Raw genomic sequence first — 113493 nt, forward strand, 5'->3', positions numbered from 1 at the left:
CGAGGCTGTCGTCTTGCTTGGCGCTCATTGCGGCTGCTCCTGCTGGGGGTTGTCCTGGGCAAAGCTTGCTTCGAGGCGGATCACGACTTCGGCATTCATGGAACGTCGAGCCGCAAAGGCGGCCTGCTCGATCTTGGCGCGCAGCTCCGGCGGTACGCGCAGCTTGAATTGCGGGTCTGTTCGGCTCATAGCGCCCACTCCTGTTCGAGAAGCTGCTGGGTTAGCAAGGCCACATTGACCATGGTGCGTTTGCCTACCCGCTTCGAAGGCAGGTAGTTACGTTCCACCCAGGTGCGCACAACGATGGGTTCGTCGCCCATGCCGATCCACTCGGCGAATTTCTGCCACGGCATCAAGGGCGGGGCACCGTGCAGCTTTTGCGGGTCAAGACCTTCCGTATCCATAAGCTTTAATCCACTATGTTCAGCATTAATCAGTGAAGGATTAAGTACCTTGTACTTAAGCAAATAGTACACGACGCCATCGTGGTGTACATAGGACTAAGGCGAATCTTTTTCAATGAATGACCCTATAGCTGATAGAGCTATTCAATTGATGGATCTAGCTGGACTTGCTGCTTTCGCCGAAACCGGAACGAAGGAGTACTTCCGCTGGCAGAACGTCAAAAGAGGCCGAGCGCGAGTAGGCACTCAGGAAATAGAAGAGCTCGGGAAGCTTTTCCCGAGCTATCGGTGGTGGCTCATCACAGGCGAAGTGATGCCAGAGGTCGGTCAGACAAGCCCTGAATACGACGAGGCCAATAAAAACTTGAGCCCACCCAGCGCGGGATAGCAATCACACGGAAAGTAGCTAGGCGATGGTATGCCCGAACGCAGGGAGCAAAGTCGAAGTAGCGACATCACGCCTGCTGGGCTTTAGTCCGGACTAGAGTTTGCGTGCCGCGACAGGTCCGGTGAATGGATTTAGCATCACTAGATAGCTCCACAACACCGCTTGAACTTAGCGCCGCTTCCGCATGGGCACCGCTCATTGCGCCCCACTTTCTTTGGCGAAAGTGGAGCCACCTTAGGGGGCGGAGGCTCTACGATAACCTGCTGAATGACTTGTGTGACATTGATTGTGGTTGAGCTTGGAGCGGCGGGTGTTTGGGTGAATAGCTGGACCGCAGCCAAGATAACTGCAAGGAAGCCGTATAGCTCCGACCGATTCTCCGGCAGTAACTGCACCAACTTGGAGAGCGATGGAACTTCCTTTTCAATCCGGGACGCGACTTGTTCCCGTGTGTCTGATTTTGCCTTCGCCTCAGCCAGAATCTTTGCCAACTGAGTTAGTTCGGCAATCGTCCGTTCGGGCGCAGAAAGAATTTCAATGGTGTTACCAATAAAATTAAAAACTCCATCGGGCACATGCCCCATACCCCCGCAACAGGGACACGGACCGGATCTATTTCCAGCAAATGAAATATTTGTTGAGTTTTCAATAAAAATACCTGAACTGAAAACAGTGCCGCAGGTATCGCAAAAAGCCGGGAAAGATGGCATAGAGGTTCCTACTGTGATGACTACGTTTAGGTTAACGGGCCGCACGCCGCCACAGTGAACGAAGCGAACGATTTAACCGTTTGTTAGGTGTTATTTTGATCAATAACTTCATCTTGTGTTTTTATATCTGCGACTGATAAGCCAAATTTATGAAAATAGTTCTGATGGTTTTTGTCCTTGAAAGCAACTCTGTTTTGCTCGAAGAACTCTTTTGAGTACCAAGCTACGGAGAATTCAACAGTCATCCCTTCTCGAAACGATCTCTTCCACTCCCACATAATTCGAGGATTTTCTTTGGATCTCATTCGCTCATCTGACCATTGGAGCATACGAGCGCAGCGGATAATGTCGTCTTCGTTATCGAAGATCATAGTTACGTGCGTAAGTGCATAAGGAACAAGGTCCGCGTGCTGCTCAAGCATAGATCCATCAAGTATTTGCGTCCGTCCCGTCTTACCTTTTTTTACCCGTGCCAGCACATGGCGTGGTAACGGTTTTACCTCGTCCCGCAAGACGTTGAGTGGGTCGACACCCATCACCATCGGCTCAGTGTTTGCGCTCATCTTAGTTCTCTTATTATTGCATTGGGAATACAACGGCCATATCAGTAAAGCAGATGTTTATACATTAGCTTCGAGAAGCCTAAATTGAACCCATCCATAGGTTGCACTGCGTGCGCTGTTGAGCACGCTGTCCATGCGTGCCGTGTCGATAAAGTGTCGAAATCAATGCGGTCCAGCGCGGAACAAAGCTGGCACACACATGCGGCAGGCCCAGCAAAGCCGAAGACAGCCGAGCACTGCAAACCCAAAAAACGAGTTCGACTCCCACTGCCTTCCGCCATTGTCCTGCCCCGCCAATTCCGCCTAGCAAGCACATATGCGGCAGTTTGCCGCACCTGAGATATCAAAACGCCATCGCAGACGAATGCGAAATTCATCACAATCGTCTTTTTATCTTTCCAGGGACAGGAGAGTCGCGGTGAGCTACCCACCCGACGAGCGCCGCACGCTGCATGCGCTGCGCGATCATATCGATTGCCTGCTGGCAGCCGGGGCGTCGCTGACGGGCCGGGATCCGGTGCAGCTGAGTCTACAGGGCCGCACCCTCACGGTTCGGCACGGCATGCTGGTCAACGAGAATGGCCATCAGGACCTCATCGAGATGCTGGCCGGGCAGGAATGGGCGAACACACGCACACGAGATCTGGCGATCGATATCTGCATCAGGCAGCTCGACCACACGCTCCAGCAGAACAGCCTCAGGGTTCGCGACCAATCGAAACTAGACGAAGGCTGATACAAGCAGCCGCCACCCGCGCTGATTTCACTTCCACTGCAACGCCTGTACGTGGACGTTGGCCGGGTCGAAATTGTCCAGGCGCATACGCTCGGCGATGGCAACCAGCGCCGTCTCGCCTTGCGGAAACTGGTCGCGTATCGCCGGCCAGTCCAGCGGTTGCAGGCGCGCCATCCAGCCTTCGCCATAGCAGTCCCGGTTGATCAGGCTGGGCCGTTCGCGCAGTGCTTCGTTCACGGCCAGCAGCTCGCCGGTCAGCGGGCTGCGCGCAGAGGCGGCGGCCTTGGCGAATTCCACCACGCCGAAACCGCGATCGCGCTCGATGCGCATGCCGACGCGCTTGGGGGTGAAGGCGAAGATCTGTCCGTAGAGCGCACAGCCGTATGCCGTGAGGCCGAGCGTCACGCTGCCGTCGTCTTCCTCGCGCAGCCACAGGCTGTGTTCGGGGGCGTAACGCAGGGTGTCGGGGAATTCCAGGCCGTGCAGGTTCATAGGGTCAGGACTCTTTCGTATTCAAGGATCATCTGCGCCAGCTCGCCGCCACTGGAGATCTCGTCCAGCTCGTCGATCAGCGCGATACCCGTCAGGTCGACGCCCGGCTGGCGGCACATCAGCAGGCGCGCACCGGCCAGCCGGGCGTTGCGGATGAAGTGCAGCAGCGGCTCGCCATCGGCCACCGCGCGCAGCGACTCGGCCACGTCGCGGCGGGCCAGCTGCGTTCCTTCACCCGTGAGGTAGAGCGTCACCTCGGCATCCATACAGGCCAGCAGCGTGGCGATATGGAACGGTGCGGCGCAACGTGCCGGCGTGCTCGGGCCGCTGGCCACCAGGATCAGGACCCGCTGATTAGGTGCATGCATATCACCGCTCCACGTCCGAACAATGAGGCCGGATCGCATCCGACGCATAGACGGAAACTATCACGACCCTGACCTATAGTTTCAAGTTGTTGGACTACGATTGTTCGGTGATGAAAAGGAGATCCCGGCATGATCGCTTCATTGCTTCCGACCTTGAAAGACCTTCAGCTGCCGTTGCGCCTGCGCCTGTGGGACGGCAGCGACATCGATATCGGACCGTCCCCGTCCGTCACCCTGGTGATTCGCGATCCGCAACTGGTGGCGCAACTGGCGCGGCCGAGTCTCGATCTGCTCGGTACCGCCTATGTTGAGGGCCTGATCGATCTGCAAGGTCCGGTCGATGAGGTGATCCGCATCGGCGACACCATCACCCGCGTGCTGGGCGAGGACAATATGCCGCTGCCGACGCGCGAGGCTCACGACAAGGCCACCGACGCCGAGGCCATTTCCTATCACTACGACCTGTCCAACGCGTTCTACCAGCTCTGGCTGGACCGCGACATGGTCTACTCCTGCGCCTACTTCGAAACCGGCGACGAGGATCTCGAACAGGCGCAGCAGGCCAAGCTGCGCCATCTGTGCCGCAAGCTGCGGCTCAAGCCCGGCGAGCGGCTACTGGATGTCGGCTGCGGCTGGGGCGGACTGGCGCGCTATGCCGCTCGCGAGTTCGGCGTTCAGGTGCACGGCATCACCCTCAGCCAGCAGCAGCTGGAGCTGGGGCGCGAGCGGGTGGCGGCCGAGGGGCTGGCCGGTCAGGTAACGCTGGAGCTGATGGACTATCGCGACCTGCCGCGCGATGGGCGTTTCGACAAGGTCGTCAGCGTCGGCATGTTCGAGCACGTCGGCCACGTCAACCTGCCGCTGTACTGCCAGCGCCTGTTCGATGCCGTGCGCCCGGGCGGGCTGGTGATGAATCACGGGATCACCGCCCGCCACACCGATGGTCGGCCGGTGGGCCACGGCGCCGGCGAATTCATCGACCGCTATGTCTTCCCGCACGGCGAGCTGCCGCACCTGGTGAATATCAGCGGCAGCATCAGTGACGCCGGGCTGGAAATCGTCGATGTGGAGAGCCTGCGTCTGCACTATGCCCGCACACTGGAATTCTGGAGCGCACGCCTGGAGGCCAACCTGGAGCAGGCACGGCAGCTGGTTCCCGAGCGCGCATTGCGTATCTGGCGGCTGTATCTGGCCGGTTGCGCCTATGGCTTCCGGCACAACTGGATCAACCTGCATCAGATCCTCGCCAGCAAGCCGCATGCGGATGGCTCGCACGAGCTGCCGTGGAGCCGCGCCGACCTGTATCGCTGAGACAGAACGGGCCGGACCTGCGGCGCCGACATTTGCTCTACTATCGCCCGATAGCCCGAGCGAGCGTCCATGCCCAGCCCACTTCGCCATCCGCGCGTCATCCTCATCGTTGCGCTGATCGCTCTCGGCCTGCTGCTCAGCATGCACTGGGCGGGGCGTCTGGCCGAGCAGCGCGCCCTGCTCGAACGCAGCCAGGAGGCACGCGGCCAGCTGGAGCTGTATGCCCAGGCCATCCACACCCAGGTCGAACGTTTCCGCTCGGTGCCGGCGCTGCTGGCGCTGGACAGCGATATCCAGGCGCTGCTGGCGGAACCCGACGATCAGCGCCTGCGCAAGCAGCTCAATCGGCGCCTCGAACAGCAGAACCAGGCCGCCGGCTCCTCGGTGCTTTATCTGCTCGATCGCAACGGCGACACCCTTGCGGCCAGCAACTGGCGTGAATGGAGCAGCTTCGTCGGCAACAACTATGCGTTTCGCCCGTACTTCAGCGACGCCTTGCAGCGCGGCAGCGGCCGCTATTTCGCGGTCGGCGTCACCACCGGCATCCCCGGCTACTTTCTCTCCAGCGCGGTGAAGAACGCCGCCGGCGAGGTGCTCGGCGTGCTGGTGGTCAAGCTGGAACTCGAGGACATGCAGCGCGAGTGGGTCGGGCAGCCGGGCATCCTGCTGGTCGCCGACTCGCTGGACATCGTCATCCTCAGCAACCGCCCGGCTTGGCGCTTCAGCCACCTGCGCCCGCTCAGCGACGCGGTGCGCAGTCGCCTGGTGGCGGCACGCCGCTATGCCGAGCAGACGCTGCGGCCGCTCTACAGCGAACAGCTCGAGCGCATCGACGCGCATGGCGACCGGCGCCGGGTCGAAGGGCCGGACGGCCGCCAGGATTACCTCTGGCAACGCCTGCAACTGCCGCAGGAGAACTGGACGCTGCATCTGCTGCTGGAACCGCAATCGGCGATCGCCAGCGCGCGCAGCTATCGTCTGGCCGCCGCCGGCGTGTGGATGACCCTGGCCTTCCTGCTGCTCTACCTCGCCCAGCGGCGCAAGACGCGGCGCGTCGAACAGCGCAGCCGCAACGAGCTGGAGCGTCTGGTGGCCGAACGCACCCGCGAGCTGCACACCGCTCAGGACGAACTGGTGCACGCCGCGCGCATGGCGGCGCTGGGGCAGATGTCCGCCGCGCTGGCGCACGAGATCAATCAGCCGCTGACTGCGCTGCGCATGCAGCTGGCCAGCCTGCGCCTGCTGCTCGACAGCGGCCGCGATGCCGACGTGCGCCAAGGCCTCGGCCATGTCGAAGGGCTGCTCGAACGCATGGCCGCGCTGACCGGCCATCTCAAGACCTTCGCCCGCAAGAGCCCGGCCGGACTACGCCAGCGCCTGCGTCTGGCCGAGGTGCTGGAACAGGCGCTGCAGCTGTTGGCGCCGCGCATTCGCAGCGAGCAGGTCGAGGTGCAACGGCAGATTCCGCCCGAGGCCTGGATCGAGGGCGACGCCATCCGCCTGGAACAGGTGCTGATCAACCTGCTGAACAACGCCCTGGACGCCATGAACGGACAGCCGCAGCCGCGCCTGCGCATCGACTGCCAGCGCCGCGGCGACAGCTGGCAGCTCTGCGTCGCCGACAATGGCGGCGGCATCGGCGGCGAGCACCTGGAGCAGGTCTTCGAGCCGTTCTTCACCACCAAGCCGGTGGGCCAGGGGCTTGGCCTAGGGCTGGCCGTCTCCTACGCCATCGTGCGTGATTTCGGCGGCACCCTCGCGGTGCACAACGACGAGCACGGCGCCGTCTTTACCCTGACCCTGCCGGCTGCCGAGGCCGGCGCGACCGCGTAAACTGCCGCAGCCAGGCAGACGAGGAGCGGAGCATGGGCGCACAGGTGGTCTTCATCGACGACGAAGCAGCAATTCGCCAGGCCGTGCAGCAGTGGCTGGAACTGTCCGGCTTCGAGGTGCGTACCTTCGCCCGCGCGCGCGAGGCCCTGGCCGTTATCGACCGCGACTTTCCCGGCGTGCTGATCAGCGACGTGCGCATGCCGGATCTCGACGGCCTCGGCCTGCTTGAACAGCTGGTCGAACTGGACCCCGACTTGCCGGTGATCATGGTCACCGGCCACGGCGACGTGCCGATGGCAGTGCAGGCACTGCGTCAGGGCGCCTACGACTTCATCGAGAAACCCTTCACCCCCGAGCGCCTGCTCGACAGCGTGCGCCGCGCGCAGGAGAAGCGCCGGCTGGTCTGCGAGAACCGCCAGCTACGCGAACAGTTCAACCGCCGGGGGCGCATCGAATCGCAACTGCTGGGCGTTTCCCGTGCGATGGAAAACCTGCGCCGGCAGGTGCTGGAGCTGGCCGGCACCGATGTCAACGTGCTGATCCGCGGCGACACCGGCAGCGGCAAGGAACAGGTGGCGTGCTGCCTGCACGACTTCAGCCCGCGCGCCAGCGGCCCGTTCGTCGCGCTGAACTGCGCGGCGATCCCGGAGACCATCTTCGAGAGCGAGCTGTTCGGCCACGAGAGCGGCGCCTTCACCGGCGCGCAGGGCAAGCGCATCGGCCGCATCGAACACGCCGCCGGCGGCACGCTGTTTCTCGACGAGATCGAAAGCATGCCGCTGGCGCAGCAGGTCAAGCTGCTGCGCGTACTGCAGGAAAAGACCCTGGAGCGCCTGGGCTCCAATCGCAGCATCGAGGTCGACCTGCGGGTAATCAGCGCCGCCAAGCCGGACCTGCTGAACGAAGTGCGCGGCGGGCGTTTTCGCGAAGACCTGCTGTACCGCCTGAACGTCGCCGAACTGCATATTCCACCGCTGCGCGAACGCCGCGAGGACATTCCGCTGCTGTTCGAGCACTTCGCCCACCAGGCCGCCGAGCGCCACGGCCGCACAGCGCCGGCGGTGTCACCCGGTGAACTGGCACGCCTGCTCGCCCACGACTGGCCAGGCAATGTGCGCGAACTGATCAACGCCGCCGAACGCCACGCGCTCGGCCTCAGCGCGCCGGCGCCAGCCAGCCGCGGCGGCCAGTCGCTTGCCGAACAGCTGGAAGCCTACGAGGCGCAATGCCTGCATAACGCCCTGCAGCACTGCAAAGGCAACATCGCCGAGGTCATGGCCGTGCTGCAGCTGCCGCGCCGCACGCTCAACGAAAAGATGCAGCGCCACGGTCTCAGCCGCAGCGACTACCTGCCAGCCGGTAGCGACGAGCGCAGCGGCGGAATCCCATCGTGACCGTGCGGTCATAGCCTCGCTCATCCAACCGATTTTCCGAGAACGCACATGCCCATCGACATCCAACGCATCGACATGGATCAACTCGTCTGCTGGCGCATCCGCCGTGGCGACGCCGAGCTGCTGGTCGCCGAACAGGGCGCGCAGGTGCTCAACTATCGCCAGGGCGACGCGGCGCCGCTGATCTGGCTCAGCGAACAGGCGCAGTTCAAGCAGGGCCAGTCGGTGCGCGGCGGCGTGCCGATCTGCTGGCCGTGGTTCGGCGATCTGGCGCGCAATCCGCCAGCGGTGCAGGCGGCTTACCACAGCGAGCAGCCCGCGCCCTTCCACGGGCTGGTACGCGCCCTGCCGTGGCAACTGGCCGAGCAACGTTGCGAGGGTGATGTCGTGCTGCTCGAGTTCCGCTGCGCGCAGGCGCAGGCGCAGCTGCCTGGCTGGCCCCACGCCGTCGAGCTGACCCTGCAGATTCGCCTTGCCGATCGGTTGCGGCTGACGCTAACCAGCCATAACCGCGGCGACCGGCCGGTTGCCATCAGCCAGGCGCTACACAGCTACTTCGCCGTCAGCGACATCCGTCAGGTAGAGGTCGAAGGCCTCGACGGTCGCCCCTATGTGGAAACCCTGGCGGACTGGGAAACGCGCCGGCAGCAGGGCAACCTGCGTTTTTCCGGGGAAACCGACCGCATCTACCTCGACCTGCCGGCGAGCCTCAGCGTGATCGACCACGGCTGGAACCGTCGCATTCTGCTCACCAGCAGCGGTTCTTCATCGGCGGTGCTGTGGAATCCGTGGATCGACAAGGCGCAGCGTCTGTCGAGCTTCGCCAACGACGCCTGGCAACGCATGCTGTGCATCGAAACGGCGAATGTTCTCGGCGATGCGTTCGAACTGCAGCCTGGCGAACAGCATGCGATGTCGGTGGAAATTCATTCGCAGAACGACGCGCTATAACAAACTTCGCCGGCATTCCGTGACGCAGTGGCCGTTTGCCTGTAAGCCATCGGCCATATATAACGGGCATATCTCGCACATTGAAAGTTGCCTCACGACAATCAATCTGAACCTGCTTTCCAATTAGTTCCGCTGCGCCCCGATTAATCTTTTCCAATGTTAGTCGGGTCACACTTCTCGCCTTGAATGCCCCCTCCCATCCGCCTAGGATGCCCACCCCATGAGGCCGCTGCGCAACTAATTGCGCAACGAAAAGTGCGCAAGAAGTTGCGCAGCCTACTCGCGGAGTGTTCCTGAACATATATAAAGGTGCACTTCATAAGTTCACGGATAGAACTTGAGCGTCACGGAAGACCCCATGCATGCCAGCGCACTCAGCCAGCATTATCTGGAACTCGCCAGAAAGCCGGTCAATGACAGCAATTTCGCCGGTGACGATATTCGTTACAGCAGCGAGTTCGAGTCATTGGAAGCCGAGCTGGCCAAGGCCGGCGCGCTGCACCAGACCACCGGCATCGACTGGCAAAAGGTCCGCGAAGGCAGCGAGCTGCTGCTCACCTCGCTGTCCAAAGACCTGCGCGCCGCCGCCTGGCTGACCTGGAGCCTGTTCCAGCGCGAATCCTTCGCCGGCCTGCAGGCCGGCCTCAACCTGCTGCAATACCTGTGCAGCAATCACTGGGATGAGCTGCATCCACGCAAGCCACGCACGCGTGCCGCCGCGATCAACTGGTTGCTGCCGCGCCTGGAGCAGACCTTTTCCGAAGACGTGCCGGTCGGCGAACAGCTGCCACTGTTCCGCAGCCTGGCCGAGCAACTGCACGCACTGGAACAGTGTCTGTCCGGCCATCTGGGCGAAGACGCGCCGCTGCTGCTGCCGCTGTGCCGCCAGCTCGACGGCATGGTCAAGCGCGCCAGCTCGGGGCAACCGCAGCCCGGAACGGTCGGCGCAGCCATCGCCCAGGTGAAGCAGGTCGCCAGCCAGGTCTTCGCCCCCGGCTCGCCGATTGAGAATGACAAGGAAGCGCTGAAGGCCGTGCGGAACCTGCAGGAGCAGGCGCGCCCGTTGACCGCCTGGTGGCTCAAGCAGCGCACCAGCGATCTGCGCCCGCTGCGCCTGTCACGCACCCTTCTGTGGCTGAGCATCGACAGCCTGCCGGAGCACAACAGCGAGCAGATCACCGCTTTGCGTGGGATACCCGCCGACAAACTGGCCAACTACCGCGAACGCTTCAACCAGGGGCAGTACGCCGACCTGCTGGTGGACCTGGAGAACAGCACAGCGCGTGCGCCGTTCTGGCTGGACGGCCAGCGCCTGGCCTGGGAATGCCTGCAGGAGCTGGCGGCCGAACAGGCCATGCGCGAGGTGGAGATTCAGCTCGCGCTGTTCCTGCAGCGCCTGCCGCGCCTGGAGGAGCTGCGCTTTCACGACGGCACCCCGTTCGCCGACGCCGAAACCCGCGCCTGGATCAGCGGCCAGGTCCTGCCCCATGTGCAGCCTGCCGCCGCGAGACAGGAAGAGCCGCCTGCCGTGGGCAGCGTGCAGCCAAGCTGGGAGCTGGCGTTGCAGGAAGCGCTGCCGCTGTTGCGCAAGGAAGGCCTCAAGCCCGCCGTACAGCAGCTCAAGCAGGGCCTGACGCGCGCCCGTGGCGGCCGCGAGCGCTTCTTCTGGCAGCTGAGTCTCGCCCGCCTGTGCTACCAGGCCAAGAAATACGAGCTGGCCAAAACCCAGCTCGAAGCACTCGACCAGCAGCTCGAAGCCAGTGGCCTGGGCAGCTGGGAACCCGATCTCGCCCTCGAGGTACTGCGCCTGCTGCACAGCTGTTGCGAGCTGCTGCCGCAGAACCACGCCGTGCGTGAAAGCAAGGATGAGATTTACCGCAGGCTGTGCCACCTCGATCTCGAAGTGGTGCTGGATTAACGCAAAGGAGAACACCATGGCCAAAGAAGGCTCGGTTGCACCCAAGGAACGCATCAACGTCACGTTCAAGCCGGCCACCGGCAACGCTCAGGAAGAGGTCGAGCTGCCCCTCAAGCTGATGGTGCTGGGCGATTTCACCCAGCGCGCCGACGACCGCAAGATCGAGGACCGCAAGCCCATCGCCATCGAGAAGAACAGCTTCGACGAGGTCCTGGCCAAGCAGGAGCTGAACCTGACCTTCGGCGTGCCGAACCGTCTGCAGGACGAGCAGACGGACGACGAGCTGGCCGTGCAGCTGCGCATCAATTCGATGAAGGACTTCAACCCGGCCAATCTGGTCGAGCAGGTTCCTGAGCTGAAGAAGCTGATGGAACTGCGCGATGCCCTGGTCGCCCTGAAGGGCCCGCTGGGCAATGCTCCGGCCTTCCGCAAGGCCATCGAAAGCGTACTCGCCGACGACGATTCGCGTGACCGCGTACTCGGCGAGCTGGGCCTGGCGGCCAAAGAGAAGCTGGACGCCTGATATCACCGACAAGGAAGCACATCTACATGACCACTAGCGCAGCCGCCGTCGAGCACGGCAACCACCTCGTCGAAGGCGGCATCCTCGACCGCATCATCGCCGAAACCCGCCTGACCCCGGACGACGAGGCCTACGACATCGCCAAGCGCGGCGTCTCGGCCTTTATCGAAGAACTGCTCAAGCCGCAGAACGAAAACGAGCCGGTGAAGAAGGCGATGGTCGACCGCATGATCGCGGAGATCGACGCCAAGCTCAGCCGGCAGATGGACGAGATCCTCCACCACCCACAGTTCCAGGCGCTGGAATCCTCCTGGCGCGGCCTGAAGCTGCTGGTGGATCGCACCAACTTCCGCGAGAACATCAAGCTCGAGCTGCTCAACGCCTCCAAGCAGGACCTGCTGGATGACTTCGAGGACAGCCCGGAGATCGTTCAGTCCGGTCTGTACAAACACATCTACACCGCCGAGTACGGCCAGTTCGGCGGCCAGCCGGTCGGTGCGCTGATCGCCAACTACTTCTTCGACCCCAGCGCGCCCGACGTGAAGACCATGCAGTACGTCGCCAGCGTCGCGAGCATGGCCCACGCGCCGTTCATCGCCGCTGCCGGTCCGAAATTCTTCGGCCTGGAAAGCTTCACCGGCCTGCCGGACCTGAAGGACCTCAAGGATCACTTCGAGGGCCCGCAGTTCACCAAGTGGCAGAGCTTCCGCGAACAGGAAGATGCCCGCTACGTCGGTCTGACCGTGCCGCGCTTCCTGCTGCGCAATCCCTACGACCCAGAAGACAACCCGGTGAAGAGCTTCGTCTACAAGGAAAACGTTGCCGGCAGCCACGAGCACTACCTATGGGGCAACACTGCCTACACCTTCGCCAGCCGCCTGACCGACAGCTTCGCCAAGTTCCGCTGGTGCCCGAACATCATCGGCCCGCAGAGCGGCGGCGCAGTGGAAGACCTGCCGCTGCACCACTTCGAGAGCATGGGCGAGATCGAGACCAAGATCCCGACCGAGGTCCTGGTTTCCGATCGCCGCGAGTACGAGCTGGCCGAGGAAGGCTTCATCGCCCTTACCATGCGCAAGGGCAGCGATAACGCCGCGTTCTTCTCCGCCAACTCGGCGCAAAAGCCGAAGTTCTTCGGCAACAGCGAGGAAGGCAAGACCGCCGAGCTGAACTACAAGCTCGGCACCCAGCTGCCCTACCTGTTCATCGTCAACCGCCTGGCGCACTACCTGAAGGTGCTGCAGCGCGAGCAGATCGGTGCCTGGAAGGAGCGCACCGACCTTGAGCTGGAATTGAACAAGTGGATTCGCCAGTTCGTCGCCGATCAGGAGAATCCAAGCTCCGAAGTACGCAGCCGTCGTCCGCTGCGCGCCGCCCAGGTCAACGTCAGCGACGTCGAGGGCGAACCGGGCTGGTACCGCGTCAGCCTCAGCGTGCGTCCGCACTTCAAATACATGGGCGCGGATTTCACCCTGTCGCTGGTCGGCAAGCTGGACAAGGAATAAGCACTTGAACGGATACGGCAGCCTCTTCGAACGCCTCGGCGGCGACGCCGCGCGGCGTTCCGGCTGGAGCCGCGAAGTCGCGGCGATGGCCTCGGTGGCTGCCCATCTGGCCAAGATGCTCAGCACCCGAGCGGGCAGCGTGCAGACGCTGCCCGACTACGGGTTGCCCGATCTCAACGATATGCGCCTGTCGCTGCACGACTCGCTGCAGCAGGCGCGTATCGCCATCGAACGTTTCATCGAAGCGTACGAACCCAGGCTGACCCAGGTGCGCGTGCTGTCGCTGCCGCGAACCCATGACCCACTGACGCTCGCCTTCACCATCGAAGGCCTGCTGGAAGTGGATGGCCTCAAGCGCCAGGTCAGCTTTTCCGCCAGCCTGGATGGCAGCGGACAGGTCAAGGTCCAGTAAGGAGACAACGGATGTCCGGCAAACCCGCAGCCCGCCTCGGCGACCCTACCGCCTGCCCGCAGACGGGCCACGGCACCAACCCCATCGCCGCCGGCTCGCCCGACGTGCTGTTCGACGGCCTGCCGGCCGCACGCATGGGCGACGCTTCCGCCTGTGGCGGCGCAATGGCTAGCGCCGTGATCCCCAACGTACTGATCGATGGCAAGCCGGCGGCGGTGGTGGGCAGTGTGGGGAGTCACGGTAACGTGGTGGTGAGTGGGTCGGGGACGGTGATTATTGGTACTAGTGGGAGTGGGGCGGCATTTAAAGCACCGTCTCCACTCACGATCAGTGGGACTTTTGATCGCGCGTTTATGCTGACCACTGCGGAAGGTAAACCCGTTGAAGGACTTGGCTATCGACTGGTTTCGGCCAGCGGTCTCTCTCGCTTAGGCAGCACTTCAAGCGCTGGTGATACAGGCAATTTCTCGACTGGCGCCCAGCAGGAGCCGATCACGCTGTATATCTCGGGGGCCGAGTGATGGAAACCATCATTACTTTGGATGGAGTCAGCCATACCTTTGAGACAACAGATGGTAAAACCGAGCTGAAACTGCAGTCCGAGAGCACTCCGAGCAAAGACCAGAAACCGAAACAGATTCAGGTTCCGACCATATGGCTGATCACCCGCAGAAGCGGATTTCCTCTCTTCGCCGTGCGTCCGAAACAAGGCGAAACGCCATTTCGCATCATCAATGCTGAAAAACTCTACGCAGAGAAAATCCAGTGGTTTGAGCCGTTGGCAGATCATTATCGAGAGCTGATCTGGCAACACCCTGAATCGTCCACTCCAGGCTCTGAGGCCTATACCGCATACAAGCACTTCACTTGGCAGCAGATCATCGACTTCTCCGTCGTAGATCGCTGGTCGATCAGCTTTTCCAAGGGACTTCCCGGGGACTGGAAAGCCAACTCCGATGGCGGGGCCGGCTTTCTGATGGTCATGGTCGATAAACTTCCGTTCTGGACCGATGCCGTCGGACAGATTCCCTTCGCGGTCGACACCTTCAGAAAATATCTCGAAGAGCTACGCGTTAGTCCTGAGGCCATCCGCAAGACCGTGCGTACCGGCATGGAGTATGGAGACGGAAATCCGCTCGCTCCCAATAGCGATCCAACCAATGAATACGACAACTACATGGTGCTGCGTGGATCGCTCTGGGCGTCGGAAAACTTCCAACTAATCGTCACGAAGGAGTTGCTCCAAACACGTGACGTAGTTCGTACCGTCGAGCGGACAAGAACAGTCCACCAACCGGTCTCCTCACGCTATCTCCAGCAACCCATCTCCACCGAATCACTCGCAATCTACGGAGAGTGGAAGAAATGAATCGACAAAAACTCACTGCCCTGACGTGTCACGCCCTGGCATGCTTGCTGTTCCCAATAGCCACCACACTGGGCTTTCAAGCTTTTACGGCCATCTTCGGTGCCACGCAGTCCAGAGGTGTCGCGATAGGTCTGGCGGTCCAGCTTATTTTCGCTGCCTTCGTTATGACCAATGCACTAATCGCCATAACCAAAAACCTGAAGGCAAAGATTGTTCTGGTCAGTGCATTGGTACTGGCAAACCTGCTGTATCTGCTTCCGCAACATCCTCTACGTGCACTGTTCTTCGCTGGGCTGTCTGGCGGGTTATCGCTTCTGGCTATCTATGCCGCCATGCACTATGGCTCTAAAGCCAAAAGCGCTTGAGATATAGCGACTACCAGCAAGGGACTGCTAATGCACCTCAATCATCAAGACCAAATACCGCCGAACCCCTGGGAAGTATTCCCGGAAGTTGACGCTGGCGGGCTCGGCAGCCTGCAGGGCAATCTCGAACATTGGTGGCAGCACTGCTGGTGGCCGTACTGGCTCAGCCGCAGTCCGCAACAGCGCGCCGAATGGCTTGCTGATACCCGTTACCCGGAAGACTGGCGCAAATACGTTCGTCTCCAGTGTGCGTTCGATGGAATCGACGGAGAACACGTCTGATGTCTTTCAACCACTACTACCAAAGCGAACTCACCGCCCTGCGCCAACTGGGCAAGCGCTTCGCCGAGCGCAGCCCGGCGCTCGCGCCGTTCCTCGGCCAGGCCGGGCGCGACCCGGATGTCGAGCGGCTGCTCGAAGGTTTCGCCTTTCTCACCGGGCGGCTGCGGCAGAAGCTCGATGACGAGCTGCCGGAACTGACCCACTCGCTGATGCATCTGCTCTGGCCGAACTACATGCGCCCGCTGCCGGCCTTCAGCATGCTGCAGTTCGATCCGCTGAGGCGCCCCGGTCCGGCGCTGACGGTGCCGCGCAATACGCCGGTGGAATCCAATCCGGTGCAGGGCGTCAGCTGCTGCTTTCGTACCGCCTACGCCACCGAGGTGCTGCCTCTGGCGTTGCAGGCATTGGAGTATTCGGTCAAGGGCACCGGTGCGCTGCTCAGCCTGCGCCTGCAGATGAGCGCCGATGGCCATCTCGGGGAGATCGGCCTCAGCCATCTGCGCCTGCACCTGGCGGGCGAGCCTTACATCAGCCAGCTGCTCTACCTCAGCCTGTTGCGCCATCTGGGCGGCATCGAACTGGTGCCGCTGAACGAGCAGGGCTACCCGCTGACCGGTCCCGATGGCCGACCGCTGACGCCCCTGCAGCTCAACGCCAAGCAGGTCGAACCGGTGGGATTCGCCGAGGATGAGGCGCTGATCCCCTACCCGCTCAACACCTTCCGCGGCTATCGCTACCTGCAGGAATATTTCGCCTTCCCGGACAAGTTCCTCTTCGTCGACCTCAAGGGCCTAGAGATCATCCAGCGCATCCCCGAGGATCTGCTCAAGCAGGCCCGCGGACTGGAGCTGCGCTTCGACATTCACAAGGCCGGCGTGCAGCGCATCCGCCCGACGCTGGACAACGTGCGCCTGTACTGCACGCCGGTAGTCAACCTGTTCCCGCACGATGCCATCCCGATCCGCCTGGACGGCAAGCAGGACCAGTACCTGCTGTTACCCGCCGAGTACGATGCGCAGCAGTGCGGCGTGTTCTCGGTGGATCGGGTGACCGGCTGGAAACCCGGCGGCATGGGCTACGAGGAGTACGTGCCGTTCGAATCCTTCGAGCACGACCCCAGCTTCGATGTGCCGCTGGCGCGCCCGCACTACAGCGTGCGTCAGCAACCTTCGCTGCTCGGAGAAGGGCAGGAAACCTGGCTCAGCTTCGGCCTGCGCAACCTCGACCAGCACGAGACGCTGTCCATCGAGCTGACCTGCACCAACCAGAACCTGCCGCGCCAACTGAAGCTCGGTGACATCTGCAAGCCCAGCGAAGACACGCCGGAATTCCTCAGCTTTCGCAATATCTCGGCGGTCACCCCGAGCTACGCGCCGCCGCTGCAGCGCGATTATCTGTGGAAGCTGATCAGCAACATGTCGCTGAACTACCTGTCGCTGGCCAACGTTGAGGCGCTCAAGGTGATTCTCGAGACCTACGACCTGCCGCGCTATTACGACAAGCACGCCGAGAGCGTCAGCCGGCGCCGCCTCGGCGGCCTGACTCACATCGCCCACCAGCACGTCGATCGCCTGCATCGCGGGCTGCCGGTGCGTGGCGTACGCACCGAACTGACCATGAACCAGGACGGCTTCATTGGTGAGGGCGATCTGTTCCTCTTCGCCTCGGTGCTCAACGAATTCTTCGCCCTCTACGCCAGCCTCAATTCGTATCACGAGCTGCGCGTGCAGAGCACACAGGGAGAGGTGTACCAATGGACGCCGCGCATGGGTCAGCAACCGCTGCTCTGAAACCGCTCAACCGCGGCATCCGCGAATACAGCCTGTTCCAAGGCGTGCTGCTGGTGCTCGATCGCCTGCGCCAGCTCAATCCCGGTCTGGATGACGAGGCGCTCTACGAGCGCCTGGAGTTCCAGGCCAACCCGAGCCTGGGCTTTCCCGGCAGCGATATCGAGCAGGTGCAGTTCTTCCAGGAGCACGACGAGTGGCGCGCGCGCCTGCGCATCAACCTGGTCAGCCTGTTCGGCGCCGGCTCGCCGCTGCCGGCCTTCTACGGCGAACAGGCGCTTGGCGACAGCGAGGACGGCAATCCGACCCGCGACTTTCTCGACCTGTTCAACAATCGTCTGCAGCGCCTGCTGCTGCCGATCTGGCAGAAGTACCGCTACCGCGCCCGCTTCACCAGCGGCGCCCATGACCCCTTCTCGGAGCAGCTGTTCGCCCTGGTCGGGCTCAGCGGCGAGGCCATCCGCAGCGCGCCGGAACTGAACTGGAAGCGCCTGCTGCCCTATCTCGGCCTGCTCAGCCTGCGCGCACACTCGGCGGCATTGATCGAATCCGTGCTGCGCTACTACTTCAAGCACGCCGAGCTGAACATCGAGCAATGCCTGGAGCGCCAGGTGGAAATCCTCGACGAGCAACGCAACCGCCTCGGGCTGGCCAACAGCCAACTGGGCGAAAGCCTGGTGCTCGGCGAGCGGGTCCGCGACCGTGGCGGCAAGTTCCGCATCCATATCCGCCAGCTGGACTGGAATCGTTTTCACGAATTCCTGCCCATCGGCAGCGGCTACCAGCCGCTCTGTGCGCTGGTGCGCTTCACCCTGCGCGATCCGCTGGATTACGACCTGCGCCTGGAGCTTCGCCCGGACGAGATCCGTGAACTGCGCATCGGCGCCGACAACAACTGCCGCCTCGGCTGGACCAGCTGGCTCGGACGCGACCGCGCCGACGGCCTGGTCACCCTGGGCAGCCAGACTCATTAAGGAAGATGAAAATGATCAACGTCGATCTGCAACAGCTAGTACAGGCGCTGGACGCCGAGACCAAGCGCGATCTGGAAGGCGCAGCCGAACGCTGCGTGGTACGTGGCGGCAGCAAGATTCTCGTCGAGGACCTGCTGCTCGGCCTGCTCGAGCGTCCCGATGGATTGCTCAAGCGAGCCTTGCTGGATGCCGAGGTGGACAGCGGCGCGCTGGCGCAGGCGCTGCAGCCGCGAGGCGAGCACAGCGAATCACGCAACCCGGTGTTTTCCACCGAGCTGGTGCAATGGCTGCAGGATGCCCTGCTGGTGGCCAGCTTGGAGCTGGGGCAGAGCCAGATCGACCAGGCCGCGCTGATTCTCGCGCTGCTGCGCAATCCGCTGCGCTATGCCGGCAGTCATTACCAGCCATTGCTGGCCCGGCTGGATGCCGAGCGCCTGCGCGATTTCGCCCTCAGCCAGCAGCCGCAGACTGCGAACGGCAAGCCGGCCGCCGGTGGCGAGTCGAACCTGTCACGTTTTACCCACAACTTCACCCAGCAGGCCCGCGACGGCAAGCTCGACCCGGTGCTCTGCCGCGACTCGGCGATCCGCCAGATGATCGACATCCTTGCCCGGCGGCGGAAGAACAATCCGATCGTGGTCGGCGAGGCCGGGGTCGGCAAGACTGCCATCGTCGAGGGCCTGGCGCTGCGCATCGCCAGCGGGGAAGTGCCAGCGGCACTCAAGGGCGTCGAACTGCTCTGCCTGGACCTCGGCCTGCTGCAAGCCGGTGCCAGCGTGAAGGGCGAATTCGAACGCCGTCTGCAGGGCGTGATCGACGAGGTGAAAGGCTCGCCAAAGCCGATCATCCTGTTCATCGACGAGGCGCACACCCTGATCGGCGCCGGCGGCCAGGCCGGCAGCGGCGATGCAGCCAACCTGCTCAAGCCCGCGTTGGCGCGCGGCGAGCTGCGCACCATTGCTGCGACGACCTGGAGCGAGTACAAGAAATACTTCGAGAAGGACCCGGCCCTGGCCCGCCGTTTCCAGCCGGTGCAACTGCACGAGCCGAGCGTTCCGGAAGCCGTCACCATCCTGCGCGGCCTGGCACCGGTCTACGAAAAGAGCCACGGCATCTACCTGCGCGACGATGCGGTCACCGCCGCCGCTGAACTGTCGGCGCGCTACCTGGCCGGCCGGCAGCTGCCGGACAAGGCCGTCGACGTGCTGGATACCGCCTGCGCGCGGGTGCGTATCAGCCTCGCCGCTGCACCCGAGGCGCTGGAACGCCTGCGTGGCGAGGTCGCCGAAGGCGAGCGCCAGCGTGAAGCCATGCGCCGCGATCTGGCCGCCGGCCTGCCGGTCGACGCGGCTGTCCTCGAGCGGCTAGAGCAACGTCTGATCACGGCGGGGGACGAGATCGAGCAGCTGGAAACCCGCTGGTCCAAGCAGCGCCAACTCGCCGAGCGCCTGCTCGACCTGCGCAAACGCACCGCCGAAGCGCGCAGCGATGCGAACGAGAGCGGCGAGGCCCCATCGCTCGATGAGCTGGAGGCCGAGCTGCGCGCCGTGCAGACCGCACTTGCCGCAGACCAGGCCGAGCAACGACTGGTCAGCCATGAGGTCTGCCCGCGCCTGGTGGCCGAGGTGATCAGCCACTGGACCGGCGTGCCCCTGGCGCAGCTGGCCCGGGAGCACAACGCGCAGGTCGCCAATTTCGCCGCCGACCTGCGCGCCCGGGTACGCGGGCAGGAACAGGCTGTGGAGGCGCTGGATCGCGCCATGCGCGCGGCAGCGGCCGGGCTGAACAAACCCGACGCGCCGGTGGGCGTGTTCCTGCTGGTCGGCCCCAGCGGCGTCGGCAAGACCGAGACCGCCCTGGCCCTGGCCGACCTGCTGTACGGCGGCGAGCGCTTCCTCACCGTGATCAACATGTCCGAGTTCCAGGAGAAGCACAGCGTTTCCCGCCTGATCGGCGCACCTCCGGGTTACGTCGGCTACGGCGAAGGCGGCATGCTCACCGAAGCGGTGCGGCAGAAACCCTACTCGGTGATCCTGCTCGACGAGGTGGAGAAGGCCGATCCAGATGTGATGAATGTCTTCTATCAGATCTTCGACAAGGGCGTGGCGAATGATGGCGAAGGCCGCGAGATCAACTTCCGCAACACCCTGATCCTGATGACCAGCAACCTCGCCAGTGAGCGCATCGCCAGTTTCTGCACCGCTGGGCAGCGACCGGCGGCCGAGGATCTGGAACTGGCCATCCGTCCGCAGCTGTCGCAGCACTTCAAGCCGGCCCTGCTCGGGCGCATGCGCGTGGTGCCCTACTACCCGATCGCCGGTGAAGTGCTCGACGAGCTGGTCGCGCTCAAGCTGGCACGCTTCGGTGAGCGACTGCAGCGTCGCCAGCTGCAGTTCAGCCACTGCCCAGCGCTGGTCTCGCACCTCTCCGAGCGCTGCTGCGACAGCGACAGCGGTGCGCGCCTGATCGACCATCTGATCGAGCAGCACCTGCAACGGCTGGTGGTGGACCGCCTGCTCGCTGCCATGGCCAGTGACGAGCCGCTGCAGCGGGTGCATGCCACGCTGGATGGCGACGGCGCGCTGGTCTGTGAGTTCGCCTGAGATGCCCGCGATGTTCAATCAGGTGCCACAGCCGCTGCGCTATGCCGAGGCCCTGCTGGGCCGCTTCGCCGGGCTGGCGCGCGCGGCGAACGCCGACAGCCTGCTCGGGGGGCTGGTGGAAACCGCGGCGCAGCTGAGTGATTGCCAGCTCAGCCAGCTCTATCTACTGGACGCCACCCATACCCGCCTGACGCTCTCGGCCGAGTGGCACAACGGCCTGCTGCAGCCACGCGAATCCACCAGCCTGCCGAGTGATTACGACGGCGAGCAGCTGCTGCAGTACTGCCTGTGCCAGAACCAGACCCTTTGCCTTAGCGAACTGGATAGCAGCCTGCATGCTTCGGGCTTTCTGCCGGACAGTCCGGCCCCTTGGCGCAGCCTGCTCTGCCTGCCGCTGCAGGACGAGCAACAGCGCGTCGCCGGCCTGCTGCTCACGGCCAGTACCGAGTCGCGCGAGCTGCACGGCTTCAGCGGCTCGCTGGCCCAGCTCGGCGCCTTCGGCCTCGCCCAGCTGCACCTGCTCCAGCGCCTGCGGGCGCCCGGCAGCACCGCGCCGCCCGCCGCACCGATCAGCCCCTGCGCCAGCGGTTACGGCCTGATCGGCGACAGCCCGCGCATGCGTGCGGTCTACCAGCTGATCGGCAAGGTGCTGCACAGCCCGGTCAATGTGCTGCTCACGGGAGAAACCGGCACCGGCAAGGAACTGGTGGCGCGCGCCATTCACGATTGCGGGTTTCGCCGCAGCAAGCCCTTCATCGTGCAGAACTGCGCTTCGCTGCCTGAGCAGCTCTTGGAAAGTGAGCTGTTCGGCTACCGCAAGGGCGCCTTCACCGGCGCCGACCGCGACCGCAGCGGCCTGCTCGATGCGGCGAACGGCGGCACGCTATTCCTCGACGAGATCGGTGACATGCCGCTGCTGCTGCAAGCCAAGCTGTTGCGCGTGCTGCAGGAAGGCGAAGTGCGCCCGCTGGGCTCCACCGAAACCCACAAGGTCGACGTGCGCGTCGTCGCCGCCACCCACCGTGACCTGCGCAGCCAGGTGGAGAACGGCCTGTTTCGCGAGGATCTGTTCTACCGCCTCTCGCACTTCCCCATCGAACTGCCGCCGCTGCGCGAGCGTGACGAGGACATCCTGCGCCTGGCCCGGCATTTCGCCGACAAGGCCTGCGCGTTCCTCCAGCGCGATCTGTGTCGCTGGTCCGACGCCGCGCTCGAACGTCTGGCAGGCTATGCCTTCCCCGGCAACGTGCGGGAACTGAAGGGCCTGGTGGAGCGCGCTGTGCTGCTTTGCGAGGGCGGTGAACTGCTGCCGGAGCACTTCAATCTGCATGTGGAGGCGAGCCTGGACAGCAGCCTGAACCTGCGCGAACGCATGGAGCGGGTCGAACGCAGCCTGCTGATGGATTGCCTGCGCAAGAACGGCGGCAACCAGAGCCAGGCCGCCCGCGAACTCGGCCTGCCGCGGCGCACGCTGCTGTATCGCATGGAACGGCTGAATATCAGCCCGGCCGATCTCTGATGCAGTACGGATACCCAGGCACGTGCCGCATCGGCGCCGACATCCGCAACCGCGCGGGCATATCTGACCGTCTGCGCGTTTCGACAGCATCCGGCGGATGTTCTGTGAACCGGATCACCTGCAAGACACCCCAACTGAACTTCAATGTGCCGCCCGTGTCGCGCCGTCAGGCGCACCTCGCTCCCCACACACGACTTCAAGGAGGAAATCGCGTGCCCGTGCGCTATTACGCCCTCGTTTCGCTCATCGCCGCCGCGCTGCTCGCCGGTTGCACCGGCAACTACAGATTCGACGATGACCACTATCGCCCGCTGGGTGATCCGCAAGCCTTGAATCGCGGCAAGTAACCGCAAGGAGCGACACGACCATGGAACTGGTCTTCGATATGGTGGGCGCCCAGCAATTCGTGCCCGGGCTGCTGACCACCAAAACCTTCAAACAGGCCGGCGGAGTGATCGGCCGCGCAGAGGGCTGCGATTGGGTGATCCCCGACCGCAAGCGCGTCCTCTCCGGACGTCATGCAGTGATCAGCTACCGCGACGGCGCCTTCTTTCTCACCGACACCAGCAGCAACGGCATCCAGCTCAAGGACAGCGGCGCCAGCCTGGTCAAAGGCCAGCCGCAACGCATCGAGCATGGCAGCGTCTACTGCCTAGGCGACTTCGAGATCCGCGCCCGGCTGATCCAGGACCCGGCGCGGTTCGAAGGCGACATCGGTCGTCCGCAGCCGGCTGGCAGCATCATCCCCGACGATGCCTTCCTCGACCTCGATCCGCTGATCGCGATGGAACAACAGGAGCGCATCTACGCCGAAGTCGACGACCTCACCCTGGTAGCGCCACAGCGCCAGGCGCAGCAACAGCGCGACTACGCACGCATCGACATGGAAAGCCTGCCGTTGCCGGAGCTGGTCATGCCGCAGGCAGCACCGCAAGCCAAGGGCGAAGCCGAGCCCGAACGACTGCCGCAGGGGTTCTGGGCGCGTTTCGGCGAGGCGCTGGGCATCGATCTCGACGATCTCGACGAGGACCAACGCCAGGCCTTGGCGCTGAATGCCGCCCGCCTGCTCAAGCAAAGCGTGGCGGGCCTGCAGCAGAGCCTGCGCACCCGCAGCGAGCTGAAGAACGAGCTGCGCCTGGCGTTGACCACTGTGCAGAGCGCCGGCAACAACCCGCTCAAGCACAGCGCCGATGCGAGCGAGGCCCTGAACGCCCTGCTGCGCGGTGGCAAACCCGGCCAGCTCAGCGCCGAACAGGCCGTCGGCCGCGCCTTTCGTGATCTGCAGGCGCATCAGGTGGCACTGCTGGCGGCCAGCCGCGCCGCCGTTCACGCGATGTTCGAACAGCTGGCGCCGGAGCAGCTGGCGCTGCGCTTCGAACGCGAAGGCCGCAAACCGCTGCTCGCCACCGCCGGCAGTCGCTGGCGCGCCTATCGCCGCCTGCATCACAGCCTCGGCCAGGATGCCGACTGGAGCGAACGCCTGTTCGCCCGCGACTTCGCGAAGACCTATGAGGAGCAAGTGCGCCTGATCGCCACGCTCGATTCAACCCATCAAGGATGATCCCATGCCTCGTCGCATCACCCTGGCCATGCTGGCCTCGCTGCTCGTGCTGGGCGGCTGCTCGGCACTGTCGCCGTACTCCAAGCTGACCAAGCTGGACCTCGAGCTGCACGGCAGCGACCGTCTCAACCCCGACCTCAACGGCCGGCCTTCGCCGATCGTGCTGCGCCTGCTGGAGCTCAAGCATCCGGTGGCGTTCGAAAACGGCGACTTCTTCGCACTCTACCAGCGGCCCAAGGAAGCACTGGCGCCGGACCTGGTGACCTCCGAGGAACTGGAACTGCGTCCCGGCGAAAGCCGTGAGCTGAAGCTCTCCGTGCAGGACGGCAGCCGCTACGTCGGCGTGCTGGCCGCCTACCGCGACCTGCCGGAAGCCAGCTGGCGCTACGTCATCGCCGTGCCGCCGCAAGAGCGCACCCGCATCGCCCTGAGCCTGGACGAGCGCGGCATCGCGCTGTTCGACCCGCTCGCCGAAGAAGGAAAATAAGCATGAGCCTGCACAAGGTTGTCTGGCAGGAAGGCATGCTGCTGCGCCCGCAGCACTTCCAGCAAAGCGATCGATACTACGATCACCAACTCAAGACGCGCACCCAGAAGCTGAGCAGCTATGCCTGGGGATTCTTCAATCTGGAGATCGACCGCCAGTTCCTCAACATGGGCAAGCTGGTGCTCAGCCAGGCCAGCGGCATCCTCCCGGACGGGACCCTGTTCGAGCTGGGCAGCGAGCGCGAGCCTCTGGCTCTGGACATCCCGCCGAATACCGGTAGCACGCCGGTCTATCTCGCGCTACCGCTGGTCACCGGCAACCACATCGAAACCCGCCGGCCCGAGCAGAAGGACGTGCTGGCGCGCTATACCGCCCACGAACTGGACGTCGCCGACTCCAATGCCGGCGACAGCAGCACCAGCCAGGTCAGCACCGGTCTGCCAGATTTCCGCCTGCTGCTGGGCGAGCAGCAGAGCGACCAGGCCTACGTGAAACTGCAGCTGTGTGAGGTGCTGGACACCACGCCGGACGGGGTCATCAGCCTCGACCCCGAGTTCATCCCCACCTACGTCAACTTCCAGGCTTCCGGCTATCTGCTGTCCTGCCTGAAGGAAGTGATCAGCATGCTCGCCCACCGCGGCGATACCCTTGCCGAGCGCATCAGCGCCACCGGCAAGGTCGGTGGCGCCGAGGTCGGCGACTTCATGATGCTGCAGCTGATCAACCGTCACGAACCGGTGCTGCGCCACTACCTGGGCGTGGAGCAGGTGCACCCGGAGCAGATCTATCGCGACCTGCTCGGCCTGCTCGGCGAGCTGGCGACTTTCTCCAGCGAGAGCAAGCGCCCGCGCTTGGATGGCCGTTACCAGCACAGTGATCAGGGCGCGAGCTTCCGCAAGCTGATGGACGCGATCCGCCAGGTGTTGTCGATGGTGCTCGAGCAACACGCCATCGAGCTGCTGCTGCAGCAGCGTCAGTACGGCATTCAGGTATCGCCGCTGCATGACCACAAGCTGCTCGGCACGGCGTCCTTCGTGCTCGCCGCCAGCGCCCAGTGCGATTCGGAGACCCTGCGCACACGGCTGCCGGCGCACCTGAAGATCGGCCCGGTGGAACGCATCCGTCAGTTGGTCAACCTGCATCTGCCGGGCATCCGCCTCAAGCCGTTGCCGGTGGCGCCGCGGCAGATCCCCTTCCATGCCGGCAAGACCTATTTCGCCCTGGAACTCAGCGCCGAGGACCAGGCGCAGCTGGAGCGTTCCGGTGGTTTTGCCTTCCATGTGTCCGGTGACTTCGCCGGGCTCGAACTGAAATTCTGGGCGGTCAGGGACTGAGCGACATGATCAAGGAAATGGATTACGGACAGGATGACCGCACGGTCATCGTCAATCGAGCAGGAGACGCCCCGGCGCAGAGCCCGCTGACCGACTTCGACACCCCGCCGCGCTTCGAGCAGCTGGAGGAACGGATGATCTACGCCGCGCGCCTGCGCCCGGCGGAAACCTTCAACATCAGCCTCAACCCGCTGGTGGCCGCCGCCTCGCCGCTGCTGTCGGAAGTGGTGCGCTTCAAGCACAACCTGGAAAGCGAGGACCTGCAGGCCCTGCACGGCCAGTTGAGCAGCGCGATCAAGCTGTTCGAGCATCGCGCGCTGCATGACGGTGCCGAAAGCAGCCAGGTGATGGCGGCGCGCTACGTGCTCTGCACCGTGCTCGACGAGGCCGTGGTGACCACGCCCTGGGGCAACGAGAGCGAATGGTCGCAGATGAGCCTGCTGTCCTCCTTCCACAACGAGACCTTCGGCGGCGAGAAGTTCTTCCAGCTGCTCGAGCGGCTGTCGCGCAACCCGGTCAAGCACCTGCCGATGCTCGAGCTGATGTACCTCTGCCTGTCGCTCGGCTTCGAGGGCAAGTACCGCGTACTGCCGCGCGGCATGCTCGAACTGGAAGCGGTACGCGACAGCCTCTACCGGCAGATCCGGCAGATGCGCGGCGACATCCCACGCGAGCTTTCGCCGCACTGGGAAGGCCTCAAGGACACCCGCAGACGTCTGGTGCGCATCGTGCCCTGGTGGATGGTCGCGCTGTTCACCTTGATGTGCCTCGGGGTGATCTACGGCGGCTTCGCCTGGGTCCTCGGCGAGCAGCGCGAGGCCGTGCTGCAGCCCTATCGAGCGCTGGACATGGATGCCGGCGGTTCCACCTTTTCAGGGATGAAATGAGATGAAGACGTTCTTTGGCAAGCTCGGCGCCGTGCTGCGCCGGACCTGGGTCTGGAGCCTGCTGCTGGTTCTGCTGCTGGCGGTCGTGGTGTGGTTCGTCGGGCCGTTGCTGGCAGTCGACGACTACCGCTTCTGGGAGTCGGCGACCGCCCGCCTGCTGAGCATCAGCGTGCTGTTCCTCGGCTGGGGCCTGGCCATGGTCTTTGCCAGCTGGCGCGCCAGCGCGCGCAAGAAGCGCGACGCCGAGGATCAGGACGTCCAGGAGCAGCTGCGCCGCGACGGCCTGATCGGCGAGGAGCAGCAGGAGCTGCGCCATCGCTTCAAGCACGCACTGCGCACCCTGAAGACCTCCAGCCTCTATCGCGGGCGCAGCGAGAAATGGCGCAGCGAGCTGCCCTGGTATCTGCTGATCGGCCCGCAAGGCAGCGGCAAGACCAGCCTGCTGGACTTCTCCGGGCTGGACTTCCCGCTCAACCGCAGCGAACAGCAGCGCCTGACCAGGGATGTCTCGGGCACCCGCTTTGCCGACTGGTACTTCGCCGATCATGCGGTGCTGATCGACACCGCCGGCCGCTATCTGACCCAGCCCGACGCTGCCGTCGATGGCAGCGCCTGGGACACCCTGCTCGGCCTGCTGCGCAGGCGCCGCGCGCGTCCGCTCAACGGCGTGCTGGTCAACCTGCCGGTGGACCAGCTGCAGGGCGGCAGTGAACTGGAGCTGGAGAACCTCGCCCGCCAGACCCGTCAGCGCCTACACGAGATCCATCAGCGCCTGAACGCGGACGTGCCGGTCTACCTGGTGCTGAGCAAGGCCGACCGGATTCTCGGTTTCGACGACTTCTTCGAGCAGCTGTCGCGGGAGGAAAGCGACCAGGTGCTCGGCGCGAGTTTCCGCAAGGAACAGAATGGCAGCGACGCGCAGGTAGTGCGCCAGGAATTCGAGGAACTGCTGCGTCGGCTGAACAGCCAAGTGATCCTGCGCATGCACCAGGAACGCGATACCCAGCGCCGCGGCCGCATCCTCGACTTCCCCCATCAACTGGGGCAGATCGGCGAGCGCCTGAGCCTGTTCATCGAACTGGCCTTCGCCGGCAACCGCTATCAGCGTGCCAGTCAGCTGCGGGGTTTCTACCTGACCAGCGCGCCGCAGCTGCGCGAAGGTCTCGACCCGCTCACCGCCGGCATCGGTCGCCAGCTCGGCCTGGCCAGCAGCGCGCTACCAACCTTCCGCAGCGGCCGCGCGCGCTTCATCAATCAGCTGCTCAGCCGGGTGATCTTTCCGGAAGCCGAACTGGCGGGCCTCGACCAGCGCGAGGTGCGCCGCATCGACTGGGGCCAGCGTGCCCTCTATACCGGTGCCTTCGGCTGCCTGCTGCTGATCGGCGGCGCCTGGGCACTGAACTTCTCCGGCAACCATGAACGCCTGGAACAGCTGCGCGACATCGCCCAGCAACTCGGCAGCGAGCGCAAGACCATCGAGGCGGGAGACGAGGCACTGCGCACCCTCAAGGCCCTGGACGCGAGCTATGCGGCGACCCAGGTGTTCCCGCCGAAAGACGAGGTGTCCTGGCTGCGCCGGGGCGGCCTGTATCAGGGCGAAGCGGTCGACCCGACGCTGCACGAGGCCTACCGCCGCGATCTGGAAACGCTGCTGCTGCCACGTGTCGCCCGGCAGCTGGAAGCGCAGATTCGCGCCAACCTGAACGACCGCGAGCGGCTGCTCGGCAGCCTGCGCGCCTATCTCATGCTGAACCTGGCCGAACGCCGTGAAGCGGCCTTCCTCAAGGACTGGCTGGCCGCCGACTGGTCGCTGCGCCATCCGGGCAATGCCGTGGCGCAGCAGGGGCTCAACACGCACTTCGCGCGTCTGCTGGAAGAATCCTTTGCGCCGTATCAGCTGAACGACAATCTGGTGGCCAAGGCCCGTGCCCAGCTGCGCAGCGAATCGCTGGCGGCAGTGGTGTACCGCATGCTGCGCGATCAGGCACGCAACCTTCCTGACTATCGGCTAAACACCCAGCTCGGCCCGCAGGCGGCACTGTTCGTCGGCGGCGACTACACGATTCCCGGCTTCTACACCCAGCAAGGCTACCAGAAGCTGTTCGTCGCCCAGGGTGCCGATCTGGTCAGCGAGATCCTGCGCGACAACTGGGTGCTGGGCGAAGGCGACAGCCTCAGCGCCAAGGACCTCGGCCGCCTGCTGGTGGAAATGGAACAGCTGTATTTCCGCGACTACGCCGCGCACTGGAGCGAGGCAATCGCCCAGCTGAACATCCTCCCGGCCGCCAGTGCGGCGCAGGGTGCCGCGCAGCTCGCCGGGCTCACCGCGGCCAACTCGCCGCTGCTGCAACTGCTGCTGGAAGTCCGCGAGAACACCCGCTTCGCCGGTTTCGCCGACGCGACTGCGGAGGCGGGCGAACTGGCCGATGCCGCACAGGACGCAGGCAGCAAACTCGGCAAGGCGGCCAAACTGGCCACCGCCGCCGCCGAGCAGGCGCAGGCTTCGCTGCTGAAGAATCTGCCGGACACCGCACGCAAGGCCCTGGAGCGCCGCTTCGCGCCGCTGCACCAGCTTCTCGACGAAACCGGCGCCGCCGGCCCCGAGTTGAGCGCCAGTCTGCAGGCCCTCGACGCTCTGCAATTGCAGCTGGCCTCGCTGGCCCATGCCAGCGCACCGGAACAGGCCGCCTTTGAGATGGCCAAGGCACGCATGGGCGGCCAGCGCGATGCCATCAACCAGCTGCGCAACAGCGCTGCACGCCTGCCGCAGCCGCTGGGCAAGTGGCTGGGGCTGCTGGCCGAGGACAGCTGGTCGCTGGTGCTCAGCGATGCCTACCACTACCTCAACCAGCGCTATCGCAACGAGCTGTACGCCAGCTACCGCGGTTCGCTGCGCGAGCGCTATCCGTTCAGCGCCCACAGCGCCAGCGACGTCGCCATCGCCGACTTCCGCGAGTTCTTCAAGGCGCAGGGCCTGGCGGACAGCTTCTTCGAGCGCTACCTCAAGCCCTTCGTCAGCGGCAGCGCCGGCGAGTATCAGTTGCGCCGGGTGGACGGTCGCGGCCTGCCGCTGTCCGAGCAGTTCCTGGCACAGATGAGCCGGGCGCAGACCATTCGCCGCAGCTTCTTCGCCGAGAACCCCAACGAGCCGCTGATCCTGTTCAAGCTCGAGCCGTACTCGCTGGATTCCAGCCTCGGCCGCGCCGACTTCCGCTTCGGCAACCAGCAGCTGGAGTACCGCCACGGACCGATCGTGCAGACCGCGTTCCGCTGGCCGGCCGAAGCCGACGACGGACGCACCAGCCTGGTGGTGGAAGAACTCGGCGGTCGCCGCGTGGGTATCGAGAAGAACACCGGCCCTTGGTCGCTGTTCCGCCTGATCGACCTGATGCAGGTCGACTACCACAGCGGCCGTGACGTGCTGATGCTCAAGGCCGACCTCGGCGGCCTGCGCGCCAACTACCTGCTGCACGCGCAGCGCTCGCCGAATCCGTTCGACCTCGCGCTGCTGCGCGGCTTCAAGCTGCCGGCGACGCTGTGATGAGCGCAACGGCGTGCAGCTGGCGCAGCGCCGCGCGCACCGACACCGGCAAGGTGCGTGCGCGCAACGAAGATGCCTTTCTCGATCTGCCACAGGCCGGGCTCTGGGCCGTGGCCGACGGCATGGGCGGGCACCAGAACGGCGCGCTGGCCAGTCGCCTGATCGTCGAGCAGCTGGCCGAGCTTTGCAGCGGCGGCGAGCTGCCGGAACGGGTGCTGGCGCTACGGCGCTGCCTGCATGAGCTGAATCGCCGCCTCAGCCAGGAACTGACGATCACCGCCGAACGCCCCGATCCGGTGATCGGCAGCACCGTGGTCGCTCTGCTTGTGGAGGATGACCGCGCCGCCTGCATCTGGGCCGGCGACAGCCGCTGCTACCTGTGGCGCGGCGGCCGGCTGTATCAGCTTTCCCGCGACCACTCGTTGTTGCAGCAACTGATCGACGAGCAGCGACTCAGCCCCGAGCTCGCCGCCAAACACCCGGCCGCCCACGCACTGACCCGCGCCATCGGCGCCAGCGAAAAACTGGAGCTGGATATCCTCGAATTCGCCGTGTTCCCCGGCGACACGCTGCTGCTGTGCAGTGACGGGCTCTACCAGAGCATGTCCGCCGACGCCCTCGGCGCCGCACTCAGCCTGCCGTCCACGCAGCTGGCGCTGGAGCGGCTGTTTCGCCAGGCGCTCAAGGGCCCGGCGCGGGACAACCTCAGCGCCGTGGTGATCCGCCGATGAACGCCCAGCCCGCCTGCGATCTCACCTATTTTGCGCTGGCATCCACCGCGGCCACGCCGGTGCCGGCGGAACCGAAGACGCCTGTCGGCGAACTGCCGGACGTCCTCGGCGGCCGCTATCGGATCGAGCGCCTGCTCGGCGTCGGCGGCATGGGCGCGGTCTATCGCGCCCGTGACCTGCTGCGCGAACAGTTCGGCGATCCGGAACCCTACGTGGCGCTGAAGACGCTCAGCGAGGATTTCGCCGAATACCCCGACGCCAGCGCGCTGCTCTACAGCGAATACGCATTGACCACGCGCCTAAGCCACCGCCATGTGGTGCGCCTGTACAACTTCGATATCGACCCGGCCAGCCAGCGCGCCTTCATCACCCTGGAACTGCTCAAGGGGCCAACGCTCGACCAGCTGCTGTGCGAACGCCCGCAGGGCATGGCCTGGAGCGAACTGCAGGGCATCGCGCTACCGCTGCTGGAAGCGCTGAGCTATTCCCACAGCCTGGGCGTGCTGCATGGCGACCTGAAACCGAGCAACGTGATGCTCGCCGATGACGGCCTGCGCCTGTTCGACTATGGCCTCGGCCAGCCGCTCGAAGGCCTGCTACCCGGTCTGCCGCGCCTGTGCCGCACGCGTTTCGCCGCCTGGACGCCGCGTTATGCCGCACTGGAACTGCTCGACGGTGGCGAACTGACCGCCAGCGCCGATATCTACGCACTGGCCTGCGTGCTCTATGAACTGGCCAGCGGCAGCCACCCTTATCGCCGGCTCAGCGCCCGCCAGGCCAAGGCCATGGAGCTGGATCGCACCCTGCAGCGCCCGCCGCAATTGCCGGCGCATTGCTGGCCGGCGCTGCGCCTGGCACTGGCATTCGACGAAGCGCAGCGCAGCATCGATGCGGCGGGCCTGTTGCAGGCCTTCAGCCGCCCCGTACCGAGCCGCTGGCAGCGCTGGCTCGGTCATTCCCATGGATGACATCAGGACAAGGAAAGCCCAATGTTCAATGCGGCCAACGAAACCCACTTCAGCCTGACCCTGGAAGGCGTCGAACACGACTTCCAGGTGCTCGAGTTCCGGGGCCGCGAGGCCATCAGCCAGCCCTATCGCTTCGACCTGGAGCTGGTCAGCGAGCGCACCGATCTGGATCTGCAGGCACTGCTGCATAAACCCGCCTTTCTTGCCTTCGACCCGGCCGGTAAAGGTATTCATGGTCTGGTCCACCGCATTGCTCAGGGTGAATCGGGCAAGCGCCTGACCCGCTACCGCCTTACGCTCGTGCCGCAGCTGGCCTACCTCGCCTATCGCACCAACCAGCGTATCTTCCAGCACCTGACAGTGCCGCAGATCATCGCCCAGGTACTCGAGGAACAGGGTATCCAGGCCGATGCCTACCGCTTCCAGCTCGGTCCGGTGATCTACTCGCCGCGCGAATATTGCGTTCAGTACGACGAAACCGACCTGCACTTCATCCAGCGCCTGTGCGAGGAAGAGGGTATCCATTACCACTTCGAGCACAGCACGGCCGGCCATGTGCTGGTCTTCGGCGACGACCAGACCAGCTTCGCCAGGCTCGGCCAGCCGACCGCCTATCTGCAGGACAACGGCATGACTGCCGACGAGCCGGTGATCAAGCGCTTCGCCGTACGCGTCGCGACCCGCACCAGCCGCGTCAGTCGCCGTGATTACGACTTCGAACAACCCAAGTTGCTAATGGAGGCGGCCTACCGCGGCGAATCGGCGGCGGACGCGCTGCCGCAACCCGACCTGGAAGACTACGATTACCCCGGCAGCTTCACCGAGCGCGCCCGCGGCAAGCACCTGTCGCAACGCGCGCTGGAACGCCACCGCAGCGATTACCGCCTTGCCGAAGGCAGTAGCGATCAACCTGGGCTGGTCAGCGGCCACCTGCTGGAGATATCCGACCACCCACGCCGGGAATGGAATGACCTCTGGCTGCTTACCGAAGTGCTGCATGAAGGCAAGCAGCCGCAGGTGCTGGAACAATCGGTCACCAGTCATGTCGCGCCTAGCGATGGTTTCGTCCAGGGCTACCGCAACCGCTTCAGCGCCACGCCCTGGGATATCCCCTTCCGCCCAGCCCTTCACCATCCGAAACCGAAAGTCCTCGGCAGCCAGACCGCCGTGGTTACCGGCCCAGCCGGCGAAGAAATCCACTGCGACGAGTACGGCCGCGTGCGCGTTCAGTTCCACTGGGACCGTGAAGGCCAGGCCGACGACAAGTCCAGCTGCTGGCTGCGCGTCAGCTCCAGCTGGGCCGGCGACCGCTATGGCGGCATCGCCATCCCGCGGGTCGGCATGGAAGTGCTGGTGACCTTCCTCGAAGGCGATCCCGACCAGCCGCTGGTCACCGGCTGCCTGTACCACAAGGAGCACCAGGTTCCCTACGACCTGCCGGCCAACAAGACCCGCACGGTGTTCAAGACCCTGAGCAGCCCGGGCGGTGGCGGCTACAACGAACTGCGCATCGAGGACCGCAAGGGCGCCGAGCAGATATACCTCCACGCCCAGCGCGACTGGGACGAGAATATCGAGCACGACCAGAAGATTCGCGTCGGCCACGAACGTCACGACACGGTGGAAGCCAACAGCTACAGCGAATTCCGCGCCGAGGAACACCTGACCGTTGCCAGCGACCGCAAGATCGAAGTCAAACCCGATGACCACCTCACCATCGCCCAGACCCAGCACATCAAGCTCGGCACCGCCCAGCTGACCAAGGCCGGCCGCGAAATCCACCTCAAGGCCGGGCAGAAAATGGTCATCGAAGCCGGCATCGAACTGACGCTCAAGGCCGGCGGCAGCTTCATCAAGCTCGACCCGGGCGGCATCACCGTCTCCGGCCCGCTGGCACGAATCAACGCCGGCGGCGCATCGGGCAAGGGTTCGGGGATCAAGATCAAAGCGCCAGTGCTGCCGGGGATGACGGATAGCGACAAGGCGGGGAGCTTGTTGGAGCAGGCACTGCCGGGCGAGCCGATCAAGCCAACCAGCAAACGCAAGCGCTCGCTCAATTTCTCGGGCTAAGAACAGAGCCGGCTGCGCAGCTGGCTCGAACGCAAGGAAGCATCGAACATGGCCGAACTCAAGCCGATCAACTGGGCTTATCCGTTTCCCAGCAAGGACACCAGCAACAATCCGCTGCAGCTGCTTACGCATATGGCCCAGGCCAAGGGCGGGTTCTACCCCACCGGCGACAACGGCTTGTGGCATGGCGGCGTGCACTTCGACGAAGGCACGGCTGCTGCATTCGACCAGTCCAGCGTGCGCTGTATCGCCGACGGAGAGGTGATTGCCTACCGTATCGACAAGCGCTACCCCGTTAGCGAATTTACCGACGAGATCCCGCGTGTCAAACGAGCGCCCTTTTCCACGGGGTTCGTTCTGGTCAAGCACCGTCTCCAGCCGCCACCCCTGCGGAATGCAGATGGCAGCATCGCCGAAAGCCCGCCCCCTCCAAGCCTGACCCTCTACAGCCTATACATGCACCTGCTCGACTGGGCGGGCTATCAGGCGCAACCGAACTTGCCGCACCCCGCTTTCTGGGGAACCAGCCGCTGTACGGTGAATACGCAGAATCAAGGTCTGAGCGTCCGCGCAAGCCCCAACAAAAATGCCGCCAAGCTATCGGAGCTGTCCAGGGGTGCTGAAATCGTCGTTGGCGAAACGCAAGGTGAGTTCAGCAAGCTGGTCAGCTTGATCAGCGGCACGGCACAACCCGCTCTAGCAAGCGACGATAAGGGGCAACTGCCCGGCTATGTATTCACCAGCTTGCTTAAACCGCAGAGCGAGCCAGCGGAATACGACAGGGTTGTCGTGCTCGACAACGGGCTGCCGATCAAGGCGGGTGATCTGATTGGCCATCCGGGCCTATACCAGAACCACGACAGCGCTGCTCAGCACATGGTCCATGTCGAACTGTTCAGCTGCGACGATGTGCCCGGGTTCATCGCCCGGAGCCGCGCCTGGGCCAGCCGCTTGCCGGACGACCAGAAAACCCTGCTCAAAGTCTACAAAGGCGCCAGCAAACTGATTGCTCATCGAGAGGGTATCAATGCGGGAAATCCTCCCAAGCTCAGCGACAAAGGCACGCAGGTCGGTGTCGACCTGATAATCCCGCAAGCGCTGCTGGATGGGTTGCCGGCTTCGCACAAGATTCAGGTCACCATCCCTGCCGAAGGCAGCACACCGGCAAGCACATCCACATGGTGGCGACTGGACGGCCTGTTCGCCGACGATAACGGCAACCCCATCGATGGCTGGCTCGCCGAGCAGGAGCTGATCACTACTCGTCACAGCCCGTGGGAATGGGAGGGCTTTCAATGCATCGAGGAAACCGGAACGCCCGTCGAGAAGCTCGCCTATTCCTTTAATGCCAAGGGCCTGCTGAGCGCAGAGGAGCAGCAAAACTACCGTGTCCAGATCAGCAACGCTGACGGCGGCCCTCTCACAACCATTGCTCGGCTGTACGATATCGTCGATGCAAACAAAGACGGCACGCTGACGAGTCGCGAAATCCGAGCAGCGCTGGCCAAGCCCTGGCACGCCCATATGCTCGGCCAACTGGTCACCAAGTATGAAAGCGAGTGGTTCTGGAGTAGAAGCAAGTGGGATGAGCTTGATCCGCTACTGGCGGAAGAACCCGGAACGCCGAATCTTGTTTGGCAAGAAGAAAAGCAGCGAATCGAGAAGTTAAGCTGGTGGGGTGATCTGGCTGGAAGGCATGGGATTTCGAACGATAGGAAAGCATGGCATCTTCATTCCATTGCCACAGTGGGCCATTTTTTGTATGCGAGCCGATTGATTGATGTCGATCGATTTATCGACGAGTACACTTGCCAGCACGAGCAATTCGCGGCAAATACGCCAGCTTTTTCTCCCGCCTCAAAAACTAATCTTCGTATAATCGTGGAACTCATTAATAAGTATTATGAAAGAGCCCCCGAGAAATCAAACCTTTTCGAGCTAGCGTATATGTTTGCCACCGCCCGACATGAAGCCTACTACTTCCCATCAGGAGAGTTCTTTAGCTCTAAACCAGAGGTTGGCAGCATTGCTTATTTCAACAAATATGACCCGGTGCTAGCTGCAACCCAAGAGCATCGTGATCGCGCAATGGAGAATGGAAATACTCAAGAAGGCGATGGCTATAAATACCGCGGGAGGGGCCTCGTACACCTCACATGGAAAAATAACTACCGCAAGGCCGAAGACCATTTTGATATTCCATTCGTAACCCAGCCTGAGCAAGCAGCCGAGCCTGAACATTCTGTGCCCATTATGATATGGGGTATGAAAGAAGGAATTTTTACTGGTAAAAAGCTAAGTAACTACATTAATCCAAATGGGGTAGATTATTTGGAAGCCAGACGGATAATTAACGGCACCGATCAGCGGCAACGCATCGCCGGCTACGCGCAGAAATTTGAAGCCATCCTCAGAAAAACATCGTCGGCTAAGGAAACCTTCGTTCCATGAGACCCTTAATAGCTTTTGCGATATTCATTGCGGCAGCCCTAGCCACCACCACATATGCAAAGCCATATACCATAACAGTTAATAGAGCCGACTCTTCAGAGAGTTATACCGCCGACATCGAAAGCGGCATTTTAATAATTGAGAGAAGTGGAGAGACGATCACGACACTCCCAAATATCGTTGGCTATACAGGACAGATCACGAGGGCTCTAACATCGTTCAACAACGGTCCCGCCCTAAGTTACGAAAACTCTGGATCAAATACATACTTTGAGGTTTTCTATACCCTAACACTTAACAAGAGCACCCCTCTTATAGACTGTGCCTATGCTAATATCCGCAATGGGCAGAACGGTGTCTCCGTTCGAAAAGCCGTATGCAATCTAGAAGCCCCCCTATCAAACAATTATCAAGATTTAATTTTTAAATACTCTGATGCCTGGATTGACGCGTCCAACAAGGTATCACTTCAGTCTATTATGGACGAGCCATCCAAAGCTGCTTTAGTACTTCTCGGCTCGCTGGGCGAAGTTAATTTGTCATTGCGCTACGAGTCGATTGAAGACCTAATGTCTGCCACCCCAGGAACCATAGCGACAAAAGGTGGAGAATTCCATGAAGTGACCGCCGGCAATGCTTATTTAGTATATGACGCCGATGGAATTACACCCTTAGCACTAGATGTAGAAATGGACCCTATCTCACACACATTGAAGCGGCTTACGCCCACGGAGCTATCGCGCGCCATTGACGCTAACTAGATCTGACGATCACGGGTGGCGCGATAACTTAGAGATACGCAGCGAAGTGATTCCAACTAAGACGCCTCCTGCAAGCTTCGAAGTGGTTGAAGGTGAGAATAGCGTCTTCAGCCTTCTACGAGACCGGTGCCTGCCACCACACCCCGTAGCATCGCTCGCAAGGTCGTCAAAACCTGTCGAAGCAGCTACGCGGACAACAGGCTGACGACGGCAAACCGGCCGATGTTGGCCTGCGCCACTACGGTCTGGGTGACCGCGGCATAGCTCGAGGGGCTGCGCTGCGTCAGCTGTCGTCGCGCTGTGCTGGCAACTGCCGGCGCAGGCGGTGCCGCTGGATATCGAAGGCATCCGCGGCAACCAGCTGATCGGCTACGGTTGGGCGAAGGCCACGGACAGATGCCTTCGCTTCTGGTTATTCAGGGCGACCGGCGCGGCGGCGGACTTAAGAGCAGGTCGTTGCGCCGACACCTCGGCGCGCAGCGCACTGCTCGCGCGCCAGCCCTGCGCGTCCGCCAGCAGTTGGCCGTTGGGTTGGTCAGGCGTTCGGCGGCATCCAGGCTGTCCTGCACTGGCTGTGACCACTGCGGATGCACCGTTGCGGCCTGCAGGTCGCGGAGAATGTTGAGCGGCGCGCAGCGATGCATGCGCAACACGCGGCCGATGTATGACAGCCAACAAGCGACCGCCCGCGGCCGGGGTTTAAGACCCACCAGCGAAAACCGTGCACCAGTCGTCGTTTCGCTCGCTAGCGGGCGTCGTCCGGCCCCTGCTTGTCGTGCACGGCCTCTTCGTCGCTGAGCTCATCGACCAGCTCCGGCGGCACGTTGTAGGCGCCGCCCGGCACGTCGGCCTCGTCGCCGCCGGCGACTTCACCGTGGGTGATGGTGGTTTCCGGATTCTGCTCGTGGGCGTCGCCGCTCTGATCGATGGACTCGATGCTCTCGCGGCCGCTCTGCTCGGTATTCATGCTGGTGCCTCCGGCTGTCCGCGCGGCGCCGACGGGCTGCCGCTCACCGCTTTAGTGATGACCCGCGCGCGGGAAGTTGCAAGCCGCACAGCGGCCACTCGGCGGGCGGGCTGAACTAATGGCCGCCGCGGCCGGCCCAAATCTGCATACCACTGCCGCCAAACAAGACCATGCCGATGACTCTGCACCGCCTGCCCGCCGCGCCGCGCGCCGCCGATCCGCGACCACCGCAGGAATCGCGCGAGCTGTATTTCGCCCTGCTCGATGGCGCCAGTCATGAGGACGCCGCGCACTACCTGCAGGACCAGCTGCAACGTGCGGCCGCGCTGCCCTGCGACCTGCCGGACGATCCGGCGGCGCTGGACGCCTGGGTCAGGCAGCGCACCGAAGCCGTCGGCCGTCAGTACCAGGCCTACCTGGAGCAGCGCCGCGCCGGCGGTGCGCGGCGCTACTTCGCCAGCAAGGCGCATGCGCTGCACTTTCTGCGCGGCGTGGCGCCGACCAAGCTGGTCGACGGCGCCTGGCTCTACGGCCTGCTGCAGCGCTGGGACGATGGCCGCTTCACCGCGCTGATCCAGACCTATCTGGAGGAGCTCGGCGAGGGCCTGCCGGAAAAAAACCATGTAGTGCTCTACCGCAAGCTGCTCGCCAGCCAGGGCTGCGACGACTGGCAGCAGCTGGACGACGAGCACTTCGTGCAGGGTGCCATCCAGCTGGCGCTGGCCGAGCACGCCGAGCGCTTCCTGCCGGAGGTGATCGGCTTCAATCTCGGCTACGAGCAGCTGCCGCTGCACCTGCTGATCACGTCCTATGAACTGACCGAGCTGGGCATCGATCCGTACTACTTCACCCTGCACGTCACCGTCGACAACGCCGACAACGGCCATGCGCACAAGGCGGTGCAGGGTCTGCGCGCCGCCTGGCCGCAGATGGGCGACGGCGCGGCGTTCTACCAGCGCGTGCGCAACGGCTACCGGCTCAACGACCTGGGTGCCAGCACCGTCTCGGTGATCGGCGACTTCGACCTGTCGACGGAGGTGCAGCGCATCTTCGAGAAGAAGGCCGCGGTCGGGCAGTTCGTGCATTCCGACTACTGCCGCTTCGAAGGCCGCACGGTCAATCAGTGGCTGGCCGAGGACGTCGAGCAATTCCTCGCCTTGCTCGAGACTCGCGGCTGGATCAAGCGCGGCCACGATCCGCAGGAAAGCCGCTTCTGGCAGCTGATCGTCGGCGAACAGGCACCGATGTTTGGGGTTTTCAGCACTTACGAGCAGCAGATGATCCACGACTGGATCGCCGGCGACTGGCACGCCGAGGGCAAGCGCAGCCCGCGCGGCGCGCTGCTCAAGAGTCAGGCGCGGTTCAACGCGCGGCGCCCGGCGGCGGATGCGACCGTGCCGCAGGCGCCCGCCGGTAACGACTTCGACGCCGAGCTGCAGTTGCTGGAACAGCAGCTCGCCCGCCAGCCGGACCGTGCCGCGCGCATGCGTCTGCTGCTGCCGCTGCTGACACCGCAACGCCACCACAGCGCTGCCGGCCTGCTGGCCACGCGGCTGTTCAACGGACTGTTCAACTGAAGGCCTCAAGGGACGCATCATGACCATGGAAACCGCGCAGGACCGCGCGTTGCTGCATCTGGGCCAGGCCCTGCGCGAGCGCGGCTATCACTTCATCACACCCACGCCGCTGACCCATGAACGGGTCAACCAGCGTCCGCAGAATGCACTGGCCGGCGACCTGCCCGGGGTGTTCGGCTGGAGCCGGCCGTTCCAGCACGAGCTGCTGCCGCCGCCGCTGTTCAGCCTGATGGACCAGGCGCAGGTGCTCGAGCCGTGCGGCCCGCGCTGGCGCTCGCGAGTACGGCTGTCGAGCCTCGATGGCCAGCTGTTCGTGCATTCGGCGTATCCCACCGACTCGGCCGACGCGGTGTTCTTCGGCCCGGATACCTACCGCTTCGCCAGCGCCATCCGCTGCCACCTCGACCGCCACACCGGCGAGATCCGCCGCGCCGTGGACATCGGCTGCGGCTCCGGCGCCGGCGCGATTCTCACGGCGCTGGCGCGGCCGCAGGCCGAGGTGCTGGCGGTGGATATCAACCCCGAGGCGCTGCGCCTGACGCGCATCAACGCGGCGCTGGCCGGCGCCGACAACCTGCGCGCCGAACACAGCGACCTGCTCAGCGCCGTCGACGGCGAGTTCGATCTGATCCTGGCCAATCCGCCCTATCTGGTCGATCCCGGCGAGCGCGCCTACCGCCACGGCGGCGGGCCGTTGGGCGCCGGGCTGTCGCTGGCGATCCTCGATGCAGCGCTCGGCCGGCTGGCGCCGGGCGGCACGCTGCTGCTGTATACCGGCGTGGCGATGCTGGACAACCAGGACCCGTTCCTCGCCGAAGCCTGCCAGCGTCTGGCCCCGACGCCGCTGACCTGGCGCTACCGGGAAATCGACCCGGACGTGTTCGGCGAGGAGCTGCTCGGCGGCGCCTACACCCGCTGCGACCGCATCGCCGCCGTGGTGCTGGAAGTAACGCGCCCGGTGAGCTGACCGTTAGCATGTGGATAGCGCGTGGAAAACGCTTCGCGGTTTTCCGCCCTACGGCAGCTCCGGCGTAGGGTGGATAACGCCGCAGGCTTATCCACGCGCCAAGTGAGCGCGCAGATCAGACCGGCAACAGCACCAGGATCAGCGACAGGCTGATCAGCGAGCCCAGCGTCGACAGCAGCACCACCCGCGACACCCGCGAGCCTTCGCGGCCGTAGAACTCGGCAAGCATGTACGGGCCGGTGCCGGTGGGCAGCGCGCTGAGCAGCAGCGCCGAATAGGCCCACAGGGTCGGCAGCGCGAAAACCTGGAACGCCAGATACCAAGTGATCAGCGGCTGCACCAGCAGCTTCAGCCCCACCAGCGGCCACACCCCGCGCACCGGGCCGGCCGGCTGCGGTTGGGCGAGGAACAGCCCCAGCGAGGCGAGCGCGCACGGCGCCGCCGCCGCACCCAGCAGCTTGAGCAATGTGGCCAGCGGCACCGGCAGTTGCGCGTCACTGGCCGCCCACAGCGCACCGAGCATGGGCGCGACCACCAGCGGGTTGCGCACCAGCGCCCAGCTCACCTTGCCCAGCGTGCGCAACAGGCCCTGCCCGGCGTGCAGCCCGGTTTCGACACAGGCCAGGGCAATGGCGAACAGCACGCAGACCACCACGATCGAGGCAACCATCGCCGGCTGCAGCGCCTCGTCGCCGAGCACCAGCATGCACAGCGGAATGCCGACATAGCCGGTGTTGGCGTAGGACGCGCCCAGCGCATCCAGGCTGGCATCCACCAGCGGCTGCTTCTGCAGCAGGCGATAGCCGAGCGTGAAGGCGAACACGCCGAGGCAGCCGACGGTGAAGGCGGCGATGAAGCCCGGCTGCCAGAGCTGCGCCCAGGTCGAGGTCGCGACCACGCTGAACAGCAGCGCCGGCAGGCCCAGCCAGACGACGAAACGATTGAGTTCGGAGGCCCCAGTCGGCCCCATGCGCCCGCTGCGGCGGCACACAAAGCCGAGCAGGATCAGCGCGAAGACCGGCAGGACGACATTGACGACCGACGACATGACTACTCACAGACAGGGTCGCACGCCACAGGCGCACGACCGGAACGGCCGGCCACCTTAGCAAAAAATCGCCGCTACGCAGCACGCAACTCGTATGCCGCCGGGACACCCGCGCGCCATCGACGTCGTGCCGGTAGGGTGGATAACGGCGCAGCCTTATCCACCACTCTGCGGTGCCGCGCCAGGGTAAGCCGAGGCGCTAGTGCAGCTGCGCCGGCGGATAGCCGTTGGGCTCGGCACGCGCCGCGGCGAACTCGGCGTCCACCGAACCGCGCGCCTGCGCCGTGCCGTTGGGGAAGCCGCTGCGGTCGCCGAAATCCCACTCGGTGGCCGGCATGCGCTCGGCATCCAGCCCCTTGGCGCAGCTCAGATCGAGCGCGGTAATACCCGCCACCGCGCCAGCAGCGATGGCCGCCTTGGCCGGCTCACGGCCATGCTCGATACTCCAGCCAAGGCAGCCGACGTCCAGCGCATCACCACCGATGCGCCCGTAGATCCAGGGCTTGGGATCGTCCGCCAGCAGGATGCCGACGCCGGTGGCGATCTCACGCAGCCCGCAGGCACGGATCAGCCCGTCGCTGCCGGGCATGCCGATGAAGCGCGCGACCTGGCGCGGCGCGACCAGCTGGACGACGCCCAGGCCGATGCTGAACCAGCCCAGCCCGCGCGCCAGCGAGCGAGCCGAAGGGTTGGGCCGGGTAACTTGCCGTGGAATGCTCATGCAGACTCCTCGCTCGATATGTTCGCAGGCCGATCCCTACCGTAGGGATCGGCGACCAGGTCATGGCTTGAGGACCACCTTGATGCAGCCGTCGTGCTTGTCGCGGAAGGTCTTGTACATCTCGGGGCCCTGCTCGAGGCTGACCGTGTGGGTGATGACGAAGCTCGGATCGATCTGGCCTTCCTGGATGCGCTTGAGCAGGTCGTCGGTCCAGCGGTTGACGTGGGTCTGGCCCATGCGGAAGGTCAGCCCCTTGTTCATCGCCGCGCCGAACGGGATCTTGTCGATCAGCCCGCCGTAGACGCCGGGGATCGAGATGATGCCGGCCGGCCGACAGACGTAGATCATTTCGCGCAACACGTGCGGGCGGTCGGTTTCCAGCATCAGCGCCTGCTTGGCGCGGTCGTACATCGAGTCGATCGAGCGCGCCGCATGCGCCTCCATGCCGACCGAGTCGATGCACTTCTCCGGGCCCTTGCCGCGGGTCAGCTCGGCCAGGCGCTCGACCACGCTTTCCTCGTCGAAGTTGATGGTGATGGCGCCGCCGGCACGCGCCATCGACAGGCGCTCGGGCACGTTGTCGATGCAGATCACCTGCTCGGCGCCCATCATCACCGCGCTGCGGACGGCGAACTGGCCGACCGGACCGGCGCCCCACACCGCCACGGTGTCGGTCGGCTGGATGTCGCACTGCGCAGCGGCCTGCCAGCCGGTGGGGAAGATGTCGCCGAGAAACAGCACCTGCTCGTCGGTCAGGTCGTTGGGGATCACCACCGGGCCGACATCGGCGTAGGGCACGCGCACATACTCGGCCTGGCCGCCGGCATAGCCGCCAGTGAGATGGGTATAGCCATAGAGCCCGGCGGTGCTATGGCCGAAGACCTTGTCGGCGATGTCCTTGTTGCGATTGGTACGCTCGCAGACCGAGAAATTGCCGCGCCGGCACTGCTCGCATTCGCCGCAGACGATGGTGAAGGGCACCACCACGCGGTCGCCGACCTTGAGCTTCTTGTTCGCCGAGCCGACTTCCATCACCTCGCCCATGAACTCGTGGCCCATGATGTCGCCGTGTTTCATGCCCGGCATGAAGCCGTCATACAGGTGCAGGTCCGAACCGCAGATGGCACAGGAGCTGACCTTGATGATGGCGTCGCGCGGATCTTCGATCGTGGGGTCGGGGAGGTGGTCGTCGCAGCGGATGTCGTGCTTGCCGTGCCAGCGTAGCGCTCTCATGGGCAATCTCCAGATCGGGGGTCGGGGCGCCGCCTCGGTGATCTCCCTGTGCCTCGCTGACTGCGCGGGGTGCTGCCGCTCCTGCCGTGCGACGTGTCGTCTGAGTTTTAGTAAGTCCCGCCGCCGCAGAGTTGCCGCCGGGCCGACGGACTGCATGCGCAGGCCATTACCTCGGCACAGCGGTCACCAGCAACCAGCCACCGAGCGCCAGCAGCAATGCGCCGCACAGCCGGTCGAGCGTGCGCACCCGCCGGCGCAGCCAACCACGCCAGCGCGCGTGGCCGAGCAGGCGCACCAGCGCCAGGTCCCAGCCGAGCACCACCGCCGCCATCCAGGCCATCGCCAGCGCCAGCCCCCAACCGGGCACCGCCGCTTCGCGCAGCACGCCGAACAGGCCGGCATAGAACAGCGGCAGCTTGGGATTCAGGCTGCTGGCCAGCAGGCCTTGGCCGAAGCCGGCCCGCCAGCGTCCACCGGTTTCGCCGGTTTCGCCGTCGCCGGCGCCGTCCGGTAGCTGCAGTTCGCGCCGGGCCAGCAGCGCCTGGCTGCCGAGCCAGCAGAAATAGCCGCCGCCGACCAGCTGCAAGGTGCGCCACAGCCCGCCGTTGGCGCCGGGCAGCGCCGCCAGGGCGAGCAACACCAGCAGCATCGACAGCAGATTCGCCAGGGCGATGCCGGCCGCGCAGCCATCGGCCTGGCGCCGGCCATGCAGCAGCGCCGCACGGATCAGCAGGAAAAAATCCGGCCCCGGGGACAGCAGGGCGGCGAAATGCGTACCGGCAACCAGCAGAAATAACCCGATCATGACCGCCTCCTTCGACAGGGGCGGCCAGACTGCCGCAGCGGCTCGCTACGGTCTTGGAAGAAACTCAGGCCCGCGCGGTAGCGCGGAACTGCCCCGGCGTGACGCCGGTGAAACGGCGGAAGGTGCCGCTGAAGTGCGCCTGATCGTAGAAGCCCAGGCCCAGCGCCAGCTCGGCCAGCGTCTCGCCATCGAGCAGGCGGCGCTTGGCCTCACGGATGCGCCGCTGCAGCAGCCAGGTGTGCGGCGGCACGCCATAGGCGCGGCGGAAGGCTTCGATCAGATGACGCGGATGGCGCTGCAGCTGCTCGGCCAGCGCCTGCAGGCTGACCGCCTCGCTGTAATGCTGCTCGAGGTAATCGCGCAGGGCGGCGACCGTACCACCGTCACGCCGGGCCGTCTGCATCGGCCGCAGGCCGCCGTGACGGGTAAACACCAGCTCCAGCAGCTGCAGCAGGCGGCTCTCCAGGCCGAGCGCGTCGCCGTGCTGGAAATCGCCGGCCAGTTGCGCCAGGCCGGCGGCCACCGCGCCATCGTCGGTCGGGTTGAGCTGGCGAAAGCCACGCGGCAGCCGCTTGCGCCCGAGCAGCGCCGGCAGCCGCGCCTCCTCGATGTAGAGCATGCGGTAGATCAGCCGCGGCGATTCGGCATGGCCGGTGTGCGGCTCCTGCGGATTCATCAGCGACAGCGTGCCGGCCGGCAGCGCGTGGCGCGCGCCGCGACACTGGTAGCCGCCGACACCGTGGAGGATGGCCCCGATGGCGAAGGCATCGTGGCTATGCCGGCCGAACGGCTGGCCGGAGAAGTCGGCATGGAACAGCTCCACGCCAGGCAGCCAGGGCCGTGCCAGCAGGCGGTTGCCGTCAGTCACGCCGCTCGCCGAGCGTGGCGTAGCCATCGCGATAGCTCGGATAGCGCGGCGCCCAGCCCAGCGCGCGGGCACGCGCGTTGCTGCAGCGCTTGCTGCCAGCGCGGCGGGTCATGCTCTGCTCGGCCCAGTGAGTGACGCCGAGACGCGCCCGCAACCAGTCCACCACCTCGTGCAGCGGCGCCGGATCGTCATCGACGCCCAGGTAGCAATCGTCCAGCGGCTCGCCACGCGCGTCGGCCTGTAGCAGGAACGCCAGCAGCGCGGCGGCGTCGTCACGGTGCAGGCGGTTGCTGTACTGCGGCGGATCGCGCTCGACGCGCAGGCCGGCGCGCACCTGATTCTGCATCCACGGCCGCGTCGGATCGTACAGCCCGCCCATGCGCACCACCGTCGCCGGCAGCCCGCAGCCGAGCACCTGACGCTCGGCCTCCAGCATCACCCGGCCGGTGTAGCCGCTGGGTTCGGTGGGCGAGGTCTCGTCGATCCACTCGCCATCGTGCTGGCCGTAGACGCCGGTACTGGAGATGAACAACAGCCGCCGCGGGCGTTGGCCGCGTTGCTCGAGCCAGTCGAGCACGTGTCGCACGCCGGCGACATAGGCCTGGCGATAGCCCGCTTCGTCGTGCTGGCTGGCCGAGGCGGCATAGACGAGATAGTCCAGCTCGCCATTCGGCCAGGTGCGCGGGCATTCCGCGCCGCTCAGGTCACCCTTGACCGGCAGGATCGGCACCGGCAGGCCGGCGGCTTCCCGGCGCATGCCGTACACCCGCCAGCCGTCACGACTCAGCTGCAGCCCCAGGCGGCACCCCACATCGCCACATCCGGCGATCAATACCGAACAACGCTTGCCCATCCTTCATCCTCCGGCAACCCGAGACCGCATCATCTTCCTGTTGCGCAGTGTAGCGCTGCTGGGCTGACTCACGTCGAACGCCATACGCCGCTTGCCGAACGCCGGGCGTTCGCACGCAGTTGGTGAGACCGCTACGCAAAGGCTATGCTTGCCGCCAACTCGATGGAATTTGACTATGACCCTCACCGAACTGCGCTACATCGTCACCCTCGCCCAGGAACAGCACTTCGGCCGCGCCGCCGAGCGCTGCCACGTCAGTCAGCCGACCCTCTCGGTCGGCGTGAAGAAGCTCGAGGACGAGCTCGGCGTACTGATCTTCGAGCGGACCAAGAGCGCGGTGCGCCTGACCCCGGTCGGCGAAGGCATCGTCACCCAGGCGCAGAAGGTGCTGGAGCAGGCGCAGAGCATCCGCGAGCTGGCCCAGGTCGGCAAGAATCAGCTGGCCGCGCCGCTCAAGGTCGGCGCCATCTACACCGTCGGCCCGTACATGTTCCCGCACCTGATCCCGCAGCTGCACCGCGTGGCGCCGGACATGCCGCTGTACATCGAGGAAAACTTCACCCACATCCTGCGCGACAAGCTGCGCACCGGCGAGCTGGACGCGATCATCATCGCGCTGCCGTTCCAGGAAGCCGACGTGCTGACCAAGCCGCTCTACGACGAGCCGTTCTACGTGCTGATGCCAGCTGACCATCCGTGGACCGCGAAGGAAACCATCGACGCCGAGATGCTCAACGACAAGAGCCTGCTGCTGCTCGGCGAAGGCCACTGCTTCCGCGATCAGGTGCTCGAAGCCTGCCCGACCACCCGCAAGGGCGAGGCACCGAGCCACACCACCGTCGAGTCCAGCTCGCTGGAAACCATCCGCCACATGGTCGCCTCGGGCCTGGGCGTGTCGATCCTGCCGCTGTCGGCGGTGGAGAGCCACCACTACTCCCCCGGCGTGCTGGAGACCCGCCCGCTGACGCCGCCGGTACCGTTCCGCACCGTTGCGATCGCCTGGCGCGCCAGCTTCCCGCGGCCCAAGGCGATCGAAATCCTCGCCGACTCGATCCGCCTGTGTTCGGTAGGCAAGCCGCCAGCCGCAAAAGCCTGAGGCCATGAGCGAACTGGCGACCATTCCGGTCACCGCACTCAAGGGCGTTGGCGCGGCGCTGGCCGAGAAGCTCGCCAGGGTCGGCCTGGAAACCCTGCAGGACGTGCTCTTCCACCTGCCGCTGCGCTACCAGGACCGCACCCGCGTGGTGCCGATTGGCGCGCTGCGGCCGGGGCAGGACGCGGTGATCGAAGGCGTGGTGTCCGGCGCCGACATCGTCATGGGCCGCCGCCGCAGCCTGCTGGTGCGTCTGCAGGACGGCAGCGGCACCCTGAGCCTGCGCTTCTACCACTTCAGCCAGGCGCAGAAGGAAGCCATGAAGCGCGGCACCCAGCTGCGCTGTTACGGCGAGGCGCGTCCAGGTGCCTCGGGGCTGGAGATCTATCACCCGGAATACCGCGCGCTGACCGGCGAACCGGCACCGGTCGAGCAGACCCTGACGCCGATCTACCCGACCACCGAAGGCCTGACCCAGCAGCGTCTGCGCAACCTCAGCGAGCAGGCGCTGGCGCGGCTCGGCCCGCACAGCCTGCCGGACTGGCTGCCCGCCGAGCTGGCCCGCGACTACCAGCTCGGCGCGCTGGACGCAGCCATCCGCTACCTGCACCGGCCGCCGGCCGACGCCGATCTGGAGGAACTCGCCGAAGGCCGCCACTGGGCGCAGCATCGGCTGGCCTTCGAGGAACTGCTGACCCATCAGCTCTCGCTGCAGCGCCTGCGCGAACGGGTGCGCGCGCAGCAGGCGCCCGCGCTGCCGCCGGCGAAAACCTTGACGCAGCGCTTTCTCGCCAACCTCGGCTTCGCCCCCACCGGCGCGCAGCAGCGCGTCGGCGCCGAGATCGCCTATGACCTCGCCCAGCACGAGCCGATGCTGCGTCTGGTGCAGGGCGATGTGGGCGCCGGCAAGACGGTGGTCGCCGCCCTCGCCGCGCTGCAGGCGCTGGAAGCCGGCTATCAGGTGGCGCTGATGGCGCCGACGGAAATCCTCGCCGAGCAGCACTTTCTCAACTTCAGCAAGTGGCTCGAACCGCTCGGCATCGAGGTCGCCTGGCTGGCCGGCAAGCTCAAGGGCAAGGCCCGCGCCGCGGCGCTGGAGCAGATCGCCGGCGGCTGCCCGATGGTGGTTGGCACCCACGCGCTGTTCCAGGACGAGGTGGTCTTCAAGCGCCTGGCCCTGGTGATCATCGACGAGCAGCACCGCTTCGGCGTGCAGCAGCGCCTCGCCCTGCGCCAGAAGGGCATCGACGGCCGACTCTGCCCGCACCAGCTGATCATGACCGCCACGCCGATCCCACGCACCCTGGCGATGAGCGCCTACGCCGATCTCGATACCTCGATCCTCGACGAACTGCCGCCGGGCCGCACGCCGGTGAACACCCTGGTGATCGCCGATAGCCGCCGCCTGGAGGTGATCGAGCGGGTGCGCATCGCCTGCAACGAGGGGCGTCAGGCGTACTGGGTGTGCACGCTGATCGAGGAATCCGAGGAGCTGACCTGCCAGGCGGCGGAAACCACCTACGACGATCTCTCGGCGGCGCTGGTCGGCCTGCGCGTCGGGCTGATCCACGGGCGCATGAAGCCGGCCGAGAAGGCCGCGGTGATGGAGCAGTTCAAGCGCGGCGAACTGCAGCTGCTGGTCGCCACCACGGTCATCGAAGTCGGCGTCGACGTGCCCAACGCCAGCCTGATGATCATCGAGAACCCCGAGCGCCTGGGCCTGGCCCAGTTGCACCAGCTGCGCGGCCGCGTCGGCCGTGGCAGCGCGGCCAGCCACTGCGTGCTGCTCTACCACGCGCCGCTGTCGCAGCTCGGCCGCGAACGGCTGGCGATCATGCGCGAGACCTGCGACGGCTTCGTCATCGCCGAGAAGGACCTTGAGCTGCGCGGCCCCGGCGAAATGCTCGGCACGCGGCAGACCGGCCTTTTGCAGTTCAAGGTTGCCGACCTGATGCGCGACGCCGATCTGCTGCCGGCGGTGCGCGACGCCGCCCAGGAGCTGCTGGCGCGCTGGCCGCAGCATGTCAGCCCGCTGCTGGAGCGCTGGCTGCGTCATGGCCAGGAATACGGCCAAGTGTGACAACCACTCGTCACCGCAATTTCCCCGCCTGAGGGCTTCGCTATACTCGGGCAGGCCACCATCACAGGTCCGCTCATGAATTCTGCTGTCGATACCGAAAGCTGTTCCGAACTGCCGCTGCTGATCACCAAGCTGCTGAAAGACCTCGGCGTGCGCTACCAGATCCAGCGTGATCGCCCCAATTTCCCCGCTGCCCAGCGGGTCCAGGCGGTGCTGCTGGAAGACAGCGTCGGCGCCATGCTGGTGCTGTTTCCCCAGGATCATCTGCTCGATCTGCCGCGGCTGACCGAGCTCACCGGCCGCCAGCTGCTGGCGGTGAAACCGGAACGCCTGGCGCGCATGCTCGCCAAGCACGAGCTGAGCCGCCTGCCCGGCCTGCCGCCGCTGACCAGTTCGCCCTGCCTGTACGAGCGCTGCCTGCTGCAGCAACCGCGGCTGCTGGTCGAATCGGGCCAGCCGGGGCTGCTGGTGGAGCTGGCGGCGGAGGATTTCCAGCGCCTGCTGAACAAGGCCAGTGCCGGCAGCTTCGCCGTGCCGCTGCGTGACATCCGGCCGAACCTCGACCGTCCGCATGACGACCGCGAGGAGATCAGCCAGGCGGTGCAGAGCTTCACCGCGCGGCGCATCCAGAAGCGCCTGGAGGAAACCATCGAGATTCCGCCGCTGCCGCATACCGCGCAGCGCATCATCAAGCTGCGCGTGAGCCCGGAAGCCACCGTCGACGACATCACCGGCGTGGTCGAAACCGACCCGGCACTGGCGGCGCAGGTGATCAGCTGGGCGGCCTCGCCCTACTACGCCGCACCCGGGCGCATCCGCTCGGTGGAAGACGCCATCGTCCGCGTGCTGGGTTTCGATCTGGTGATCAACCTGGCGCTGGGCCTGGCGCTGGGCAAGACTCTCAGCCTGCCCAAGGACCGGCCGCAGGAAGCGACGCCGTACTGGCAGCAGGCGATCTACACCGCCGCGGTGATCGAAGGGCTGGCGCGCGCCATCCCGCGCGAAACGCGCCCGGAGATGGGGCTGAGCTATCTCGCCGGGTTGCTGCACAACTTCGGCTACCTGGTGCTGGCGCACATCTTTCCGCCGCACTTCTCGCTGATCTGCCGGCATCTGGAGGTCAACCCGCACCTGGGCCCGAACCATATCGAACAGCACCTGCTGGGCATCACCCGCGAGCAGATCGGCGCCTGGCTGATGCGCCTGTGGGGCATGCCGGACGAAGTGGCCAATGCCCTGCGCTTCCAGAACGACCCGGACTATGCCGGCGAGCACGCCGCCTATCCGAACCTCGTCTGCCTGGCCGTGCGCCTGCTGCGCCAGCGCGGCATCGGCACCGGCGGCCCGCAGGACATTCCGCAGCCGCTGCTGGACCGCCTCGGTCTCAGCCGCGACAAGGCCGACGACGCGGTGACCCGCGTGCTCAACGCCGAAGCCGCGCTGCGCGCGCTGGCCATGCCGTTTCCCCATCAGTGACCGGCGAGATGCGCGGGCAGCGCCTCAGCCGCCCGCGCGCAGCCCCACCCGTGCATCCACTTGTCCTTCGCCGGCGCGCTCCAGGCTGACCTCGCCGACGTTCACCCCCAGCGCCTGCAATTCGGCGAGCCAGCGCAGCAGCAGGGCGAACGACGCACCCGGCAGGCTGACCTGCAGGCCGCCGTCGGCGCCGCTGTCGAAGCTCTCGATGCGCAGGTTGCTCTGTTGTGCGCTCTGTGTGACCAACCCCTGCAACTCCTCCGGCGCCAGCATCACCTGCTCGCCGCTACGGCCCATCTGCCGCGCCAGTTCGCTGTTCTGTTCGAGGTAGGCGTACAGCTCGCGCTGCGCCTGGTAATGCTCGCGCGCGGCGGCGGCATGGCGCTGCGCCGGCAGCCATAGCCAGAGGTAGAACAGCAGGGCAACGAGGAACGCGGCGAGCAGGCCGAGCGCCAGGCGGTCGCGCGGCGGCAGGCGCTGCCAGCGGCGCCACAGCGGTGAATCGGTCAGGCGCACGGCCAGTTGCTGTTTGAAATTCATCGTCAGCCTCCGATCACCACGCGGGCGCTGACGGCATCGCCGTCGCGACTTGCCGAGCCCAGCTGCACGCTCTGGCCCTGCTCGTTCAAGCGCTGGCGCAGCTGTTCCAGCGCGGCGAAATCAGCGGCGCGCACCTCCAGCGCCAGATCGCCGCGCGTCTCGTTGTAGTCCAGCCGCTGCACTGTCACCGGCGCGCCGTCGGCGACGGCCGTGGCGGCATGTTCCAGCAGGCGGGTGAAGCCGGCGCGGGCGCCGCCGGCCTGGGCCAGGTGGTCGTCGAACTGCGCGCGCAGATTGACGATGCGCGTGTCGGCCGGAAACAGCTCGCGGTACAGCGCCAGGCTGGCGTCGGCATGCAGGTCACCCTGACGCTGGAAGTACCAACCCTGCGCCAGGTTGAAGCCCAGCTGCACCAGCAGGATCAGCCCGAGCGTGGCGAACAGCGGTTTCCAGCGCGCCAGCCCGCTGCCGCCGAGATCGATGGCGAACGTGCCCTGCGCCAGATTGACCGCCGCCGCGCGACCGCTGGCGAGCCAGGCATAGGGGTCGTCGAGACGCTGGTAGTCATCCACCCCGGGCGGCGGCGTCTCGCCGTCGCCGTGCGCCTGCCGCGGCGCCGGGCACTGTTCGGCCAGTGCCGGCCACTGCTCGGCAACGAAGGCCAGCCGCGCCTCCAAGCTGCCGCCGAGCAGTCCACGCGCGCCGAGCAGCAGAATCTGGCTGCCCGTACGCGGCAGCAGGTCGGCGTCGACATGCACGGCGACAATCGGCAGCCCCAGCCCGCACAGCTGTTCGAGCCAGCCCTGCAGCAGGCTGCGGCGGATGGCGATGACCCGGTGGCGGCCGTCGTCCAGCACCTCGCCGAGGCTCAGGTGCAGCTCGTCGACATTCTCCGCCAGCAGCTCCTCGGCGGCGTAGGCCAGCGCCTGCTGCAGCCAGCGCGCCTTGCGCGTCGGCAGCGCCACGGCGAAGGCGCTGCAGTGCTCGGCCGGCAGCACCAGCGTCACAGCGCCCTGCGCGGCAGCGGCGCACTGCGCCAGACTCAGCCAGCCGCCAGCGCCCTCGCGCGGCAGCCAGTAACCAGGCGTCTCCGGCTGCAGGTGCGCGGCACAGTCGGCGGGCAGGAACAGGCAATCCATGATCTAGCGTTCTCCCTTTGCGGATGGTGCGGGCAGACGCGGCGGCTGCCCGAGGTTGCGCGCCAGCACGCGGACCGTGCCGTCCTGCTCGCGCTGCAGCAGGCTGACCAGCGCCAGCCGGCGGTCGCCCAGATGCACTTCGCTGGTGACCTGGAAGTATTGACTGCCGACCGCCAGCGCGGTGCCCTGCAGCGTATTGCCGGCCATGGCCGGCTGCGCGAGGAACGCCGCGGTGTCGCGAAAAGGGCTGGCGCGGCGCACCTCCACCAGCGCTTCGGCGGCGCCGAGGCTGAGGTTGTCGCCCAGGCTGGACAGCACCAGCGCGCTGGCGGTGTTGACGTTCAGCCCGTGATCGGCCGGCAGCGCGGCGACGTAGGGCGCCAGACGCTGGAAATCCTCGTCGCGCATGTCCAGCAGCAGGCGCAGTTCGGAAAGATCGAACAGCCGCCGTCCGGCCGTGCGATACGGCGGCTCGAGCAGCAGGTAGGCGTCGTCCTCGGCGCCCTGCTCGGCGCCGGGCTGCTGGTCGACGTCCAGCCAGTCGACCAGCCGTTCGGCATAGGGCGCAGCGATCTGCAGGCGCAACAGCAGCCGGCGAAACTGCGCCAGCGCGGCGGCGTCGGCCTGACCGTTCTTCACCAGACTGTTGAGGTTGAAGCGTCCGGCGAGGTCCTCGATGTGCACGCGGATCTCCCCTTCGTCGACGGCGAACGCCGGTCGCGGCAACGCCCAGGCCTCGCCGAGATGATCGACCGGCGCCTGCCCGCCTGCGCGCGCATCGCGCTGCAGGATCGACTGCGCCAGCGCCTCGCCGCCCAGCGCGTAATGCCACGCCTGACGGGCTTGCAGCTGGTTGCTGCTGGCGCGGATCGCCAGTTGCTGGCGCGCCACCATCGCCGCGCTGACCACGGTGACGATCGCCACCACCAGCAGCACGGTGATCAGCGCGACGCCGCGCTGGCGCGTCATTGCGGCTGCTCCCCGTCGTACGGTTCGGGCACGCCCTCGGCGCCCGGCAGCTGCATCTGCGCCTGCTGCGGCGGACCGTCCGGCAAGCGCAGCAGGCGGCTGATGCGGCCGTAACGCGGGTGTTCGAGGGTCAGCTCGACGGCGATCGGCAGGCGCTGCGCGGCCTCCTCGCCGCCGCCGCGACCGTAGTCGAACGGCGGCCACTCCTCGTGCCAGACGTGGTCCTCGTCGAGGTAGCGCAGCTGCAGCGCGCGCACCGCGTCGAGCGCGACCTGCACACGCGGCTGGCTGTCGACGTCGCGGTCGAGCACCACCCAGTAGGTGCGCTCCAGCCGTTCGCCGACCAGCCGCCAGCGCACCCGCTGCAGGTTGGCGCGGCGCAGGCCGGTGGGGTTGCGCCAGCCGCTACGGGTCAGCTCCAGTATGGGCGCGCCGTCGTCGCCTTCGAGCTGGCCCACCAGCGCGTTGCGCTCGTCGCCGTAGCCGTCGCGCACCGGCCGGTCGATCACCTGCAGCAGGTCGCGCTCGAACAGCCACAGCGCGCGGCTCAGCTCGCGCAGACGCTGTTCCTGCCCGGCGGTCGCCGCGTCACTGCGCAGCACCGCTTCGAGCATGCGGTAGGTGCCCAGGCCAAGCAGGGCGAACAGGGCGATGGCGATCAGCAGTTCGAGCAGGGTGAAGCCGGCCATGCGCCGCGGCAGCTGCGGATTCATTGCGCGAGCCCCGGCTGGCCGCTGCCGGCCTGGCGCACCGCGACGAAGCCGCTGAGGCTGGTCACCGCGCGCTCGGGCAGCGGCCGGTTGCGCGCGCGGCGTTCGTCCAGCGCGACCCAGACGGTGACGCGCAGCAGGCCGGGATCGCTGCTCGCCTCGATCTCGCTGAGGGTCTGCCACCGGCGGCCGGCGAATTCCAGCTCCAGCGTCTCGCGGCCGGGCGCCGGCGTGGTCGGCTGCAGCTGCAGTTCGGTGAGGCGGTTGTCGGCGATCCAGCCGGCCAGGGTCAACTCTTCCAGCCGCCCGGCATTGCTCAGGCTGCGCCCGGCGGCGGTGAGCACCACGGCGGCGACGGTGGCGAAGATCGCCAGCGCCACCAGCACTTCGAGCAGGGTGAAGCCGCGGCCGGCCCTGGCCATCGATGCACTCATCGCCTGTGCTCGAGCAGTTCGGCCTGCGGCAGGCGCAGGCCGTCGCTGGCGATCAGCCAGGTGCTGCCGCCGGCCTTGCGCTCGGACAGGCGCAGGCTGAACGGCGACAGTTCGCCACTGGAGAGGATCAGCAGCTGCGGTTCCAGCCGCGGGCCGCTGTTGCGCTCGCGGCTGCGCCCGCGGCTGTCGGCGTCGCTCAGCCCGGCGCGGTCGTCCGCCTGCCTGACCGGCGCCACCAGCTCCAGCGGCGTGCCATCCAGTTCCAGCTCCAGGCGCATCCACTCCGGCAGCCGATGCACCTTGCGCCGCTCGACCTCGCGCCAGCGGGCGTCGGCCTCGTCGTAACGCAGCACACGGTAGCCCTCGCGGTTGACCAGCAGGCCGTACTCGCGGCTGTCGAGCACCGCCTCGTCGCTGAGTACGCCGATCAGCGCAGCGATCCGCCGGGCCTCGTCACGCAGCTCGCGCGAGGTGCTCGAACTGCCGGTGGTGAGCACCGCCAGGCTGACCAGAATGCCCAGCAGGACGATCACCACCAGCAGTTCGATGAGGGTGAAGGCGCGGGCGCGCCGGCGCATCGGTCAGAGGTCCCAGTTGCCGATGTCCGCGTTGAGGTCCGAGCCGCCGGGCTTGCCGTCGGCGCCGAAGGAGTAGAGGTCGAACTGGCCACGGGTGCCTGGCGACAGGTACTGGTAGTCGTTGCCCCATGGGTCCTTGGGCAGGCGCTTGAGGTAGCCGTCGCGGTTCCAGTTCTTCGGCTGCGGGTTGCCGGTCGGCTTGGTCACCAGCGCCTCCAGCCCCTGCTGGGTGCTCGGATAGGCGAAGTTGTCCAGCTTGTACATGTCCAGCGCGGCGGCGACGGCCTTGATGTCGCCCTTGGCCACGGTGACCTTGGCCTGCTCGGGGCGGCTCATCACCTGCGGCACCACCAGCGCGGCGAGGATGCCGAGGATGACCACCACCACCATGATCTCGATAAGGGTGAAACCGCCCTGGGTGCGGCGCTGCAGTCTTGTTGTCATGGTCGTTAACCCACCAGTTGGTTGAGAGAGAGGATCGGCATCAGGATGGCCAGCACGATGACCAGCACCACCGCCCCCATGAACACCAGCATGAACGGCTCGAACAGGCCGACCAGCAGAGACACCTGGGCGGCCAGGTCGTTCTCCTGATTGCGCGCGGTGCGCGCCAGCATCTGATCCAGTTCACCGGATTTTTCGCCGCTGGCGATCATGTGCAGCATCATCGGCGGGAATTCGCCGGTGGCCTCCAGCGCACGGGTCAGGCTGCTGCCTTCGCGCACCTTCTGCGCCGCCTCGACCACCCGCTCGCGGATGCGCAGGTTGGCGATCACCGCCGCCGCGATGGACAGCGCCTCCACCAGCGGCACGCCGCTGCGCGTGAGGATCGCCAGGGTCGAGGCGAAGCGCGCGGTGTTGGTCGCCCGACTCAGACGGCCGATCAGCGGCAGGCGTAGGATGAAAGCGTGCCAGCGCAGGCGCAGCGCCGGATCGCGCAGCGCCGCACGCATGGCCAGCACGAACGCGACGATGCCGAGCACGATCAGCCAGCCCCAGTTCTTCACCACGTCGCTGGTGGCGATCAGGCCGCGGGTCAGCGCCGGCAGTTCCTGCCCGGTGTTGACGAATACCTTGACCACGTCCGGCACCACGTAGCCGAGCAGCAGCACGACGATGGCCAGCGAGGCGACCATCAGGATCACCGGATAGAGCAGCGCCAGCTGGATCTTCTGCCGCGACTGCTGACGCTGGTCGGTGTAGTCGGCCAGCTGGTCGAGCACCAGCCCAAGATGGCCGGCGTGCTCCCCGGCCGCCACGGTGGCGCGGTAAAGCTCGGGAAAGGCCGACGGATATTCGCGCAGCGCCGCGGCCAGGCTGTGGCCCTCCATCACCCGCGCGCGCACGGCCAGCAGCATCGACTTGATCTTCGCCGAGGTGGATTGCGCGGCCGCCGCGCGCAGGGCTTCCTCGATGGGCAGCGCAGCCTGCACCAGGGTCGCCAGCTGCCGGGTGACCAGCGCCAGGTCGCGCGCCGACAGCCCGCGGCCGAAGCTGAAGCCGCCGCGACTGACATCCTCCTTGGACTTGGCCTGCTTCACCTCCAGCGGCGCCCACTGCTTGTCGCGCAGCAACTGGCGCGCCTGACGCGGGCTGTCCGCCTCGATCAGGCCCTTCTGCTCGCGGCCGCGCGCATCCAGCGCGAGGTATTCGAAGGCGGCCATCAGCGGTGCTCTCCACGGTGCGCCGGACGGCGCAGGGCATCATTCCTCACGGGTCACCCGCAGCACTTCCTCGATGGTGGTGACGCCCTCGCGCACCTTGCGCAGGCCATCGTCACGGATGCTCGGGCCGAGCACGCGCGCATGCTGCAGCATGTCCTGCTCGCTGGCGCGGGTATGCACCATGCTGCGCAGCGCGTCGTCGAACAGCACCAGTTCGTAGATGCCGGTGCGGCCGCGATAGCCGATGCCGCGGCATTGCTCGCAGCCTTCGGCGTGATACAGCGTCGGCGCCGCATCCGGCGCCACGCCGAACAGCTCGCATTCGGCGGCATCGGCCACATAGGGGCGCTTGCAGTCATTGCACAGCACCCGCACCAGCCGCTGGGCCAGCACGCCGAGCAGCGAGGAGGAAATCAGAAACGGCTCGACGCCCATGTCCACCAGCCGCGTGACGGCGCCGATGGCACTGTTGGTGTGCAGCGTGGACAGCACCAGGTGGCCGGTGAGCGAGGCCTGCACGGCCATGTCGGCGGTTTCCTGGTCGCGGATCTCGCCGACCATCACCACGTCCGGGTCCTGACGCAGGATGGCGCGCAGGCCGCGAGCGAAGGTCATGTCGACCTTGGTGTTGACCTGGGTCTGACCGATGCCCTCGAGGTGGTACTCGATGGGGTCCTCGACGGTGAGGATGTTGCGCGTGCGGTCGTTGAGCGTGGTCAGCGCGGCGTACAGCGTGGTGGTCTTGCCCGAGCCGGTGGGGCCGGTGACGAGGATGATGCCGTGCGGCTTCTTCACCGCCTGCTCCAGCTGGCGGCGGTCCTGCTCGTTCATGCCCAGGTGGCGTAGGGTCAGACGCCCGGCCTGCTTGTCCAGCAGACGCAGCACCACGCGCTCGCCGTTGGCCGAGGGCAGTGTGGAGACGCGGATGTCGACCTCGCGGCCGCCGACGCGCAGGGAAATGCGCCCGTCCTGCGGGATGCGCTTCTCGGCGATATCCAGCTTGGCCATGACCTTGATCCGCGATACCAGCAGCGCCGCCAGCTCGCGCTTGGGCTGCACCACTTCGCGGAGGATGCCGTCGACGCGAAAGCGGATCACCAGGCGCTTCTCGAAGGTTTCGATATGGATATCCGAGGCGTTCTCGGCGATCGCCTCGCCGAGGATGGCGTTGATCAGGCGAATGATCGGCGCGTCGTCCTCCTGCTCCAGCAGGTCCTCGGTTTCCTGGATCTGGTCGGCCAGGCTGGCCAGGTCCAGATCGTTGCCCAGCCCTTCGACCATCAGCATCGTCGCGGAGGAATCGTGCTGATAGGCCGCGCCGAGCGCCTGCTCGAATGCCTCCTGCCCCAGCCACTGCCACGCCAGCCGCGCACCGACCACCCGCTGCGCCTCCTGCACCGCCGTCAGCGCCGCGCCTTCGCGCAGGCACAGGCTGGCCGCGCCGTCACGTTCGAGCAGGAACACGCCGTGGCGGCGGGCGAAAGCGAACGGCAGGCGGCGCTGCGGCGAGGGCTCGAGCAGCTCGGTCAGTTCGTCCACATCAGGTTCGGGCATCGTGCAACTCCAGCAGATTGCGCAGCGACAGTTTGTCGCTGCGCCGAAACACTCCAGACAACAAAAGCAGCCAGAGCGCTTGGACTACAAGAATCGAACGACATTTCAACCGCTGTATCGCTGCATCAACCCTAGACCACCGACACCAAGGTCGCAGTCAGCCGGCACCGCAGGGGAATACCGTGGCAATGGTGCGTCATTCATGATCCGCACGTTTTTTCCTTGGCGACCGCACTTTTAACCGAAGCGGCCCCCTAAGCTGCGCTGGCTGGCGCGACTCTGTGCGAATCTAGAGTCGGCTTGCGACCGGTGCGTCAGATGCAATCGCCCGATTGAAACAGTTGTTTGATTTTTTCCGTGCTTGCAGAATGCCGCGCCGGACCGGCTGTTTAGCGCAGTCGCCGAGGCCCGCTCCACCGTTTCAAAACCCGACCGCCAGAGTAGTGGCCGGGTGAAAAAAGCTCGCCAGGGCAGCGGTTACCGCGCCCTGGTCAAGATCACGCAGGAGAACAACAACAATGCACATCGGTGTACCCCTCGAAACCCATGTCGGGGAAACGCGCGTCGCCGCGACCCCGGAAACCGTCAAGAAACTGATCGGCCAAGGGCACCGGGTAACGCTGCAAAGCGGCGCCGGGTTGCTTTCCAGCGTGCCGGACAGCGCCTACGAGGCTGCTGGCGCGACCATCGGCGATGCGGCCGCGGCCTTTGCCGCCGAGCTGGTGCTGAAAGTCAATGCGCCGGACGAGGCGGAACTGGCGCAGATGCAGTCCGGCAGCGTGCTGCTGGGCATGCTCAACCCGTTCGACAACGCCTGCATCGCGCGCATGGCCGCGCGCGGCATCACCGCGTTCGCGCTGGAAGCCGCGCCGCGCACCTCGCGCGCGCAGAGCCTGGACGTGCTCTCCTCGCAGGCCAACATCGCCGGCTACAAGGCGGTGCTGCTCGGCGCCCATCACTACCCGCGCTTCATGCCGATGCTGATGACCGCTGCCGGTACGGTGAAGGCCGCGCGCGTGCTGATCCTCGGGGCCGGTGTCGCCGGGCTGCAGGCCATCGCCACGGCCAAGCGCCTGGGCGCGGTGGTCGAGGCTTCGGACGTGCGCCCGGCGGTGAAGGAGCAGATCGAATCGCTCGGCGCCAAGTTCGTCGACGTGCCGCTGGAGACCGACGAGGAGCGCGAATGCGCCGAAGGCGTCGGCGGCTATGCGCGGCCGATGCCGGCCTCGTGGATGGCGCGTCAGGCGCAGGCGGTGCACGAGCGTGCGCTGCAGTCGGACATCGTCATCACCACCGCGCTGATCCCGGGCCGCAAGGCGCCGACACTGCTGCAGGAAGCCACCGTCGAGCAGATGAAGCCCGGCTCGGTGATCGTCGACCTGGCGGCCGGGCATGGCGGCAACTGCCCGCTGACCGAGATCGATCAGGTGGTGGTGCGCCACGGTGTGACCATCGTCGGCCACGCCAACCTGGCGACGCTGGTGCCGGCCGACGCCTCGGCGCTGTACGCCCGCAACCTGCTGGATTTCCTCAAGCTGGTCATCGACAAGGACGGCCAGTTCCAGCTCAACCTCGAAGACGACATCGTCGCCGCGTGCCTGATGTGCCGCGACGGCCAGGTCGTGCGGACCAACGGTTAAGGGAGACGCGAACATGGATCTGATTTCGGACGGCATCTACAACCTGATCATCTTCGTGCTGGCGATCTACGTCGGCTACCACGTGGTCTGGAACGTCACCCCGGCCCTGCACACGCCGCTGATGGCGGTCACCAACGCGATCTCGGCAATCGTCATCGTCGGCGCCATGCTGGCCGCCGCGCTCACCGTTACCCCGCTGGGCAAGGCCATGGGCACGCTCGCCGTGGCGCTGGCCGCGGTCAACGTGTTCGGGGGCTTCCTGGTCACCCGTCGCATGCTGGAAATGTTCAAGAAGAAGGACCGCAGCGCGGCCAAGGCGGAGGGCAAGTAAGCCATGAGCATGAACCTGATCACCCTGCTCTATCTGGTCGCCTCGGTGTGCTTCATCCAGGCGCTGAAGGGCCTCTCCCACCCCACCACCTCACGCCGCGGCAACCTGTTCGGCATGATCGGCATGGGCCTGGCAGTACTGACCACCGTGGGCCTGATCTTCAAGCTCGGCAGCGAGCTGGCCACCACCGGCATCGGCTACGTGATCGTCGGCCTGCTGATCGGCGGCAGCGTCGGCACCGTCATGGCCAAGCGCGTCGAAATGACCAAGATGCCCGAGCTGGTCGCCTTCATGCACAGCATGATCGGCCTGGCCGCGGTATTCATCGCCATCGCCGCCGTCGTTGAGCCGCAGTCGCTGGGTATCGTTGCGCAGCTGGGTGACGCGATTCCGGCCGGTAACCGCCTGGAGCTGTTCCTCGGCGCAGCCATCGGTGCCATCACCTTCTCCGGTTCGGTGATCGCCTTCGGCAAGCTGTCGGGCAAGTACAAGTTCCGCCTGTTCCAGGGCGCCCCGGTGGTGTTCAAGGGCCAGCACATGGTCAACCTGGCCGTGGGCCTGGCGATCGTCGGTCTGGGCCTGGTCTACACCTTCACCGGCAACCTGAGCGCGTTCGCCATCTTGGTGGCACTGGCCTTCGTCATCGGCGTGCTGATCATCATCCCCATCGGCGGTGCGGACATGCCGGTGGTGGTGTCGATGCTCAACAGCTACTCGGGCTGGGCGGCCGCCGGTATCGGCTTCTCGCTGAACAACTCGATGCTGATCATCGCCGGCTCGCTGGTGGGCTCGAGCGGCGCGATCCTCTCGTACATCATGTGCAAGGCGATGAACCGCTCGTTCTTCAACGTGATCCTCGGCGGCTTCGGTGCCGATGCCGACGCCGGTCCGGCTGCCGGCAGCCAGGAGCAGCGGCCAGTGAAATCCGGTTCCAGCGATGACGCGGCGTTCCTGCTGACCAACGCCGACACCGTGATCATCGTCCCCGGCTACGGCCTGGCGGTGGCCCGCGCGCAGCACGCGCTGATGGAACTGGCCGAGAAGCTGACCCACCGTGGCGTCACCGTGAAGTACGCGATCCACCCGGTCGCCGGCCGTATGCCCGGGCACATGAACGTGCTGCTGGCCGAGGCCGAGGTGCCGTACGAGCAGGTGTTCGAGATGGAAGACATCAACTCCGAGTTCGGCCAGGCCGACGTGGTGCTGGTGCTCGGCGCCAACGACGTGGTCAACCCGGCAGCGAAGACCGATCCGAAGTCGCCGATCGCCGGCATGCCGATCCTCGAGGCCTACAAGGCCAAGACGGTGATCGTCAACAAGCGCTCCATGGCCAGCGGCTATGCGGGCCTCGACAACGAGCTGTTCTACATGGACAAGACCATGATGGTCTTCGGCGATGCCAAGAAGGTCGTCGAGGACATGGTCAAGGCCGTGGAATGATCGCCTCGCGCTGAAACGAAAAACCCCTCCCGGCCCAGCCGCGAGGGGTTTTTCTTTGCCTCGGCGAAGCTCAGACGCTGAAGCCGAACACCTCGCCCAGATGCCGGCGGTAGCGTTCGACGTCCGCCTCGATCTGTGGCTGCTTCATCACATCGACGCAGAGGAAGGTCGGCAGACCCTGCAGGCCGAGAAACTCGTTGGCCTTGTGAAACGGCAGGTAGACGGCATCCACGCCCTTGCCGGCGAAGAAATCGCTGGGGTCGTCGAAAGCCTGCTGCGGTGCGTTCCATGTCGCGGAAATCATGTAGCGCTTGCCCTGCAGCAGGCCGCCGCTGCCGTACTTCTGCGACGCATCGGAGCGGGTGCGGCCGTCGTTGGCGTAGAGGCTGCCGTGGCCGGCGGTGAACACTTCGTCCAGGTATTTCTTCACCGTCCAGGGCGCGCCCATCCACCAGCCGGGCATCTGATAGATCAGTGCGTCGGCCCAGAGGATCTTCTCGACCTCCTGTTGCACGTCGTAGCCGGCGTCGATCTCGGTGGTACGCACCTCGAAGCCGGCCGCCGTCAGGATATCGATTGCGGCTTGGTGCAGCGTGGCGTTATAGCGGCCGGCCGAATGGGCGAATGCCTTGCCGCCGTTGAGTAGCAGAATCTTCTTCATGGAGAGGCCTCGGAAACGGGTTGGCGCGCAGCTTACTCACGCCCGCGCACCGTACCCAGACCGTAATGGGCAAATAATTTTTGCGTTGCGGTCATTAATTCCCGAGACATTGCTGGTGAATCAAACAGCTTTCGCCACCGGCGCCGACTCCGGCCGCGCCGCATAGCGCTGCGCGAGTACCGCGCAAACCATCAGCTGGATCTGGTGGAACAGCATCAGTGGCAGTATCAGCGTGCCCAGCGCACCGCCGGCGAACAGTACCTGCGCCATCGGAATGCCGGTGGCCAGGCTCTTCTTCGAGCCGGCGAAGAGGATGGTGATGCGGTCCTCCAGATCGAAACCCAGACCGCGCGCGATCAGCCAGGTGATCCCCAGCGCCAGCGCCAGCAGCAGGCAGCAGGCCAGCACCAGGCCGAGCAACTGCGGCAGCGGTACCTCGTGCCAGATGCCCTCGACCACTGCATGGCTGAACGCGGTGTAGACCACCAGCAGGATCGAACTCTGGTCGACGTTCTTCAGCCAGCCCTTGTTGCGCGCCACCCAATCGCCGATCCAGCGCCGCGCGAACTGTCCGGCGATGAACGGCAGCAGCAGCTGCACGACGATCTTGCCGATGGCATCCAGCGTCGAGCCGCCATCGCCCTGGGCGCCCATCAGCAGCAGCACCAGCAGCGGGGTGAGGAAGATGCCGATCAGGCTCGAAGCCGCCGCGCTACACACCGCCGCCGCGATGTTGCCGCGCGCCAGCGAGGTGAAGGCGATGGCCGACTGCACCGTGGCCGGCAGCGCACACAGGTACAGCATGCCCAGATACAGCTCTGGGCCGATCAGCGGCGTCAGCAGCGGGCGCAGCGCCAGGCCGAGCAGCGGGAACAGCACGAAGGTGCAGCCGAACACCAGCAGGTGCAGGCGCCAGTGCCCCAGTCCCGCGAGGATTGCCGGCCCCGACAGCTTGGCGCCATGCATGAAGAACAGCAGGCCGATGGCCAGGTTGGTGATCCACTCGAACACCGCTACGCCCTGTCCGCGCGCCGGCAGCAACGTGGCGAGAGCCACCGCGCCAAGCAGGGCAAGGGTGAAGTTGTCCGGTAACAGGCGGGGTCTGGCCATGTGTGCTCCTGAGGACGGTGACTTGCGACGGATTGAGCGCGAGTCTACTGTCGTCTCGAATATCCGACTAACGCCATCGAGCCAGCTAATGTCGACAAACGGACAGGCCATCCTGCCGCAACGCCCCATCCCGACGATGGCGTCCCTGCCGCGCCCGCTATTCGCCCGCAGTGAATCGCTGCCCGAGCGCACCACCACGCCGCGCCACAGTCATCCGTGGGCCCAGCTGTCCTACGCCACCAGCGGCGTGTTGCGGGTACACACCGAGCAGCGCCGTTTCCTCGCGCCGCCGCAGCGCGCCATCCTGGTGCCGCCGGGGCTGCTGCACGAGGTGGTGAGTTCGCCACGTACCGAAATGCGCAGCCTGTACATCGATTACCGCGCCGTGCCCTGGGCGCCGCCGCATTGCCAGGTGCTGGCGGTCGGCCCGCTGCTGCGCGAGCTGATCCGCGCGTTCGGCGAACTGCCGGTGGAGTATGACGAACAGGGCGCCGACGGGCGTCTGGCCGCGGTGCTGCTGGACCAGCTGCACGCCGCACCGGAGATCGGCTATTCGCTGCCATGGCCCGGCGACGCGCGGCTGCGGCAGCTCTGCGAGGCGCTCTACGCGCAGCCCGACCTGCCGCTCGGCCTGGCGCAGTGGAGCGAGCGCCTGCAGGTGTCGGAGAAGACCCTGACGCGCCGGTTCCAGCGCGATACCGGCCTCAGCTTCCGCGCCTGGCGCCAGCGCCTGCGCCTGCTCAGCGCGCTACCGCTACTGGAACAGGGCGAGGCGGTCACCGAGGTCGCGCTCGCCTGCGGCTACGATTCCACCTCGGCCTTCATCGCCGCCTTCCGCCTGCACTTCGGCGCCACCCCTGGCGCCGTGGCGCGACCACGACGCGATTAGCGCACGACGAACAGTTGCACCACCGGGCAGCAGTACAGTTTGCCGCGCGCCGCGACTGCACCGGCACAATTGTCTTTCCCTGTGGCTGCCGCGCCGGCGTGACGCGCGCCATCCTGTCGCCCCAGACATCAGCCCCCGCCAGCCGGGAAGGAGAGGCCTCATGGACCGCGCCGCGCCTCGCACCCTCGTCATCATCACCCCCTCCGTAGCCTGGCTTGCGCGCCTGCCGCACACACTGCGGCTGTGGCAGCAACGCGCGCGTAGCCGCCGTCAGCTGGCACAGCTGGACGCCCGACTGCTGGCGGATGCCGGCATCAGCCCCAGCGAACGCCAGGAAGAGCTGCGCCAACCGTTCTGGCGCTGAACGCCCAGACGCGGATCGCACGATCCGCTTTGCAGGCCGCGACCGGGCGCCTATGCTGCGCCCAGCCGGCCGCGGGGCGGAACATGCTGCAAGCGGTACGGTCTAGTGCGAACATCTGGAGACTTCGTCATGCACCGCTACCTGCTCCCCTTTTGCGCCGCCGGCCTGCTGCTGGCCGGCAACGCCTCGGCCGCCAGCTTCACCGGCACCACCGACATGGTGGTCGGCGGTCTGATCAACACCGTCGATGCGACCTCCGACCTGACCTCCTCGCTGCGCGACGACAAACTCGTGCTCGACGCCCGCGACGATGCGGCGCGCTTCGTCGCCAGCCAGGGTGAGCTGCGCGGTGCGCATCTGGAGGCTGCACTGCTGCACATCCGCGCACAGCAACCGCAACTGGGCGCCAGCGACCTGCAACTGGCCGAGGCGATCCTCGCGCTGTGAGGCGAACGCGGCGGACGCTGGCCCTGAGGCCGGCGTTTCGCTAGCCTTGGCGCCGTTTTTTTGCTGCCAGGTTTCCCATGCGTTCGTTGCACCTCATATTCGCCATCGCCTGCTGCGCCGCCGGCCCCGCGCTGGCACTGGACACCACCATCGCCAGCGTCGCGAAGACCACCTTCGTCGCCAGCCAGCTGACCAGCACACCGTTCGACAACAAGCTGGTCGCCGCCGCCCGCGACGATGCCGCCAGCTTCGTCGGCAGTGCCGGCCAGCTCCGTAGCGCTCGCCTGCAGGCGGCGCTGCGCTGGCTGCGCGAGCAGCACCCCGGCCTGACCGCCAGCGACCTGCAGCTCGCCGAGGCCATCCTCGTTCAATGATTCGGCGCCCGATGCCTTCATCGCGCATCGCCCGCCTCAGCCGTGAGATTCGCACCATGCACAGACTGTCGATTGCCCTCCCCCTCGCCCTGGCGCTGTGCGCCGGCGCCGCCCAGGCCCAGACACTGGTGGCGACCAGCAACATCGTGGTGCGCGCACTGGACCGCAGCCTCGATTTCACCTCCGATACCACCACCTCGATCCGCGACATGAAGGTCGTGGTCGAAGCCCGCGACGAGGCCGCCAGCTTCGTCGCCAGCGAAGGCGAAATCCGCGGCGCGCGCCTGGAAGCCGCGCTCGGCTCGCTGCGCAGCGAATTCCCGGCGGCCCGCGACGCCAGCGATCTGGCTCTGGCCGAAGCCATCCTCGCCCTGTGATTCGCGCCTGGCTGCTGGCGAGCTGCCTGGGTCTGGCCGCCACCGCCCAGGCCGACCTGCGTCTGACGCTGGCTACCGCCGACCTGCAGCCCGACGAGCTTCAGGCCAGCCAGGCGCTGCTGGACGAGGCGCTGGCCGCGCTGCCGCCGCGCCTGCTGCAGCGGCTGGATCGCGAAGTGCAGGTGGTGTGGCACGACGGCCTGCCAGCACAGGCCTACGGCCGCGCCGGTGGCGATCGCCTCGAGCTCAATCGGAAGCTCCTGCCATCCCTCGTCGACGGCTCCGCTGCCAGCCAGCACACCGGGCGCACGCACGGCACCCGTCGCCGCGAACTGCTCGCCACCGTCATCCACGAAATCGCCCACCTCTACGATCGCGCCCGCCTGTGGTCGCCCGGGCAGTTCCTTCTGCAGGCGCAGTGCCACCAGCGTGCCGGCAGCCTCGGCGTGGTCGGCTTGCCGGACGCATGTCGTGGTCAGGAGCAGCGCCGCTTCACCCTCAGTGACGACCCGCGCCTGCTCGACCTCGCCGGCTGGCCGCAGCGCGTCGGGCGCCGCGGCGCGCGCGAACTGACCAACGCGCAGGTCGCACGCAGCCCGGATCGCTACGAGCTGAGCAACCCGCGCGAGTTCGTCGCGGTCAATCTCGAATACTTTCTGCTCGACCCCAGCTACGCCTGCCGCCGTCCTTCGCTGCAGCGCCACTTCAGCGCGCACTTCGGCTGGACACCGGCCAGCGCTGCCGCGTGCGCAGCGGGCTATCCCTTCCTCAATGCAGGCCGCGACTTCGGCCGCACGCCGCTGCTGACGCTCGATCCGGCACGCGTCTATGAGGTCGACTACCTGTTCGCCGAAGCCAACGATGCGTGGGTCAGCCGCTGGGGCCACAGCATGCTGCGCCTGGTGATCTGCGCTCCTGGCCGCACGCCCGGGCCGGATTGCCGGCTGGATCTGGAGCAGCATCTGGTGCTGTCCTTCCGCGCCTTCGTCGATGACGTGCAGCTGTCCAGCTGGGATGGCCTGACCGGCGCCTACCCCTCACGGCTGTTCATCCTGCCGCTGGGCCAGGTGATCGACGAATACACCAAGGTCGAGCTGCGCAGCCTCGCTTCCGTACCGCTGAAGCTACGCCGCGAGGAGATTCGCCAGCTGGTCGAGCGCAGCGCCGAGCTGCACTGGAGCTACGACGGCGACTACTACTTCCTCTCCAACAATTGCGCGGTGGAAACTCTCAAGTTGCTGCGCGGCGGCACAGCGCGCGACGAGCTGCGCGCACTGGACAGCATCATGCCCAACGGCCTGCTGGAGGTGCTGATCCACCGCGGCCTGGCCGACTCCAGCGTGCTCGACGACCCTCGCGAAGCGCTGCGCCTGGGCTATCGCTTCGACTCCTACCGCGACCGCTATCAGGCGATGTTCGTCGTACTCAAGGAACGCCTCGGCCTGCCGCAAGACAGCGTCGAACAGTGGCTGGAGCTCGACGCGGCCAAGCGCCGGCCGTGGATCAAGCGCGCCGACCTGCGCGCTGCCGCCGCGCTGCTACTGGTCGAGCAAGCCGCCTTGCGCAAGCAGTTGCTGCTGGCCCAGGACGAACTGAAGAACCGCTACCTCGGCGGCCGCGGCCACGACGCCCGGCTCGACAAGGCCGATGGCGCGCTGCAGGAAATCCTCGCCAGCAGCGGCTACCTCAGCCGCCCGGCCGAACTGCTCGACGGCGACGGCTACGGCCTGCCACAGGCCAGCGAGTGGCGCCGTCTGGAGCGCGAGAGCGAACAGCGCCAGCTGCGCCTGAATGAGCTAAGCGAAGAACTCGACCGCGAAGTGCGCGTACTGCTCGGAGACGAGCGGCGGGAGGAACTGGAAGCGATCGAAGCCAACCTGACGCAGATCGGGGAGCACCTGCGCGGGCTGCATAAGGCCGGGGGTGGGTTGGAGTTGCCTTAGATCCTGGTTCCGATATGCCTACCGGGAAAGAATACGGCGGGAACGTGAGCCCCCGTCCAGCCGCCGTCAATCGGCATAGCGCACATAGCGATCCATGAGGTTCAGGCGTCCAGTGATGTCATAGGCGTTGACGCGAGCCAGGTTCTGCGTCAGCTGCGCTTCCCAGGTCTTATCGTCCATATCACGCCAATAGCGCTCGGGGCGGTCCGTGCGGCGGTCATGTGCCGCCGTGGTCGGGTCGTTCGCACGGTGTTTCTCGAACAGCGGGATATCCGGCAGCGGGCGGCCGATGTCCATGTAGTTCTGCAGAAAGTCCCAGGCAGCAAAGTGCGGCGACATGCTGGAATCCTTGGGCACGATGGGGAAAAGATTGATAGACAGGTCGTGATAGCGATGCACCAGATGCAGTTGATACCAGATCAGCCCCTGGCGATCGGGGGCACTGCTGATATAGGCATCGAACTCATGAAAGGGGTAGGTGAACTCACCGATGGTGCCGCTGCGTTTGTACTCGCCCATATTGACGTAATCGAAGATCGTGACCATGCCGGTGCGGCGGTTGAACTCCCAGAGCGGGCCCTTGGAAGGACGGACGACCCAGTTGGTGAACTTGTTAACGACTAGGGAGCCGAGGGCCCAGCAGGCGAGGGGCACTAAAAAAGTCCATGCAGTTTCTTTGATGATTGCCAGTAAGTTAGTGAGATATTCGTCGTCTAGAGCAGCAGCACCTACCAGCCAGGTCAATGGCAGAAAAATTGCCATCACCCAAAAAATAAAACGCCCCCCCCCCAATAGATAAAACCAGAAGGTCGTGTGTTTGGAGAATGGGGCATAGCGAATACGCTCATGATCGTTGATCTGGTGATAATCACGCTGCGCGAACTTCTCTTCCTGGCGAAGCCCGGCAGCCAAGTCCTGTTTGTACTTCTCATGGGTACGTAACCCCTCGGGCGTGCTCTGCCGTAGCATACTGAGTGGCACGATGTCCTCGGTATGCCCCCAGGGCAGGCGCGAGTTGCCAAAGCGGAACACCCAACTGCGTTTGGTCGCTGCTGGCTGGTCGGGAATTCGCGCTGGCTGGTAGGCGCTTGGGCTGTAGTGGGCAGTCATGGGGCATCCTTACGGCTGGCTGTCCGGATGGGTCTGTTCATCGGCCCAGAAGGGTCGATTGGTTTTGCTGAACTCGGGTTTATCATGCCGATCAGGGTTGTAACGCAGGACATCGGTCGGCAGCGGCGCCGGGAAGGCCCAGGTACGATCCTCACCTTGCAGGATTACCTGCGCGCGCACGGCCAGGGTGTAAGTCTGCCATCGATGTGGCGGCGTGCGAGGCATGCTCTGCGAAACCGGTACCTCGTAGAACAGTTCCAGGGCATCGGGGTACAGGCGCTGGGCCAGGGGTTGGATAGGGCTGAGGCTATGGCTGCTGGATTGCGTCATGTCTCGTGGGCTGAGGCGGTGGCTGCTGCTACGCAGTTGGCTGACCGCACTGATATTGGCGCTGCCGAGGGTGGCGGCGAGCCCGGGCAGGTTGCTTTCGATACGCACCTGGGTATTTGAACGACGCATCGCATGGTATTCGGCGGGGTCGAGCAGGCCCATGGCGCCGCTACAGCGTGCTTGCTTCGGGTTGGCGCCGATGCGGATACGAATACAGGCAAACAGGCTGACCAGGCGGTAGAAGGCCTCCTGCGGGTCGTTCCAGAGGTGAGATACCTCGTCGCTTCGGTTATTGCCGAAGGGGCCGTTGGTCAACCACTCCTCGATAGGGCTGTCGTCCAGCCACCACACTAGCGCTGCACCCGCCAGAATCAGCAGCAGGGTAGCCCAGCCAACCGGGCCCAGGCCCAGAAAGGTAGCGCCGCTGGCGGTGAAGAAGCCGCCGACTACCCCGACCAGGCCGCCCGCGGCCATCAGCCCGTAGCCCCAGGCAGCGTCGTCGCCCAGGCTGGCTTCATGCATTGCGTCGTAAATGCTGATACCGACGAAGAGCGTGCCGGCGAAGGATTGGAAGGCCAGTTTGCCGGTTATTTCTGTGATCAACTTCTGGCCAAACACCTCAGCCACTTTGGGTGGAATTCTTAGTACCACTCTTTCGGCGTACTTGGTCTGAAAGCTCTGTACCAGCGGGTGGTTATGCACGGTTTTATCGGCTAGGAACTCCATTGCTAGAACAAGATCGACACCAGAGCTAAAGATTCCGGTAGCGCCTCTAAGCATTCCCTTATTACGTGCATTCGCACTGAAAGCCTCGAACTCCGCCTGCACATTAAAAAACTCCAGAATTAACACGCCAGCCGGAAAGGCCTTGGAGCCGAGCAGACCGCGTGCGCTTCGGCGCCAGCCGCGCTCTTGTTGGGCCAACCGTTCTTGCGCCTGTTTCAGGGCGTTGTTGGCTTCGCTCAGGCGGCCACGGGCGGCTTCCCGGCGCTCTCGTGCCTGCTGAAGATCGTTTTGGATACGCAGTTCTTCGGCAATCTGCCGGTTCAGCGCACTGATCAGACGGGCAGTGCGGTGGTTCTTGGGGATGGCCAATAACAACAGCTCTTGTGCCTGCTGGTCGATGCCGGCCCGATTGGCCGTAAGACCATTGCTGCTGGCCAGTAACTGACCCTCCATATCCAGCAGTTCACCAAAGATCCGACGCGCGTTTTGCGTTGCCGCTGGGAGGTCAGTCAAACCGAAGAAGTAGTAGTTCTTCTGGTTAGCGGCCGTGCGGCGAATGAACACCATTTCACCGAAGTCCTGCTGCAGCATGCTGCGCAGCATTTGCAGGTCCTTGGTATACAGCCGGTATTTTGCAGGAAATGCCTGGTTACCCAGTTCCTCTTTCAACACGCTGCTGCGTTCTTGCTCGTGGTGCAGGTCGCGCTCGTGATCATGCACGTCCAGCCGCCTGCGCCTGCTCTGATCTGCAGCCTGGGCGTGCTCTGTGCTTGCGCCACTCAACCCTTTTTGCGCCTCCTTTAGGGCGCTGCTCAGGTTCTCCCATACGGTTATCAGCGCGGCAGCGCCGCTTTTGGCGGAAGGCAGGAGCAGGAAGTCCGGTTGCTGCATCAAGCCTGCGAGCGTGCTGCCTTCCAGAGTCGCCGGCTCTTCGCCGGGCGGTGCATTGAGCTGCGCCACCTGGTTCAACGCATCGGCACGATAATGGCCTTCGCCGTTGTTCGGTGTTTGCACCGCTTGATAGGGCTTGAGCAGGGTGTCGTCGTTCGCCTCTGGCCACAACATCTGGTGCAGAGGCTGACTGGTGTTCTGCGCAATCTTGCATAGCAGTCTCCTGCCCGCGCTTGCGCGTGGTGCATCGCCTGCCGCCAGGAATGGGTCCTGTTGATCGGCCGTGCGCGCCAGGCAGACGAATAGCTGACTGCAAAGCTGGAAGGCGCCGGCATAATCGAGCCCCTCCAGGCAGAAATGATCGCCCAGTGCATGCTGGTTGGATACCTGGGCCAAGCAGGCGGCAAGGTTGTCCTGTGCGGCCTTGAGGCAGGTAGCGGCCAACAGGCGGGCAGAGTGGCCCGAGCACAGGTCGATCTGCTGGCGCCCCTCCTGGCTGACTTGGCTGATGAAGCGGTGCAGCGGGTTGCTCTGCCCACCAATCTGCGGCGGCACCATCATCCGCTGCAGTAACAATGCAGAAGCGTGGTGGGCGTGGAAGGTAGCGCGCTGCGCGCAGAGCTGCAGCACCCCCAGGGCCTGGTTGGTGCGCAGCAGCAGGTGGCGCATGCGGTAGAGACCATCATCCAGCAGGACACCGGCGATTTGGCGCCTCTTGGCGGTGGCCAGCATATCGGTCGCTGCTGGCGCGGCCTGCCAGTGTTCGCGTTCGTTTACCGCGCACACATGCTTGAGATCGTTCAGCGTTTCGCTCAGCTCGATTGTCCATGCGCCCGTTTCCGGGCGCAGGTCATCTAGCGTTTGCTGTGGATGGCTTGGCCCTGGGTTGGATTCACCGCGCTCGTGACGTTGATGAACCTGCTGAGCATACTGCTGGCTCTGCACGGGGTACTGGCCGCTCAGATCGTGCAGATACTTGAGCGGTTGATCGAACAACCATTCACGAGCAGGGTCACGCAGACGATGGGCGGGGACATTGTGCAGGTAGAAGGCTTGCTGCTGGCTTGGAGCCCGGTAAGTGGTGTTGCCGAAGCTGCGTTCGGCCACGGCCAGGCCCAAGCGATTGCAACGGGCGCGACGCAGACGAGCGTTGCGCTCCATGGCGTTTAGGCGAACGGCAGGCCATTGCACCTCGGCATAAGCCACCTCGATATCCGGCGCCGCGCGGTTGTTCCATCTGGCGGGTAGCCAAATCTCGCTCAGCCCCTTGCCAGTGGCCGTGCGGGCGCCATCTCGAAAGTGCTCGCCATTGCGAACGTCACTCAGGCGTACGTCGTGATAAGTCACCTGCCCCTCAGCCTGACGAATCTCCAGTTCACGCCACACTTTGCCGCGATAGAACAGGTAGATGAAGCCGGGACGCACATGTACGGGGTATTCACGATGCTGGTGGTTGGCGCTGATACCGAGCATGGTGCTCATGGGTACTACAGGGACGATGCAGTTCCACTGCCGCTCACGCTGACGCGGGGTAGAGCGTGTGTCATCCATCAACGGCACGCGGATGGGGCTACCGCGTTCGGCCTCGATTTCCAGCCAGAGATGGCGCTTGGGTTGCTGCTGCCAATCCCAGATATGCAGGGTGCTGCTCCGCCGAGAATCAGCTACAAGCTCTTGTTTGGCCTGCTGGGTTAGCCACTCCTGCAGCTCATGATCGGTTTCGTCATAGATCACCACTCGCTGTTCCGGCGGGTGATCTTTGCCAATCACTTCGACGATCAGCTTGCCAGCTTCACAGGCCGGATTGCCGGACAGGCTCCCTACTTTGGCATTCATCCTTGACTCTCCGAGGGGGCTGGTGTGGCTTCCAGCCAGGATTGCAGTTGCTGCAGACGAAACTGCACCTGGCCCGATGCGATTTGGGGATGGCTTAAGTGCTGGGGATAAGTGAGCCGGGCTTCGAGGTATGCGCCCAGGCTCTTCTCGTCGTCGAACCCAGAGGCAAGACCATGCTGCAGATAGCCCAAAATCTGGTTGAACTCAGCCTGTGAATGCTCCTGCCAGCGCTCATAGGCAAATGCCTCTAGTTGCTGCCGTTCGAGAGCAGCGATCTGCATTCTGTCGAGTATCAGCTTGCCTTTCGGCGGCGCCCCATGATTGGTCGACTCGCTCCGTAGGCTGCGCCAATGGCTGATGTTCTCGCTGCGGTCTGCCCAGGTGGTGCCATGCCAGAACAACTGCTCGATGGGGCCTAGCCAAGTGATAACGGCCTCGGTCGCCGCAAAAAGGTAACTGGCCACCTGTGGGTCGTAATAGCGCAGTATCCCCTTACGCTCACCTTCAAACTGCACAACCAGCATTGCGCGCAGATGGGACAACAGCTCATCAACTGGCCGCTCGGAACTCAACAACACGCCAGGCCATTGCTCTGGTGCTTGGCGATACGCAGTCAACCAGGCGCTATCCGGCGTCAGTTGTATCAGCCAAGGTCCTTGTTCGACATGAGCGCCCAGCTCGGTATCAGCAAACAGAGCTTCCGGTCGTGGATCAGGCTCTAGCTGGTAAATCCGCCGCAGCAACGGCTCATCCAATTCGAGCAGCATGAAGAGTGGGGTAGAAAGATTGGGAAGCCCTGCGAGTATCTGTACAGACATCAATCAGCTCCCTAACTGAGCGGCATGACGACAAGGACAGTTGGTCAGCGGGCATTGCATTGGCGTACCGCCCCGAGGCTTCTGACACAACTCGATTAGCGGTGTATGGCTGAATCTCGCTTGCTTCAGTCGGTGTTCAAGCACAGCCCCAGGCACATCCGAATCTGTCGGCCTAACTTGCCCCGGCAATACCGGCGCCGCCCCCGATCCCTTTCCCGGACTTCCACCCGAGTTCATCCTGATCAGAGGCCCGACCATGGTGATGCCACCGCCGTCGAGCTTAATAAAGCTGCCACCAGCCTTGAAGGTCAGTTCGCTGCCCGCTTCGAGCACCACCTTGAGGCCGCTGGAGAGGTGAATTTCATTGCCCGCCTCGATGAACTGGCCGGCGCCGACCTTCAGGTGCTGACTGTTGCCGACATTCAGGTGATCGCTGGCGCGGACCTCGCTCTTGCGGTCGGCGTGAGTCGTGCGGTGTTCTTCGGCGCGGAATTCGCTGTAGCTGTTGGCTTCCACCCTGTCGTGACGTTCGTGGCCGACGCGGATTTTCTGGTCGTGCTCGATGTTCTCGTCCCAGTCGCGCTGGGCGTGGAGATAGATCTGCTCGGTACCTTGGCGGTCTTCGATACGCAGTTCGTTGTAACCGCCACCGCCGGGGGAACTGAGGGTCTTGAACACCGTGCGGGTCTTGTTCGCCGGCAGGTCGTAGGGAACCTGGTGTTCCTTGTGGTACAGGCAGCCGGTGACCAGCGGTTGGTCGGGATCGCCTTCGAGGAAGGTGACCAACACTTCCATGCCGACCCGCGGAATGGCGATACCGCCGTAGCGGTCGCCGGCCCAGCTGGAGCTGACACGCAGCCAGCAGCTGGTCTTGTCGTCGGCCTGGCCTGCACGGTCCCAGTGGAACTGAACGCGCACGCGGCCGTATTCGTCGCAGTGGATTTCCTCGCCGGCGGGGCCGGTGACCACGGCGGTCTGGCTGCCGAGGATCTTGGATTTCGGATGGCTCAGCGGCGGGCGGAAGGGAATATCCCAGGGTGTGGCGGCGAACTGGTTGCGGTAGCCCTGTACGAAGCCGTCATGGCTATCGACATGACTGGTGATCGACTCCTCCAGCACCTGCGGCTGTTTGCCTTCATGCAGCACTTCGGTGAGCAGCCAGAGTTGGTTCCAGTCGGCGCGGGGGTGCTTGCCCAGATCAAGGAAATGCCCGCTCGCCAGTCGCGGCTGGTCGCTGGCGCCTTCGGCCAGCTGATAGTCGTGGCGATGGCGCTCCAGCGCACGCTGCGACAGGTGCTTGCCGCGGGCACGCTCGGTGAAACGGCCGGGGTAGTCGTAGTCCTCGAGATCCGGCTGGAAGTCGCTGTGGAACGCGGCCTCCATGGTTAGGCGCGGCTTTTCGAAGTCGTAGTCGCGGCGCGTGACGCGACTGGTGCGGGTTTCCAGGCGCAGACCGAAGCGCTTGATTACCGGCTGGTCGGCGACCAGACCGCTGTCCTGCTGATAGGCCGTCGCGGCGAGCTTGGGGAAGACCGTCTGGTCGTCGCCGAAGACCAGCACATGGCCGGCCGTGCTGTGCTGGAAGTGATAGTGGATGCCCTCTTCCTCGCACAGGCGCTGGAGGAAGTGCAGGTCGGATTCGTCGTACTGCACGCAGTACTCGCGCGGCGGGTAGATCACCGGGCCGAGCTGGAAGCGGTAGGCGTCGGCCTGGATACCGTGCTCCTCGAGCACCTGGGCAACGATCTGCGGCACGCTCAGGTGCTGAAAGATGCGCTGGTTGGTGCGATGGGCGAGATAGGCCAGCTGCGGTACGAGCGTGAGCCGATAACGGGTCAGGCGTTTGCCCGATTCACCCTGACCAGCCTGATGCACCAGCCCGTGGATGCCGCTACCGTCCGGCGCGAAGGCGAGAAAGGCCGGACGGTGCAGCAGGCTTTCCAGCTCCAGATCGGGCCGCTCGCTGACCAGCTCCAGGTCGAAGCGATAGGGCTGGCTGATGGCTTCGCGGCCCTGGAATTCGAGCACCTTGAAGTCGTGCTCGAAACCGTCAAAAGTGAGGCTGAAATGGGCCTGGTTGGCTGGGGCGAACATCCATGTTCCTCCTGTTCAGTCCATGTATCGGCGCAGGGGCGCTGCGGAGCGTCGATGTAGCACAGACCGGCCGCTCTGCAACACGCGCTGTACGCATTCCGCAACGGCAACCTCGGATTCTGTTCGGTGCTTCGCAAAAAGACGTTCGGCCAGGCAAGCCTGGCCGAAGCGGGTCCGCGGCAAATCAGCCGGCGATCGGGGTGCGCCAGTCGTCGGAGCCGGAGGTGCCGGATACCTCGTGGGTCCAGACGATCTTGCGGTAGGTGAAGTACACGTCTTCCAGATGGGTGAAGTGCGACATGTTCGGGTCTTGGCAGTTGGGCATGCGCGACTGCACGTCGACGATCACCGCGTCTTCCAGTTCGATGGTGAAGTAGTGTTCCTGGGTGCCGGTAGACGAGGTGCGGTACCACTCCAGACGGCACTTGTTCAGGCGCTCGCCGGAAGTCAGGGCGTTGAAGATCAGCGGCGACGACTTGTCGAACACCTTGGTGATCATCAGCGGCTTGTGCACGCGCTGTCCGGTCGGCTGGCCCGACTGCGGGTCACGCGGAATGATGACCTGGTGCTGGAAAGCCTGGACCAGAATCTGATCTTCGTGGCCTTCCTGGAAAATGTTACCCACCGAGTCCTCGGTGAAGGTGCCGGCAGTGATCAGGCCTTGCTTGGTGCCTTCCAGGGACAGGTACGCGGGTGTTGGCATGGGTGCTCTCCTTGCTGAATGAAATGCCGTAGTTGGCAATTCCTTGGTACAAACGCCATGCCAGATCTGTAAATCACTTTAAATTCAATCAGTTATAAAAATATCAGCAGAACGTTTCGCGCCTTTGTGGAAGCGCATCACAAAAAACTGCGCAAGATCTGGCACAGCCGGCAGAAAACCTTGCGCAACTACTCGCACGCATCGTGCCGCAAGCGCTACACAGGCCTTTCCACAGAGTTATCCACAGAGGAGTGCGCCACTTCTTGCGCAGATGAATGACGACGCGAAGGTTTTTTCAAGGCAAAAAAAAACCTCGAACTTCATTGGGGGAGGGGGAAGTTCGAGGTCCAAATCCGGACCGCTAGGGCGGGGTCCAGAGATCTGCCAACACTTAACACAACAAGGAGCATTGAAGGGCTTTTACACCCTTCGCATGCATTGACCATCGGGTTCCGCAATTGGTTCCACGGGCCGCGAAAAAAACTCAATGCGCCTCGTCCCAGTTGGCGCCGACGCCCGCCTCGACCAGCAGCGGCACGTCCAGATCGGCGGCCGCGCTCATCAGCGGGCCGATGCGCTCGCGCAACGTCTCGACCTGATCCTCGCGGACCTCAAGTACCAGTTCGTCGTGAACCTGCAGGATGATGCGCGCGTCCAGCCCCGAGTCCTGCAGCCAGGCGTCGACGGCGACCATCGCGCGCTTGATGATGTCCGCCGCGGTGCCCTGCATCGGCGCGTTGATCGCAGTGCGTTCGGCTGCCTTGCGCATGGCGCCGTTCTTCGAGTGGATTTCCGGCAGGTACAGGCGTCGGCCGAACAGCGTCTCGACGAAGCCCTGCTCGGCGGCCTGGGCGCGGGTGCGTTCCATATAGGCGAGCACACCGGGGTAGCGGGCGAAATAGCGGTCGATGTACTCCTGCGCCTCCTTGCGGCCGACGCCGATCTGCTTGGCCAGGCCGAAGGCGCTCATGCCGTAGATCAGACCGAAGTTGATCGCCTTGGCGCTGCGCCGCTGGTCGCTGCTGACCTGCTCCAGCGGCACGCCGAACACCTCCGCGGCAGTGGCGCGGTGCACGTCCAGGCCGTTGCGGAACGCATCCAGCAGGCCGGCATCCTGGGCCAGGTGCGCCATGATGCGCAATTCGATCTGCGAGTAGTCCGCCGCCAGCAGCCGGTAGCCGGGCGCCGCGATGAAGGCCTGGCGGATGCGCCGGCCCTCGGCGGTGCGGATCGGGATGTTCTGCAGGTTCGGGTCTGACGAGGACAGCCGGCCGGTCGCGGTGACGGCCTGGTGATAGCTGGTATGGATGCGCCCGGTGCGCGGGTTGATCTGCTGCGGCAGCTTGTCGGTGTAGGTGCCCTTGAGCTTGCTCAAGCTGCGGTGCTGCATGATCACCTTGGGCAGCGGGTAGTCCTGCTCGGCCAGCTCGGCCAGCACGCTTTCGGCGGTCGACGGCTGACCGCCGGCGGTCTTGGAGAGCACCGGGCAGCCAAGTTTTTCATAGAGAATCACGCCGAGTTGCTTGGGCGAGCCGAGGTTGAACTCCTCGCCGGCTATATCGAAGGCCTCGCGCTCCAGCTCGACCAGCTTCTCGCCGAGTTCGACGCTCTGCTGGCCGAGCAGTTGCGCATCGACCAGCGCGCCGTTGCGCTCGATGCGCGCCAGCACCGGCACCAGCGGCATCTCGATCTCGGTCAGCACCTTGAGCAGCGATGGCGTCTGCTCCAGCTTGCCAAGCAAGGTCTGGTGCAGGCGCAGGGTGACGTCAGCGTCCTCGGCGGCATAAGGGCCGGCCTGCTCGATGGCGATCTGGTCGAAGGTCAGCTGCTTGGCGCCCTTGCCGGCGATGTCCTCGAAGCGGATGGTGCCGCGGCCGAGGTACTTCAGCGCCAGGCTGTCCATGTCGTGGCGGGTGGCGGTGGCGTCCAGCACGTAGGATTCGAGCATAGTGTCGAACGCCATGCCGCGCATCTCGACGCCGTAGTGCATCAGCACGTTCATGTCGTACTTGCCGTGCTGGCAGATCTTGCCCTTCGCCGGATCCTCCAGCAGCGGCTTGAGCGCGGCGAGCACGGCATCGCGATCCAGCTGCTGCGGCACGCCCATGTAGCTGTGGCACAACGGCACGTAGGCTGCCTTGCCGACCTCGATGGCGAACGACAGCCCGACCAGCTCGGCACGCTGAGCGTCGATGCTGGTGGTTTCGGTATCGAAGGCAAAGCAGTTGGCCATTTGCAGGCGCGCCAGCCAGCGGTCGAAGTCGGCCTGTTCGAGCAGCGTCTCGTACTCGGCTTCAGCCTGGATCGAGCAGTTCTCCGGGGCCACCGCGCAGTTCTCGCCCGCGGCCTTGGCCTCGCGCAGCAGGTCATCGAGCCAGTTCTTGAACTCCAGTTCGCGATACAGCGCGATCAGCGCCTCGCGATGCGGTTCGCCGGGCATCAGGTCGCCGACCTCGACGTCCAGCGCGACGTCGAGCTTGATCGTCGCCAGTTCGTAGGACATGAACGCCGCATCACGGTGCTCGGCGAGCTTGGCGCCGAGCGTCTTGGCACCGCGGATCGGCAGCGCCGCGACCTGATCGAGGTTGTCGTAGAGCCCCTTCAACCCGCCCTCGATGCCGTTGAGCAGTCCGCAGGCGGTCTTCTCGCCCACACCCGGCACGCCTGGGATGTTGTCGACCTTGTCGCCCATCAGCGCGAGGAAATCGATGATCAGCTCCGGGCCGACGCCGAACTTGGTCTTCACGCCCTCGATGTCGTAGACGCTGCCGGTCATGGTGTTGACCAAGATGACGTGCGGGCAGACCAGCTGTGCCATGTCCTTGTCACCGGTGGAGATCACCACGTCGCGTCCCAGCGCCGCGCATTGGCGGGCCAGGGTGCCGATCACGTCGTCGGCCTCCACGCCGTCGACGTTCAGCAACGGCAGACCCAGGGCGCGCACCGCCGCATGCAGCGGTTCGATCTGCACCCGCAAGTCATCCGGCATCGGCGGACGGTGGGATTTGTAGTGCTCGAACAGTTCGTCGCGGAAGGTCGGCCCCTTGGCGTCGAAGACCACGGCGAACGGGCTGTCCGGGTACTGCTTGCGCAGCGCCAGCAGCATGTTCAGCACACCTTTCACCGCACCGGTCGGCTTGCCGGTGGAGGTGGTCAGCGGCGGCAGCGCATGGAAGGCGCGGTAGAGGTAGGACGAACCGTCCACCAGGACGAGGGGCGCTTGGCTCATGAGCGGAATAACCTTTTCGGCGGGCCCGGCGCTAGAATGCACAGGACCACTTATCGACAAAGGGACAAGGTTATCATGCGCGCTCTCAAACCCCTGATGCTGGCCGCCCTGCTGGCGTGCGTGCCCCTGGCCGGTGTCGCCCAGGAGTCGGTCGACGGCGAGCCGGACGTAACCATCCGCCAGGAAGGTGACCGCACCGTCGAGGAGTACCGCGTCAACGGCTTCCTCTATGCGGTCAAGGTGACGCCCAAGCATGGCAAGCCGTACTTCCTGGTGCGCGCCGACGGCAACGACGGCAATTTCGTGCGCGCCGACCAGCCGGACATGCTGATCCCCGCCTGGAAGATCTTCAGCTGGTAAGCCGTCGGGAGGCCTGTCATGTCGGTATTCACCCCCCTGCAGCGTGACGAGCTGGAAGCCTTTCTGGCGCCGTACCGGCTCGGCCGGCTGCGTGACTTCCAGGGGATCACCGCCGGCAGCGAGAACAGCAACTTCTTCGTCAGCCTCGAGCAGGGCGAATACGTGCTGACGCTGATCGAGCGCGGCCCGACGCAGGACCTGCCGTTTTTCATCGAGCTGCTCGAGCGCCTGCACCGCGCCGGCCTGCCGGTGCCCTACGCTCTGCACAGCGAAGACGGCAAAGCGCTGCGCGAACTGGCCGGCAAGCCCGCGCTGCTGCAGCCGCGCCTGGCCGGCAGGCATGTGATCGAGCCCAATCCGCATCACTGCGCCGAGGTCGGCCGCCTGCTGGCACGCCTGCATCTGGCGACCCGCGAGCAGATTCTCGAGCGCGCCAGCGACCGCGGGCTGGACTGGATGCAGGAGCAAGGCCCGAGCCTGGCGCTGAACCTGCCAGAGGACCAGCTGCCGCTGCTGCGCGACGGCCTGGCGGAAATCGCCGAGCTGCGCCCGAAGCTCGTCGCCCTGCCGCGCGCCAACCTGCATGCCGACCTGTTCCGCGACAACGTGCTGTTCGAAGGCACCCACCTGACCGGCGTGATCGACTTCTACAACGCCTGCTCCGGACCGATGCTCTACGACCTCGCCATCGCCGTGAACGACTGGTGTTCGCACCCCAATGGCGAGATCGATCCCGAGCGCAGCGAGCCGCTGCTGGCCGCCTATTCCGCGCTGCGCCGCTTCACCCCGGCCGAGGCCGAACTGTGGCAGCCGATGCTGCGTGTGGCCTGCGTGCGCTTCTGGCTGTCGCGCCTGATCGCCGCGCAACACTTCGAGGGCACGCCCGACGTGCAGGTGAAGGACCCGGGCGAATTTCATCGCCTGCTGGTCGCACGCCAGCAGCCGGCGAGTGTCCTACCTTTTGCCTTCTGACGACGCGACCGCACGGTCGAGTATCGGGCCACGCCCGGGTAAGATGGCGCACTTTTTCCAGCGGCAACGCTGATACCTGCGGTCCGGGCCGACGCTGAGCGTCACCGGCCGCCCGCTCTTTTGCGCCTAGCGGCGCCCCACTCTTGCGCTGCGGCCGAGCCTCGCCGTCCGGTGCAGCGCCTTCAGGGAACGACGAATGACCCAACGCCATGTAATCAATGCCTCGGTCAGCCCCAAGGGCAGCCTGGAAACCCTCTCGCAGCGCGAAGTCCAGCATCTGAGCGAAGTCGGCGCCGGGCGTGCGCACAAGCTGTTTCGCCAGTGCGCACTGGCCATCCTCAACACCGGCGCGCGCATCGACAACGCCAAGACCATCCTCGAGGCCTACGCCGACTTCGAGGTGGAAATCCGCCAGCAGGATCGCGGCGTGCGTCTGGAGCTGTTCAACGCCCCGGCCGATGCCTTCGTCGATGGCGAGATGATCGCCAGCACGCGTGAAATGCTGTTCAGCGCGCTGCGCGACATCGTCTACACCGAAAGCGAGCTGGGCAGCACCCGCATCGATCTGAGCAGCTCGCAAGGCATCACCGACTACGTGTTCCACCTGCTGCGCAACGCCCGCACGCTGCGCCCGGGCGTCGAGCCGAACATGGTGGTGTGCTGGGGCGGCCACTCGATCAGCCTGGAGGAATACAAGTACAGCAAGCGCGTCGGCCACGAGCTGGGCCTGCGCAGCCTGCACGTCTGCACCGGTTGCGGGCCGGGGGTGATGAAGGGCCCGATGAAGGGCGCGGCGATCGGCCATGCCAAGCAGCGCCTGACCGGCAGCCGCTTCGTCGGCCTCACCGAACCGGGCATCATCGCCGCCGAAGCGCCGAACCCGATCGTCAACGAGCTGGTGATCCTGCCGGACATCGAGAAGCGCCTGGAAGCCTTCGTGCGCGTCGGCCACGGCATCATCATCTTCCCCGGCGGCGTCGGCACCGCCGAGGAGTTTCTCTACCTGCTCGGCATCCTGCTGCATCCGGCCAACCACGAGCTGCCCTTCCCCGTCGTGCTCACCGGCCCGCGCGAGGCGGCGCCGTACCTGCAGCAGCTGCACGCATTTGTCGGCGCCACCCTCGGCGAGCAGGCGCAGAACCGCTACCAGGTGGTGATCGATGATCCGAGCGAAGTGGCACGGTTGATGGTCGCCGGCATGCATGAGGTGCGCCGCTTCCGCCGTGAGCGCAACGATGCCTTCCATTTCAACTGGCTGCTGAAGATCGACGAGAGCTTCCAGCACCCGTTCGACCCCACCCACGAAGCGATGGCCAGCCTGCAGCTGCGCCGCGCGCTGCCGCCCCACGAGCTGGCCGCCAACCTGCGCCGCGCGTTCTCCGGCATCGTCGCCGGCAACGTCAAGGACAAGGGTATTCGCCGCATCGAACAGCACGGCCGTTACCAGATTCACGGCGACGCCTGCATCATGCAGCCGCTGGACGAGTTGCTGCAGGCCTTTGTCGAGCAGCACCGCATGAAGCTGCCGGGCAGCGCGGCCTACGAGCCGTGCTACAACGTGGTGAGCTGAGCGCCACACCAACAAAAAGCCCGGGGCATCGACCCCGGGCTTTTTTTGTCAGGCGCAGCGTTCGACCGGCGAACTCAGCCGCACTTGGAATGGCCGCAGTTGAGGCAGGTGGCGCAACCGTCCATCTGCACCACCGCCTGGGTATTGCACTTGTTGCACAACTGCGCGCCCGCCGGGAAACCCTCGCCCGGCTCGACCGCCACCGCGCCCTGGCTGGCCTCGTAGGCGGCACGCTTCTCCGCCAGGTACTTGAGCTGGGTTTCGTCCAGCGCCTGGCCTTCCATCATGCCGATGGCGATCAGATGGCGCTCCAGCACCGCGCCGATCTCGGCGACGATGGACGGCATGTAGACGCCGCCCTTCTTCAGGTAGCCGCCGCGCGGATCGAAAACCGCTTTCAGCTCCTCGACGAGGAAGGTGCAGTCGCCGCCCTTGCGGAACACCGCTGACATGATCCGGGTGAGCGCGACGATCCACTGGAAGTGATCCATGTTCTTCGAATTGATGAAGATCTCGAACGGCCGGCGCTGCTCGTGCGGCGTACCGGCGTTGAGCACGATGTCGTTCACGGTGACGTACAACGCGTGCTCGAACAGCGGCGACTTGATCTTGTAGGTCATGCCGATCAGGGTTTCCGGACGCTGCAGGCTCTCGTCCATCTCCACAACCTTGACGGGCTTGGCCGCCTTGCTATCGGTGGCAGGCGCGGGCGTAGCGGGACGTTCGAGGGTCTCGTCGACGACCTTGAAGCCCTTGATGCGCTGGGTGATCTTTACAGTCATTGGTGCGGTTTCTCCTGCCGGGCGGCGCTGGCGGCCCGGCGACTATTCAGTTGGCGGCCCGGCTCAGTACTTGCCGTAATAGCCTTCCTTGAGGGCGTCGAACAGGTTGGCGGCGGTGTTCACCTCGCCGTCGTATTCCACTTCCTGGTTGCCTTTGAGTTCGACCACGCTGCCGTCCTCGAGGGTGAAGCGATACAGGGTCTTCTCCAGATCGGCGTCCTTGACCAGTACGCCCTGGAACGCCGCCGGGTTGAAGCGGAAGGTGGTGCAACCCTTCAGGCCCTGACGCCAGGCGTAGCGGTAGATGTCCTTGAACGACTCGAACGGATAGTCGGTCGGCACGTTGGCGGTCTTGGAGATCGACGAGTCGACCCACTTCTGCGCCGCAGCCTGGATGTCGACGTGCTGGGTCGGGGTAACGTCGTCGGCGGTGATGAAGTAGTCCGGCAGCTTCTCGCCCGGCTCGTCGGAGCCCGGCTTGGCGCGCTCGTTGATCAGCGTGCGATAGGCCAGCAGCTCGTAGCTGTAGACCTCGATCTTTTCCTTGGCCTTGCGCCCGGTGCGGATCAGGTTGCGCGAGTAGTGATGCGCGAAGCTCGGCTCGATGCCGTTGGAGGCATTGTTGGCCAGGCTCAGGCTGATGGTGCCGGTCGGCGCGATGGAGCTGTGGTGAGTGAAGCGCGCGCCTTCGGTGGCCAGCGCCTCGATCAGCTCGGGGGCGTACTCGGCAATCTTCTGCATGTAGCGCGAATACTTGGCGTGCAGCACGCGGCCGGCCACTTGATCGCCGACCTTGTAGCCATCACGGGCCATTTCCGGACGCTTGCGCAGCATCTCCGCGGTGACCGTGAAGGTTTCGCTCAGCAGCGGTGCCGGACCCTTCTCGCGGGACAGTTCGAGCGCCTGTTCCCAGCCGACCAGCGCCATCTCGCGCGCGACTTCTTCGGTGAACACGCAGGCTTCCGGGCTGCCATAGCGCAACTTGAGCAGCGTCAGCGTCGAACCGAGGCCGAGGAAGCCCATGCCGTGGCGGCGCTTGGTCTCGATCTCGTGGCGCTGCTGCTCCAGCGGCAGGCCGTTGATTTCCACGACGTTGTCCAGCATACGCGTGAAGATGCGCACCACTTCGCGGTACTTGTCCCAGTCGAAGCGTGCTTCGGCGCCGAACGGGTCGATGACGAAGCTGGTCAGGTTGACCGAACCCAGCAGGCAGGAGCCGTACGGCGGCAGCGGCTGTTCGCCACAGGGGTTGGTGGCGCGGATCGCCTCGCACCACCAGTTGTTGTTCAGCTGGTTGACGCGGTCGATAAGGATGAAGCCCGGCTCGGCGTAGTCATAGGTGGAGACCATGATCATGTCCCACAGATGCCGCGCCTTGACCCGCCCGTAGATCTTGCAGGCGACCAGGCCGTCGTCGCGCACGATGTAGTTGTCGTGCACCGGCCATTCGCGCCAGAGCACGTGCTCGGCGTCGCTCAGGTCCAGCTCGGCGGCTTCCTTGGCATGCACCGGGAACACCAGCGGCCACTCGCCGTCGGCTTCCACCGCCTGCATGAACTCGTCGGTGATCAGCAGGCTGAGGTTGAACTGGCGCAGCCGGCCGTCCTCGCGCTTGGCGCGGATGAACTCGCGCACGTCCGGATGACCGACCTCGAAGGTGCCCATCTGCGCACCGCGACGGCCACCGGCGGAGCTGACGGTGAAGCACATCTTGTCGAAGATATCCATGAACGACAGCGGGCCGCTGGTGTGTGCGCCCGCACCGGAGACGAACGAGCCGCGCGGGCGCAGCGTGCTGAACTCGTAGCCGATACCGCAGCCGGCCTTGAGCGTCAGCCCGGCCTCGTGGACCTTGCCGAGGATGTCGTCCATCGAGTCGGTGATGGTGCCCGAGACGGTGCAGTTGATGGTCGAAGTCGCCGGCTTGTAGTCCTGCGCGCCGGCGTTGGAAATGATCCGCCCGGCCGGTATGGCGCCGTTGCGCAGCGCCCAGAGGAAGCGCTCGTGCCAGTGCTCGCGCTGCTCGGCCGGCTCGACATCGGCCAGGGCACGGGCGACGCGCTGCCAGGTGGCGTCGACGTTGTCGTCGACCGGCGTGCCGTCCTTGTTGGTCAGGCGATATTTCTGCGCCCAGATATCTTCGGAGGCCACCTGCAGGGGGATGCTGGAGGTGATTTTGCTCTCTGCCGCGACCGGCCCACCCGTCTTCGCCATGCGCTGCACGTCCTTCGTCGATTGGATAAAAAAGATCGCGAAGCTTATGTCATGAGCGCGTCGGACGCACATGATGGATATCAATCGAGGGTGGGAGCCAACATGAAAACAGCGCAATTCCCGACGGGTGGGCGCGTGCTGCAGCAGCAGCGCACGCCGTCTGTCAGAGCGCTTGCAGGCCGTCGGCCAGGGTGTCGCCGAGGTCCTCGACGAGCTGTTCGTAGCCGCGTGCGCCGACCGTCAGGTTAACGCCGAGCACATCCAGCTCGGCCATCCGCACCGGCAGGCCGCGAGTCAGGGTTTCAGCCAGACGCGGGCGAGCCGGCGGCTCGCTGAACACGCAGCTCGGCCCGGCCTGCTGCAACCGCTCGCGCATCGCCGCGACATGCCGGGCTCCCGGCTGCGCCTCGCCGCCAGCACTGAACACGCCGGCATGACGCAGGCCGTAGGCGGCCTCGAAGTAGTCGTAGGCTTCGTGGAAGACGAAGAATGGCTTGCCCCGCAGGCCCCCGAATCGCTCGCCGAGGCGACCGTCGAGCGCCTCGAGGCGTTGCGCGAAGGCCGCGCTGTTGGCCTGATAGCGCGCCGCGTTGGTCGGGTCGGCAGCGGCGAGATCGCTGGCCATGCGCTCGGCGATTACCCGCGCATTGGCCGGCAGCAGCCACAGGTGGGCGTCGAGGCTGCCGGGACGGTGATCGTGGTCGTGCTCGTCTTCGTCGTGCGCAGCGGCGGTCTCATGCTCATGCGCGTCGTGCCCGTGTTCGTCGTGCTCGTCATGCTCCCCGGCCTCTTCGCTGGCCGGCGCGTCGCCGAAGTGCCGCAGCGTCAGGCCCGGCAGCTGCTGCACGGCGAGGGTCGCGCCGCTACGCCCTTTCAGCACCGGCGGCAGGAAGGTTTCCAGATCCGGGCCGATCCAATAGAACAGCTCGGCCTCGCGGATGCGCCGGACGTCGGACGGACGCAGCGCGTAGTGATGCGCCGAAGCGCTGGCCGGCAGCAGCACGTCGGGCGTGCCAACGCCGTCCTGTACCGCCGCGGCGATCAGCTGCAACGGCTTGATGCTGGTCAGCACGCGAATGTCGGCCTGGGCAACGGCGCTGCATGCAAGCAACGCGGCAAGCAGCGGGAGAGAGAAAAGACGCTTCACGGGTTATCACTCAGGAGGCTGGAAATGGTACATAATAACGTCTCTCCATCAGAACGTCGCCGCCCATGTCCAAGACTCCGCTGGCCTGCACGCCCCACGACCACGACCACTGCGTCAGCCATGCGCTGGCCGAAGCCGATGCGCTGTGCGCGCGCCAGGGCGTGCGCCTGACCGCGCTGCGCCGGCGTGTGCTTGAGCTGGTCTGGCAGAGCCACCGACCGCTCGGCGCCTACGACATTCTCGCCGTGCTGAGCGAGCAGGACGGCCGCCGCGCCGCCCCGCCGACCGTATACCGCGCGCTGGATTTTCTTCTGGAGAACGGTCTGGTGCACCGCATCGCCTCGCTCAACGCCTTCATCGGCTGCATCCATCCGGAACATCCGCACCAGGGCCAGTTCCTCATCTGCCGCAGCTGCCACACCGCCATCGAGCTGGAGCAACCGTCCATTGCCGAGGCCATCGAGACCGCCGCGCGCAACGTCGGTTTCGCCGTTGAAGGCCAGACCGTCGAAGTGGTCGGGCTGTGCACGCCGTGCCGGAGTGCGGCATGAGCGATACGCTGCTGCGGCTGGACGACATCCATGTGCGCTTCGCCGGCCAGGACGTGCTGCAAGGCGCGCATCTGCAGGTGCACCGCGGCGAGATCGTCACGCTGATCGGCCCCAACGGCGCCGGCAAGACCACCCTGGTGCGCGTGGTGCTCGGCCTGCTCACGCCGGAGCGCGGCGAGGTCTGGCGCAAGCCGAAGCTGCGGGTCGGCTACATGCCGCAGAAGCTGCATGTCGACGCCACGCTGCCGCTGTCGGTGCTGCGCTTCCTGCGTCTGGTGCCCGGCGTGGATCGTGCCCGCGCGCTGACGGCGCTGAGCGAGGTGGGCGCCGAACAGGTGATCGACAGCCCGCTGCAGAAGATTTCCGGCGGCGAGCTGCAGCGCGTGCTGCTGGCCCGCGCCCTGCTGCGCGAACCGGAGCTGCTGGTTCTCGACGAGCCGGTGCAGGGCGTCGACGTCGCCGGTCAGGCCGAGCTGTACCGGCTGATCGGTCGTCTGCGCGAGCGCTACGGCTGTGGCGTGCTGATGGTGTCGCACGACCTGCATCTGGTGATGAGCGCGACCGATCAGGTGGTCTGCCTGAATCGCCATGTCTGCTGTTCCGGCCATCCGGAGCAGGTCAGCACCGACCCGGCGTTCGTCGAGCTGTTCGGCCAGGACGCCCGCAGCCTAGCGGTCTATCACCACCAGCACGATCACCGCCACGACCTGCACGGCAGCGTGGTGATCGGCAAACCCCACGTCCACGGCCCGAACTGCAAGCACTAGACAGAGCCCCAGATGCCCGATTTCCTGCTCAACGCCCTGCTCGCCGGCCTCGCCCTGGCGCTGGTCGCCGGCCCGCTCGGCTCCTTCGTCGTCTGGCGGCGCATGGCCTATTTCGGCGACACCCTGTCCCACGCGGCGCTGTTCGGCGTCGCCCTCGGGCTGATGCTCGACGTCAACCTGACCCTGGCGGTGACCGTCGGCTGCGTGCTGCTCGCTCTCTTGCTGGTCACCCTGCAGCAGCGCCAGCCGCTCGCCTCCGACACCCTGCTCGGCATCCTCGCGCACAGCACGCTGTCGCTGGGGCTGGTATCGCTGAGCTTCATGGATGACGTGCGCATCGACCTGATGGGTTACCTGTTCGGCGACCTGCTCGCCGTGGGGCCGAGCGATCTGGCCTGGATCATCGGCGGCAGCGCGTTGGTGCTGCTGATCCTGATTCCGCTGTGGCGGCCGCTGCTGGCGATCACCGTGCACGAGGAACTGGCCCGCGTCGAAGGCCTGCCGGTGGCGGCGATCCGCCTGGCGCTGATGCTGCTGATCGCGGTGGTGATCGCTGTGGCGATGAAGATCGTCGGCGTACTGCTGATCACCTCACTGCTGATCATTCCCGCCGCCGCCGCGCAGCGCCATGCGCGCACCCCGGAGCAGATGGCGCTGGGCGCAAGTCTGCTGGGTATCGTAGCGGTATGCCTGGGCCTGACGCTGTCCTGGTACGAGGACACCCCGGCCGGGCCGTCCATCGTGGTCAGCGCCGCCGCGCTGTTCCTGCTCAGCTTCGCCTGGCCGAAGCGCGCCTGATGAGCGATCTGAAGTACCTGCGCGGCTACCCCGAGCCGCTGCTGGCGCAGGTGCGCCAACTGATCGCCGAGCAGCGCCTGGGCGACTACCTTGCGCGGCGCTACCCCGACCGCCATCAGGTGCAGAGCGACAAAGCGCTGTACGGCTACGTGCAGCAGCTCAAGCAGGACCATCTGAAAAGCGCGCCGCCGATCGACAAGGTGCTCTACGACAATCGCCTGGACCTGACCCACCGCGCGCTGGGCCTGCATACCGCGGTGTCGCGGGTGCAGGGCGGCAAACTCAAGGCGAAGAAGGAAATCCGCGTCGCCGCGCTGTTCCGCGAGGCGGCGCCGGAGTTTCTGCAGATGATCGTGGTGCACGAACTCGCCCACCTGCGTGAAAGCGAGCACAACCGCGCCTTCTACAAGCTCTGCGAACACATGCTGCCGGGCTACGGGCAGATCGAGTTCGACCTTCGGCTGTTCCTGCACTGGCGCGAGCTGCCGAGCAGCTGACGAGGCGCACCGCGTGGATGGCTACGGCCATCCACCTACGTCCCGCTGGCACCGAAGCCTGCGTAGGGTGGAAAACTCGCAACGCGATTTTCCACTCGTCAGCGCCTGGTTTCGCATCGTGCCAGATCAGGGGCCGCATCCGCGTGGATGGCTACGGCCATCCACCCTACGCCCACCCGTTACGCCGGGATCGCCGCCGCGGCGGCCTCACGCGCCCACACCCGGTGCTGGCCGAGCGCCTGGGCGAAGTTGCCGAATACCGCATCGACGTCATCGCCCTCCAGCAACCCAGCGTCGGGAGTGAGGTTCAGCGACGCCAGCAGCGGCCGCGCCGCACCGAGCACCACGATGGGTTTCAGGTGCTTGTAGGCCTCCAGCAGGTAATGCTTGGCCTCGCCGGACTTGGCCATGGCCGCCGCCGCATCGGCACCCCCGGGGACGAACACCGCGTCGAACATCACCGACGGCATGCCGTCCATTGCCGCGTCGACCGGCAACATCTGCCCATCGGCAGTCTTCACCGGTGCCGGTGACGGGCCGATGATCTTGGCCAGCGCGCCCTGTTCCGCCAGCTTGGCCTTGAACGCATCGATCGCCGCGCCATCGACGCCGTTGGCCACCAGAATGGCCACCTTGCGCGACTTGATATTGCCCGGCACGTGGTTCATCAGGCTCAGTGCCGGCGAACTCTGCGGCGTCGGCGCCTTCGGCGCTACGGTCGGCGCGCTCGGTGCCGGCAGGCCGAGGTTCTCGGCCACGCGACGGGCCAACTCCAGGTCGATATTGGCGAGAATCTCGTTGACCTGCCGTTCGCGGATGAACACCCGCTCCACCTTGCCCAGCTCGAAGGTATAGGCGCCGATGATGTGCTCCTTCTCCGGCGCGCTCATGCTGTTCCAGAACAGCGTGGCCTGGGAGAAGTGGTCGCCGAAGGATTCACTGCGGTTGCGGATCTTGTGCCCCTCGACGCGCTCCGGATAGCTCTCGAAACCGCCGCCCTGAGCCGCCGGCGGGGTTTCCTTGGGCCAGCCGCTGTCGATCGAGTTGGGCTCGTAATTGGCGCGGCCCTTGTGGATGGTCTGGCGATGGAAGGCGTCGCGCTGGTTGTTGTGGAACGGGCACAGCGGGCGGTTGATCGGGATCTCGTGGAAGTTCGGCCCACCAAGACGCAGCAGCTGGGTGTCGGTGTAGGAAAACAGCCGGCCCTGCAGCAGCGGGTCGTTGGTGAAGTCGATGCCCGGCACGATGTGGCCGATGTGGAAGGCAGCCTGCTCGGTCTCGGCGAAGAAGTTGTCCGGGTTGCGGTTGAGGGTCATCTTGCCGAGCTTCTGCACCGGCACCAGCTCCTCGGGGATGATCTTGGTCGGGTCGAGCAGGTCGAAGTCGAACTTGTGCTCGTCGGCTTCCTCGACCACCTGCACACCCAGCTCCCACTCGAAGTAGTCGCCCATCTCGATGGACTCCCACATGTCGCGGCGGTTGAAGTCCGGGTCCTTGCCGGCAATCTTCAGCGTCTCGTCCCAGACCAGCGAGAACGCCCCGGCGACCGGCTTCCAGTGGAACTTGACGAAGCGGCTGACGCCCTCGGCATTGATCATGCGGAAGGTATGCACGCCGAAACCCTCCATCGCCCGGAAGCTGCGAGGAATACCGCGGTCGGACATGGTCCAGAGCACCATGTGCGCCGATTCCGGGGTCAGCGAGACGAAGTCCCAGAAACTGTCATGCGCCGACTGCGCCTGAGGAATCTCATTGTGCGGCTCGGGTTTGACCGCATGCACGAAGTCCGGAAACTTGATGGCATCCTGAATGAAGAACACCGGCATGTTGTTGCCGACCAGGTCGAAGTTGCCCTCGTCGGTGTAGAACTTGGTGGCGAAGCCGCGGGCATCACGCACCGTATCGGCCGAGCCGCGCGAGCCCTGCACCGTGGAGAAACGCACGAATACCGGAGTTTCCTTGCCTTCGCCGGCGAGGAACGAGGCCTTGGTCAGCCAGCTGTGATCACCGTAACTCTTGAACACGCCATGAGCTGCCGAGCCGCGCGCGTGGACGATGCGCTCGGGAATGCGCTCGTGGTCGAAGTGGGTGAGCTTCTCGCGCATGATGAAGTCTTCGAGCAGCGAGGGCCCACGGCCGCCCGCCTTGAGCGTGTTCTGGTTGTCGGCGATCTTCACGCCCTGATTGGTGCGCAGCGCCTCGCCGGTGGCGTCGCTGCGGAACGCTTCCAGCTGGTCGAGCTTGGCGTTGTGATTGGCGCGGTCGACGGTGTCGGTGCCGGCCAGCTCGCTCTGTTTGGGGGTCTTGTCGGTCATGATGGGCCTCGGTTAGCGATGAGCTGAACCGCGAACGATCGGACCACAACCGCGGGCCGTCCGGATGATCGATTCACGGCGTACCGGTTAGTGACCGCACCAACCGCCGCAAGGTTGCCACGCGGCGACGACCTGCCGACGCGCCGCCGCATCCGGACGCACTCGGCACAGGCGAGCGACGTCGGCGCCGAACGGGTAGAATGCCCGCCTTTCGCCGCAAATCCCGGCCCCGAACGACCGCACCCACAAGGTTCGCCCGTGATCGAATTCCAGCAAGTCCACAAAACCTACCGGAGCACCGGCCGCCGAAGCGCCAGCCGCGATGTCGTCGCGCTGCGGCCGATCGATCTGCTGATCGAATCCGGCGAGGTATTCGGCCTGATCGGCCACTCCGGCGCCGGCAAGAGCACGCTGCTGCGCCTGATCAATCGCCTGGAAGAGCCTTCCGGCGGGCGCATTCTGGTCAACGGTGAAGATGTCACCGCGCTGGACGCCGACGGCCTGCGGCGTTTCCGCCAGCGCGTCGGCATGATCTTCCAGCACTTCAACCTGCTGATGTCCAAGACCGTGGCGGACAACGTCGCCATGCCGCTGCGCCTGGCCGGCATTCGCTCGCGCAGCGAGATCGACGCCCGCGTCGCCGCCCTGCTCGAGCGCGTCGGCCTCAAGGACCACGCACGCAAATATCCGGCGCAGCTCTCCGGTGGCCAGAAGCAGCGCGTCGGCATCGCCCGCGCGCTGGCCACCGAGCCGAGCATCCTGCTCTGCGACGAGGCCACCAGCGCGCTCGATCCACAGACCACCGCGCAGGTATTGCAGCTGCTGGCCGAGATCAACCGCGAGTTGAAGCTGACCATCGTGCTGATCACCCACGAGATGGACGTGATCCGCCGCGTCTGCGACCGCGTGGCGGTGATGGATGGCGGCGCCATCGTCGAGCAGGGTCCGGTCACCGAGGTGTTCCTGCATCCCAAGCACCCGACCACCCAACGCTTCGTGCTGGAAGACGAGGCGATGGACGAAGGCGAGCAGCACGACGACTTCGCCCATGTGCCAGGGCGCATCCTGCGCCTGACCTTCCAGGGCGATTCGACCTACAAGCCGCTGCTCGGCACGGTCGCCCGTGAAACCGGGGTCGACTACAGCATCCTTTCCGGGCGCATCGACCGCATCAAGGACACCCCCTACGGCCAGCTCACGCTGTCGCTGATCGGCGGAGACATGAACGCGGCGATGACCCGCCTGCAGGCCGCCGACGTGCATGTGGAGGTATTGCGCTGATGGATGCCCTGTTCACCAACGTAGATTGGTACGAAATCTGGCTGGCCACGCTGGACACCCTGCTGATGCTCGGTGGCTCGCTGCTGTTCACCATCCTGCTCGGCCTGCCGCTGGGCGTGCTGCTGTTCCTCAGCGGCCCGCGCCAGCTGTTCGAGAACGGCCCGCTGTACGCCGCGCTGTCGTTCGTGGTCAACGTGCTGCGCTCGCTGCCGTTCATCATCCTGCTGATCGTGATGATTCCGTTCACCGTGCTGCTCACCGGCACTTCGCTGGGTGTGGCCGGGGCGATTCCGCCGCTGGTGGTGGGCGCTGCGCCGTTCTTCGCGCGGCTGGTGGAGACCGCGCTGCGCGAGGTCGACCGCGGCATCATCGAGGCAACCCAGGCGATGGGCGCCACCACCCGGCAGATCATCTTCAGTGCATTGCTGCCGGAGGCGCGGCCGGGCATCATCGCGGCGATTACCGTCACCGCCATCACCCTGGTGTCCTACACCGCGATGGCCGGTGTGGTGGGCGCCGGCGGTCTCGGCGACCTGGCGATCCGCTTCGGCTACCAGCGCTTCCAGACCGACGTGATGGTGGTCACCGTGGTCCTGCTGCTGGTGCTGGTGCAGGTACTGCAAAGCGTCGGCGACCGGCTGGTCACGCATTTTTCGCGCAAATAACCGCAACCAGGGCGAGCGAACCATCGCACCCCGCTCAACTCCTGAAGGAACCGAACGATGAAGAAACTGATTGCCGCCCTGGCTACCGTTGCCGCCTTCTCCGCTCAGGCGGCCGAAGAACTGAAAGTCGCCGCCACCGCGGTGCCGCACGCCGAGATCCTCGAGTTCGTCAAACCCAAGCTGGCCGAGCAGGGCGTGGAACTGGAGATCAAGATCTTCACCGACTACGTGCAGCCGAACATCCAGGTCGCCGAGAAGCGCCTGGACGCCAACTTCTTCCAGCACCAGCCGTACCTGGACGAGTTCAACAAGGGCAAGGGCACCGATCTGGTCAGCGTCACCGGCGTGCACATCGAGCCGTTCGGCGCCTACTCCAGCAAGCACAAGTCGCTGGACGAGCTGCCCGACGGCGCCAACGTGGTGATTCCCAACGACGCCACCAACGGCGGCCGCGCGCTGCTGCTGCTGGCCAAGGCCGGACTGATCACGCTGAAGGAGGGCGCCGGCATCACCGCCACGCCGAAGGACATCGCCGACAACCCCAAGCACATCAAGGTGCGTGAGCTGGAAGCAGCGACCCTGCCGCGCGTGCTGACCCAGGTCGACCTGGCGCTGATCAACACCAACTACGCGCTGGAAGCCAAGCTGAACCCGATCCAGGACGCTCTGGTGATCGAAGGCAGCGACTCGCCGTACGTGAACATCCTGGTCGCCCGGCCGGACAACAAGGACAGCGCCGCCATGCAGAAGCTGGTCGAGGTGCTGCATAGCCATGACGTCCTGCAATTCATGGCCGAGAAGTACGCCGGTGCGGTGGTGCCGGTGTACTGAACGCTACCGCTGTGACTGAAAACCCCGCCACGGCGGGGTTTTTCATGTCCGCAGATCAGGGTTGCGCCTCGGCCTGACGCAACGCCTGCTCCACCTCGCGCTCCAGCGCGTAAGCGGGGCTTTCCACGGCGCGGTGATCCAGCGTGTAGCGCCGGGCGAACTCGGCGACGCCCCACTCCAGGTACTGTTCGACGTGCTTGAGCTCATGCGCCCACAGCGCGAGGTTGTCCTGCGCGTCCGCCGGCCGGCGGAACACGATGACGTCGATCAGGGTGACGGCGTTGATGTCCGGATTGCGCAGCAGCGCGTTGCCGGCATCCAGCGCGACCTGGTCGCCGACGCGAAAGCGCGCCGTCTCCAGCACCGCCAGGTCGAAGTAGGGCTCCAGCTGCAGGCGCAGGTGCAGCGGAATCGGCTCGGCGCCGGCGGCGATCAGCTGCTCGCGCGACTGCTGGATCCAGCTCTGCAGCGCCAACGCGCTCATCTGCTGCACGCGCTCGAGCACCACCTGGGCGTCGGTGGCCGCGCCGGGCACGCAGAAACAGTTGCCGCCCAGACAAAGCGGCTGCTCGCCGGACGGGCAGCTGGTCTGTGCCGGGACGGCGGCGCTGCCCAGCGCCAGCAGCGTGAGCAGGCCTCGGGTCAGGCGAAGGAACGGCTTGAGCGACACGGCGGTTCTCGCAGAGGGGAGGCGATCGGCGCCGCGCACTATAGCGGCGCGGCGCCGGCCCGCGAAGGGCCGCTCAGATCACCGGCGAGGCGGCGCTGACCACACGCAGGGCGAGGCCTTCGTAGGGATCGAGGTTGAGCGTCAGCTCGCAGTTCTCGGTCAGATCGCCCTCGACCCGCTCGTGGATGATGTCGACCACCGGCCCCGGCGCGACGCCGGGCAGGCAGATCGTCTCGCTGATCGGCGCGGCGCCGAAATTCAGCGCGGTGAGCTGCACACCCTTGCCGGCCGGCAGCTCGTGCACCATCACCAGCAGGCCCGGCGCCTGCACCTCGGGAATCAGGATCTGCCGGCTGGCCGCGATGTCGTAGGCGCGCCGCACGCTGAGGATGCGCTTGAGCTGGCAGGCGAAGGAGCCGGGGTTCTGCAGCTGCTCGACGAGGCTGCCGTACAGCGCGCGAGCACGCGGCAGGCCCTCGGCGGAGGCCTCGGCCTCGGGCGCAAGATCGGCCAGATCATAGGCGCCGCGGTTGATCCAGCGCGTGTCGCCGTCGCCCATCAGGTGCGCGACCTGCTCGGGCGCCAGCGGCAGGGCACCGACCAGGTCCCAGCCGGAGAGGGCAAACACGCCCGGCTGCATGGCGTTGAACATCACCAGCAGGAGGTGCAGGCGCTGGATCTGCTCGACCTCGGCCGGCCCGATGGCGTCCAGGTCGCGGATGCCCAGCGCGGCGGCGATCAGGCTGGCGCTGGTGCAGGCCACGCCATTGGTGACGAACTTGAGGTTGTAGGGCGCCTGCTCGCCGGTCAGGCGTTCGTACATCTCCTCGCGGATCAGTTCGCGCAGATGCCCGCCGGGCAGCGTCTGGCCGCGGAAGTGGTAGTGGTCGTAGGCGTGCAGCGTCCAGAAGTGCACCAGCTCCAGGGTCAGCTCGTCGTGGTTCTGCAGCGCATGGATCAGCGACGCCGGGTCGATGCCGATGGTGTGCATTTCCCGAAGCATCAGCCGCAGGAATTCGCTGTCGCCGGTGAGCAATGCGTGCTGGTAGGCGGGGCGGGTGATGAAGTCGTAGGACAGGTCGGCGCCGCCGTGGGACATGGCCGCGATGTCGTCCAGCGTCAGGTTGAGTTCCTGGAAGCTGAAGCCGCCGGCTTTGCGAATCATGCCGGCGATCAGCTGGTTGCCGGTGACCGACAGCGGGTGGCTTTCCGACCAGGCGGTGCCCTCGGCGCGCCGCTCGACACCGAGGAAGCCGTTGGCGTCCAGGCGCAGCACGCGCGCGCCGCCGACGTCGATGGCGTGCAAGGCATCGCCGATGATCAGCTGCTGCGCGGCGAAGGTCGGGTCGAGCCAGTTCAGCGACGGCTGGCCTTCCTTGAAGTAGTGCAGGTAGACCCAGCGGCGCACCTTGCCGTCGACCCCGGTGATCTCGCCGGTGGCGCTCCAGTCGGTGTCCTTGATGCCAGGCTCGAAGAAGATCACCCGCTGCAGCTGGCCGACGATGTAGTGCTTTTCCTTCAGACGGTCGACCACTGCCGGCAGCAGGTTCACCGCGTCGCGCTCCGGCGGCACCTCGGGCAGCAGCGACCAGTCTTCCTCGCGGATTTCCACCATGTGGTAGAGGCCGGGATAGTCCTCGTGGGCCATTTCGGCGAGACGGAAGTCGGCGCCTTTGCCGGTGTGCGCCGGAACGATGTCGTCGATCACCACAGCGTTGTGCGCGGCGGCGACGCGGCTGAGCTGGAGCATCTGCTCCTCGCTGCCCAGCGCCGGGTCGATGTCGAAGCCGATGCGGTCGAAGTTGCCATCCACGGTGGGCGTGTATTCGCGACCGCGCAGGCCGCCGGAGCGCTTCATCGGGCCGTTGTGGATGCCCTGTACGCCGAGTTCGGACAGCGCGCTCCACAGCCGCTCGTCACCCAGCGTCTGCAGCACCGAAGCGCCGTCGGCGGTGATGATTGCCGCCGGGTAGGCGGTGAACCATACCGAGGCAATCGCGCTGGCATCGCGCGGGCGCGCCTGTGCGTAGGGACGCTGCCAGAGGCGCGACTGGCCGGCGTAGAGGCGCGCACTCTGGCGCGCCGCGTGCAGCATGGACTGGTCGACCAGCCACTGGATATAGGCGTTGTCCGGGTTGCTCATGCGTCGATCCGTTGGGGCAAGGCAGGGCGATATAGCGATTGGAGTCGAGCGCCTCGCCATCGTTGCATCCGCCTGCCTAGCGTGACGGCGCAGCCGCCTTCGCCGCGACCTCCGTGCGCCGCCGCGGTTTGCGCCGCAGCCGCCGCCAGCCGAGCAGCACACCGCTGGCCGCGAGCAACAGCACGCCGGCGCTGCCCGCCAGCAGCAGGCCGTCGCGCAGCCACGGGCGCTGCAGCAGCGGCAGCCAGTCCCAGCTGTGCAGCAGCTTGAACACCCAGCGCACCGCGCGCCGACGCTCGTCGAGCTGCTCGATCACCGCGCCGCTGTAGGGGTCGATGTGCAGCCAGGTCGCCGCCGGATCGTCGAAGCGCACGCGCAGCACCGGCAGGCGGCGCGCCAGGTCGCTGTAGAGGCTGGGTTCGCTGCGCGCGTAGTAGTGTCGGTCCGCCTGTTCGAGCCAGTCGAAGGTTGGCGCCAACTCGGGCCAGGCCTGCTGCACCGCGCGCTCCAGCTCGGCGCGCGGCAGCCGCAGCCGCGCCGCGGCGTCGCCCAGTGCCAGCAGGCGCGTCTCGCCTCGGGCATCGCGACCCAGCAGGTAGGGCTCACCGGCGAGCATGTACCAGTCCAGCTCGACCGCCTCGATGCCGGCCTCGCGCAGGCGCTGCAGGCTGCTGTGCAGATCGTCGGACAAGGCGTCGAGCGGCAGCGGCGCGCCCGCCAGCGTCCCGGCGCTGATGCCCGAGCGGCTCTGGAACAGCCCCCAGGGTTCCATCGACAGCATCCCGCTGAGCAGCCAGATCAGCAGTACGCCGCCGCCGAGCAGGCCGCCGACATGGTGCACGCGCCCGACGCCGCCTGGGTAGGGCGAGCGCGAACCGTTGCGGTAGCGACCGGCGAAGCGCCATCGCAGCACGCCGATCAGCAGCCCGAGCAGCACCATCAGCCCCGCCAGCAGCGCACCGTAGACCAGCGCCACGGCCCAGGCCGCCTTGGGCAACACCTCGCGCAGCGGATACAGCCAGTGCAGCCAGGCGCCCAGGTAGTTCCAGGCACGTTCCCGCGCGGTCGCGTCGCGTACCACCAGCCCGGTATGGCTGGAGACGTAGAGCAGACGGCCTTCGGCGTCCGCGCTCTGCACCCGGTACAGCGGCCGTTCGCGCGCCAGCGCGTGGTTGCGCGTCCAGGCGTCCTCCTCGATCAGGTCGAGGAGCCGAACCGCGGCGCCCCCGGCGAACTGCCGCGCACTGGCCAGTGCCTCGTCCGGACCGATCCGCTCGATGCGCCGACCGCTCTGTGCATCGACCGCGATCAGCGGGCCGTCGCCGTGATCGAGCAGGTATCGCGGCGAGCCGCCGGCGCTGGTCAGGCGCAGACGGCTCGTCGGGCGCGCGCCGCCGGCGGCCGTCAGCGCTACACCGGGCGCGACGCAGCAATCGCCGGCCAGCGGTGCCAGACGCGACAGATGCTCGCCGCCGGTCAGCTTGGGATAGCCGACATAGAGCATCACCACGCCGCTGACGATCCACAGCAGCACGAACACGCCGAGGGCGATGCCGAGCCAGCGATGCGCCAGGAACAGGTAGCGCTTCATGCCGTTCAGAAGTCCAGGGTCACGGCGGCGTACAGCGCGCGGCCATCGCCCGGCGCATGCAGCGACTGCACGCCGTCGTACCAGACGTACTCGTAGTAGCGGTCGGTGAGGTTCTTCAGCTGCAGGTCGACCGCCAGCTGTTCGCTCAGCTGGTAGCTGGCACCGAGGTTGAACAGCACATAGCCGCCGTAGGTACCCTGGGTGTTCTCGCGTTCGAGGTAATAGTCTGTCTGGCCGTTGAGCCAGGCGCTGAGCTGCAGGTCCGGCGTCGCCTGGTAGGTGCTGCCGGCCGAGTACAGGCGCTGCGGCACGTGATCGATCTCCTGGCCCTGGCTGGCCGGCAGGCTCGGGTCGGCTTTCTCGATCTCGGAGAACTGCCAGGAGTGCGCCAGCCACAGGCTCAGCTCGGCGCTCGGGTAGAGGTTGAGCTGCGCGTCGTAGCCCCAGCGACGCGTCTGCCCGAGGTTTTCCGATTCGCCGCTGGGGTCGTTGAGCCGGCGCCGCACTTCGTCGGAGGCGACCTGCTCCCAGTAGGCGATGCGGCCGTCGAGCCAGGGCGTCGGGTTGAACTTGAGGCCGGTTTCCCAGCCGTCGTTGATCGACGGCGACAGGTCGGTGGTGCGCGGCGGCACCTTGTACGCCGCGGCGCCGGTGCCGATCTGGAAGGTGCGGCCCCAGTTGCCGTAGAGGCTGAGCGCCTTCACCGGGGTGTAGACCAGGCTGATCTTCGGCTGCTCGATGGTGCCGTAGTCGTTGATCGAATAGTCGTTGCCGGCCAGCTCGTCGGTGTAGTCACCCTCGATGCGATCGACGCGAAAGGCCGGGATGAGCTTCAGCGACTCCACCGGCTGAATCGCCGCCTGCAGGTATGCGCCGTAGCTGTCGTAGTCGAAGCGCTGGTCGCGGGTCTGCGCCACCGGCTCGCGTTCAACGCTGGTGTAACGCTCGCTGCGGTTGCGCTGTTGCTCGGTGTCGAGCCCGCCTTCGAGGGAGAAGTCATGCAGCCAGGCCACCTCCGGACGGTAGGTCAGCGAACTGCGCGCGCCGTAGTGGCGCTCCTCGGTGGTGCGCTGCTGCTGCGGCGCCGGTTGCGAGAAGCGCACCCAGCGGTCGTCATCCAGGGTGTTGAGCCAGACCTTGGTGGCCCACGACAGATCGGCGGCCAGCTCGCTGTCCAGGTGCAGGCTGAGCTGGTTCATCTCGCGCTCGCCCATGTCGGTTGCCGACAACGCGTAGGACTCGTGCGGTGAGTGGCGCGCATCCTCGCGTGACAGGTAACCCGGCTCGTTGGCGTCGGCCTCGTAGTGGCGGGCGATCAGGCCCAGGCGCCAGGTGCCGGAGTCCGGGTGGTAGAACCACTTGCCGGACAGGCTGGTGCGCTCGGCATCGGCGTGATCGCGATAGCCGCCGCTCTTCTGCTGACCGATGAAGTAGTTCTGCGTCCAGTTGCTGCCCTCGATGCCCTTGGCCACCTGCAGTTCCTGGGTGTCGTAGCTGCCGTAGCGCAGTCGCGCCTTGCCGTAATCGCCGCCGGTGCGCGAATGCACGGTGACATTGCCGGCGATGTTGTACAGGCCATAGCGCGGGTCGTTGGTGCCGCGCACCACCTCGATGCCGTCGATTTCCAGCGGGAACAGCATATCCAGGTAGGGCATGTTGCCGTCGTTGCTGTTGCTCGGAATGCCGTCGATCAGCAGCTTGACCGCGTTGACCTCGCCCTCGCCATTGAAGCCGCGGAACGACAGCTTGCCCGAGGTCGTGCCCTGGCCGAATTCGGTGAGCATCACCCCCGGCGCGCGGCGGAACAGCTCCCAGCTGTAGAGCACCGGCTGCTGTTCGAGGATGTCGCCGCCGAGCAGGTCGACGGAGCTGATGACGCTGCTGGTCTGCAGCGGGCCGCTGCTATCGGCGGTAACCGTGGTGGTGCCCAGGCTCAGGGCGGAATCGGCGCGGTTGTCGGCAATCGCCGTCGTACAGAGCGTCAGCAGGGCCGAGCCGGCCAGCATGCAGGGCAGGGTGGAGCGGCGCGGGACGCGCAGGGAAAATGGCATCGCTGTTTATCCTTGAAGCGGATTCGTTGCCCGACGGCACAGGCGCCGGGCGATCGGGCACCGGCGCGCGGTCGCTGCCGCGATGCCAGTACGGTTCGATATTCGAAAGAGCCGGTCGGCCCGCTTCAGGCGAGGGGGGAGGCGCGGGGATTGAGCGCCGGCCATTGCTGGCGCGGCGCTGGCAGCAATGCGGGCTCGGCGGGCAGGCGCACCCGCACCAGAGCACGCGGATCGGGCAGCGGCGGCGTGGCGCTGGGCAGCGCGGCAAGCCCGGCGAAACCGGCACCGCAACAGCACTGCGGCATGTTCGCATGGTGCGCAGCCGGCGCGGAATCATCTTGGTCGGCAGCCACCTGCGCATGGCCGGCATGTTCGAGCTGCTGCGCCAGCGGACAGTAGCCGCCCCAGCCGAGCAGACGCTTGGTCTCGGCCGACAGGCTGCCGGCAAGCGGCATCGCCAGCACATGCAGGAGCATGGCCGCGAGGGCAATCCAGGCTGTCGTACGGCTACGGCGCATGAGCGATCCGCGAATGGAGGAGGCGAGTGATCTTAAGAATTAATATCAACTAATGAAATTGCGCAAACGCAAGAAATTCGCCCAGAGGCTTCCCAGGGTGCGGCATTGCGTCGCAGACGGGACAGGGCTAGAGTGAAATCGAGCGCGGCATTTCGCGAGCCGCCTTGTCAACGCCACCCGCAGTGTCCTGCGGATGACGGCCGAGCCCTCTGGAATAAGGATCGCAGTCATGAAATCGTCATCCCCACTGGCTTCCCTGCTGATCAAACGCCCGCTGGGCGTGGTGTTCTGGCTCTATGGCGTGATCCCCAGCCAGATTCTCTGGGGCATGGCGCTGTTCGCCTACTTCAACGGCGCCTCGCTGGCGACCAACCTGCTGATGTTCGGGCTGATTCTCGGCTACACCGCCTGGATCATCATGGAAATCTGGCTGTGCGCGGACAATGTGCGCAACAAGCTGTACGGCGACATGGCACGACTGCTGACCGCCGCCTGGGCAATCAACAGCGTGCTGCTGGTGTTCTTCCTGGTGGTTCAGCGGCTCGGCTCACTCTGAGCCGGCAACCATAAAAAAACGCCGCAATGCGGCGTTTTTTCATTTCTTCGTTCTGCTACTGCGCGGCCTGCAGCAACTGTTGGCGCTGGGCCATCTTCTGCTGCTTGTAGGCCAGCGCCGCCGCCGGAACCGGCGTAACGGCACCGGTCTCGACCCACTTCTTCAGCCGGTTGGCGTCGGCCATGTGGGTGTACTTACCGAATGCATCCAGCACCACGAAGGCCACCGGACGCCGATTCATGGTGGTGCGCATCACCAGGCAATGACCGGCGGCGTTGGTGAAGCCGGTCTTGGTCAGCTGGATGTCCCAGTTGGGTTTGCGCACCAGCGCGTTGGTGTTGCGAAAACCCAGCGTGTAGCTCGGCTTGCGGAACGCCACGGTCTTCTCGGTGGTGGTGCTGAACTGCTCGATCAGCGGGTATTGCTGGCTGGCGCGGATCAGCTTGACCAGATCGTTGGCGCTGGAGACGTTGCGTTCGGACAGCCCGGTCGGCTCGACGTAACGCGTGCTGCTCATGCCCAGCGCCCGCGCCTTGGCGTTCATCGCCTGGATGAAGGCGCCGTAGCCGCCCGGGTAATGGTGCGCCAGGCTGGCCGCCGCGCGGTTCTCCGAGGACATCAGGGTCAGCAGCAGCATGTTGCGCCGGCTGATCTCGCTGCCCAGACGCACGCGCGAATAGACGCCACGCATCTCGACCGCTTCGCGAATGGTGACCGGCAGCACCTGATCCAGCGGCAGCTTGGCATCGAGCACCACCATCGCCGTCATTAGCTTGGTCACCGAGGCGATCGGCACGACCAGATCGGGATTGCTCGAATAGAGCACTTCGCTGGTCCGCAGGTCGACCAGCAGGGCGCTGCCGGATGCCAGTTCCTGCTGGCCCTTGGGCGCGGCGCAGGCCAGCGTGGCCAGCACGATACCGCCGCATCCCAGCAGCAGCCCCAGGAACGATTGACGTAGCTTCACGGATTTCACCCACAGGAAAGTTCGGAAACGGGACGCGCCGCAACGACAGACGCGGCGCGCAGTATATGCGCGCCCCAGGCGGACCGCAGCTTTCGCGTGCGATGCACCGAGGCGCCACGCCGAGGCCGCAAGCATCGACTACGCTGAGCGTAGCGCGGCCAGCTCAATCGCGCCGCCCCGTCCCCGGGCGGAGTGGCACCTTTGGTAGGGCGCAGAGTCCAAATTGGCTCACATCGATTGCAGGGGAGGCCTCACATGTCGCGATTCAGCCACACACCCACCACGCGTGCCGAAGTCCAGCACGAGATCGATACCCTCATGCGCGCCCTGGACGAACTCAGGCACGACGCCACGCGCGGTTCTCGCCACGGTCTGCAGGATCTGCGCTCGCGTGCCGAAGCGCTCTGGCACGACGCTCACTGGGACGAACACTGCGCCGACCTGTCGCGGCGGACCCGCGATGCCGGCCGCATGGCCAAGGACTGCGCCCGCGCGCATCCGTGGACCACGGTGGCGCTGGCCGCCGGTGCCTGCGCGTTGATCGGCTATCTGGTCACACGTCGCTAAAGGACGGCCGCCATGCTCAACGCCGAAACGCCGCGCCTGAAGTTCGCGCTCTACGGAGCGCATTCCAGCCTGGGCAGTGCCGTGCTCTGCGAACTGCTGAGCCGGCAGCATGAAGCCGTGGCCCTGCTCAACGACTGCAACTCGATCACCGCGCGTCCCGGGCTGCGCACCAAGCCCGGCGACCTGTTCGATGTCGCCAGTGTGGCGCGCAGCGTGGCCGGCATGGACGGCGTGATCTGCCTGTTCGACAGCCCGTCGGTGCCCAGCGCCCCGGACGCCGCCATCGTCGGCCAGCCGCAGGACCTCTACCAGGCGGTGTACACGCTGCTCAACGGCATGACCGAAGCCGGTGTCGAGCGCCTGATGCTGGTGGCCGACTTCGCGGCGCATGCCGAGGAATCGGAACTGGAAGCCGCGCTGAAACTGATCGCCTCACACCCGCTGAAATGGACGCTGGTGGATGCCGGCACGGCGGGCGAGGAGCTGTCCATTGATGATCTGAGCGACGTCGCCGGGCTGCCGCGCAACGATCCGCGCGTGCAGTTGCGCCGCATCGCCGCCGGCATGCTCGACGAGCTGGAGCGCCCACAACACCTGCACCAGCGGATTCAGTTCCGTCTCTGAACGCTGCTCAGCCGGCGAGTTGGCGGCGCAGTTCGGCGAGCACCGGCGCGGTTTCGGGACGCACGCCGCGCCACAGCTCGAACGCCGCCGCGGCCTGTTCCACCAGCATGCCGAGGCCGTCACGCGCCCGGGCGCCGCGCGCGGTCGCCCACTGGCAGAACGCCGTCGGCGCGGCCGCGTACATCATGTCGTAGCAGAAGGTCCGGTCGGGGACGATCAGCGCGTCGGCCAGTGGCGGTACGTCACCGCCCAGGCTGGCCGAAGTGCCGTTGATGATCAGGTCGACCGGGGCCGGCACGTCGGCGAAGCTGCAGGCGGAGATCGGCCCGAGTTCGGCGAATTCGGCCGCCAGCTGTTCGGCCTTGGCCGGCGTGCGGTTGGCGATCAGCAAGGCGGCGGGGCGCTGTGCCAGCAGCGGTTCGAGCACGCCACGCACGGCACCGCCGGCGCCAAGCAGCAGCACGCGCCGGCCGGCCAGCTCGACGCCGGCGTTGCGCAAATCGTTGACCAGGCCGACGCCATCGGTGTTGTCGCCGAGCAGGCGCCCGTCGGCGAGCTTCTTCAAGGTATTGACCGCACCGGCGCGGCGGGCGCGCTCGGTCAGCTGGTCGGCGAGGCGATAGGCCTGTTCCTTGAACGGCACGGTGACGTTGGCACCCTGACCGCTCTCGAAGAACGCCCGGGCGAACGCCGGGAATTCCTCCAGCGGCGCCAGCAGCGGGTCGTAGCGCAGCGCCTGGCCGGTCTGCGCGGCGAACAGCGCATGGATCTGCGGCGACTTGCTGTGGCCGATAGGATTGCCGAAGACGCCGTAGCGGTCCATCCAGAATTCCTTCTACATCAACGAGTTATTTTTACGGGCAGTAGGCGCAGGGTTGTACTCAGGAGCACTCTGCCAGCCAATCGCGGTCCGTGAGGAAGTATTCGGTCAGCCGCGCTTCGGCCGAGCCGGCTTGCGGCTGCTTGTCGTACCCCCAGCTCACCCGCGGCGGCAGTGACATCAGGATCGATTCGGTGCGCCCGCCCGATTGCAGGCCGAACAGCGTGCCGCGGTCATAGACCAGGTTGTACTCGACGTAGCGGCCGCGGCGCAGGGCCTGGAATTCGCGCTGGCGCTCGCCATAGGGCGTGTCCTTGCGCCTGCGGACAATCGGCAGGTAGGCCTCCAGATAGGCATCGCCGACCGCGCGCAGGAAGGCGAAACAGGTATCGAAGTCCCACTGGTTGAGATCGTCGAAGAACAGACCGCCGACCCCGCGCGGTTCGTTGCGGTGCTTGATGTGGAAATAGCGGTCGCACCATTCCTTGTAGCGCGGATAGACGTCGGCGCCGAACGGTGCACAGGCATCGCGCGCGACCCGGTGCCAGTGCACGCAGTCTTCCTCGACGCCGTAGTAGGGCGTGAGGTCGAACCCGCCGCCGAACCACCAGACTGGCTCCTCGCCTTCCTTCTCGGCGATGAAGAAGCGCACGTTGGCATGCGAGGTCGGCACGTGGGGGTTCTCCGGGTGGATCACCAGCGATACACCGAGCGCCTGGAAGCCGCGCCCGGCGAGTTCCGGCCGATGGGCGCTGGCCGAGGGCGGCAGGCCGGTGCCGAACACGTGAGAGAAGTTGACCCCACCCTTTTCGATCAGCGCGCCGTTCTCGATCACGCGGGTGCGACCGCCGCCACCGCCTGGCCGCGTCCAGGCATCCTCGATGAAGCGCGCACGGCCATCTTCGGCCTCCAGGGCGGCGCAGATGCGGTCCTGCAACGAGAGCAGATAGGCTTTGACGGCTTCGGTTCGGACGTTCACGAATCACCTTGCGATTGAGGGCACCGCGCGCGGGCGGAGCCGGGCGCAGGGGTGTCGGGGCGTGGGTCGGGCCGGCAAGCATAGCATCCGCTCGATTGACTAAAGCAGGCGCGGCAGGTTGGATAGGTCTCTTTGATCCCCAGCAGGAACCCTGAGATGTCGCAGCGCATTCAATTCCGCCAGCACGGTGGCCCCGAGGTGCTCGAACTGATCGACGTGCCGGTGGCCGAGCCGGGTCCGGGCGAAGTTCGCGTACGCAATCACGCCATTGGTCTGAACTTCATCGACACCTATTTCCGCAGCGGCCTCTACGCACCGCCAAGCCTGCCCTCGGGGCTGGGCAACGAAGGCGCCGGGGTGGTCGAAGCAGTGGGCGAGGGCGTCAGTACCTTTCAGCCCGGCGACCGTGTCGCCTATGGCACCGGTCCACTGGGCGCTTACGCCGAGCATCACGTGCTGCCGGCGGGGAATCTGGTGAAACTGCCGGATTCGATCAGCTTCGAAGAGGCCGCCGCGGCGATGCTCAAGGGCCTGACCTGCCAGTACCTGCTGCGTCAGACCCACCCGCTGCAGGCCGGCGATACCGTGCTGTTCCACGCCGCGGCCGGTGGCGTCGGCTCGATCGCCTGCCAGTGGGCCAAGGCACTGGGCGTACGGCTGATCGGCGTGGTCGGCTCCGCCGAGAAGGCCGAACGCGCGCGGGCGCTGGGCGCCTGGGCGACCATCGACCGCAGCCGGGAAGACGTCGTCCAGCGCGTGCTGGAGCTGACCGACGGGCGCAAGTGCCCGGTGGTCTACGACTCGGTGGGCAAGGACACCTGGGAAATCTCGCTGGACTGCGTCGCTCCGCGCGGGTTGCTGGTCAGTTTCGGCAATGCTTCCGGTGCCGTCACCGGGGTGAACCTCGGCGTGCTGGCGCAGAAGGGCTCGCTGTTCGTCACCCGGCCGACGGTCGCCGGATATGCCGACACGCCCGAACGCCTGCAGGCGATGGCCGATGAGCTGTTCGCGATGATCGACAGCGGCCGGATCCACATCGAGACCGGCCAGCGCTATCCGTTGCGCGACGCCGCCGAAGCGCAGCGCCGCCTGGCCGCGCGGGAAACCACCGGCTCGACGATCCTGCTGCCGTAACGGCACACCGCACGGTTGCTTCAGGTCTGCGGCGCAGGACCGGCCGCTAGCTCGCGCGGATCACCTCGCCGCTGCGCACGTCGCGGATCGTGCTCGGATTGCGTCGTCCGCCCAGCGGGCCGTTGAGCACGGCGTCCAGCTGGCCGGGGAAGTACTGCTCGACCCGCAGCCGCGAACGCGCGGCCGGGCGACCGGCAGGGTTGGCGGAGGTCGACACCAGCGGTCCGGTCAGCGCGCAGAGCCTGGCCACCAGCGGATGATCGCTGACCCGCAGCGCCACGCTGTCGTGCTGGCCGGTGATCCACTCCGGCAGCCGTTCACGGTGCGGCACCAGCCAGGTATTCGGCCCCGGCCAGGTGCCGGCGAGACGATCGAGCCAGCGCTCGGGCAGATCATCGAGGAGGAAGTCGAACTGGTCGATGTGCGCGGCGACCAAGATCAGGCCTTTCTCCATCGGGCGCATCTTCAGCTCCAGCAGCCGCTGGACGGCGGCCGCATCCCACGGATCGCAACCCAGCCCCCAGACTGCCTCGGTCGGATAGGCGATCACGCCACCGGCCCGCACTACCCGGGCGACCTGCTGTATACGCCAACTGCCGATCATGGCGACCTCCACGCAAAAGACCGCGGCAGTGTACCCAAGCTCACGGGAAAATCACCTGACGCTCAAGGTTGGCGCGCGCACCAGAGACCATTCTCGTTGGCGACCAGGCCGTCCAGCTCGAGGTCGGTGAGCTGGGCCAGCAGCTGCGCCAGCGGCAGCTGTGCCTCTGCCGCCAGGGCTTCGCTGGTCATCGGCGCGGCAAGCAGTGCGGCAAGCAGCGGATGCGAAGCCGGCGCGGCTGCTGGCAGGTCGGCCGGTGCCAGCTGCCGCCAGCCACGCAGGCCTTCGAGCACGTCCTCGACGCTTTCCACCAGCGTCGCACCCTGGCGGATCAGCTGGTGGCAACCGCGCGCGCCCGGATGATGGATCGAGCCCGGTATCGCGTAGACCTCGCGACCCTGCTCGGCCGCCAGGCGGGCGGTGATCAGCGAGCCGCTCGACGGGCTCGCCTCGACCACCAGCACGCCGAGCGCCAGGCCGCTGATGATCCTGTTGCGCCGCGGGAAGTTGCCGGCCTGCGGCGGGCAATCCAGCGGCAGCTCGGACACCAGCGCGCCACCGCCCTCGACGATGGCTTCGGCCAGGCGCAGATGGCGCTGCGGATAGAGCCGCTGCAGGCCGGTGCCGAGCACGGCGACGGTCCTGCCGCCCGCATCCAGCGCACCCTGATGCGCGGCACCGTCGATGCCTAGTGCCAGCCCGCTGGTGATCACGAAGCCGCCACCGGCGAGGCTGCGCGCGAACGCTCGGGCATTGTCCAGCCCCGGCCGCGACGCGCGGCGGCTGCCGACCATCGCCAGTTGCGGCTGCTCGAGCAGCGTGGGATCACCGGCGACGAACAGCAGCGGCGGCGCGTCGGCCAGTTCGCCGAGCAGCGCCGGGTAGTTCGGGTCGTCCCAGCACAGCAGATGATGGCCCGGCTGCTCGAGCCAAGCCAGCGCGGCACTGGCTCGCTCGCGAACGGCATCGCTACGCCGCGCTTCGGCACAGCCGGCCGGCAACCCCAGCGAACGCCAGGCACTGGCCGGCGCACTCAGCGCCGAAGCGGCATTGGCGAAGGCTCCAAGCAGGCGCTGCCAGCGGCGCGGCCCCAGCTCGGGCAGCAGATGCAGGCGTAGGCGGGCATCGAGTTCGGCAGGCGAGAGGGACGGCATGGGCGAGCACTCCTTGCTCAGCACACCGCATCCGTGCGGTGTTTTTTGACGGTGGATAGAACAAGCCCCGCATCGGCGGGGCTTGTGGTTCAGGGGTTGCGGATCTTGTCGCGCACCGCCAGCGAGCGGGTGGCCTGCAGCACCAGGCCGTAGCTGAGCTTCTCGTAGGTGCGAAAGACCATCAGCAGGCCGGAGCGCTCGTCGGGAATCTTCACGTTCTCGCCGGTCACCCGGTCGCGCACGGTTTCGCCAGTCTTGTACACGGCCAGCACGTTACCGTCCTGCAGGCCATCACGGCGACCCTTGTTCAGCGTCACCACGTCGAACTGGCCGATCTGGGTCACGCCGCGCGGCACGTCGATGATCAGTCCATCGATTTCGCTGGCCGGCGCACTGGGCATGAAGGTGGAATTCACCGAACGCTCTTCGCTGGCGAACAACCGGTCGCCGAGGCGTACTTCCTGGCTGGTGCGGCTGAGCTGCAGGGTGGCGATGTCGCCTTCGCGCTCGACGATTTCCGCCGTGCCGACGTCGTCGGCGTTGATGCCGAGGAACTCGCCGCTGTCCGGATCGACGTAGCTCTTGCCCTGACGGAAGATGCCGTATACCGGAATGTCCTCGGCGAACGCGCCACGCCCGTAGACGCGGTCACCGGCGCCGCTGACCACGCGCTCGGCATTGCCGGCGACGATGTACGGCGCGCCCTTGAACTGTTCTTCGCTGTCGACGATGCGGTTACTCAGCAGGAAGCTGTTGATCGCCTCCAGCGGAATGGTCGGGATGGCGTCGGCCATCGGTGTGGTGCGCACAGTTGGCGAAAGCTTGATGGTGCCGCGGGAGGCGCCGCGGTTGAGCACCAGCCGCGGCTGGCCGTCGATGTAGACCAGGCTCAGGCTGTCGCCGGGATAGATCAGATGCGGGTTCTCGATCTGCGGGTTGGCGTGCCAGAGTTCCGGCCATTTCCAGGGTTCCTTGAGGAAGCGCCCGGAGATGCCCCACAGGGTGTCGCCCTTCACCACGGTGTACCGCTGCGGATGGTCGTCCTTCAGCTGCACCGCGGCCTGGGCGATACCGCCCACCGCCACCAGCAGCAGGGCGAGTAGTGATTTCCTCATGTGGTGAATCCCTTTATGATGTGCCTTCGCCTGAAGCGCCCTAGCGCCGCGGAACCCTTGTGGAATGCGGCGTGAAGCCGGTTTCCGAGCTGCCGGGCATCTTAGCAGCGGCTTTTGACTTTATTCCATAAGTGCATCACAAACGCATATGGCCATTCTGAACATCCTTGAGTTTCCCGATCCGCGCCTGCGCACCATCGCTAAACCGGTGGATGTGGTCGATGACGGCATCCGTCAGTTGATCGACGACATGTTCGAAACCATGTACGAGGCACCGGGAATCGGCCTGGCCGCAACGCAGGTCAACGTGCACAAGCGCGTGGTGGTGATGGACCTGTCCGAGGACAAGAGCGAACCGCGGGTATTCATCAATCCCGAATTCGAAGCGCTGACCGAGCAGATGGACCAGTATCAGGAAGGCTGCCTGTCGGTGCCGGGCTTCTACGAGAACGTCGATCGCCCACAGAAGGTCAAGGTCAAGGCGCTGGACCGCGACGGCCAGCCCTACGAGCTCATCGCTGAGGGCCTGCTCGCGGTGTGCATCCAGCACGAATGCGATCACCTCAACGGCAAGCTGTTCGTCGATTACCTGTCCAGCCTCAAGCGCGACCGGATCAAGAAGAAGCTGGAAAAGCTGCACCGCCAGCAGGCTTGATCACCGTTCCCCCGAAAGGCTTGCTGCGGCAGGCCTTTTTTCTTAGCGAGCCCCCCATGACCCAGTCCATGCGCATCGTTTTTGCCGGTACCCCGGAGTTCGCCGCCCAGCATCTGCAGGCACTGCTCGATGCGGGCCGCACCATCGTCGCCGTCTACACCCAGCCGGACCGCCCCGCCGGGCGCGGGCAGAAGCTGGCGCCGAGCCCGGTCAAGCAGCTCGCCATGCAGCACGGCATCCCGGTGTATCAACCGCAGACCCTACGCGATCCGGCGGCGCAGGCCGAGCTGGCAGCGCTGCAGGCCGATCTGATGGTGGTGGTCGCCTACGGCCTGATCCTGCCGCAGGCGGTTCTCGATCTGCCGCGCCTGGGCTGCATCAACAGCCACGCCTCGCTGCTGCCCCGCTGGCGCGGCGCGGCGCCGATCCAGCGTGCGATCGAAGCCGGCGATGATGCATCCGGCGTGACGGTGATGCAGATGGAAGCGGGGCTAGATACCGGACCGATGTTGCTCAAGGTCAGCACGCCGATCACGGCCGAAGACACTGGCGGCACGCTGCACGACCGCCTCGCCGCACTCGGCTCGCAGGCCGTGGTGCGGGCAGTCGACGCACTGGCTGCCGGCACACTGCAACCCGAGTCCCAGGACGATGCCCTCGCCACCTATGCGCACAAGCTGAGCAAGGACGAGGCGCGCATCGACTGGCGCCGTCCGGCGGTCGAGCTGGAACGGCTGGTCCGCGCCTTTAATCCGTGGCCGATCTGCCACACCACGCTTGGCAGCGATGCGCTGAAAATCCACGCTGCGCGCGTCGGCGCCGGGCAGGGCGAGCCGGGACACATCCTCGAGGCGAGCAGGCACGGGCTGACCGTCGCCTGCGGCGTGGGCGCTCTGAGCCTGACCCGCCTGCAGCTACCCGGCGGCAAGCCGCTGGACTTCGCCGACCTGTACAACAGCCGCCGCGAGCAGTTCGCCGCCGGCCAGGTCCTCGGCCAATGAATCCGCGCCTGGCGGCGGCCCGTGCGCTGAGCGTCGTGCTGTCGGGCAAGGCCTCGCTGGGCAGCAGCCTGCCCGAGGTGCTCGGCAAGGTCGATGCGCGCGATCGCGGCCTGACCCAGGAGCTGGCCTTCGGCACTGCACGCTGGCAACCGCGGCTGGCCGGGCTGGCGGCCAAGCTGCTGCAGAAACCGTTCAAGGCCGCCGATCACGACGTCGAGGCGCTGCTGCTGGTGGGCCTCTACCAGTTGCTGCACACCCGCATCCCCGCGCACGCCGCCATCGGCGAGACGGTCGGCTGCGTCGACAAGCTGAAGAAGCCCTGGGCCAAGGGTCTGCTCAATGCCGTGCTGCGTCGCGCCCAGCGCGAGGGCGAGGCGCTGCTGGCCGAGCTCGAGCACGACCCGGTGATCCGCGTCGCCCATCCGCGCTGGTTGCAGAAGGCGCTCAAGGCGCATTGGCCGGATCAGTGGGAAGCGGTCTGCGCCGCCAATAATGCGCATCCGCCGATGATGCTGCGGGTCAACCGTCGCCAGGGCAGCCGCGAGCAGTATCTCGCCGAGCTGCAGGCCGCCGGCATCGAAGCCTTCGCCTGCGATTTCAGCGAAGACGGTATCCGCCTGGCCAGCCCCTGCGACGTGCAGCAGCTGCCCGGCTTCGCCGACGGCCGCGTCAGCGTACAGGACGAAGCCGCGCAGCTGGCCGCGGGGCTGCTCGATCTCGGCCCCGGCCAACGCGTGCTGGACGCCTGCTGCGCGCCGGGCGGCAAGACCTGCCACCTGCTCGAACGCGAGCCGCAACTGGCCGAGGTGGTCGCCCTAGATCTGGAACCCAAGCGGCTGGCCCGGGTACAGGAAAACCTCGACCGCTTGCAGCTCAGCGCCCACCTGCTGGCCGCCGACGCCCGCGCCACGGAACAATGGTGGGACGGCAAGCCGTTTCAGCGCATCCTGCTCGACGCACCCTGTTCGGCCACCGGGGTGATTCGCCGGCACCCGGACATCAAGCTGACCCGGCAGGCCGACGACATCCCGCCGCTCGCCGCGCTGCAGAGTGAACTGCTCGATGCCTTGTGGCCGACGCTGGAGGTCGGTGGCGTGCTGCTCTATGCGACCTGCTCGGTGCTGCCGACCGAGAACCGCGAAGTGATCGCCGCCTTCCTCGCCCGCACCCCGGGCGCACGCGAGCTGGACCTGCCCGCCGGCTTCGGCGTGACGCAGCCGCACGGGCGCCAGCTGCTGCCGCAGATCGACGGCCACGACGGTTTCTACTACGCAAAGCTGATCAAGATCGCCGCGCAGTCACGTGGCGTATCCGGCGCTAACGCCGTTTCGGGAGTTCAGTCTTGAAGATCATCATCCTCGGCGCCGGCCAGGTCGGCGGCACCCTCGCCGAACATCTCGCCGGCGAAGCGAACGACATCACTGTGGTCGACACCGACGGCGACCGCCTGCGCGACCTCGGCGACCGCCTGGACATCCGCACCGTGCAGGGGCGTGCCTCGTTCCCCACCGTGCTGCGCCAGGCCGGTGCCGACGATGCCGACATGCTGGTGGCGGTGACCAACAGCGACGAGACCAACATGGTGGCCTGCCAGGTTGCCTACACGCTGTTTCACACCCCGACCAAGATCGCCCGTGTGCGCGAGCCGGCCTATCTGGTACGTACCGGCCTGTTCAACAACGAGGCGATTCCCGTCGACGTGCTGATCAGTCCCGAGCAGGTAGTCACCAACTACATCAAGCGGCTGATCGAACACCCCGGCTCGCTGCAGGTGATCGACTTCGCCGGCGGCAAGGCGCAGCTGGTA

At 65.8% G+C, this 113493-nt stretch carries 105 protein-coding genes (1 of these 105 only partly in view); 60 read left to right on the forward strand and 45 right to left on the reverse strand.

Features of this window, described 5'->3' with window-relative positions:
- Positions 1–24: 24 nt before the first annotated feature.
- The 4 genes from NAV27_RS15385 to NAV27_RS15405 form a co-directional block, all read right to left on the reverse strand.
- On the reverse strand, positions 25–189 hold the full coding sequence (locus tag NAV27_RS15385) for an Arc family DNA-binding protein (RefSeq protein WP_102828252.1): 165 nt from the start codon (positions 187–189) through the stop codon (positions 25–27).
- The gene (locus tag NAV27_RS15390) at positions 186–476 is read right to left on the reverse strand and encodes a DNA-binding protein (protein ID WP_369805779.1); all 291 of its coding nucleotides are present in this window, start codon (positions 474–476) and stop codon (positions 186–188) included. The genes NAV27_RS15385 and NAV27_RS15390 overlap by 4 nt, the downstream gene beginning before the upstream one ends.
- Positions 477–932: 456 nt before the next feature.
- The gene (locus tag NAV27_RS15400) at positions 933–1502 is read right to left on the reverse strand and encodes a YecA family protein (protein ID WP_102828249.1); all 570 of its coding nucleotides are present in this window, start codon (positions 1500–1502) and stop codon (positions 933–935) included.
- 83 nt (positions 1503–1585) lie between these two features.
- Positions 1586–2065, reverse strand: coding sequence for a hypothetical protein (locus tag NAV27_RS15405; protein WP_102828248.1), 480 nt, complete (start codon positions 2063–2065; stop codon positions 1586–1588).
- Between the two features lie 418 nt (positions 2066–2483).
- Here NAV27_RS15405 and NAV27_RS15410 point away from each other — a divergent pair, with 418 nt between their 5' ends.
- Positions 2484–2801, forward strand: a complete 318-nt coding sequence (locus NAV27_RS15410) for a hypothetical protein (RefSeq protein ID WP_102828247.1) — start codon at positions 2484–2486, stop codon at positions 2799–2801.
- Positions 2802–2828: 27 nt separating this feature from the next.
- On the opposite strand, the gene NAV27_RS15415 is transcribed toward NAV27_RS15410, so the two are convergent.
- Complete coding sequence (locus tag NAV27_RS15415) at positions 2829–3293, reverse strand: glycine cleavage system protein H (protein WP_102828246.1); 465 nt, start codon at positions 3291–3293, stop codon at positions 2829–2831.
- Positions 3290–3700, reverse strand: coding sequence for a DsrE family protein (locus NAV27_RS15420; protein ID WP_369805882.1), 411 nt, complete (start codon positions 3698–3700; stop codon positions 3290–3292). Before NAV27_RS15420 ends, NAV27_RS15415 begins: the two co-directional genes overlap by 4 nt.
- Positions 3701–3790: 90 nt before the next feature.
- On the opposite strand from NAV27_RS15420, the gene cfaB reads away from it, so the two are divergent.
- The 27 genes from cfaB (at position 3791) to NAV27_RS15555 (ending at position 37198) form a co-directional block, all read left to right on the forward strand.
- Positions 3791–4972, forward strand: a complete 1182-nt coding sequence (gene cfaB, locus NAV27_RS15425) for a C17 cyclopropane fatty acid synthase CfaB (RefSeq protein ID WP_102828244.1) — start codon at positions 3791–3793, stop codon at positions 4970–4972.
- Positions 4973–5041: 69 nt separating this feature from the next.
- Positions 5042–6805 carry a sensor histidine kinase gene (locus NAV27_RS15430; RefSeq protein WP_102828243.1) on the forward strand — a complete coding sequence of 588 codons (1764 nt, stop codon included), beginning with the start codon at positions 5042–5044 and terminating at the stop codon, positions 6803–6805.
- A 32-nt stretch (positions 6806–6837) separates the two neighbouring features.
- A complete protein-coding gene (locus NAV27_RS15435) occupies positions 6838–8199 on the forward strand; it encodes a sigma-54-dependent transcriptional regulator (RefSeq protein WP_102828242.1) in 1362 nt (453 codons plus the stop codon).
- Between the two features lie 48 nt (positions 8200–8247).
- Entirely contained in the window at positions 8248–9150 is a 903-nt protein-coding gene (locus tag NAV27_RS15440) for a D-hexose-6-phosphate mutarotase (RefSeq protein WP_102828241.1), read from the forward strand.
- Between the two features lie 358 nt (positions 9151–9508).
- Complete coding sequence (tssA, locus tag NAV27_RS15445; protein WP_102828240.1) at positions 9509–11068, forward strand: type VI secretion system protein TssA; 1560 nt, start codon at positions 9509–9511, stop codon at positions 11066–11068.
- A 16-nt stretch (positions 11069–11084) separates the two neighbouring features.
- Entirely contained in the window at positions 11085–11591 is a 507-nt protein-coding gene (gene tssB, locus NAV27_RS15450; protein ID WP_102828239.1) for a type VI secretion system contractile sheath small subunit, read from the forward strand.
- Positions 11592–11617: 26 nt separating this feature from the next.
- Entirely contained in the window at positions 11618–13096 is a 1479-nt protein-coding gene (tssC, locus tag NAV27_RS15455) for a type VI secretion system contractile sheath large subunit (protein WP_102828238.1), read from the forward strand.
- A 4-nt stretch (positions 13097–13100) separates the two neighbouring features.
- The gene (gene tssE, locus NAV27_RS15460) at positions 13101–13508 is read left to right on the forward strand and encodes a type VI secretion system baseplate subunit TssE (protein ID WP_003303358.1); all 408 of its coding nucleotides are present in this window, start codon (positions 13101–13103) and stop codon (positions 13506–13508) included.
- A gap of 11 nt (positions 13509–13519) precedes the next feature.
- On the forward strand, positions 13520–14029 hold the full coding sequence (locus NAV27_RS15465) for a PAAR domain-containing protein (RefSeq protein ID WP_102828237.1): 510 nt from the start codon (positions 13520–13522) through the stop codon (positions 14027–14029).
- The gene (locus tag NAV27_RS15470; protein WP_102828236.1) at positions 14029–14877 is read left to right on the forward strand and encodes a hypothetical protein; all 849 of its coding nucleotides are present in this window, start codon (positions 14029–14031) and stop codon (positions 14875–14877) included. The genes NAV27_RS15465 and NAV27_RS15470 overlap by 1 nt, the downstream gene beginning before the upstream one ends.
- Positions 14874–15242, forward strand: a complete 369-nt coding sequence (locus NAV27_RS15475) for a hypothetical protein (protein WP_054094149.1) — start codon at positions 14874–14876, stop codon at positions 15240–15242. Before NAV27_RS15470 ends, NAV27_RS15475 begins: the two co-directional genes overlap by 4 nt.
- Before the next feature lie 30 nt (positions 15243–15272).
- A complete protein-coding gene (locus NAV27_RS15480) occupies positions 15273–15524 on the forward strand; it encodes a hypothetical protein (protein ID WP_146029391.1) in 252 nt (83 codons plus the stop codon).
- On the forward strand, positions 15524–17314 hold the full coding sequence (tssF, locus tag NAV27_RS15485) for a type VI secretion system baseplate subunit TssF (RefSeq protein ID WP_102828235.1): 1791 nt from the start codon (positions 15524–15526) through the stop codon (positions 17312–17314). The genes NAV27_RS15480 and tssF overlap by 1 nt, the downstream gene beginning before the upstream one ends.
- On the forward strand, positions 17278–18285 hold the full coding sequence (gene tssG / locus NAV27_RS15490; protein ID WP_102828234.1) for a type VI secretion system baseplate subunit TssG: 1008 nt from the start codon (positions 17278–17280) through the stop codon (positions 18283–18285). The genes tssF and tssG overlap by 37 nt, the downstream gene beginning before the upstream one ends.
- A gap of 11 nt (positions 18286–18296) precedes the next feature.
- Positions 18297–20888 carry a type VI secretion system ATPase TssH gene (gene tssH / locus NAV27_RS15495; RefSeq protein WP_102828233.1) on the forward strand — a complete coding sequence of 864 codons (2592 nt, stop codon included), beginning with the start codon at positions 18297–18299 and terminating at the stop codon, positions 20886–20888.
- Between the two features lie 10 nt (positions 20889–20898).
- Positions 20899–22407, forward strand: coding sequence for a sigma-54 interaction domain-containing protein (locus NAV27_RS15500; protein ID WP_102828275.1), 1509 nt, complete (start codon positions 20899–20901; stop codon positions 22405–22407).
- Between the two features lie 245 nt (positions 22408–22652).
- On the forward strand, positions 22653–22754 hold the full coding sequence (locus NAV27_RS15505) for a type VI secretion protein (RefSeq protein ID WP_369805883.1): 102 nt from the start codon (positions 22653–22655) through the stop codon (positions 22752–22754).
- 20 nt (positions 22755–22774) lie between these two features.
- The gene (gene tagH, locus NAV27_RS15510) at positions 22775–23968 is read left to right on the forward strand and encodes a type VI secretion system-associated FHA domain protein TagH (RefSeq protein ID WP_102828232.1); all 1194 of its coding nucleotides are present in this window, start codon (positions 22775–22777) and stop codon (positions 23966–23968) included.
- A gap of 4 nt (positions 23969–23972) precedes the next feature.
- Entirely contained in the window at positions 23973–24455 is a 483-nt protein-coding gene (tssJ, locus tag NAV27_RS15515) for a type VI secretion system lipoprotein TssJ (RefSeq protein ID WP_014595380.1), read from the forward strand.
- A gap of 2 nt (positions 24456–24457) precedes the next feature.
- Positions 24458–25789, forward strand: coding sequence for a type VI secretion system baseplate subunit TssK (gene tssK / locus NAV27_RS15520; protein ID WP_102828231.1), 1332 nt, complete (start codon positions 24458–24460; stop codon positions 25787–25789).
- Between the two features lie 5 nt (positions 25790–25794).
- Positions 25795–26676: a type IVB secretion system protein IcmH/DotU gene (icmH, locus tag NAV27_RS15525; RefSeq protein ID WP_102828230.1), complete on the forward strand. Its 882-nt coding sequence runs from the start codon at positions 25795–25797 to the stop codon at positions 26674–26676.
- A 1-nt stretch (position 26677) separates the two neighbouring features.
- A complete protein-coding gene (tssM, locus tag NAV27_RS15530) occupies positions 26678–30217 on the forward strand; it encodes a type VI secretion system membrane subunit TssM (RefSeq protein ID WP_102828229.1) in 3540 nt (1179 codons plus the stop codon).
- The gene (locus tag NAV27_RS15535) at positions 30217–30948 is read left to right on the forward strand and encodes a PP2C family protein-serine/threonine phosphatase (RefSeq protein WP_102828228.1); all 732 of its coding nucleotides are present in this window, start codon (positions 30217–30219) and stop codon (positions 30946–30948) included. Before tssM ends, NAV27_RS15535 begins: the two co-directional genes overlap by 1 nt.
- Complete coding sequence (locus NAV27_RS15540) at positions 30945–31916, forward strand: serine/threonine-protein kinase (RefSeq protein WP_008567224.1); 972 nt, start codon at positions 30945–30947, stop codon at positions 31914–31916. Before NAV27_RS15535 ends, NAV27_RS15540 begins: the two co-directional genes overlap by 4 nt.
- 21 nt (positions 31917–31937) lie before the next feature.
- Positions 31938–33986 carry a type VI secretion system Vgr family protein gene (locus tag NAV27_RS15545; protein WP_102828227.1) on the forward strand — a complete coding sequence of 683 codons (2049 nt, stop codon included), beginning with the start codon at positions 31938–31940 and terminating at the stop codon, positions 33984–33986.
- 48 nt (positions 33987–34034) lie between these two features.
- A complete protein-coding gene (locus NAV27_RS15550; protein WP_102828226.1) occupies positions 34035–36437 on the forward strand; it encodes a hypothetical protein in 2403 nt (800 codons plus the stop codon).
- A complete protein-coding gene (locus NAV27_RS15555; RefSeq protein ID WP_102828225.1) occupies positions 36434–37198 on the forward strand; it encodes a hypothetical protein in 765 nt (254 codons plus the stop codon). The genes NAV27_RS15550 and NAV27_RS15555 overlap by 4 nt, the downstream gene beginning before the upstream one ends.
- Before the next feature lie 745 nt (positions 37199–37943).
- Here NAV27_RS15555 and NAV27_RS15560 read toward each other — a convergent pair.
- Entirely contained in the window at positions 37944–38165 is a 222-nt protein-coding gene (locus NAV27_RS15560; RefSeq protein ID WP_102828223.1) for a hypothetical protein, read from the reverse strand.
- Between the two features lie 176 nt (positions 38166–38341).
- Here NAV27_RS15560 and NAV27_RS15565 point away from each other — a divergent pair, with 176 nt between their 5' ends.
- A complete protein-coding gene (locus NAV27_RS15565; protein ID WP_369805781.1) occupies positions 38342–39742 on the forward strand; it encodes an iron-containing redox enzyme family protein in 1401 nt (466 codons plus the stop codon).
- A gap of 19 nt (positions 39743–39761) precedes the next feature.
- Positions 39762–40709, forward strand: coding sequence for a methyltransferase (locus tag NAV27_RS15570; RefSeq protein WP_102828221.1), 948 nt, complete (start codon positions 39762–39764; stop codon positions 40707–40709).
- A 115-nt stretch (positions 40710–40824) separates the two neighbouring features.
- Here NAV27_RS15570 and NAV27_RS15575 read toward each other — a convergent pair whose 3' ends face one another.
- The 6 genes from NAV27_RS15575 to NAV27_RS15600 all read right to left on the reverse strand — a co-directional run bounded on the left by NAV27_RS15575 (position 40825) and on the right by NAV27_RS15600 (position 46237).
- Positions 40825–41757 (reverse strand): AEC family transporter, encoded by a 933-nt coding sequence (locus NAV27_RS15575; protein ID WP_102828220.1) that lies wholly within the window; start codon positions 41755–41757, stop codon positions 40825–40827.
- A 199-nt stretch (positions 41758–41956) separates the two neighbouring features.
- Entirely contained in the window at positions 41957–42478 is a 522-nt protein-coding gene (locus NAV27_RS15580) for a transcriptional regulator (RefSeq protein WP_102828219.1), read from the reverse strand.
- A 60-nt stretch (positions 42479–42538) separates the two neighbouring features.
- On the reverse strand, positions 42539–43711 hold the full coding sequence (locus tag NAV27_RS15585) for a zinc-dependent alcohol dehydrogenase (RefSeq protein WP_102828218.1): 1173 nt from the start codon (positions 43709–43711) through the stop codon (positions 42539–42541).
- Between the two features lie 166 nt (positions 43712–43877).
- On the reverse strand, positions 43878–44516 hold the full coding sequence (locus NAV27_RS15590) for a LysE family translocator (protein ID WP_102828217.1): 639 nt from the start codon (positions 44514–44516) through the stop codon (positions 43878–43880).
- A gap of 64 nt (positions 44517–44580) precedes the next feature.
- Positions 44581–45411 carry an AraC family transcriptional regulator gene (locus NAV27_RS15595; RefSeq protein WP_043294851.1) on the reverse strand — a complete coding sequence of 277 codons (831 nt, stop codon included), beginning with the start codon at positions 45409–45411 and terminating at the stop codon, positions 44581–44583.
- Positions 45377–46237, reverse strand: coding sequence for an NAD-dependent epimerase/dehydratase family protein (locus NAV27_RS15600; RefSeq protein WP_102828216.1), 861 nt, complete (start codon positions 46235–46237; stop codon positions 45377–45379). The genes NAV27_RS15595 and NAV27_RS15600 overlap by 35 nt, the downstream gene beginning before the upstream one ends.
- 175 nt (positions 46238–46412) lie before the next feature.
- On the opposite strand from NAV27_RS15600, the gene NAV27_RS15605 reads away from it, so the two are divergent.
- From NAV27_RS15605 to NAV27_RS15615, 3 genes are all read left to right on the forward strand, one after another.
- Positions 46413–47333 (forward strand): hydrogen peroxide-inducible genes activator, encoded by a 921-nt coding sequence (locus NAV27_RS15605; protein WP_102828215.1) that lies wholly within the window; start codon positions 46413–46415, stop codon positions 47331–47333.
- A 4-nt stretch (positions 47334–47337) separates the two neighbouring features.
- Entirely contained in the window at positions 47338–49410 is a 2073-nt protein-coding gene (recG, locus tag NAV27_RS15610; RefSeq protein ID WP_102828214.1) for an ATP-dependent DNA helicase RecG, read from the forward strand.
- A gap of 75 nt (positions 49411–49485) precedes the next feature.
- Positions 49486–50886 (forward strand): aminoacyl-tRNA deacylase and HDOD domain-containing protein, encoded by a 1401-nt coding sequence (locus NAV27_RS15615; protein ID WP_102828213.1) that lies wholly within the window; start codon positions 49486–49488, stop codon positions 50884–50886.
- Between the two features lie 24 nt (positions 50887–50910).
- Here the strand turns inward: NAV27_RS15615 and NAV27_RS15620 are convergent, their stop codons facing one another.
- Genes NAV27_RS15620 through gspE form a run of 9 tightly spaced genes read right to left on the reverse strand, consistent with a single transcriptional unit; the run spans position 50911 to position 58474 of the window.
- Positions 50911–51426, reverse strand: coding sequence for a type II secretion system protein M (locus NAV27_RS15620; protein ID WP_043294855.1), 516 nt, complete (start codon positions 51424–51426; stop codon positions 50911–50913).
- Between the two features lie 2 nt (positions 51427–51428).
- A complete protein-coding gene (gspL, locus tag NAV27_RS15625) occupies positions 51429–52565 on the reverse strand; it encodes a type II secretion system protein GspL (protein WP_102828212.1) in 1137 nt (378 codons plus the stop codon).
- 3 nt (positions 52566–52568) lie between these two features.
- Positions 52569–53534: a type II secretion system minor pseudopilin GspK gene (gspK, locus tag NAV27_RS15630; RefSeq protein WP_102828211.1), complete on the reverse strand. Its 966-nt coding sequence runs from the start codon at positions 53532–53534 to the stop codon at positions 52569–52571.
- Positions 53531–54247 (reverse strand): type II secretion system minor pseudopilin GspJ, encoded by a 717-nt coding sequence (gene gspJ / locus NAV27_RS15635; protein WP_054094191.1) that lies wholly within the window; start codon positions 54245–54247, stop codon positions 53531–53533. Before gspJ ends, gspK begins: the two co-directional genes overlap by 4 nt.
- The gene (gene gspI, locus NAV27_RS15640; RefSeq protein WP_054094192.1) at positions 54244–54678 is read right to left on the reverse strand and encodes a type II secretion system minor pseudopilin GspI; all 435 of its coding nucleotides are present in this window, start codon (positions 54676–54678) and stop codon (positions 54244–54246) included. The genes gspJ and gspI overlap by 4 nt, the downstream gene beginning before the upstream one ends.
- Complete coding sequence (gspH, locus tag NAV27_RS15645; protein ID WP_054094193.1) at positions 54675–55256, reverse strand: type II secretion system minor pseudopilin GspH; 582 nt, start codon at positions 55254–55256, stop codon at positions 54675–54677. Before gspH ends, gspI begins: the two co-directional genes overlap by 4 nt.
- Before the next feature lie 3 nt (positions 55257–55259).
- Positions 55260–55700, reverse strand: a complete 441-nt coding sequence (gene gspG, locus NAV27_RS15650) for a type II secretion system major pseudopilin GspG (protein ID WP_077682887.1) — start codon at positions 55698–55700, stop codon at positions 55260–55262.
- 5 nt (positions 55701–55705) lie between these two features.
- Positions 55706–56920, reverse strand: a complete 1215-nt coding sequence (gene xcpS, locus NAV27_RS15655) for a GspF family T2SS innner membrane protein variant XcpS (RefSeq protein ID WP_054094195.1) — start codon at positions 56918–56920, stop codon at positions 55706–55708.
- 39 nt (positions 56921–56959) lie between these two features.
- The gene (gene gspE / locus NAV27_RS15660; RefSeq protein WP_102828210.1) at positions 56960–58474 is read right to left on the reverse strand and encodes a type II secretion system ATPase GspE; all 1515 of its coding nucleotides are present in this window, start codon (positions 58472–58474) and stop codon (positions 56960–56962) included.
- Between the two features lie 518 nt (positions 58475–58992).
- Between gspE and NAV27_RS15665 the strand changes: the two genes are divergently transcribed.
- From NAV27_RS15665 to NAV27_RS15675, 3 genes are read left to right on the forward strand one after another with little or no spacing between them, the layout of a single operon-like run.
- Positions 58993–60114, forward strand: coding sequence for a Re/Si-specific NAD(P)(+) transhydrogenase subunit alpha (locus tag NAV27_RS15665; protein WP_054094196.1), 1122 nt, complete (start codon positions 58993–58995; stop codon positions 60112–60114).
- 13 nt (positions 60115–60127) lie between these two features.
- Positions 60128–60445 carry an NAD(P) transhydrogenase subunit alpha part 2 gene (locus NAV27_RS15670; RefSeq protein ID WP_003284152.1) on the forward strand — a complete coding sequence of 106 codons (318 nt, stop codon included), beginning with the start codon at positions 60128–60130 and terminating at the stop codon, positions 60443–60445.
- Between the two features lie 3 nt (positions 60446–60448).
- The gene (locus NAV27_RS15675; RefSeq protein WP_102828209.1) at positions 60449–61885 is read left to right on the forward strand and encodes an NAD(P)(+) transhydrogenase (Re/Si-specific) subunit beta; all 1437 of its coding nucleotides are present in this window, start codon (positions 60449–60451) and stop codon (positions 61883–61885) included.
- Positions 61886–61955: 70 nt separating this feature from the next.
- Here NAV27_RS15675 and mdaB read toward each other — a convergent pair whose 3' ends face one another.
- Positions 61956–62546 carry an NADPH:quinone oxidoreductase MdaB gene (gene mdaB / locus NAV27_RS15680; RefSeq protein WP_008569034.1) on the reverse strand — a complete coding sequence of 197 codons (591 nt, stop codon included), beginning with the start codon at positions 62544–62546 and terminating at the stop codon, positions 61956–61958.
- Positions 62547–62666: 120 nt separating this feature from the next.
- Positions 62667–63656 carry a bile acid:sodium symporter family protein gene (locus NAV27_RS15685; RefSeq protein WP_008569035.1) on the reverse strand — a complete coding sequence of 330 codons (990 nt, stop codon included), beginning with the start codon at positions 63654–63656 and terminating at the stop codon, positions 62667–62669.
- 88 nt (positions 63657–63744) lie between these two features.
- Between NAV27_RS15685 and NAV27_RS15690 the strand changes: the two genes are divergently transcribed.
- The 6 genes from NAV27_RS15690 to NAV27_RS15715 all read left to right on the forward strand — a co-directional run bounded on the left by NAV27_RS15690 (position 63745) and on the right by NAV27_RS15715 (position 68050).
- Complete coding sequence (locus tag NAV27_RS15690; protein WP_102828208.1) at positions 63745–64545, forward strand: AraC family transcriptional regulator; 801 nt, start codon at positions 63745–63747, stop codon at positions 64543–64545.
- A 160-nt stretch (positions 64546–64705) separates the two neighbouring features.
- Positions 64706–64909, forward strand: coding sequence for a DUF1127 domain-containing protein (locus tag NAV27_RS15695; protein WP_054094201.1), 204 nt, complete (start codon positions 64706–64708; stop codon positions 64907–64909).
- Between the two features lie 129 nt (positions 64910–65038).
- Entirely contained in the window at positions 65039–65356 is a 318-nt protein-coding gene (locus NAV27_RS15700) for a DUF2388 domain-containing protein (protein WP_043294870.1), read from the forward strand.
- A 77-nt stretch (positions 65357–65433) separates the two neighbouring features.
- A complete protein-coding gene (locus NAV27_RS15705; protein WP_102828207.1) occupies positions 65434–65730 on the forward strand; it encodes a DUF2388 domain-containing protein in 297 nt (98 codons plus the stop codon).
- Positions 65731–65786: 56 nt separating this feature from the next.
- Positions 65787–66107 carry a DUF2388 domain-containing protein gene (locus tag NAV27_RS15710; RefSeq protein ID WP_043294872.1) on the forward strand — a complete coding sequence of 107 codons (321 nt, stop codon included), beginning with the start codon at positions 65787–65789 and terminating at the stop codon, positions 66105–66107.
- Positions 66104–68050, forward strand: a complete 1947-nt coding sequence (locus NAV27_RS15715; protein ID WP_102828206.1) for a DUF7844 domain-containing protein — start codon at positions 66104–66106, stop codon at positions 68048–68050. Before NAV27_RS15710 ends, NAV27_RS15715 begins: the two co-directional genes overlap by 4 nt.
- A 66-nt stretch (positions 68051–68116) precedes the next feature.
- Here NAV27_RS15715 and NAV27_RS15720 read toward each other — a convergent pair whose 3' ends face one another.
- The 6 genes from NAV27_RS15720 to polA all read right to left on the reverse strand — a co-directional run bounded on the left by NAV27_RS15720 (position 68117) and on the right by polA (position 79787).
- Positions 68117–69160, reverse strand: coding sequence for a hypothetical protein (locus NAV27_RS15720; protein ID WP_102828205.1), 1044 nt, complete (start codon positions 69158–69160; stop codon positions 68117–68119).
- A gap of 9 nt (positions 69161–69169) precedes the next feature.
- Entirely contained in the window at positions 69170–72943 is a 3774-nt protein-coding gene (locus tag NAV27_RS15725) for a hypothetical protein (RefSeq protein WP_102828204.1), read from the reverse strand.
- Complete coding sequence (locus NAV27_RS15730; protein WP_102828203.1) at positions 72940–73761, reverse strand: DUF4123 domain-containing protein; 822 nt, start codon at positions 73759–73761, stop codon at positions 72940–72942. Before NAV27_RS15730 ends, NAV27_RS15725 begins: the two co-directional genes overlap by 4 nt.
- A 3-nt stretch (positions 73762–73764) precedes the next feature.
- Positions 73765–75855, reverse strand: coding sequence for a type VI secretion system Vgr family protein (locus NAV27_RS15735; RefSeq protein ID WP_102828202.1), 2091 nt, complete (start codon positions 75853–75855; stop codon positions 73765–73767).
- 184 nt (positions 75856–76039) lie between these two features.
- Positions 76040–76558 (reverse strand): Hcp family type VI secretion system effector, encoded by a 519-nt coding sequence (locus tag NAV27_RS15740; protein ID WP_003286458.1) that lies wholly within the window; start codon positions 76556–76558, stop codon positions 76040–76042.
- A 484-nt stretch (positions 76559–77042) separates the two neighbouring features.
- Complete coding sequence (gene polA, locus NAV27_RS15745) at positions 77043–79787, reverse strand: DNA polymerase I (RefSeq protein ID WP_102828201.1); 2745 nt, start codon at positions 79785–79787, stop codon at positions 77043–77045.
- A 75-nt stretch (positions 79788–79862) separates the two neighbouring features.
- Here polA and NAV27_RS15750 point away from each other — a divergent pair, with 75 nt between their 5' ends.
- From NAV27_RS15750 to ppnN, 3 genes are all read left to right on the forward strand, one after another.
- A complete protein-coding gene (locus NAV27_RS15750) occupies positions 79863–80147 on the forward strand; it encodes a DUF2782 domain-containing protein (protein ID WP_102828200.1) in 285 nt (94 codons plus the stop codon).
- An 18-nt stretch (positions 80148–80165) separates the two neighbouring features.
- Positions 80166–81119 carry a homoserine kinase gene (locus NAV27_RS15755; protein WP_008567974.1) on the forward strand — a complete coding sequence of 318 codons (954 nt, stop codon included), beginning with the start codon at positions 80166–80168 and terminating at the stop codon, positions 81117–81119.
- Positions 81120–81315: 196 nt separating this feature from the next.
- Positions 81316–82689, forward strand: a complete 1374-nt coding sequence (ppnN, locus tag NAV27_RS15760) for a nucleotide 5'-monophosphate nucleosidase PpnN (RefSeq protein ID WP_102828199.1) — start codon at positions 81316–81318, stop codon at positions 82687–82689.
- Positions 82690–82763: 74 nt separating this feature from the next.
- Here ppnN and NAV27_RS15765 read toward each other — a convergent pair whose 3' ends face one another.
- The 3 genes from NAV27_RS15765 to NAV27_RS15775 form a co-directional block, all read right to left on the reverse strand.
- Positions 82764–83471 carry a TSCPD domain-containing protein gene (locus tag NAV27_RS15765; RefSeq protein WP_102828198.1) on the reverse strand — a complete coding sequence of 236 codons (708 nt, stop codon included), beginning with the start codon at positions 83469–83471 and terminating at the stop codon, positions 82764–82766.
- 63 nt (positions 83472–83534) lie between these two features.
- Positions 83535–85685, reverse strand: coding sequence for an adenosylcobalamin-dependent ribonucleoside-diphosphate reductase (locus NAV27_RS15770; RefSeq protein WP_102828197.1), 2151 nt, complete (start codon positions 85683–85685; stop codon positions 83535–83537).
- Positions 85686–85848: 163 nt separating this feature from the next.
- Positions 85849–86832: a zinc ABC transporter substrate-binding protein gene (locus NAV27_RS15775; protein WP_256055310.1), complete on the reverse strand. Its 984-nt coding sequence runs from the start codon at positions 86830–86832 to the stop codon at positions 85849–85851.
- Between the two features lie 65 nt (positions 86833–86897).
- Between NAV27_RS15775 and zur the strand changes: the two genes are divergently transcribed.
- The 4 genes from zur to NAV27_RS15795 are packed head-to-tail and all read left to right on the forward strand — an operon-like array spanning position 86898 to position 89445.
- Complete coding sequence (zur, locus tag NAV27_RS15780; RefSeq protein ID WP_102828195.1) at positions 86898–87383, forward strand: zinc uptake transcriptional repressor Zur; 486 nt, start codon at positions 86898–86900, stop codon at positions 87381–87383.
- On the forward strand, positions 87380–88150 hold the full coding sequence (gene znuC / locus NAV27_RS15785; RefSeq protein WP_102828194.1) for a zinc ABC transporter ATP-binding protein ZnuC: 771 nt from the start codon (positions 87380–87382) through the stop codon (positions 88148–88150). Before zur ends, znuC begins: the two co-directional genes overlap by 4 nt.
- Positions 88151–88162: 12 nt before the next feature.
- Positions 88163–88948, forward strand: coding sequence for a zinc ABC transporter permease subunit ZnuB (gene znuB / locus NAV27_RS15790; protein WP_102828193.1), 786 nt, complete (start codon positions 88163–88165; stop codon positions 88946–88948).
- Positions 88948–89445, forward strand: coding sequence for a YgjP-like metallopeptidase domain-containing protein (locus NAV27_RS15795; protein ID WP_102828192.1), 498 nt, complete (start codon positions 88948–88950; stop codon positions 89443–89445). Before znuB ends, NAV27_RS15795 begins: the two co-directional genes overlap by 1 nt.
- A 179-nt stretch (positions 89446–89624) precedes the next feature.
- Here NAV27_RS15795 and katE read toward each other — a convergent pair whose 3' ends face one another.
- The gene (gene katE, locus NAV27_RS15800; protein WP_102828191.1) at positions 89625–91760 is read right to left on the reverse strand and encodes a catalase HPII; all 2136 of its coding nucleotides are present in this window, start codon (positions 91758–91760) and stop codon (positions 89625–89627) included.
- Between the two features lie 258 nt (positions 91761–92018).
- On the opposite strand from katE, the gene NAV27_RS15805 reads away from it, so the two are divergent.
- Genes NAV27_RS15805 through NAV27_RS15815 form a run of 3 tightly spaced genes read left to right on the forward strand, consistent with a single transcriptional unit; the run spans position 92019 to position 94537 of the window.
- A complete protein-coding gene (locus NAV27_RS15805) occupies positions 92019–93041 on the forward strand; it encodes a methionine ABC transporter ATP-binding protein (RefSeq protein ID WP_102828190.1) in 1023 nt (340 codons plus the stop codon).
- Positions 93041–93706, forward strand: coding sequence for a methionine ABC transporter permease (locus NAV27_RS15810; RefSeq protein WP_008569055.1), 666 nt, complete (start codon positions 93041–93043; stop codon positions 93704–93706). Before NAV27_RS15805 ends, NAV27_RS15810 begins: the two co-directional genes overlap by 1 nt.
- Before the next feature lie 57 nt (positions 93707–93763).
- Positions 93764–94537 carry a MetQ/NlpA family ABC transporter substrate-binding protein gene (locus tag NAV27_RS15815; protein ID WP_102828189.1) on the forward strand — a complete coding sequence of 258 codons (774 nt, stop codon included), beginning with the start codon at positions 93764–93766 and terminating at the stop codon, positions 94535–94537.
- A gap of 55 nt (positions 94538–94592) precedes the next feature.
- Here the strand turns inward: NAV27_RS15815 and NAV27_RS15820 are convergent, their stop codons facing one another.
- From NAV27_RS15820 to NAV27_RS15840, 5 genes are all read right to left on the reverse strand, one after another.
- Complete coding sequence (locus tag NAV27_RS15820; RefSeq protein ID WP_102828188.1) at positions 94593–95207, reverse strand: eCIS core domain-containing protein; 615 nt, start codon at positions 95205–95207, stop codon at positions 94593–94595.
- Positions 95208–95280: 73 nt separating this feature from the next.
- Positions 95281–97350: a maltose alpha-D-glucosyltransferase gene (treS, locus tag NAV27_RS15825; protein ID WP_102828187.1), complete on the reverse strand. Its 2070-nt coding sequence runs from the start codon at positions 97348–97350 to the stop codon at positions 95281–95283.
- Between the two features lie 76 nt (positions 97351–97426).
- Positions 97427–98941 carry a sodium:proline symporter gene (locus NAV27_RS15830; protein ID WP_102828186.1) on the reverse strand — a complete coding sequence of 505 codons (1515 nt, stop codon included), beginning with the start codon at positions 98939–98941 and terminating at the stop codon, positions 97427–97429.
- A gap of 5 nt (positions 98942–98946) precedes the next feature.
- Positions 98947–100992: a TonB-dependent receptor gene (locus NAV27_RS15835; protein WP_102828185.1), complete on the reverse strand. Its 2046-nt coding sequence runs from the start codon at positions 100990–100992 to the stop codon at positions 98947–98949.
- Positions 100993–101117: 125 nt separating this feature from the next.
- Positions 101118–101510, reverse strand: coding sequence for a DUF2946 domain-containing protein (locus NAV27_RS15840; RefSeq protein WP_077682392.1), 393 nt, complete (start codon positions 101508–101510; stop codon positions 101118–101120).
- Positions 101511–101739: 229 nt separating this feature from the next.
- Between NAV27_RS15840 and NAV27_RS15845 the strand changes: the two genes are divergently transcribed.
- Positions 101740–102066 carry a hypothetical protein gene (locus NAV27_RS15845; protein WP_077682391.1) on the forward strand — a complete coding sequence of 109 codons (327 nt, stop codon included), beginning with the start codon at positions 101740–101742 and terminating at the stop codon, positions 102064–102066.
- Positions 102067–102121: 55 nt separating this feature from the next.
- Here NAV27_RS15845 and pbpG read toward each other — a convergent pair whose 3' ends face one another.
- Positions 102122–103033: a D-alanyl-D-alanine endopeptidase gene (gene pbpG / locus NAV27_RS15850; RefSeq protein ID WP_077682427.1), complete on the reverse strand. Its 912-nt coding sequence runs from the start codon at positions 103031–103033 to the stop codon at positions 102122–102124.
- A 255-nt stretch (positions 103034–103288) separates the two neighbouring features.
- Here pbpG and NAV27_RS15855 point away from each other — a divergent pair, with 255 nt between their 5' ends.
- Together NAV27_RS15855 and NAV27_RS15860 are read left to right on the forward strand one after the other, a co-directional pair.
- Entirely contained in the window at positions 103289–103600 is a 312-nt protein-coding gene (locus NAV27_RS15855; protein WP_043294896.1) for an ElaB/YgaM/YqjD family protein, read from the forward strand.
- A gap of 12 nt (positions 103601–103612) precedes the next feature.
- Positions 103613–104224 carry an NAD(P)-dependent oxidoreductase gene (locus NAV27_RS15860; RefSeq protein WP_008569066.1) on the forward strand — a complete coding sequence of 204 codons (612 nt, stop codon included), beginning with the start codon at positions 103613–103615 and terminating at the stop codon, positions 104222–104224.
- Between the two features lie 7 nt (positions 104225–104231).
- On the opposite strand, the gene aroE is transcribed toward NAV27_RS15860, so the two are convergent.
- Positions 104232–105047 (reverse strand): shikimate dehydrogenase, encoded by an 816-nt coding sequence (gene aroE / locus NAV27_RS15865; protein WP_102828184.1) that lies wholly within the window; start codon positions 105045–105047, stop codon positions 104232–104234.
- Between the two features lie 58 nt (positions 105048–105105).
- Complete coding sequence (gene hemF / locus NAV27_RS15870; RefSeq protein WP_102828183.1) at positions 105106–106023, reverse strand: oxygen-dependent coproporphyrinogen oxidase; 918 nt, start codon at positions 106021–106023, stop codon at positions 105106–105108.
- Between the two features lie 156 nt (positions 106024–106179).
- Here hemF and NAV27_RS15875 point away from each other — a divergent pair, with 156 nt between their 5' ends.
- Positions 106180–107157, forward strand: a complete 978-nt coding sequence (locus tag NAV27_RS15875; RefSeq protein WP_102828182.1) for a quinone oxidoreductase family protein — start codon at positions 106180–106182, stop codon at positions 107155–107157.
- A gap of 46 nt (positions 107158–107203) precedes the next feature.
- On the opposite strand, the gene tsaC is transcribed toward NAV27_RS15875, so the two are convergent.
- From tsaC to NAV27_RS15890, 3 genes are all read right to left on the reverse strand, one after another.
- Positions 107204–107761: an L-threonylcarbamoyladenylate synthase type 1 TsaC gene (gene tsaC / locus NAV27_RS15880; protein ID WP_008569069.1), complete on the reverse strand. Its 558-nt coding sequence runs from the start codon at positions 107759–107761 to the stop codon at positions 107204–107206.
- A 62-nt stretch (positions 107762–107823) separates the two neighbouring features.
- The gene (gene dprA / locus NAV27_RS15885; protein WP_102828181.1) at positions 107824–108915 is read right to left on the reverse strand and encodes a DNA-processing protein DprA; all 1092 of its coding nucleotides are present in this window, start codon (positions 108913–108915) and stop codon (positions 107824–107826) included.
- A gap of 89 nt (positions 108916–109004) precedes the next feature.
- Positions 109005–110030, reverse strand: a complete 1026-nt coding sequence (locus tag NAV27_RS15890; protein ID WP_043294903.1) for a LysM peptidoglycan-binding domain-containing protein — start codon at positions 110028–110030, stop codon at positions 109005–109007.
- 148 nt (positions 110031–110178) lie between these two features.
- On the opposite strand from NAV27_RS15890, the gene def reads away from it, so the two are divergent.
- The 4 genes in view from def to trkA are tightly spaced (at most 56 nt apart) and all read left to right on the forward strand, a layout consistent with a single transcriptional unit that may run on beyond the window.
- Positions 110179–110685 carry a peptide deformylase gene (gene def, locus NAV27_RS15895; RefSeq protein WP_102828180.1) on the forward strand — a complete coding sequence of 169 codons (507 nt, stop codon included), beginning with the start codon at positions 110179–110181 and terminating at the stop codon, positions 110683–110685.
- 56 nt (positions 110686–110741) lie between these two features.
- A complete protein-coding gene (gene fmt, locus NAV27_RS15900) occupies positions 110742–111686 on the forward strand; it encodes a methionyl-tRNA formyltransferase (protein WP_102828179.1) in 945 nt (314 codons plus the stop codon).
- Positions 111683–113032, forward strand: coding sequence for a 16S rRNA (cytosine(967)-C(5))-methyltransferase RsmB (rsmB, locus tag NAV27_RS15905; protein WP_102828178.1), 1350 nt, complete (start codon positions 111683–111685; stop codon positions 113030–113032). Before fmt ends, rsmB begins: the two co-directional genes overlap by 4 nt.
- Positions 113029–113493, forward strand: the 5' end (the start) of a protein-coding gene (trkA, locus tag NAV27_RS15910) for a Trk system potassium transporter TrkA (protein ID WP_008569076.1). Its footprint extends 909 nt past the window's final position; 465 of the gene's 1374 nt are visible here — the first part of the coding sequence; the start codon lies at positions 113029–113031; the stop codon falls past the right edge of the window. Before rsmB ends, trkA begins: the two co-directional genes overlap by 4 nt.

The organism is Stutzerimonas degradans (assembly GCF_024448505.1).
Classification (GTDB): Bacteria; Pseudomonadota; Gammaproteobacteria; order Pseudomonadales; family Pseudomonadaceae; genus Stutzerimonas; species Stutzerimonas degradans.

Excerpts from the sequence above, each read along its gene's own strand:
- NAV27_RS15535 (WP_102828228.1), top strand. The coding sequence starts at position 30,217 with ATGAGCGCAACGGCGTGCAGCTGGCGCAGCGCCGCGCGCACCGACACC.
- xcpS (WP_054094195.1), bottom strand. The coding sequence starts at position 56,920 with ATGGCCGCCTTCGAATACCTCGCGCTGGATGCGCGCGGCCGCGAGCAG.
- zur (WP_102828195.1), top strand. The coding sequence starts at position 86,898 with ATGTCCAAGACTCCGCTGGCCTGCACGCCCCACGACCACGACCACTGC.
- NAV27_RS15500 (WP_102828275.1), top strand. The coding sequence starts at position 20,899 with ATGTTCAATCAGGTGCCACAGCCGCTGCGCTATGCCGAGGCCCTGCTG.
- NAV27_RS15700 (WP_043294870.1), top strand. The coding sequence starts at position 65,039 with ATGCACCGCTACCTGCTCCCCTTTTGCGCCGCCGGCCTGCTGCTGGCC.
- NAV27_RS15620 (WP_043294855.1), bottom strand. The coding sequence starts at position 51,426 with ATGAATTTCAAACAGCAACTGGCCGTGCGCCTGACCGATTCACCGCTG.
- NAV27_RS15720 (WP_102828205.1), bottom strand. The coding sequence starts at position 69,160 with ATGACTGCCCACTACAGCCCAAGCGCCTACCAGCCAGCGCGAATTCCC.
- polA (WP_102828201.1), bottom strand. The coding sequence starts at position 79,787 with ATGAGCCAAGCGCCCCTCGTCCTGGTGGACGGTTCGTCCTACCTCTAC.
- tssK (WP_102828231.1), top strand. The coding sequence starts at position 24,458 with ATGAGCCTGCACAAGGTTGTCTGGCAGGAAGGCATGCTGCTGCGCCCG.
- gspG (WP_077682887.1), bottom strand. The coding sequence starts at position 55,700 with ATGACAACAAGACTGCAGCGCCGCACCCAGGGCGGTTTCACCCTTATC.
- NAV27_RS15890 (WP_043294903.1), bottom strand. The coding sequence starts at position 110,030 with ATGAGGAAATCACTACTCGCCCTGCTGCTGGTGGCGGTGGGCGGTATC.
- NAV27_RS15385 (WP_102828252.1), bottom strand. The coding sequence starts at position 189 with ATGAGCCGAACAGACCCGCAATTCAAGCTGCGCGTACCGCCGGAGCTG.
- gspL (WP_102828212.1), bottom strand. The coding sequence starts at position 52,565 with ATGGATTGCCTGTTCCTGCCCGCCGACTGTGCCGCGCACCTGCAGCCG.
- NAV27_RS15750 (WP_102828200.1), top strand. The coding sequence starts at position 79,863 with ATGCGCGCTCTCAAACCCCTGATGCTGGCCGCCCTGCTGGCGTGCGTG.
- NAV27_RS15435 (WP_102828242.1), top strand. The coding sequence starts at position 6,838 with ATGGGCGCACAGGTGGTCTTCATCGACGACGAAGCAGCAATTCGCCAG.
- NAV27_RS15470 (WP_102828236.1), top strand. The coding sequence starts at position 14,029 with ATGGAAACCATCATTACTTTGGATGGAGTCAGCCATACCTTTGAGACA.
- znuB (WP_102828193.1), top strand. The coding sequence starts at position 88,163 with ATGCCCGATTTCCTGCTCAACGCCCTGCTCGCCGGCCTCGCCCTGGCG.
- tssA (WP_102828240.1), top strand. The coding sequence starts at position 9,509 with ATGCATGCCAGCGCACTCAGCCAGCATTATCTGGAACTCGCCAGAAAG.
- ppnN (WP_102828199.1), top strand. The coding sequence starts at position 81,316 with ATGACCCAACGCCATGTAATCAATGCCTCGGTCAGCCCCAAGGGCAGC.
- rsmB (WP_102828178.1), top strand. The coding sequence starts at position 111,683 with ATGAATCCGCGCCTGGCGGCGGCCCGTGCGCTGAGCGTCGTGCTGTCG.
- tssC (WP_102828238.1), top strand. The coding sequence starts at position 11,618 with ATGACCACTAGCGCAGCCGCCGTCGAGCACGGCAACCACCTCGTCGAA.
- NAV27_RS15685 (WP_008569035.1), bottom strand. The coding sequence starts at position 63,656 with ATGGCCAGACCCCGCCTGTTACCGGACAACTTCACCCTTGCCCTGCTT.
- NAV27_RS15840 (WP_077682392.1), bottom strand. The coding sequence starts at position 101,510 with ATGCGCCGTAGCCGTACGACAGCCTGGATTGCCCTCGCGGCCATGCTC.
- fmt (WP_102828179.1), top strand. The coding sequence starts at position 110,742 with ATGACCCAGTCCATGCGCATCGTTTTTGCCGGTACCCCGGAGTTCGCC.
- tssM (WP_102828229.1), top strand. The coding sequence starts at position 26,678 with ATGAAGACGTTCTTTGGCAAGCTCGGCGCCGTGCTGCGCCGGACCTGG.
- NAV27_RS15475 (WP_054094149.1), top strand. The coding sequence starts at position 14,874 with ATGAATCGACAAAAACTCACTGCCCTGACGTGTCACGCCCTGGCATGC.
- gspJ (WP_054094191.1), bottom strand. The coding sequence starts at position 54,247 with ATGAATCCGCAGCTGCCGCGGCGCATGGCCGGCTTCACCCTGCTCGAA.
- NAV27_RS15735 (WP_102828202.1), bottom strand. The coding sequence starts at position 75,855 with ATGTTCGCCCCAGCCAACCAGGCCCATTTCAGCCTCACTTTTGACGGT.
- NAV27_RS15580 (WP_102828219.1), bottom strand. The coding sequence starts at position 42,478 with ATGAGCATTCCACGGCAAGTTACCCGGCCCAACCCTTCGGCTCGCTCG.
- tssB (WP_102828239.1), top strand. The coding sequence starts at position 11,085 with ATGGCCAAAGAAGGCTCGGTTGCACCCAAGGAACGCATCAACGTCACG.
- NAV27_RS15465 (WP_102828237.1), top strand. The coding sequence starts at position 13,520 with ATGTCCGGCAAACCCGCAGCCCGCCTCGGCGACCCTACCGCCTGCCCG.
- tssF (WP_102828235.1), top strand. The coding sequence starts at position 15,524 with ATGTCTTTCAACCACTACTACCAAAGCGAACTCACCGCCCTGCGCCAA.
- NAV27_RS15710 (WP_043294872.1), top strand. The coding sequence starts at position 65,787 with ATGCACAGACTGTCGATTGCCCTCCCCCTCGCCCTGGCGCTGTGCGCC.
- NAV27_RS15835 (WP_102828185.1), bottom strand. The coding sequence starts at position 100,992 with ATGCCATTTTCCCTGCGCGTCCCGCGCCGCTCCACCCTGCCCTGCATG.
- NAV27_RS15695 (WP_054094201.1), top strand. The coding sequence starts at position 64,706 with ATGGACCGCGCCGCGCCTCGCACCCTCGTCATCATCACCCCCTCCGTA.
- NAV27_RS15590 (WP_102828217.1), bottom strand. The coding sequence starts at position 44,516 with ATGATCGGGTTATTTCTGCTGGTTGCCGGTACGCATTTCGCCGCCCTG.
- NAV27_RS15705 (WP_102828207.1), top strand. The coding sequence starts at position 65,434 with ATGCGTTCGTTGCACCTCATATTCGCCATCGCCTGCTGCGCCGCCGGC.
- NAV27_RS15605 (WP_102828215.1), top strand. The coding sequence starts at position 46,413 with ATGACCCTCACCGAACTGCGCTACATCGTCACCCTCGCCCAGGAACAG.
- treS (WP_102828187.1), bottom strand. The coding sequence starts at position 97,350 with ATGAGCAACCCGGACAACGCCTATATCCAGTGGCTGGTCGACCAGTCC.
- recG (WP_102828214.1), top strand. The coding sequence starts at position 47,338 with ATGAGCGAACTGGCGACCATTCCGGTCACCGCACTCAAGGGCGTTGGC.
- NAV27_RS15855 (WP_043294896.1), top strand. The coding sequence starts at position 103,289 with ATGTCGCGATTCAGCCACACACCCACCACGCGTGCCGAAGTCCAGCAC.
- NAV27_RS15575 (WP_102828220.1), bottom strand. The coding sequence starts at position 41,757 with ATGTCGTCGGTCGTCAATGTCGTCCTGCCGGTCTTCGCGCTGATCCTG.
- NAV27_RS15860 (WP_008569066.1), top strand. The coding sequence starts at position 103,613 with ATGCTCAACGCCGAAACGCCGCGCCTGAAGTTCGCGCTCTACGGAGCG.
- NAV27_RS15875 (WP_102828182.1), top strand. The coding sequence starts at position 106,180 with ATGTCGCAGCGCATTCAATTCCGCCAGCACGGTGGCCCCGAGGTGCTC.
- dprA (WP_102828181.1), bottom strand. The coding sequence starts at position 108,915 with ATGCCGTCCCTCTCGCCTGCCGAACTCGATGCCCGCCTACGCCTGCAT.
- NAV27_RS15795 (WP_102828192.1), top strand. The coding sequence starts at position 88,948 with ATGAGCGATCTGAAGTACCTGCGCGGCTACCCCGAGCCGCTGCTGGCG.
- NAV27_RS15415 (WP_102828246.1), bottom strand. The coding sequence starts at position 3,293 with ATGAACCTGCACGGCCTGGAATTCCCCGACACCCTGCGTTACGCCCCC.
- NAV27_RS15815 (WP_102828189.1), top strand. The coding sequence starts at position 93,764 with ATGAAGAAACTGATTGCCGCCCTGGCTACCGTTGCCGCCTTCTCCGCT.
- NAV27_RS15440 (WP_102828241.1), top strand. The coding sequence starts at position 8,248 with ATGCCCATCGACATCCAACGCATCGACATGGATCAACTCGTCTGCTGG.
- tsaC (WP_008569069.1), bottom strand. The coding sequence starts at position 107,761 with ATGATCGGCAGTTGGCGTATACAGCAGGTCGCCCGGGTAGTGCGGGCC.
- NAV27_RS15810 (WP_008569055.1), top strand. The coding sequence starts at position 93,041 with ATGGATGCCCTGTTCACCAACGTAGATTGGTACGAAATCTGGCTGGCC.
- icmH (WP_102828230.1), top strand. The coding sequence starts at position 25,795 with ATGATCAAGGAAATGGATTACGGACAGGATGACCGCACGGTCATCGTC.
- gspH (WP_054094193.1), bottom strand. The coding sequence starts at position 55,256 with ATGCGCCGGCGCGCCCGCGCCTTCACCCTCATCGAACTGCTGGTGGTG.
- tssH (WP_102828233.1), top strand. The coding sequence starts at position 18,297 with ATGATCAACGTCGATCTGCAACAGCTAGTACAGGCGCTGGACGCCGAG.
- NAV27_RS15555 (WP_102828225.1), top strand. The coding sequence starts at position 36,434 with ATGAGACCCTTAATAGCTTTTGCGATATTCATTGCGGCAGCCCTAGCC.
- NAV27_RS15560 (WP_102828223.1), bottom strand. The coding sequence starts at position 38,165 with ATGAATACCGAGCAGAGCGGCCGCGAGAGCATCGAGTCCATCGATCAG.
- tagH (WP_102828232.1), top strand. The coding sequence starts at position 22,775 with ATGGAACTGGTCTTCGATATGGTGGGCGCCCAGCAATTCGTGCCCGGG.
- NAV27_RS15420 (WP_369805882.1), bottom strand. The coding sequence starts at position 3,700 with ATGCGATCCGGCCTCATTGTTCGGACGTGGAGCGGTGATATGCATGCA.
- aroE (WP_102828184.1), bottom strand. The coding sequence starts at position 105,047 with ATGGACCGCTACGGCGTCTTCGGCAATCCTATCGGCCACAGCAAGTCG.
- NAV27_RS15690 (WP_102828208.1), top strand. The coding sequence starts at position 63,745 with ATGTCGACAAACGGACAGGCCATCCTGCCGCAACGCCCCATCCCGACG.
- cfaB (WP_102828244.1), top strand. The coding sequence starts at position 3,791 with ATGATCGCTTCATTGCTTCCGACCTTGAAAGACCTTCAGCTGCCGTTG.
- mdaB (WP_008569034.1), bottom strand. The coding sequence starts at position 62,546 with ATGAAGAAGATTCTGCTACTCAACGGCGGCAAGGCATTCGCCCATTCG.
- NAV27_RS15600 (WP_102828216.1), bottom strand. The coding sequence starts at position 46,237 with ATGGGCAAGCGTTGTTCGGTATTGATCGCCGGATGTGGCGATGTGGGG.
- NAV27_RS15755 (WP_008567974.1), top strand. The coding sequence starts at position 80,166 with ATGTCGGTATTCACCCCCCTGCAGCGTGACGAGCTGGAAGCCTTTCTG.
- znuC (WP_102828194.1), top strand. The coding sequence starts at position 87,380 with ATGAGCGATACGCTGCTGCGGCTGGACGACATCCATGTGCGCTTCGCC.
- NAV27_RS15665 (WP_054094196.1), top strand. The coding sequence starts at position 58,993 with ATGCACATCGGTGTACCCCTCGAAACCCATGTCGGGGAAACGCGCGTC.
- tssJ (WP_014595380.1), top strand. The coding sequence starts at position 23,973 with ATGCCTCGTCGCATCACCCTGGCCATGCTGGCCTCGCTGCTCGTGCTG.
- NAV27_RS15545 (WP_102828227.1), top strand. The coding sequence starts at position 31,938 with ATGTTCAATGCGGCCAACGAAACCCACTTCAGCCTGACCCTGGAAGGC.
- NAV27_RS15725 (WP_102828204.1), bottom strand. The coding sequence starts at position 72,943 with ATGAATGCCAAAGTAGGGAGCCTGTCCGGCAATCCGGCCTGTGAAGCT.
- NAV27_RS15845 (WP_077682391.1), top strand. The coding sequence starts at position 101,740 with ATGAAATCGTCATCCCCACTGGCTTCCCTGCTGATCAAACGCCCGCTG.
- gspI (WP_054094192.1), bottom strand. The coding sequence starts at position 54,678 with ATGAGTGCATCGATGGCCAGGGCCGGCCGCGGCTTCACCCTGCTCGAA.
- NAV27_RS15765 (WP_102828198.1), bottom strand. The coding sequence starts at position 83,471 with ATGACTGTAAAGATCACCCAGCGCATCAAGGGCTTCAAGGTCGTCGAC.
- gspE (WP_102828210.1), bottom strand. The coding sequence starts at position 58,474 with ATGCCCGAACCTGATGTGGACGAACTGACCGAGCTGCTCGAGCCCTCG.
- NAV27_RS15480 (WP_146029391.1), top strand. The coding sequence starts at position 15,273 with ATGCACCTCAATCATCAAGACCAAATACCGCCGAACCCCTGGGAAGTA.
- tssG (WP_102828234.1), top strand. The coding sequence starts at position 17,278 with ATGGACGCCGCGCATGGGTCAGCAACCGCTGCTCTGAAACCGCTCAAC.
- NAV27_RS15570 (WP_102828221.1), top strand. The coding sequence starts at position 39,762 with ATGACCATGGAAACCGCGCAGGACCGCGCGTTGCTGCATCTGGGCCAG.
- NAV27_RS15550 (WP_102828226.1), top strand. The coding sequence starts at position 34,035 with ATGGCCGAACTCAAGCCGATCAACTGGGCTTATCCGTTTCCCAGCAAG.
- NAV27_RS15675 (WP_102828209.1), top strand. The coding sequence starts at position 60,449 with ATGAGCATGAACCTGATCACCCTGCTCTATCTGGTCGCCTCGGTGTGC.
- NAV27_RS15405 (WP_102828248.1), bottom strand. The coding sequence starts at position 2,065 with ATGAGCGCAAACACTGAGCCGATGGTGATGGGTGTCGACCCACTCAAC.
- NAV27_RS15770 (WP_102828197.1), bottom strand. The coding sequence starts at position 85,685 with ATGGCGAAGACGGGTGGGCCGGTCGCGGCAGAGAGCAAAATCACCTCC.
- NAV27_RS15615 (WP_102828213.1), top strand. The coding sequence starts at position 49,486 with ATGAATTCTGCTGTCGATACCGAAAGCTGTTCCGAACTGCCGCTGCTG.
- NAV27_RS15585 (WP_102828218.1), bottom strand. The coding sequence starts at position 43,711 with ATGAGAGCGCTACGCTGGCACGGCAAGCACGACATCCGCTGCGACGAC.
- NAV27_RS15430 (WP_102828243.1), top strand. The coding sequence starts at position 5,042 with ATGCCCAGCCCACTTCGCCATCCGCGCGTCATCCTCATCGTTGCGCTG.
- def (WP_102828180.1), top strand. The coding sequence starts at position 110,179 with ATGGCCATTCTGAACATCCTTGAGTTTCCCGATCCGCGCCTGCGCACC.
- gspK (WP_102828211.1), bottom strand. The coding sequence starts at position 53,534 with ATGACGCGCCAGCGCGGCGTCGCGCTGATCACCGTGCTGCTGGTGGTG.
- NAV27_RS15830 (WP_102828186.1), bottom strand. The coding sequence starts at position 98,941 with ATGAAGCGCTACCTGTTCCTGGCGCATCGCTGGCTCGGCATCGCCCTC.
- NAV27_RS15540 (WP_008567224.1), top strand. The coding sequence starts at position 30,945 with ATGAACGCCCAGCCCGCCTGCGATCTCACCTATTTTGCGCTGGCATCC.
- NAV27_RS15565 (WP_369805781.1), top strand. The coding sequence starts at position 38,342 with ATGACTCTGCACCGCCTGCCCGCCGCGCCGCGCGCCGCCGATCCGCGA.
- NAV27_RS15595 (WP_043294851.1), bottom strand. The coding sequence starts at position 45,411 with ATGGCTACGCCACGCTCGGCGAGCGGCGTGACTGACGGCAACCGCCTG.
- NAV27_RS15740 (WP_003286458.1), bottom strand. The coding sequence starts at position 76,558 with ATGCCAACACCCGCGTACCTGTCCCTGGAAGGCACCAAGCAAGGCCTG.
- katE (WP_102828191.1), bottom strand. The coding sequence starts at position 91,760 with ATGACCGACAAGACCCCCAAACAGAGCGAGCTGGCCGGCACCGACACC.
- NAV27_RS15730 (WP_102828203.1), bottom strand. The coding sequence starts at position 73,761 with ATGTCTGTACAGATACTCGCAGGGCTTCCCAATCTTTCTACCCCACTC.
- NAV27_RS15400 (WP_102828249.1), bottom strand. The coding sequence starts at position 1,502 with ATGCCATCTTTCCCGGCTTTTTGCGATACCTGCGGCACTGTTTTCAGT.
- NAV27_RS15670 (WP_003284152.1), top strand. The coding sequence starts at position 60,128 with ATGGATCTGATTTCGGACGGCATCTACAACCTGATCATCTTCGTGCTG.